The organism is Bacteroides sp. MSK.20.82, assembly GCF_019052485.1.
Taxonomy (GTDB): domain Bacteria; phylum Bacteroidota; class Bacteroidia; order Bacteroidales; family Bacteroidaceae; genus Bacteroides; species Bacteroides thetaiotaomicron.
On record NZ_JAHQUN010000011.1, the window covers coordinates 57672 to 173014 of the forward strand.

Annotated in this window: 97 protein-coding genes, 2 tRNA genes and 1 pseudogene (2 of these 100 cut by a window edge); 47 read left to right on the forward strand and 53 right to left on the reverse strand. The window is 44.0% G+C overall.

The genetic code is table 11. From position 1 onward, the window contains the following. Window positions 1-1138: the 5' portion of an MATE family efflux transporter gene (locus tag KTR07_RS12260; protein WP_008763445.1), read on the reverse strand. 218 nt of this gene lie to the left of the window's left edge; only the first 1138 of its 1356 coding nucleotides appear in the window; its start codon is at window positions 1136-1138; the stop codon falls past the left edge of the window. Between the two features lie 91 nt (window positions 1139-1229). Between KTR07_RS12260 and KTR07_RS12265 the strand changes: the two genes are divergently transcribed. The 3 genes from KTR07_RS12265 to rsgA all read left to right on the forward strand — a co-directional run bounded on the left by KTR07_RS12265 (window position 1230) and on the right by rsgA (window position 4824). Beyond that, window positions 1230-2621: a GDSL-type esterase/lipase family protein gene (locus KTR07_RS12265; RefSeq protein ID WP_117981556.1), complete on the forward strand. Its 1392-nt coding sequence runs from the start codon at window positions 1230-1232 to the stop codon at window positions 2619-2621. Window positions 2622-2702: 81 nt separating this feature from the next. After that, the gene (locus KTR07_RS12270; RefSeq protein WP_048694320.1) at window positions 2703-3473 is read left to right on the forward strand and encodes a hypothetical protein; all 771 of its coding nucleotides are present in this window, start codon (window positions 2703-2705) and stop codon (window positions 3471-3473) included. Between the two features lie 283 nt (window positions 3474-3756). Next, a complete protein-coding gene (rsgA, locus tag KTR07_RS12275; RefSeq protein ID WP_011107648.1) occupies window positions 3757-4824 on the forward strand; it encodes a ribosome small subunit-dependent GTPase A in 1068 nt (355 codons plus the stop codon). A 112-nt stretch (window positions 4825-4936) separates the two neighbouring features. Here rsgA and KTR07_RS12280 read toward each other — a convergent pair whose 3' ends face one another. The 3 genes from KTR07_RS12280 to KTR07_RS12290 form a co-directional block, all read right to left on the reverse strand. Beyond that, window positions 4937-5407, reverse strand: coding sequence for a GyrI-like domain-containing protein (locus tag KTR07_RS12280; protein ID WP_011107647.1), 471 nt, complete (start codon window positions 5405-5407; stop codon window positions 4937-4939). A gap of 20 nt (window positions 5408-5427) precedes the next feature. Further along, window positions 5428-6561, reverse strand: a complete 1134-nt coding sequence (locus KTR07_RS12285) for a GyrI-like domain-containing protein (RefSeq protein WP_008765901.1) — start codon at window positions 6559-6561, stop codon at window positions 5428-5430. A gap of 332 nt (window positions 6562-6893) precedes the next feature. Then, window positions 6894-6966, reverse strand: a tRNA-Lys gene (locus KTR07_RS12290). 122 nt (window positions 6967-7088) lie between these two features. Here KTR07_RS12290 and ettA point away from each other — a divergent pair. Together ettA and KTR07_RS12300 are read left to right on the forward strand one after the other, a co-directional pair. Beyond that, on the forward strand, window positions 7089-8777 hold the full coding sequence (ettA, locus tag KTR07_RS12295) for an energy-dependent translational throttle protein EttA (protein ID WP_008763451.1): 1689 nt from the start codon (window positions 7089-7091) through the stop codon (window positions 8775-8777). Window positions 8778-8993: 216 nt separating this feature from the next. After that, entirely contained in the window at window positions 8994-12266 is a 3273-nt protein-coding gene (locus tag KTR07_RS12300; RefSeq protein WP_008765900.1) for a TonB-dependent receptor domain-containing protein, read from the forward strand. Window positions 12267-12380: 114 nt separating this feature from the next. On the opposite strand, the gene KTR07_RS12305 is transcribed toward KTR07_RS12300, so the two are convergent. The 12 genes from KTR07_RS12305 to KTR07_RS12360 form a co-directional block, all read right to left on the reverse strand. Beyond that, on the reverse strand, window positions 12381-13499 hold the full coding sequence (locus tag KTR07_RS12305; protein ID WP_217315417.1) for an endonuclease/exonuclease/phosphatase family protein: 1119 nt from the start codon (window positions 13497-13499) through the stop codon (window positions 12381-12383). A gap of 1 nt (window position 13500) precedes the next feature. Beyond that, window positions 13501-16185, reverse strand: coding sequence for an ATP-binding protein (locus KTR07_RS12310; protein ID WP_217315419.1), 2685 nt, complete (start codon window positions 16183-16185; stop codon window positions 13501-13503). 67 nt (window positions 16186-16252) lie between these two features. After that, on the reverse strand, window positions 16253-17458 hold the full coding sequence (locus KTR07_RS12315; RefSeq protein WP_217315420.1) for a glycosyltransferase family 2 protein: 1206 nt from the start codon (window positions 17456-17458) through the stop codon (window positions 16253-16255). A gap of 37 nt (window positions 17459-17495) precedes the next feature. Then, window positions 17496-18998 (reverse strand): hypothetical protein, encoded by a 1503-nt coding sequence (locus KTR07_RS12320; RefSeq protein WP_217315421.1) that lies wholly within the window; start codon window positions 18996-18998, stop codon window positions 17496-17498. Between the two features lie 24 nt (window positions 18999-19022). Next, window positions 19023-19874, reverse strand: coding sequence for a glycosyltransferase family A protein (locus KTR07_RS12325; RefSeq protein WP_130061572.1), 852 nt, complete (start codon window positions 19872-19874; stop codon window positions 19023-19025). Window positions 19875-19885: 11 nt separating this feature from the next. After that, entirely contained in the window at window positions 19886-21040 is a 1155-nt protein-coding gene (locus KTR07_RS12330; protein ID WP_217315422.1) for a glycosyltransferase family 4 protein, read from the reverse strand. Window positions 21041-21043: 3 nt separating this feature from the next. Continuing rightward, window positions 21044-21955 (reverse strand): SP_1767 family glycosyltransferase, encoded by a 912-nt coding sequence (locus KTR07_RS12335; protein WP_008763460.1) that lies wholly within the window; start codon window positions 21953-21955, stop codon window positions 21044-21046. Window positions 21956-21967: 12 nt separating this feature from the next. Then, a complete protein-coding gene (locus KTR07_RS12340) occupies window positions 21968-23098 on the reverse strand; it encodes a glycosyltransferase family 4 protein (RefSeq protein WP_008765892.1) in 1131 nt (376 codons plus the stop codon). Beyond that, window positions 23095-24570, reverse strand: a complete 1476-nt coding sequence (locus KTR07_RS12345; protein ID WP_217315423.1) for a lipopolysaccharide biosynthesis protein — start codon at window positions 24568-24570, stop codon at window positions 23095-23097. Before KTR07_RS12345 ends, KTR07_RS12340 begins: the two co-directional genes overlap by 4 nt. Before the next feature lie 23 nt (window positions 24571-24593). Then, window positions 24594-25538 (reverse strand): glycosyltransferase, encoded by a 945-nt coding sequence (locus tag KTR07_RS12350; RefSeq protein ID WP_022471085.1) that lies wholly within the window; start codon window positions 25536-25538, stop codon window positions 24594-24596. A 47-nt stretch (window positions 25539-25585) separates the two neighbouring features. Beyond that, window positions 25586-26704: a glycosyltransferase family 1 protein gene (locus KTR07_RS12355; RefSeq protein ID WP_217315424.1), complete on the reverse strand. Its 1119-nt coding sequence runs from the start codon at window positions 26702-26704 to the stop codon at window positions 25586-25588. A gap of 136 nt (window positions 26705-26840) precedes the next feature. Further along, window positions 26841-27146, reverse strand: coding sequence for a helix-turn-helix domain-containing protein (locus KTR07_RS12360; RefSeq protein WP_016267747.1), 306 nt, complete (start codon window positions 27144-27146; stop codon window positions 26841-26843). Between the two features lie 150 nt (window positions 27147-27296). On the opposite strand from KTR07_RS12360, the gene KTR07_RS12365 reads away from it, so the two are divergent. The 3 genes from KTR07_RS12365 to KTR07_RS12375 all read left to right on the forward strand — a co-directional run bounded on the left by KTR07_RS12365 (window position 27297) and on the right by KTR07_RS12375 (window position 31211). After that, window positions 27297-28286: a DUF4373 domain-containing protein gene (locus KTR07_RS12365; RefSeq protein WP_022471087.1), complete on the forward strand. Its 990-nt coding sequence runs from the start codon at window positions 27297-27299 to the stop codon at window positions 28284-28286. 401 nt (window positions 28287-28687) lie between these two features. Beyond that, window positions 28688-30487 carry a bifunctional DNA primase/helicase gene (locus KTR07_RS12370; protein ID WP_217315425.1) on the forward strand — a complete coding sequence of 600 codons (1800 nt, stop codon included), beginning with the start codon at window positions 28688-28690 and terminating at the stop codon, window positions 30485-30487. Between the two features lie 280 nt (window positions 30488-30767). Continuing rightward, window positions 30768-31211 carry a VOC family protein gene (locus tag KTR07_RS12375; protein WP_008763467.1) on the forward strand — a complete coding sequence of 148 codons (444 nt, stop codon included), beginning with the start codon at window positions 30768-30770 and terminating at the stop codon, window positions 31209-31211. A 290-nt stretch (window positions 31212-31501) separates the two neighbouring features. On the opposite strand, the gene KTR07_RS12380 is transcribed toward KTR07_RS12375, so the two are convergent. Beyond that, window positions 31502-31759 carry a DUF4248 domain-containing protein gene (locus tag KTR07_RS12380; RefSeq protein ID WP_008765886.1) on the reverse strand — a complete coding sequence of 86 codons (258 nt, stop codon included), beginning with the start codon at window positions 31757-31759 and terminating at the stop codon, window positions 31502-31504. Between the two features lie 404 nt (window positions 31760-32163). Between KTR07_RS12380 and KTR07_RS12385 the strand changes: the two genes are divergently transcribed. Beyond that, window positions 32164-32706, forward strand: coding sequence for an HU family DNA-binding protein (locus KTR07_RS12385; RefSeq protein ID WP_008763469.1), 543 nt, complete (start codon window positions 32164-32166; stop codon window positions 32704-32706). 157 nt (window positions 32707-32863) lie between these two features. After that, window positions 32864-33307, forward strand: coding sequence for an N-acetylmuramoyl-L-alanine amidase (locus tag KTR07_RS12390; protein WP_008765882.1), 444 nt, complete (start codon window positions 32864-32866; stop codon window positions 33305-33307). A 155-nt stretch (window positions 33308-33462) separates the two neighbouring features. Here the strand turns inward: KTR07_RS12390 and KTR07_RS12395 are convergent, their stop codons facing one another. From KTR07_RS12395 to KTR07_RS12420, 6 genes are all read right to left on the reverse strand, one after another. Then, window positions 33463-34650 (reverse strand): glycosyltransferase family 2 protein, encoded by a 1188-nt coding sequence (locus KTR07_RS12395; protein ID WP_072067275.1) that lies wholly within the window; start codon window positions 34648-34650, stop codon window positions 33463-33465. Between the two features lie 19 nt (window positions 34651-34669). Beyond that, the gene (locus KTR07_RS12400) at window positions 34670-35569 is read right to left on the reverse strand and encodes a glycosyltransferase family 2 protein (RefSeq protein ID WP_113748519.1); all 900 of its coding nucleotides are present in this window, start codon (window positions 35567-35569) and stop codon (window positions 34670-34672) included. 3 nt (window positions 35570-35572) lie between these two features. Continuing rightward, complete coding sequence (locus KTR07_RS12405; protein WP_172556668.1) at window positions 35573-37060, reverse strand: O-antigen ligase; 1488 nt, start codon at window positions 37058-37060, stop codon at window positions 35573-35575. Beyond that, a complete protein-coding gene (locus KTR07_RS12410; protein WP_117981562.1) occupies window positions 37044-39272 on the reverse strand; it encodes a hypothetical protein in 2229 nt (742 codons plus the stop codon). Before KTR07_RS12410 ends, KTR07_RS12405 begins: the two co-directional genes overlap by 17 nt. Before the next feature lie 10 nt (window positions 39273-39282). Next, window positions 39283-40032: a TolC family protein gene (locus KTR07_RS12415; RefSeq protein ID WP_008765877.1), complete on the reverse strand. Its 750-nt coding sequence runs from the start codon at window positions 40030-40032 to the stop codon at window positions 39283-39285. Window positions 40033-40157: 125 nt separating this feature from the next. Then, complete coding sequence (locus KTR07_RS12420) at window positions 40158-41387, reverse strand: BamA/TamA family outer membrane protein (RefSeq protein WP_011107637.1); 1230 nt, start codon at window positions 41385-41387, stop codon at window positions 40158-40160. Window positions 41388-41588: 201 nt separating this feature from the next. On the opposite strand from KTR07_RS12420, the gene KTR07_RS12425 reads away from it, so the two are divergent. The 14 genes and pseudogenes from KTR07_RS12425 (at window position 41589) to KTR07_RS12490 (ending at window position 57254) form a co-directional block, all read left to right on the forward strand. After that, on the forward strand, window positions 41589-42989 hold the full coding sequence (locus KTR07_RS12425) for a C1 family peptidase (protein ID WP_008765875.1): 1401 nt from the start codon (window positions 41589-41591) through the stop codon (window positions 42987-42989). A gap of 67 nt (window positions 42990-43056) precedes the next feature. Next, a pseudogene (locus KTR07_RS12430) lies at window positions 43057-44527 on the forward strand (Na(+)-translocating NADH-quinone reductase subunit A). A gap of 48 nt (window positions 44528-44575) precedes the next feature. Further along, window positions 44576-45748 carry an NADH:ubiquinone reductase (Na(+)-transporting) subunit B gene (locus KTR07_RS12435; RefSeq protein WP_008763477.1) on the forward strand — a complete coding sequence of 391 codons (1173 nt, stop codon included), beginning with the start codon at window positions 44576-44578 and terminating at the stop codon, window positions 45746-45748. 12 nt (window positions 45749-45760) lie between these two features. Beyond that, window positions 45761-46435, forward strand: coding sequence for a Na(+)-translocating NADH-quinone reductase subunit C (locus KTR07_RS12440; RefSeq protein WP_008765873.1), 675 nt, complete (start codon window positions 45761-45763; stop codon window positions 46433-46435). 20 nt (window positions 46436-46455) lie between these two features. After that, window positions 46456-47097, forward strand: coding sequence for an NADH:ubiquinone reductase (Na(+)-transporting) subunit D (locus KTR07_RS12445; protein ID WP_008763479.1), 642 nt, complete (start codon window positions 46456-46458; stop codon window positions 47095-47097). 83 nt (window positions 47098-47180) lie between these two features. Further along, window positions 47181-47807, forward strand: coding sequence for an NADH:ubiquinone reductase (Na(+)-transporting) subunit E (gene nqrE, locus KTR07_RS12450; RefSeq protein ID WP_008763480.1), 627 nt, complete (start codon window positions 47181-47183; stop codon window positions 47805-47807). 18 nt (window positions 47808-47825) lie between these two features. Continuing rightward, window positions 47826-49100, forward strand: a complete 1275-nt coding sequence (gene nqrF, locus KTR07_RS12455) for an NADH:ubiquinone reductase (Na(+)-transporting) subunit F (RefSeq protein WP_008763481.1) — start codon at window positions 47826-47828, stop codon at window positions 49098-49100. 155 nt (window positions 49101-49255) lie between these two features. Further along, a complete protein-coding gene (locus tag KTR07_RS12460; protein WP_113748915.1) occupies window positions 49256-50590 on the forward strand; it encodes a DEAD/DEAH box helicase in 1335 nt (444 codons plus the stop codon). A 573-nt stretch (window positions 50591-51163) separates the two neighbouring features. Beyond that, window positions 51164-52231 (forward strand): 3-phosphoserine/phosphohydroxythreonine transaminase, encoded by a 1068-nt coding sequence (serC, locus tag KTR07_RS12465; protein WP_008763483.1) that lies wholly within the window; start codon window positions 51164-51166, stop codon window positions 52229-52231. Window positions 52232-52345: 114 nt separating this feature from the next. After that, window positions 52346-53266, forward strand: a complete 921-nt coding sequence (locus KTR07_RS12470) for an NAD(P)-dependent oxidoreductase (RefSeq protein WP_008765870.1) — start codon at window positions 52346-52348, stop codon at window positions 53264-53266. Window positions 53267-53423: 157 nt separating this feature from the next. Further along, window positions 53424-54671: a DUF1015 domain-containing protein gene (locus tag KTR07_RS12475; protein ID WP_008763485.1), complete on the forward strand. Its 1248-nt coding sequence runs from the start codon at window positions 53424-53426 to the stop codon at window positions 54669-54671. A gap of 255 nt (window positions 54672-54926) precedes the next feature. Beyond that, complete coding sequence (locus tag KTR07_RS12480) at window positions 54927-55535, forward strand: YigZ family protein (protein ID WP_008765869.1); 609 nt, start codon at window positions 54927-54929, stop codon at window positions 55533-55535. Between the two features lie 21 nt (window positions 55536-55556). Then, window positions 55557-56642, forward strand: a complete 1086-nt coding sequence (locus tag KTR07_RS12485; RefSeq protein WP_008763487.1) for an HpaII family restriction endonuclease — start codon at window positions 55557-55559, stop codon at window positions 56640-56642. A 42-nt stretch (window positions 56643-56684) separates the two neighbouring features. Then, complete coding sequence (locus KTR07_RS12490) at window positions 56685-57254, forward strand: nitroreductase (RefSeq protein WP_008763488.1); 570 nt, start codon at window positions 56685-56687, stop codon at window positions 57252-57254. A 202-nt stretch (window positions 57255-57456) separates the two neighbouring features. Here the strand turns inward: KTR07_RS12490 and gcvP are convergent, their stop codons facing one another. From gcvP to KTR07_RS12510, 4 genes are all read right to left on the reverse strand, one after another. Then, window positions 57457-60306, reverse strand: a complete 2850-nt coding sequence (gene gcvP / locus KTR07_RS12495) for an aminomethyl-transferring glycine dehydrogenase (protein WP_113748516.1) — start codon at window positions 60304-60306, stop codon at window positions 57457-57459. Between the two features lie 122 nt (window positions 60307-60428). Beyond that, on the reverse strand, window positions 60429-61067 hold the full coding sequence (locus KTR07_RS12500) for an MBL fold metallo-hydrolase (protein WP_008763490.1): 639 nt from the start codon (window positions 61065-61067) through the stop codon (window positions 60429-60431). A 21-nt stretch (window positions 61068-61088) separates the two neighbouring features. Continuing rightward, window positions 61089-61709: a 16S rRNA (guanine(527)-N(7))-methyltransferase RsmG gene (rsmG, locus tag KTR07_RS12505; RefSeq protein ID WP_022471109.1), complete on the reverse strand. Its 621-nt coding sequence runs from the start codon at window positions 61707-61709 to the stop codon at window positions 61089-61091. Window positions 61710-61822: 113 nt separating this feature from the next. After that, window positions 61823-62674, reverse strand: a complete 852-nt coding sequence (locus tag KTR07_RS12510; RefSeq protein ID WP_016267722.1) for a DUF3298 and DUF4163 domain-containing protein — start codon at window positions 62672-62674, stop codon at window positions 61823-61825. A 224-nt stretch (window positions 62675-62898) separates the two neighbouring features. Here KTR07_RS12510 and KTR07_RS12515 point away from each other — a divergent pair, with 224 nt between their 5' ends. Next, window positions 62899-63132 (forward strand): YecH family metal-binding protein, encoded by a 234-nt coding sequence (locus KTR07_RS12515; protein ID WP_008763492.1) that lies wholly within the window; start codon window positions 62899-62901, stop codon window positions 63130-63132. A gap of 194 nt (window positions 63133-63326) precedes the next feature. Next, window positions 63327-63833 (forward strand): hypothetical protein, encoded by a 507-nt coding sequence (locus KTR07_RS12520; RefSeq protein ID WP_016267721.1) that lies wholly within the window; start codon window positions 63327-63329, stop codon window positions 63831-63833. 9 nt (window positions 63834-63842) lie between these two features. Here the strand turns inward: KTR07_RS12520 and KTR07_RS12525 are convergent, their stop codons facing one another. Both KTR07_RS12525 and KTR07_RS12530 read right to left on the reverse strand, forming a co-directional pair. Beyond that, a complete protein-coding gene (locus KTR07_RS12525; RefSeq protein ID WP_008763494.1) occupies window positions 63843-64766 on the reverse strand; it encodes a cation diffusion facilitator family transporter in 924 nt (307 codons plus the stop codon). 4 nt (window positions 64767-64770) lie between these two features. Then, window positions 64771-64950 (reverse strand): hypothetical protein, encoded by a 180-nt coding sequence (locus KTR07_RS12530; RefSeq protein ID WP_008765862.1) that lies wholly within the window; start codon window positions 64948-64950, stop codon window positions 64771-64773. A 125-nt stretch (window positions 64951-65075) separates the two neighbouring features. Here KTR07_RS12530 and KTR07_RS12535 point away from each other — a divergent pair, with 125 nt between their 5' ends. The 4 genes from KTR07_RS12535 to KTR07_RS12550 all read left to right on the forward strand — a co-directional run bounded on the left by KTR07_RS12535 (window position 65076) and on the right by KTR07_RS12550 (window position 70492). Next, window positions 65076-65474, forward strand: coding sequence for a hypothetical protein (locus tag KTR07_RS12535; RefSeq protein ID WP_011107631.1), 399 nt, complete (start codon window positions 65076-65078; stop codon window positions 65472-65474). Between the two features lie 135 nt (window positions 65475-65609). Next, window positions 65610-67829 carry a TonB-dependent receptor gene (locus tag KTR07_RS12540; protein ID WP_217315426.1) on the forward strand — a complete coding sequence of 740 codons (2220 nt, stop codon included), beginning with the start codon at window positions 65610-65612 and terminating at the stop codon, window positions 67827-67829. A 23-nt stretch (window positions 67830-67852) separates the two neighbouring features. Continuing rightward, window positions 67853-68212 (forward strand): heavy-metal-associated domain-containing protein, encoded by a 360-nt coding sequence (locus tag KTR07_RS12545; protein WP_008765860.1) that lies wholly within the window; start codon window positions 67853-67855, stop codon window positions 68210-68212. A 63-nt stretch (window positions 68213-68275) separates the two neighbouring features. Further along, window positions 68276-70492: a heavy metal translocating P-type ATPase gene (locus KTR07_RS12550; RefSeq protein WP_055217633.1), complete on the forward strand. Its 2217-nt coding sequence runs from the start codon at window positions 68276-68278 to the stop codon at window positions 70490-70492. A gap of 297 nt (window positions 70493-70789) precedes the next feature. Here the strand turns inward: KTR07_RS12550 and KTR07_RS12555 are convergent, their stop codons facing one another. Beyond that, entirely contained in the window at window positions 70790-71626 is an 837-nt protein-coding gene (locus tag KTR07_RS12555; protein ID WP_008765858.1) for a helix-turn-helix domain-containing protein, read from the reverse strand. Window positions 71627-71715: 89 nt separating this feature from the next. Between KTR07_RS12555 and lipB the strand changes: the two genes are divergently transcribed. Beyond that, window positions 71716-72399: a lipoyl(octanoyl) transferase LipB gene (gene lipB / locus KTR07_RS12560; protein WP_090614417.1), complete on the forward strand. Its 684-nt coding sequence runs from the start codon at window positions 71716-71718 to the stop codon at window positions 72397-72399. A gap of 58 nt (window positions 72400-72457) precedes the next feature. Here lipB and KTR07_RS12565 read toward each other — a convergent pair whose 3' ends face one another. The 7 genes from KTR07_RS12565 to KTR07_RS12595 form a co-directional block, all read right to left on the reverse strand. Next, the gene (locus KTR07_RS12565) at window positions 72458-73390 is read right to left on the reverse strand and encodes a PorV/PorQ family protein (RefSeq protein WP_117979943.1); all 933 of its coding nucleotides are present in this window, start codon (window positions 73388-73390) and stop codon (window positions 72458-72460) included. A gap of 11 nt (window positions 73391-73401) precedes the next feature. Beyond that, on the reverse strand, window positions 73402-74949 hold the full coding sequence (locus KTR07_RS12570) for an N-acetylmuramoyl-L-alanine amidase-like domain-containing protein (RefSeq protein ID WP_117979928.1): 1548 nt from the start codon (window positions 74947-74949) through the stop codon (window positions 73402-73404). Window position 74950: 1 nt separating this feature from the next. Further along, the gene (locus KTR07_RS12575; protein WP_008763503.1) at window positions 74951-76939 is read right to left on the reverse strand and encodes an OPT family oligopeptide transporter; all 1989 of its coding nucleotides are present in this window, start codon (window positions 76937-76939) and stop codon (window positions 74951-74953) included. Between the two features lie 95 nt (window positions 76940-77034). Further along, a complete protein-coding gene (locus KTR07_RS12580; RefSeq protein ID WP_008763504.1) occupies window positions 77035-77430 on the reverse strand; it encodes a DUF1573 domain-containing protein in 396 nt (131 codons plus the stop codon). Window positions 77431-78125: 695 nt separating this feature from the next. Then, entirely contained in the window at window positions 78126-78725 is a 600-nt protein-coding gene (locus tag KTR07_RS12585; RefSeq protein WP_008763505.1) for a DUF4923 family protein, read from the reverse strand. A 6-nt stretch (window positions 78726-78731) separates the two neighbouring features. Beyond that, window positions 78732-79340, reverse strand: a complete 609-nt coding sequence (gene yihA / locus KTR07_RS12590) for a ribosome biogenesis GTP-binding protein YihA/YsxC (RefSeq protein WP_070750995.1) — start codon at window positions 79338-79340, stop codon at window positions 78732-78734. Between the two features lie 123 nt (window positions 79341-79463). After that, complete coding sequence (locus tag KTR07_RS12595; protein ID WP_061473804.1) at window positions 79464-80918, reverse strand: sodium:solute symporter; 1455 nt, start codon at window positions 80916-80918, stop codon at window positions 79464-79466. 88 nt (window positions 80919-81006) lie between these two features. Here KTR07_RS12595 and recR point away from each other — a divergent pair, with 88 nt between their 5' ends. Genes recR through KTR07_RS12610 form a run of 3 tightly spaced genes read left to right on the forward strand, consistent with a single transcriptional unit; the run spans window position 81007 to window position 82656 of the window. Then, on the forward strand, window positions 81007-81624 hold the full coding sequence (gene recR / locus KTR07_RS12600; protein ID WP_008763508.1) for a recombination mediator RecR: 618 nt from the start codon (window positions 81007-81009) through the stop codon (window positions 81622-81624). Between the two features lie 36 nt (window positions 81625-81660). Continuing rightward, window positions 81661-82110 carry a hypothetical protein gene (locus KTR07_RS12605; RefSeq protein WP_008763509.1) on the forward strand — a complete coding sequence of 150 codons (450 nt, stop codon included), beginning with the start codon at window positions 81661-81663 and terminating at the stop codon, window positions 82108-82110. Between the two features lie 6 nt (window positions 82111-82116). Continuing rightward, window positions 82117-82656, forward strand: coding sequence for a GNAT family N-acetyltransferase (locus KTR07_RS12610; RefSeq protein ID WP_008763510.1), 540 nt, complete (start codon window positions 82117-82119; stop codon window positions 82654-82656). Here KTR07_RS12610 and KTR07_RS12615 read toward each other — a convergent pair. Next, window positions 82653-83243 carry a YqgE/AlgH family protein gene (locus KTR07_RS12615; RefSeq protein WP_008763511.1) on the reverse strand — a complete coding sequence of 197 codons (591 nt, stop codon included), beginning with the start codon at window positions 83241-83243 and terminating at the stop codon, window positions 82653-82655. The two genes, KTR07_RS12610 and KTR07_RS12615, sit on opposite strands and share 4 nt — an antisense overlap. Before the next feature lie 149 nt (window positions 83244-83392). Beyond that, the gene (locus KTR07_RS12620) at window positions 83393-84709 is read right to left on the reverse strand and encodes a pyridoxal phosphate-dependent aminotransferase (protein WP_008763512.1); all 1317 of its coding nucleotides are present in this window, start codon (window positions 84707-84709) and stop codon (window positions 83393-83395) included. 157 nt (window positions 84710-84866) lie between these two features. On the opposite strand from KTR07_RS12620, the gene KTR07_RS12625 reads away from it, so the two are divergent. After that, a tRNA-Asp gene (locus KTR07_RS12625) sits at window positions 84867-84940 on the forward strand. 137 nt (window positions 84941-85077) lie between these two features. Here KTR07_RS12625 and KTR07_RS12630 read toward each other — a convergent pair. The 6 genes from KTR07_RS12630 to KTR07_RS12655 form a co-directional block, all read right to left on the reverse strand. Further along, window positions 85078-85857 carry a LytTR family DNA-binding domain-containing protein gene (locus KTR07_RS12630; RefSeq protein WP_008763513.1) on the reverse strand — a complete coding sequence of 260 codons (780 nt, stop codon included), beginning with the start codon at window positions 85855-85857 and terminating at the stop codon, window positions 85078-85080. Further along, on the reverse strand, window positions 85850-86887 hold the full coding sequence (locus KTR07_RS12635) for a sensor histidine kinase (protein WP_011107610.1): 1038 nt from the start codon (window positions 86885-86887) through the stop codon (window positions 85850-85852). The genes KTR07_RS12630 and KTR07_RS12635 overlap by 8 nt, the downstream gene beginning before the upstream one ends. Window positions 86888-86998: 111 nt before the next feature. Next, complete coding sequence (locus KTR07_RS12640) at window positions 86999-87634, reverse strand: outer membrane beta-barrel protein (RefSeq protein ID WP_008763514.1); 636 nt, start codon at window positions 87632-87634, stop codon at window positions 86999-87001. Window positions 87635-87645: 11 nt separating this feature from the next. Next, complete coding sequence (locus KTR07_RS12645) at window positions 87646-88290, reverse strand: DUF4136 domain-containing protein (RefSeq protein WP_011107609.1); 645 nt, start codon at window positions 88288-88290, stop codon at window positions 87646-87648. Between the two features lie 102 nt (window positions 88291-88392). Beyond that, on the reverse strand, window positions 88393-88947 hold the full coding sequence (locus KTR07_RS12650; protein WP_011107608.1) for a DUF4251 domain-containing protein: 555 nt from the start codon (window positions 88945-88947) through the stop codon (window positions 88393-88395). A gap of 59 nt (window positions 88948-89006) precedes the next feature. Then, a complete protein-coding gene (locus tag KTR07_RS12655; protein WP_008763517.1) occupies window positions 89007-89156 on the reverse strand; it encodes a hypothetical protein in 150 nt (49 codons plus the stop codon). Between the two features lie 472 nt (window positions 89157-89628). Between KTR07_RS12655 and KTR07_RS12660 the strand changes: the two genes are divergently transcribed. From KTR07_RS12660 to KTR07_RS12700, 9 genes are all read left to right on the forward strand, one after another. Continuing rightward, entirely contained in the window at window positions 89629-90036 is a 408-nt protein-coding gene (locus tag KTR07_RS12660; RefSeq protein WP_008763518.1) for a hypothetical protein, read from the forward strand. 3 nt (window positions 90037-90039) lie between these two features. After that, on the forward strand, window positions 90040-91344 hold the full coding sequence (locus KTR07_RS12665) for a DUF3440 domain-containing protein (RefSeq protein ID WP_008763519.1): 1305 nt from the start codon (window positions 90040-90042) through the stop codon (window positions 91342-91344). After that, a complete protein-coding gene (locus KTR07_RS12670) occupies window positions 91341-91883 on the forward strand; it encodes a ParB/RepB/Spo0J family partition protein (RefSeq protein WP_008763520.1) in 543 nt (180 codons plus the stop codon). Before KTR07_RS12665 ends, KTR07_RS12670 begins: the two co-directional genes overlap by 4 nt. A gap of 359 nt (window positions 91884-92242) precedes the next feature. After that, a complete protein-coding gene (locus KTR07_RS12675) occupies window positions 92243-92587 on the forward strand; it encodes a hypothetical protein (RefSeq protein WP_011107607.1) in 345 nt (114 codons plus the stop codon). 13 nt (window positions 92588-92600) lie between these two features. Continuing rightward, window positions 92601-94427 (forward strand): hypothetical protein, encoded by a 1827-nt coding sequence (locus KTR07_RS12680; RefSeq protein WP_011107606.1) that lies wholly within the window; start codon window positions 92601-92603, stop codon window positions 94425-94427. Between the two features lie 14 nt (window positions 94428-94441). Next, window positions 94442-95011, forward strand: a complete 570-nt coding sequence (locus tag KTR07_RS12685; protein ID WP_061473802.1) for a DUF3575 domain-containing protein — start codon at window positions 94442-94444, stop codon at window positions 95009-95011. Between the two features lie 11 nt (window positions 95012-95022). Beyond that, the gene (locus KTR07_RS12690) at window positions 95023-96543 is read left to right on the forward strand and encodes a DUF3868 domain-containing protein (protein ID WP_217315428.1); all 1521 of its coding nucleotides are present in this window, start codon (window positions 95023-95025) and stop codon (window positions 96541-96543) included. A 36-nt stretch (window positions 96544-96579) separates the two neighbouring features. Continuing rightward, window positions 96580-98280 carry an Mfa1 family fimbria major subunit gene (locus KTR07_RS12695; protein ID WP_055228833.1) on the forward strand — a complete coding sequence of 567 codons (1701 nt, stop codon included), beginning with the start codon at window positions 96580-96582 and terminating at the stop codon, window positions 98278-98280. A gap of 219 nt (window positions 98281-98499) precedes the next feature. Further along, window positions 98500-99453, forward strand: a complete 954-nt coding sequence (locus KTR07_RS12700; RefSeq protein WP_048694208.1) for a FimB/Mfa2 family fimbrial subunit — start codon at window positions 98500-98502, stop codon at window positions 99451-99453. A 105-nt stretch (window positions 99454-99558) separates the two neighbouring features. On the opposite strand, the gene KTR07_RS12705 is transcribed toward KTR07_RS12700, so the two are convergent. Both KTR07_RS12705 and KTR07_RS12710 read right to left on the reverse strand, forming a co-directional pair. Beyond that, window positions 99559-100518, reverse strand: a complete 960-nt coding sequence (locus KTR07_RS12705; protein ID WP_008763527.1) for a helix-turn-helix domain-containing protein — start codon at window positions 100516-100518, stop codon at window positions 99559-99561. 241 nt (window positions 100519-100759) lie between these two features. Further along, window positions 100760-101719, reverse strand: coding sequence for a hypothetical protein (locus tag KTR07_RS12710; RefSeq protein ID WP_008763528.1), 960 nt, complete (start codon window positions 101717-101719; stop codon window positions 100760-100762). A 204-nt stretch (window positions 101720-101923) separates the two neighbouring features. On the opposite strand from KTR07_RS12710, the gene KTR07_RS12715 reads away from it, so the two are divergent. Both KTR07_RS12715 and KTR07_RS12720 read left to right on the forward strand, forming a co-directional pair. Next, a complete protein-coding gene (locus KTR07_RS12715) occupies window positions 101924-102853 on the forward strand; it encodes a UDP-glucuronic acid decarboxylase family protein (protein ID WP_008763529.1) in 930 nt (309 codons plus the stop codon). A 23-nt stretch (window positions 102854-102876) separates the two neighbouring features. Beyond that, window positions 102877-104010 (forward strand): hybrid sensor histidine kinase/response regulator, encoded by a 1134-nt coding sequence (locus KTR07_RS12720; RefSeq protein ID WP_008763530.1) that lies wholly within the window; start codon window positions 102877-102879, stop codon window positions 104008-104010. A gap of 124 nt (window positions 104011-104134) precedes the next feature. On the opposite strand, the gene KTR07_RS12725 is transcribed toward KTR07_RS12720, so the two are convergent. The 5 genes from KTR07_RS12725 to KTR07_RS12745 are packed head-to-tail and all read right to left on the reverse strand — an operon-like array spanning window position 104135 to window position 112268. Beyond that, on the reverse strand, window positions 104135-106999 hold the full coding sequence (locus KTR07_RS12725; RefSeq protein ID WP_022471911.1) for a PD-(D/E)XK nuclease family protein: 2865 nt from the start codon (window positions 106997-106999) through the stop codon (window positions 104135-104137). A 35-nt stretch (window positions 107000-107034) separates the two neighbouring features. After that, window positions 107035-107844 carry an energy transducer TonB gene (locus KTR07_RS12730; RefSeq protein WP_117981565.1) on the reverse strand — a complete coding sequence of 270 codons (810 nt, stop codon included), beginning with the start codon at window positions 107842-107844 and terminating at the stop codon, window positions 107035-107037. Next, window positions 107841-108467, reverse strand: a complete 627-nt coding sequence (locus KTR07_RS12735; protein WP_008765841.1) for a radical SAM protein — start codon at window positions 108465-108467, stop codon at window positions 107841-107843. The genes KTR07_RS12730 and KTR07_RS12735 overlap by 4 nt, the downstream gene beginning before the upstream one ends. Beyond that, window positions 108467-111640 (reverse strand): exodeoxyribonuclease V subunit beta, encoded by a 3174-nt coding sequence (locus KTR07_RS12740; protein ID WP_008765840.1) that lies wholly within the window; start codon window positions 111638-111640, stop codon window positions 108467-108469. Before KTR07_RS12740 ends, KTR07_RS12735 begins: the two co-directional genes overlap by 1 nt. Window positions 111641-111659: 19 nt before the next feature. Further along, window positions 111660-112268 carry an RNA polymerase sigma-70 factor gene (locus KTR07_RS12745; RefSeq protein ID WP_008765839.1) on the reverse strand — a complete coding sequence of 203 codons (609 nt, stop codon included), beginning with the start codon at window positions 112266-112268 and terminating at the stop codon, window positions 111660-111662. A 163-nt stretch (window positions 112269-112431) separates the two neighbouring features. Between KTR07_RS12745 and KTR07_RS12750 the strand changes: the two genes are divergently transcribed. Beyond that, window positions 112432-113424: a FecR family protein gene (locus tag KTR07_RS12750; protein ID WP_008765837.1), complete on the forward strand. Its 993-nt coding sequence runs from the start codon at window positions 112432-112434 to the stop codon at window positions 113422-113424. A 59-nt stretch (window positions 113425-113483) separates the two neighbouring features. On the opposite strand, the gene KTR07_RS12755 is transcribed toward KTR07_RS12750, so the two are convergent. After that, window positions 113484-115343: the 3' portion of a family 20 glycosylhydrolase gene (locus KTR07_RS12755; protein WP_008765836.1), read on the reverse strand. 462 nt of this gene lie beyond the right edge of the window; only the last 1860 of its 2322 coding nucleotides appear in the window; the start codon falls outside the window, past its right edge; it ends in the stop codon at window positions 113484-113486.

Here is a 115343-nt window from a genome sequence, read left to right on the forward strand (position 1 = left end):
AGAACACTCCCTGCATCGTGATTTCGAGCATCATAAACAGCTGCGAATATCCGTCGATACGCAGAAATACACCTCCGGCTTCGTAAGCTGCCTGTTCGGGGACAAAGATCGAAAAGACCTCATTGCCGTAAAAGACAAACAGCAGCGTGCAGAAAGTTCCGAAGATTCCCGTCATCCATAGGGTGGTGTGCCAGGCTTTCAGTACCCGTTCTATTCGTCCGGCGGCGAAGTTCTGGGCAATAAAGGCGCTAAGTGCGGTGGAGAAACCTTGGGAGGTATTCCAGGTGATGGCTTCTATCTGACCGCCGGTGGTGAAAGTCATCAGTCCGATGTGTCCGCCCTGTTCGGATGCGGTACGGCAGAGGAACATATTGACGAAGGCGAACAGGGTGTTTAGGGTAGCTACGGGCAGACCTAGTTTCAGAATACGCCGTGTGTACTTTTTCTTCAGTCGGGAGAAGAAGGGGAAACCACCGAGCAGGGCGTCTTTGCGGAAACGCAGCTGGTAGATGAAGATGGCGAAAACCGTTGCCTGCGAGAGCCATGTAGCGTAGGCGGCACCGTTTGTTCCCAGCCCGAAGCCGAAGATAAACAGAGGGTCGAGAATGATATTCATAATCAGTCCCGTCCCACTGATATAGAATGGAATTTTGCTTCGTCCCGCTGCATTATAGATACCTGTGAAGGCAGCGGACAGGAATATGAACGGCAATGCGGTGGAAATAATCCGCAGGTATTCGATGGCATTGGCTGTGATGTGCTCTTCTAGTTCATAGATGCGGATAATGGGGCTTGCGAACATGAACAGCAGTCCGCCCCAGCAGATCGAAATGATCAGAGCAATCGTGATATTGTGTGAAGCGAACTGGCGGGCATCTTCCTGATTCTGCGCACCGATGGATTGGCCTACGCTGACTTCGGACCCTACCTTATTTAATAAGGAGATAGAACCGGACATCCACGTCAGGATTCCTACCGAACCGATGGCGGCTACAGCCTCACTGCCCAATCGTCCTACCCATGCCATGTCTGTAAGGCTGTATGCCATCTGTATAAACGACGTTGCCATGATAGGCATCGCCAGATTGAAAAGTTGGCGGTTGATAGGGCCGTGTGTCAGATTCTTAATTCCTTGCATATCATTTTTTCTATTTAAAAGGAGGCGCAAAGATACATAAATTTACTATCTTCGCACATCAAATATTCATTAATCAAAGTATACAGATACTATGAAACAGAAATTCTCTTCTCTTTTTGTATTGCTGGTCCTGCTATTGACAGGTCTGCAAGTCTCGGCACAAAGTACGCCAAAACCATTTGATATTGAACAGCCTTCTCTTCGTGTTTTCCTGCCGGCACCGGAACTGGCGACAGGTCGTGCTGTGGTAGCCTGTCCGGGTGGGGGATACTCCGGCTTGGCGGTCAATCACGAAGGGTATGACTGGGCGCCGTATTTCAACAAACAAGGAATTGCATTGATTGTTCTCAAATACCGGATGCCGAAAGGCGACCGCACCCTCCCGATCTCCGACGCCGAAGCAGCCATGAAAATGGTACGTGACAGCGCTGACGTATGGAATCTGAATCCGAATGATATTGGTATCATGGGGTCTTCTGCCGGAGGCCATCTGGCTTCGACCATCGCTACACATGCGCCTGAAGCACTTCGTCCCAACTTCCAGATTCTTTTCTATCCGGTGATCACGATGGACAAATCTTTCACTCACATGGGCTCTCATGACAATCTGTTGGGCAAGGACGCTTCTGCCGATCTGGAAAAAGAATTCTCCAACGAGAAGCAAGTGACCAAAGAGACTCCCCGTGCTTTCATTGTTTATAGCGATGATGACAAGGTAGTTCCTCCTGCCAACGGAGTCAACTATTATCTGGCTTTAAATAAGAAAGGTGTTCCTTCCGTTCTCCATATTTATCCTACAGGCGGACACGGTTGGGGAATCCGTGAAGATTTCCTTTACAAGAGTGAAATGCAGAACGAACTGACTTCTTGGTTGCGTAGTTTCAAGGCTCCTCGCAAAGATGCCGTCCGTGTGGCTTGCATCGGCAACAGTATTACGTTCGGAGCAGGAATAAGAAATCGCAGCCGCGACAGCTATCCTTCCGTACTAGCCCGTATGCTGGGCGACAACTACTGGGTGAAAAACTTCGGAGTGAGCGCCCGTACCATGCTGAACAAAGGAGATCATCCTTATATGAACGAACCTGCTTATAAGAATGCATTGGCTTTCAATCCTAACATCGTCGTTATCAAACTTGGTACAAATGACAGCAAATCATTTAACTGGAAATACAAAGCAGACTTTATGAAAGATGCGCAGACCATGATCGACGCTTTCAAAGTTCTTCCTTCGCAGCCGAAGATTTATCTCTGCTATCCTTCCAAAGCTTATCTGACAGGTGACGGCATCAACGATGATATTATCTCTAAAGAAATCATTCCGATGATCAAGAAGCTCGCCAAGAAAAACAACCTGTCTGTTATAGACCTTCATACTGCTATGGACGGAATGCCCGAACTCTTTCCGGACCGTATTCATCCGAACGAAAAGGGGGCGCAGGTAATGGCAAAAGCTGTCTATCAATCTATCTCTGCTTTAAAATAAAAAATATGTTACCGATCATTGAGCTTTTAACCGGATAGTTGTATTAATAATATAGCCCCTGATAAAAGAAAGGAGAATATTATGATTAGAACAGTTGCTGTCTTTGTTTTTGTGTCTTTTGCTTGTGTTGCTACTGCCTTTTCTCAAACTATAGAAAAGGAGAATAAAATAGATGTGCAAAAGAAAAATAGCTCCACGGAAGTGAGCGGACGTCAGTTGCCCGAAGCAAAAAACATAGAACCGAAGTTACCGGATATAGAGGTTAAAAAGCTCGCAACAGGTGATAAGTCCATGCAGACATACGGTCTGACACCTTCAAGTCCTGCATCGGGCTTATCTCCCTATTTTTACGATTTTCCGGCATTGCTGGAAAGTAATCCGACATTGACGGATTTTTATAATTTTCGTCAGCATTCTATGAATGGACAGCTTTCCTTTATTGGGAGTGCAGAACAAAAGACTTATCTGGGATTGGGGCAATATGTCGCGGTAAATGCCGGAATGCGCTGGATTCCTTCTCAAAGATTTTTCGTTGAAGCGGGAGGGACCTTGAGTCGGCAATTCTATTTGGCTTTGCCTATAGCGAGGCAAGATATAGCGGGAATATATACGAGAATGCATTATTCTTTAGCCAGAAATGTCCGGTTAAATGTCTGGGGACAATATTTTATGGGGGGAAATACACCTCCTCCGGCTTATAATCCGTTATTTCCACATACAGGGGTAGGAGCCTCTATCTCGGTCGATGTGAAAAAGAATACGGAAGTAAGTGTCGGTGCGGAATACCAGTACGACAAAAAATCAAGAGAATGGAAAATGGAAACGTCAGGCCGCGTATCCATTGGCTTTTGACACATATTTCATCATTCATTTGGCTCTGTTATTTATTTCTCATATCTTTGACGCATTAAAATTATAATGTTTCATTAAAACTAGTGGATGTTTAACTCATCATTTATTACATCGGATTTGGTCTGATAAGAATCTGTTCACTTTAACAGATTCGAACTTCCATACTTTCGGATAATCTTTCCGGAAGTGATTTTCCTATATTATATAACTTTAGTTTTTATACCCGCATACAATAGCGAAAGCATTGTTGTGCTTTTACGTGTATGCTATATACATTAAAATAATGAGTAACGAAAATAATAATCTGTCATTATATGGTTGGAGTGATAATCTATTCCGGCAAAAACAAATCTCACAATATAAAGATATGTCTCATGGACGAATCATCGTGACACATAAAACCTGTTATGAAGTAGTTGCAGAGGATGGTGTATATTTGTGCGAGTTAACAGGAAATATGATTTATGGCAGAGTGCCTGATGAATATCCTTGTACGGGCGATTGGGTGATTTTTCAGCCATTCGATGCAAACAAAGGGATTATAGTTGATATATTGCCCCGTGAACGGGCGTTGTATCGAAAGAAGAACGGAAGGGTAGCCGACCGGCAGGCCATTGCTTCTTACGTCGATAAGGCATTTATTGTGCAAAGCCTTGATGATAATTTCAATGTTCGCAGGGCGGAACGTTTCATTGCCCAGGTAATGGAAGAAAAAATCAAACCGGTATTAGTGCTCAATAAAGCCGATTTAGGTTGTGACAGACAGAAAATAGATGAAGCGATCAAACACATTGCCCGTCAGTTTCCTGTATTTATCACAAGTATTCGTCAACCTCAAACGATTCTTCGGTTGCGGGAATCCATAACAAAAGGCGAAACAGTTGTGTTTGTCGGCTCTTCGGGTGTCGGCAAGAGTTCTTTGGTGAATGCCCTTTGCGGGAAATCGGTATTGAATACTTCTGATATAAGCCTGTCTACAGGGAAGGGGCGGCATACTTCGACTCGTCGGGAAATGGTATTGATGGATGGCTCAGGTGTTTTAATCGACACTCCGGGTGTTCGGGAATTTGGTTTGGCGATTGACAATCCCGATTCGCTCACCGAAATGTTTGAAATATCCGACTATGCGGAATCATGCCGTTTCAGCGATTGTAAACATATCGACGAGCCGGGTTGTGCTGTTTTAGAGGCGGTACATAATGGTACGTTAGATCATAAGGTATATGAGAGTTATCTGAAACTCAGACGAGAAGCATGGCACTTCTCCGCTTCCGAACATGAAAAACGTAAAAAGGAGAAATCCTTTACGAAACTCGTAGAAGAAGTGAAGAAACGCAAGGCTAATTTCTAAAGAACTATTGAAGCAGGGAATGCCGGTACTTTATCAGACAAGGTGATACTGTATGACGGCTTCTCTGCTTCTTATTGTTTGGTAAGAGTTTACGGCAACTATTCTCTTGCTTTTAGAGTAAAGGCATTTCAACTCTTGTGACATGTTCCTCTTCGGGTACATCCGGATTGCTGTAATAATACTCTATTGATGTTCCCGAGGCCTTGTAGCCATTTGTTTTTATCCATTCGGTCATCTCATTGTACAGCTGTGCCAGTTCATTGTAATTTCCTCTGTGCAGACATACGACTATTCTTCTGGCGGGGAGGATGACAGATTGTATTTTTTCGTCACCTTGTAAAGGTTTCGAAGATTTCAGTCCGATAATCATTTTTATACGATCTTCGGTCAGGCTTTCGAAGTCGGGGTACTCTACGAAGGGGATATCCGTGGTTACTTCTCCCTGTTTCTTGAATAAAGAGTCTATTCTTACAAAATTCTCTCCGATAGCCTGTGACATACCTTTCATGTAGGTTTGTACTTCAATAGCCAAAGCGGGCTGTTCCGGCTGCTGTAAAAGCATGATTTCTGATATCTTTGCCATAGATTCTGTTTTAATGGTGATTATTTCCGTATGACCGGTATATATATTTCTGTTAGTAATTCCGACGTTTCCGTGGTGGACGGATGATTCATATACATCTCAAAGCTGAATGTGCTTTGGGGATGGTATTTACTTTTCGGAAACCATTCCTCATAAATGCTCCTGTACACTTTGTGTAAAGAAGAATAGCTCCCCGTATGTCTGAACACGGCATATCGCCCTCCGGGAATTTGCATGATTCCCGGTACCGGTCTCGCTTTAGTATCATCGCGAAGGGTGATGCCTAGATAGAACCGGCACTTCTCCGTAGGCGTAATCGACGGATCGTCCATGCTAAGGCTGATAAACTTGTCATATCGTGGGTCTGCTTCATACTGTTCGGCATGATGCAGTAGTTTATTCCAAAGTAATCTGTATTTTAGTTTGTTTTTATACGCTTCACCCACTTCGATGCAGAATATCTTTATCGGGCTGATCACTTTTATCTCCGGTTTTATGTTTGTTGCCGGATTTTCACCGTTCGGTCTGTGCTTCTCTCTGTATTGAGAAGTTGATATACCAAAATGTTTCTTAAAAGCTTTGGCGATACTGTATTTAGTCTGATAACTCGTTTGCTCTATGATTTGCTTTAGCGTATAGTCCGTAGAGATCAGCAGATGTGCAACGTGTTCCATGCGCAAACGCTGTATGTAACTGCCGATATTCTCTCCGGTAGCGGTGCGGAACACTCTTCTGAAATGAAATTTGGACAGTCCGCTCATCGAACTCAGCGTGTCGGTATTCAGTACCTCCGTCAGATGACCGTTGATGTACACTATTATGTTCTGAATCATCTTATGATGAAGGCTGCTTGTCTCTTGCTTTTGCCGCCATCTGTTCAGTGTGGGAAGGCGTTTGTCCAGTATCTCCCTCAGCTCTTTCGGAGAATAGTCCGTGTCTGCGTATTCATTATATTTATCTGTATATTTTATCCAGATGTCGATCATTTCCCACATGGATATATCAACAATGTATTTCCCATCCTTCAGGCAGTAATAACAAAACTCATCACTCCTCGAACCGTCAGAGTTGGTGCCTAAATATTCCTCCACGTCGAAGCGGAGCGGCATTCCGCAGCTTTGGCAATATCTTTTATTTATTTCTGATTCAACCATTTGACTAATCTTGCATTCTTTGCAAAAATAAGCTATTTTTTCAGTAAACAGTTGTCCGGAATAGCCATCTTTTTATTAACAAATGTTCATTTCCGCTATTTCTTAAAGTTGTATCTTTGCCGCGCTTTTATAATATATAAGGTAAAGATGGAAACAATAACTGGAAAAAGAAGTTTATCATTCTATGAGCCGATTGTTTGGTGTAGGTCTGTTTGTCATCGATTCGATATTGGATATGTTTTGGGCTTTATGTAGAGTCTTATATCTATGTTCTGTGTATATTAATAAAAAAACCTCTGATAATCAATGATTATCAGAGGTTTTTTACTCCGTGATCCAGCTGGGGCTCGAACCCAGGACCCCAACATTAAAAGTGTTGTGCTCTACCTGCTGAGCTACTGAATCAATCCTTTATGCTTTCTTTCGAATTGCGGGTGCAAAGGTAGAACATTTTTTTAGAACTCCAAAGCATTTCAAACATTTTTCTTATCTTTGTGCCATTATCAACAATATACAATCATTAATATATGGCTGACGATAAAAAAATCATCTTCTCAATGGTGGGAGTGAGCAAAGCTTTCCAACCAAATAAAAATGTACTGAAAGACATTTACCTGTCGTTCTTCTATGGAGCGAAGATTGGTATTATCGGTCTGAACGGTTCCGGTAAATCTACCTTATTGAAGATTATCGCGGGGCTGGAGAAATCCTATCAGGGAGAAGTGGTCTTCTCTCCGGGATATTCTGTGGGCTATTTGGCACAAGAACCTTATCTGGACGACACAAAGACAGTAAAAGAAGTAGTAATGGAAGGTGTGCAACCGATCGTTGACGCACTGGCAGAATACGAAGAAATCAATCAGAAATTCGGTTTGCCCGAGTATTATGAAGATCAGGACAAGATGGATATACTTTTCGCCCGTCAGGGAGAATTGCAAGATATCATCGACGCAACTGATGCATGGAATCTGGACAGTAAACTGGAACGTGCGATGGATGCGCTCCGTTGTCCGCCCGAAGATCAGCCGGTGGTGAATCTCTCCGGAGGTGAACGCCGTCGTGTCGCTCTTTGCCGTTTGTTGTTGCAGAAACCGGACATCCTGTTGCTCGATGAGCCTACCAACCACTTGGATGCTGAATCTATCGACTGGCTGGAACAACATTTGCAGCAATACGAAGGTACAGTTATCGCCGTAACTCACGACCGTTACTTCCTTGATCACGTTGCCGGATGGATTCTCGAACTCGACCGTGGCGAAGGTATCCCTTGGAAGGGAAACTACTCATCCTGGCTGGAACAGAAGACCAAACGGATGGAAATGGAAGAAAAGACCGCCAGCAAGCGTCGTAAAACACTGGAACGTGAGTTGGAATGGGTGCGCATGGCTCCGAAAGCTCGTCAGGCGAAAGGAAAAGCCCGTCTTAATTCATACGACAAGTTGCTGAATGAAGACTTGAAGGAGAAAGAAGAGAAGCTGGAAATCTTTATCCCGAATGGTCCCCGTCTGGGTAATAAGGTAATCGAGGCAAAACACGTAGCGAAGGCATACGGCGACAAACTGCTGTTCGATGATCTGAACTTTATGCTTCCTCCTAACGGTATTGTCGGTGTCATCGGTCCTAACGGTGCAGGAAAAACAACTCTTTTCCGTCTGATTATGGGATTGGAAACGGTAGATAAAGGTGAGTTTGAAGTAGGAGAGACCGTAAAGGTATCCTATGTAGACCAGCAGCATAAAGACATTGACCCGAACAAGAGCGTCTATCAGGTAATCTCCGGTGGTAATGATTTGATCCGTATGGGTGGACGTGATATCAATGCACGTGCGTACCTGTCCCGTTTCAACTTTGCCGGTGCCGATCAGGAAAAACTTTGTGGTGTTCTTTCCGGTGGTGAAAGAAACCGTCTGCATCTGGCGATCGCTCTGAAAGAAGAAGGTAACGTTCTGCTGCTCGATGAGCCGACCAATGACATTGACGTGAACACCCTTCGTGCTTTGGAGGAAGGTTTGGAAGACTTTGCAGGGTGTGCGGTAGTCATCTCTCACGATCGTTGGTTCCTTGATCGTATCTGTACGCATATCCTCGCTTTTGAAGGAGACTCTAATGTATTCTACTTTGAAGGTTCCTATTCAGAATATGAGGAAAACAAATTGAAGCGTCTGGGCAATGAAGAACCGAAGCGTGTTCGTTATAGAAACCTAATGACTGACTAGTATTTGCTGACAGATTACAAGTTAAATCTCGCTTAATATACGAAAGTGAAAGGCTCTGCAAACATTGCAGGGCCTTTATTGTTTTCGAAAGCAATAAAATGTTTATCTCTCTTAAAAGAATGTAGCATAATTGTCATCTAAGTCTAAATAATATTAATTATCTTTGTGCACAGTTTCAATGAAACAAACAATTAGTATTAACTAATAAATTACATTATGTTGAAGAGAATGCGGTCTTTTTTAGTGGTCGTAATGTTACTGATTACTGCTACGATGAGTGCGCAAGTTACCACAGCAAGTATGAGTGGTAAAGTAACAGCACAAGATGAACCTATTATTGGAGCAACGATCGTTGCTATTCACGAGCCCTCCGGTACCCGCTATGGTACAGTGACCAATGTCAGTGGGCAATTCAATCTGCAAGGTATGCGTACAGGCGGTCCTTACAAAGTTGAAATCACCTATGTCGGCTATCAGTCAGCCATTTACAAGGGCATCCAGTTGTCATTAGGAGAAAACTACGTATTGAATGTTTCTTTGAAAGAAAGTTCAGAGTTGTTGGATGAAGTAGTAGTAACAGCACCAAAAACTATCGAAAAAATAGGTACTGTTACTAATGTAAGTGAACGTCAGATGAACACTTTACCTACTATTAACAGAAGTATAACAGATTTCACAAAGCTCTCTCCTTATGCAGGTGGAAGCAGTTCTTTTGCGGGGCGTGATGGACGTTATAACAATATAACGATTGATGGTGCTTCGTTTAATAATAGTTTCGGATTAAGTTCTAATAATTTACCTGGAGGAGATTCTCAACCCATATCTTTAGATGCAATCGATGAGATTACTGTAAATGTCTCTCCTTACGATGTTAAATATTCCAACTTCACAGGTGCTTCTATTAATGCTGTAACAAAAAGTGGAACAAACTCATTTTCGGGTACTGCATATACCTATCATAAACCAAGAGGATTTGCAGGGAGCTCTATTGACGGTGAGGATATTCTTAAAGCAAAAGAATACAACTCTCATTCATATGGTGTAACTTTTGGAGGTCCAATCATTAAGAATAAGCTTTTCTTCTTCTTGAATGCTGAAATTGAAAATAAGGAAACTCCGGGGGTAACTTGGCTTCCTAATCAAGATCAAAATGGAACAGGGGATAGCGGAAAACGTATCTCACGTACTTGGGTGGGTGATATGCGTACTATCAGTGACTTTGTTAAAACTAAATATGATTATGACCCCGGACAGTATGAGAACTTCAATAATTTCCAAAGTGATAATTGGAAGTTAATGGCTCGTATTGATTGGAATATACATCAGAATCATAAGTTGACAGTGCGTTTTAATTCTGTTTCCTCAGAAGATGACAGAGAAGTAAGCGCTAAGTCCACTATTATAACTAGTACTAATTCTAATCGTTATGGTTTGGATGCCTTTTCTTTTGGTAATTCAAACTATAAGATGAAAAACGTAGTAACATCGATAACAGGCGAGTTAAATAGTCGTTTCTCGAATAATGTTCAGAATAAACTGTTAGCCACATATACTCATATTAGTGATACACGCGAGCAGAAAGGCTCTGATTTTCCTTTTGTCGATATATATAAGGACGGAAAGCAATATATAACTTTAGGTACAGAAGTGTTTACTCCTAATAATCAGGTTATCAATAATGTATTTAGTCTTGTTGATAATGTGAGTATATCATTAGGAAAACATGAATTGCTTGCTGGCGTTTCTTTTGAACGCCAATATTTTAAAAATTCTTATTTGAGAGGCCCTTACGGATATTATCGTTATGATTCAATGGATGATTTTATGCAGGGAAAAGTACCTACCATTTATGGTATTACATATGGGTATAATGGTAATGATGCTCCAGGTTCTGAGTTGACATTCGGAATGGCTGGTGTGTATGCCCAAGACGTATGGTCTCTTACTCCTAATTTTCGTTTGACTTATGGCTTACGTCTGGATATGCCAATATATATGAATTCATTGGATTCTAACAAGTCAATAGAGGAATTAGCTTTTGTAAATAATACTCATGTCGATATTTCTAAGTGGCCGAAGACGCAAGTCTTGTTTTCGCCAAGAGTCGGTTTTAATTGGGATGTAAAAGGTGATCGCTCCGTAATTGTATCAGGAGGTACAGGAATCTTTACTGGATTGTTACCTTTTGTATGGTTCACTAATCAACCAAGTAATTCGGGCTTATACCAAAATATGGTAGAGTATAATACACAAAAAAATCCGGGCTCTTTACCTGCTGACTTTGGTTTTAATCCTAATTATAGAGAAACTCTGCAGAAATATCCCAGTTTATTTCCTTCTACACCTTCAGAGCAAGCACCTGATGTTATAGCATATGTAGATCCTAAGTTTAAGATGCCGCAAGTTTGGCGTAGTAATTTGAATGTGGATATTCAACTGCCGTATGATTTTATGTTATCTGTTGGAGCAATGTATACAAGAGATATTTATAATGTTGCGCAGATCAATATGAATGAGGCTGAGCCTACGGGTGTGTATAATGAACAACCGGATCGTATTTATTGGGCTTCAAAAAAATACGAGTATAATGATTATACTAATGGTAAGAATGTAGTAGTAAAACTTTCTAATGGAGAAGATAAAGGATATCAATATTCTTTTAATGCTATTTTGACAAAGAAATACGATTTTGGTTTTACAGGGTCTATCGGCTATACTTATACAATGGCTAAAGATCTGACTGCAAATCCTGGGTCAGCACCTAATTCAGCATGGCAAAATAATGTGGCAGTAAATTCATTGAATGATCCTGGAGTATCTTATTCTTTATTTTCTACGCCCCATCGTATTATTGCTAATGCTTCTTATGAAATTAATTATGCTAAATGCTTAAAGACAACGTTCTCGTTATTTTATTCAGGATATCATACAGGACGTTATTCCTATACATATTATAATGATATGAATGGTGATGGCAATTATTCGGATTTAATATACGTGCCTAACTCTCAGGATGAAATGACCTTTGTTGATATTACAGATAAAAGTGGTGCTATTACTTATTCTGCTGTAGATCAAGCTAAAGATTTTTGGGATTTTGTGAACAATGATTCTTATCTTAAAGATCGTAAGGGAAAATATGTGGAACGTAATGGATCTTTAACACCTTGGATTAATCGCTTTGATTTTAAAATTGCTCAGGATTTTTATGCAACTTTAGGTGGGCGTAAATATGGAATACAGGTTAGCCTTGATATGCTGAATGTAGGAAATATGATTAATTCAAAATGGGGAGCATATCAATCTTGTGGTCTCAAGAGTTATGACAATGTACAGTTATTAAAAACTGCTAGCAAAGTTGGTGAACCCTTGACTTACCAGATAAATGCTAATTCACGTGAAGCTTTTAAAGAAAGATCATCATGGCAATATACCAATACCATTGGTAGTGCATGGTCTATGCAATTAGGAGTAAAAGTTACTTTCTAATACAAGTTTTAAAGTTAAAAAGAAGGATTTTATTTTAATGGGAAGCCAGTTAATTCATAATGAGTTAACTGGCTTTTTTGTAGCCTTTCTATATAGTGATATACAGCGTAAGGTTTATAACCTCATTCTCATCACCACCGGATTATGATCACTATACTCCAAATCCGGAGAGAAGTAATCTACCCCTTGAAACTCAGACGAATGGAGGATATAGTCGATTCTCAGCAGATGCTTGAAATATCGGAAAGTGTACATATACCCATGTCCGCAGGTCTGAAAACCATCATTCAGTTTTTCTCCTTTTACCGTTTGATATACATATGAAGAAGGGAGAGAGTTGAAGTCACCACATACCAGGGTGGGATAGGGAGAAGCGGAAATCAATTGATTGATATGTTCAGCTTGTGCGGCACGTTTCTTGAAGTTCTCGTGCAGACCATCGGCAAGGGTGAGAGCGGCACGTTCCGCACGGTCGGTATCATCCGCACGAAGTTCTTTTTCCAGTTTGCGCTTGTTGCGGCTGACTTCCGTAGTCTGCAGATGATTGTTGAACAGACGGATTGTTTGGTCGTTAATGTCGATATCACACCACAGGCTGCAGTTGTTGGAATTTGGGTAGGTGACGAGCTGCTTCTCCTTGATGGGATAACGGCTGAACACAGACAGTTGCAAAAGACTCTCCCCGGCAGGAGAAGAAGGTACATAGTAATACGGCCATTCGGAAAGAACGGTGCGAAGACTGTCAATACCAAATTCATGATTGATCCCAAACTCTTGAAAACAGAAGATATCTACACCGAGCTCCTTCATGTAAGCAGCGATTTGCTTGCATGAGAAACCTGTGTGCTCGTGATTAAAGCTGTTAACGTTATAGGTGGCAATAGTCAGTGCTGATTCGGTGTCCCTTTCGTTTTTCTTCAGAAACGAAGATTCAGTATTCGGTTGGGAAGCCGAATCAAAAAGCGGGAACTGGAGGACACGGGTCAGATACCCCCAATTTCCCAGTATGGCGATTAAAGGAATGAAAACCCAGCATCGCCAGCGAACCGTCCAATAGATGGCAGAGGCGACATTAGCCAGCAAAAGTATCGGCAGAACCAATCCGATAAAGGGCATCAGCTTAAAGCCGTCCGGCGAAGCATCTCCGGCGAAGGCTCCGGCTAATGTGGAACCTGCCAGAATACTCGTCAGCAGGATAGACAGGTAGTAAAGTAATCTATATAAGGCTTTCATTTTATGGTAACCATTTATTAATCATATCCTTGAGCTTCGCTTGCGAGATCGGTTTGGCGATGAAGTCGCTGCATCCGGCATCCGTTGCAGCGATCTGATCCTGTTGATAAGCATAAGCACTTTGTGCGATAATGGGCACAGTAGGAGAGAGCTCACGAATGATCTTCGTAGCCTCCAGACCGTCGAGATTAGGCATTTTGATATCCATCAGAATAAGGTCCGGCTTCGCTTCATCGTATGAGGTAACGGCCTCCATACCGTCCCGTGCACGTATAAGCCTGTACTTTCTTCCAAGAATAGCTTTCAGCAAATCGAAGTTACTGTCCTCATCTTCCGCTATCAGAATAGTCCGCTGGCTTGGAGAGGCATTGGCGGAAATACTATCGGAACTATTATCGTCCGTATTTCCGGAAGTCTTTTCAGAATCCTCCTTGACAGACGTTTCTACTGACGTCTCCGTAGAAGCCATGTCAATCTTCATAGAACCCGTGCCGGTCGATTGTTCCGACTCGTAAGGCAGGGTGAACGTGAAAGTCGTCCCTTGACCTACCACCGAAGAAACGGAGATTTCACCTCCCAATCGTTCGACAATTGTTTTACAGATAGACAGTCCGAGTCCCGTCCCCTGCGCATAGTTGTTCAACTTGGCGAAACGTTCGAACACACGTCCTATCTTCTCCGGTTCGATGCCCGTACCGGTATCAGTCACGTGGAAAACGATCTGATTACCTACCAGTTTATAGCCGTAACTAATGCTGCCTGCTTTCGTGAATTTGAATGCGTTACCTATCAGATTCGAGAACACCTGGAACACCCGGTTCTTGTCAGTCTCTATCACCAGTCCGTTTTCGGATGGCTCGTAGATCAGTTGTACCCCTTGCGGCGTGCGAAATACGTGAGCGTCATGTACTTCTTTACACAGACTGTTGATATTTATCGGTGCGCTGGTGAACTCGATAATGCCCGATTCGATCTTCGAAAGATCAAGAATCTCGTTGATCAGTTGCAGCAGACGTTCGTTGTTGGCTTCGACGATCTCATAAAATGTTTTACGTTCTTCCTTATTTTCACTTTCGGCTATCAGATGCGAGAAGCCGACGATGGCATTCAGAGGTGTGCGTATTTCATGACTCATGTTGGCGAGGAAAGCAGACTTCAGTTTGTCCGACATTTCGGCTTTCTCTTTGGATGTCTGAAGTTCCCGTTTGATCTTCTCCAGTTCCGTGATGTCCCATTCGATGCTGACGATGATGGGGGAGGAAAGTTCGTCTCCGTCCACCCGTATTTTCCGTTTGTCGAGGATGATCTCGTTTCCGTTTTTGTCTTTCCCTTCGGTTGTCCAGTGCAGTCCCCGTCCGGTGGTGGCAACTAGTGTATCTTCCTCCCTTTTCTTTTCTGCCACTTCGGGGGGATAGTAGTCGAAGTCATTCTTGCCGATAGATTCGCCGATGCACAGATTCCGGTTGTACGATTCCCGGTTGCGGTAGATATATCGGAAATCGTTGTTGATCTCCTTGACGACAATTCCGGCGGGGAGGTTGTCGATGGTAGTATCCATGATCAGGTTGAGTCGTTTGATTTGCGCTTCGTAGTGCAGTCGCTCGGATATGTCGTGGGAGAATGACCAGTAACTTTCTTCACCGGAGTCATTGGTGACGTTGTACATGATTCCCTCGTAAGCCAATATATTCTTGCTGACCTTCGAAGGATGATGGGCGACGAAACTTCTGCTTCCTCCGTGCAGGATATCCTTGCAGCGTTCATGCCAGTCTTCCTGCGTGTTCATATCGCCGGCGATTTCATAGATTTTCAGCTTGCCGATCTCCTCACTTTCCGGGATGCCGTGGTTGTGGAGGAACTGGCGGTTGGCGAAGATCAGCGTACCGTCCTCTTTGGCGGCGAAGATGCTCTCCTTTGCGTTGTTGATAGCGTGCGTCAGCGTGTTGATGTCGTTTCTGCGACGCTGTATGTCAGTGATGTTCTGGATGTAACCTTCGATGTTGCAGCTGCCGTTCGGTAGTTCGTCTCGCAGATAAGCCTGAAGGCGCATATAGTAAATCTCTCCGGCGACACGGACCCGATAGCTGATACTATCTTCGTTGAGTCCTTCCTCATTTTTCCGGCACCAGTTGGTGAAGCTCAGGCGGTCTTCTTCGACGATAAATTCCTGATATTTCTCCAGAGAGATACTTCTGGAAGATTCCTCGCACAATACTCCGGTGTAGCCCATGTAATAGAAGACATTGTCGCGGGTGTTGTACATCCACTGTCCGATCTGAGCCACTTTCTGTATCTCCCTCAGATTTCGGTTCACCTGTTCCAGCTGGCGTTTCACGTTGCTTCGCTGGGTGATGTCCCGATATTGGCAGAGCACCATGTCATCGTAAGGATACATGATACACTTGAAATAATAGGTATTATCCTCCAGTTCCAGCTTGTAGTTCTTGCTGATGCTTCGCTGTTCCCGAAGCACGGTCTGGAAGGTGCTGTAAACCTTCTCACGGGTGTGTTCGGGCATCCGTTCGAATATATTTTTTCCTAAGAGCCTCTCTTCTTGTAAAAACCATAAATTGCTATGAATATCAATATCAATGCAAATGCCATTTCTATCGACTAATAGCATGGTGTCGGCGGTCAACTTCAGTATTCTCTGCGCATTATCTGCCTCATGTAATGTTCTGTTCATGCTTGTCCGATTAGATTTATAAGATTCTGTTTCATGCAAAGATAGCAAAATATTTGATTCTCTGTTCTTATTTTTCGGCACGTTTTGCTTTTTCCCAGGCGCCGCTTCCTTTTTTTCTTTTCAGATAGCCGATTCCTTTGAGCACATTCACGTTCATGAATAAGAAATAATAGGGAATAAACAGTACTTTATTCTTTATTTGTCTGGTAGAGAGGTAATATCCCCAGTATCCCATTCCGTAGAAAAGAATCTGTAACCCCAGCAGGGTGCCATAAAACAGGGGAGATTCGCCCAATAGCAAAACGACTATATTCAGTGGTAACAGCGCAAACAGCAGGAATGGAGTGACAGACCAGCGCAATACCCGGTGCGACGTGTACTGAAAACTCAGGATTCCGTAACGGAAAGGATTCAGCAACGGGAGCAGACGCCAGATCGACTGTAATCCTCCGGCAGCGATACGCACTTTTCGTTTTTCCTCTTCACCCATATCTGCCGATCCGCTTTCGATGGCGTAGGCATTGGTGCAGTAGGCGATGGTGTATCCTTTCATGGCGATGCGGAGAGAGAGGATGAAGTCGTCGAGCAGCGTATCCGGTTCCATCGGTTCGAAGAGTTCGCGGCGGACGGCAAACAGTTCTCCGGCAGCGCCTACAGCTGAGTAGAGACGGGAGTCGAGCGCTTTCAGTGTCGATTCGTATTTCCAGTAGATGCCTTCGCCTCCGGCGGCTGCTCCGTCCTTCGTCTGTACGGCTATACGTTTTTCTCCTGCCACGCAGCCCACTTTCGGGTTTTGAAAAGCCAGTACGATTTCACGGATTGCCTCGCTGTTGACCATTGTGTTGGCGTCCGTAAAGACGACAAGCGGGGTCCGGACGAGTGTCATTCCTCGTGTCATGGCGGCTGTCTTTCCCTGCCATTTCGGCTGGAAGTAGACGGTTGCTTTTCCGTTCCAGCGGGTTTGGAGACGGTCGTTTGTGCCGTCATCGCTTCCGTCCGTCACCCAGACGATGCGGAGTTTGTCCGCAGGGTAGTCCAGGGCGAGGCTGTTCTCCATCTTTTCGTCCACCACGTCTTCTTCGTTGAAGGCGGTGATGAAGAGGGTTACTTCCGGCAAGTCACTGTCCGGTGGCAGCACCCGTTTCACGGGTTTCACGAAAAGCTCTTTCAGCTTGACGAGGGCGTAGAGGACGATGCCGTAGCCCAGATAGGTGTAGAACACCATGAACAGGGCGGACCAGAAGATGATTTCGAGGATGAGAGTTTCGTTCATAGCTGTATTCTCGTTTAATAGATGTTTGTTGATTTACTTATTGAAGTCGTTTTTTCAGTGCCTCTTTTTTAGCCGATTCTTTCAGCATGTTTACAAAGTAGAGGGCGTCTGCTTTGTTGGAAGCATCGGAAGGATTGGCCTCGTATCGTTTTACGAAGTTCTCGGCGTGTTCAAACAGGTATTTCCGACAGTCGATATTGAGCATGATACCGTCTTTGTAGTCAGCATAAGATAGTCCGGTCAATGCATCATTTCCTTCGATGGAAACAATGTCATACATGCTAATTCCCGATAAATTGATAGTGGTAGAAGGATAGTAGAAGAACTTTTCTCCCGGTAAATTTATTGTTAATTTGAAAGAACTTGCGTCTATTTGTGCTATACTAATATGGCTGTTTAAACGATAATAGTTATATTCATAATATTCTTCCTGGCTTGGAAACCATAACGAATCATCCCCATCTTTACCATAATTACTATTTAACCATAATAAAAAGTCGATCCAATTGTTGTCCGTACCATGAACACCTATGCAGATTGCTTTACGTTCTTCTTTGGGTAATTTTAGCAGGTCAGTAATCTGTTGTTTAAAATATGCTGGTGAATCGTTAAACTCCCGTTCTATCAGAGATTTTTGTAAAGTTTCAGACACTTGATACGGATATAGGGTAATTGCTCCTGCTTGTGCGGTCATCGTTTGAATTTCCGGACATTGAAGAGCAGCAGTTACGTATGTCTTATTTCCATTGGGTTCAGCAAGAAATTTGCATCCCCTTCCTGTGAGTTTCTCTACAATAATGTTTTGGGCAATATCAAAATGTTCCAATATTTGTATTGGATCATTAGCATCTTTTGTCATTACATCATGGAGGGCAATGCCTGTTCCATAGTTCAACATCTCTCGTATGTTATCCCATATAAGTCCGGATTTCATATAAAAACGATAATAGTTTGCAGTAAACCCCGGCAGTACGTTTGTTTCAGCATCCATCCATTTTTCTTCAGGGGCAAGAGTGGTAGTAATAGCAAACCGAACTTCATTTCCTGCTCCGTCTGTACATCCCAAAGATTGGTTGGCGGAAATAATAGTAGGGGGAAGATCCCCTTTTTGCAAATGTTTGATGTCAAAATATAATTGATGTTTCATATTCTGATCAGTGGGAGTTGGAGTAGGATAAGGTATTGAACTTGAGATCGGTTTACCGTTTATTGCAGCCCATGTACGGCAAAAAGCAGCCTGCATGCAGTCGTCTTGTGTTAGCATCAACATCCATGTCTTATTGTATTTTAAATGAGGGATTTCGACATTAATATCTTTGGTCTGTATTTCTTTTTTTGTGTGAATAATGATTTCTGCTGTAACGTTTGTTGTTTCTTTGTCGAAAGGATACGTATAGATGGGAGTAGAATCTGTATCTTTTTCGTTATTGTCTTGGCCTGTATTTCTATTCTCATCATATAGATTCATTTTTCTTATACAGGAAGTATAGGTGAAAAGACAAGCTGTTACTAAGATGATATTTGCTATATATTTTGCCATATCCATAATGATTTTGATGAGACTTTATTTGATGAGATTAGAGTCTTTATCTTTGTATGCCGTTTTTTTGATAAAGAGTCCAGTGATTTCTTTCAGTGCTTTGATTACCCGTATCCATATATTATCAATCAGTGATCCTTCAGAATTTAGGGTTCCATTACTTGTAAGCACTCGTGCTTTGCGACTTGTAATAAATACGATTTTTCCATACGGTTTCATAGCTAATGCTAACGAACCGTCTTCTCCGCGGATAATATCTGTACGAAATCCAAACCGACGTCCTATTTCCGTATTAAAACTGAAAGCCATACCTCGCACACAGAGTTCAGGACGCTGGATGGCTTGTAAGCGGAGGTATATATCGCGCAGGCCTTCGTAGCACCATAGTCCGAATCGGGAATGTCTTTCGTCAACCATAAAACTCCATAAACTGAATGTACATGCAACCTTCGGATTCATTAGATATTTTACATGCGTTTCAATGTAATGCGGCGGATATAAAGTATCTGCATCAATACAAATATGATATTTTCCTTTTGCATGGTCCAATCCGCATTGGCGGGCGTATCCCGGACCTTTCTTCGTTTCGTTATAATAGGTAACTCCCAATGATTTTAATACTTCTTCCGTTTTATCCGTTGAATTGTTGTTAACGGCTATTATTTCAATGGGGAAATGGCAATGATTCTCGGAGAGTGACCAGATACAACTTACCAGATGGCGTTCCTCATTGTATGCAATGAGTACAACCGATACCAGTGGAGAATCGTTTTGACGTTCTTTGAGTTGTCTTTTGACTTTGCGGATACTATCGTCAGAAATCTCATCAAAAGATTTCCCGTATACTTCCAGATAAGTTTTATACCACTTTACCATATATTGTTCTGTTATTTAGAAGAATAAGTTAATGATTCGAATAAGTTTTTCCATTGTGGCATCACATTTTCCGGCAGAAAGCGTTTTACGTTTTCCCTGGCTTTGTGTCCCATCTTGATGCGTACATTTTCATTCTCAATCAGATAGCAGATTTTGTCTGCAAGTTCCTTGATATTTTCTTTCTCCACTAGTAGACCGTCTTCATGGTCTTTTATAATATCCGAAGGACCATGCGGACAGTCAAATGAGACACAGGGTATACCACATGACATTGCTTCTGCCAAAACGAGTCCAAAACCTTCGTATCGGCTTGATAAGACAAATATCGAACTCATACAGTATTTTTCGGCTATATTCGATACAGTGTGATGAAGCAGACAATTATTATTTAGTTGTAGTTCATCTATTAGTTTGGTGAACTTCTCTTTCAGGTCGCCTTCTCCATAAATATGTAGTTTCCAGTCCGGATGTCTTTGGGCGACAATGCTCCAGGCGGGGATTAGCATATCAAATCCTTTTTGGGGCGCATATCGCCCTACAGCAATAGCATTATGTGACAGAATATCTGTTTGTTTTCCTTCTACAGGAGTAGAAATAGGATTAGGGATGATGCTGATATTAGTCAGTTCCGGCCAGTCTTTAGCTCCTTCACTTGTAAGTATAATCACTCTGGACAGTTTAGACTGGTTTTTGACAAATCTGTTTGCCCATCTTTTCTTTATCATGTTGACAATCGGGCTTTTACGTTTCAGTGCTTCTGCGCCATAGGCGTAGCGGCTGACGTGAAACTCTCCGATTTTCAGGCTACCGTCTTTCAATTTAGTGATAAAGTTCAGTTCCCGGCGCATGGTTGAGATAGTAATGTCCGGTTTCAGTTCGTTCAATAGATTCGATAGTCGTTGTTTAAACCGATAGTAGCGGAACGGATACTTCAGCACTTTACTTACTATGGATTGAGAGTAGGGCAGGTCGAAAGATACTCCTAAGTCGATATGCTTTACTTTGGGGGATAATGGAAAGTGTGGTGCTTTACCCATTTGTTCGGATGTAATGATGGTGATGTCGTATCCTTCAAAATGTTCTGCAAAATAATTGGCTTTGAATGTAACTATCCGTTCTATTCCGCCAGGTGCCTGTAGTGAGGGCAGGTAATAGGCTATCTTCATGATTTAATAGATTTTAGCAATGATTTGTTTCCGATAAAATTCTCCGGCGTCGGACACTTGTTTTCCGTTGGCGGCTTCGTTTACATATTTTCGTTCCAGCTTTACTTTCCGTTTGGCTCCCATTCGCCACCATTCATATTCTACGTCCACGTGCCCTGCGTCAATTGCCTGATAACCGGACTTGAATAAATCGTAAGCCAGTACAGTAGCCGTAGGTCCTAAAGCAATCAGGAAGAGAGCGGTTTTCTCGAGTTTTTGCGCTTCATTCAGTATTTCTTCGTAGCGGTCAAATGCGTCACGGGGCGGACAAAGAATACGTCTGATGCTTTTTACATTGTCAAAGAGGTCGTTGCCTACCCCCAAACGGCTTTTTTCGCCTTCAATGAATACGACATCCCTGTCTTTCCAGATAGCTTTCATCTGGTGAAACCACCGTGGGCAGTCTTCTTTGGAAGCGAAGTCCATGTAGGGACGGGTGATGAATGTATTGTAGTATAGCCTGTCGGGCAACAGCAAGCGGTCCCACCAACTGCCATACAGAAAGAAGTGAGTTCTCCAGAATCGGCGTGCTTTGCGGTTATAGCGATAAATGTTTTCGAAAGTATCGGAGATACAAACCAAATGTCCTTCTTCATGGCTTGTCAATACTTCCTTGAGACGCTGAGCCAAGAGTACATTTCCTTTTTGGAATCCTATTTCCTTGTCCGGGTTGGTAAGCAGCATCTCACCATCGCCGAAACGGCTCACGGAACATTGGTCTTCTACGATTATCCGAATGGTCTCATCAATGGAAGCTACCTGCGGAGTTATTTTCTGATGGCATCTGAGAGCCATGTACCAGAAATTGTACCATTCTACAGTAATGCCATAACGCAATTTATAGCGGATAGCATTGATCAGTGGCTGTATATTCATAGTGATATAGTTTTATTCAAAGGTTTCATTAATAACAATTTGCATCTGGGCTTTCCATGAAAGTGATTGCTCTATAGACATCCGTATTTGGAGCGGCGTTGTTTTCAATGATTGATAAAAGCGAATTACTTTTTCGATGTCAAGGGGCGAATCGTCCGGTGCTGCCTTAAGTATGTATGGTTGATGCTCAAAGTCATCATCCGTTTCTGAATAAACAAAAGGAATGCCTCTTGCTGCATATTCACGGTTTTTTAAGGTCTTAATTTTGTCAATACCGCTACGATGGCGAGCCAGACTGCCTATTCCCATGTCCGACTGCTCGAACACGGCATCCAGTTCTTTGCCGTATAAGGCACTATGAAAGATGATATATTTCTCTAACTGATGTTTGGCTACATCTTTTTTATAGCTGTCCACCAGTTCGGGAACCCCGAAGCCTACGATATTGAGATATACTTTATAATCATGAGTGTCGGTATGTGTACGATAGTAATTTGCCATGCCGGCTATAACTCTGTCGAAACCATGCCATGGGTGCATTGTCGCTACGGCAATCAGTTGTAGAGAATGTGCGGTATCATTCTTTGGACCTCTTAAAGGGATTTCGCTGAAATCAATTCCATTTGAGATGCGGATGGTGGGGCGATTCCAAATAATGTCATAGTCCGAAAAAGTGACGATCTTGTCAACATAGCGTGCCAGATGCTGTCGGAAACATTTGTCTATAAATAGGATTCGTTGGTATACGAATGGGAGTCCCTTATATTCTTGGTCGTATGGATATGTCGGGATTTCCATCACTATACGTGCTCCGGTCTTTTTTAGTAGTTTCATCAGCCGTATGCTGAAAGGGCTGGCATTATGGACATAGCGTACATAGATAAAGTCTATGTTTTCTTTCTGTACATAATGTACGATACTGTCAAATTCGATTCTTTTTAGGATTTTTCCTTTGATCCCGAAACCATAGTCGGCGATTATCGATTCATCTACCATACGGCGTTTATGGTTGTCAGTATCGTCTAGCCAACACGTATGCATTTCTAGTCCGCATTCTTTGAGGGCTTTTACTTGATAACGTATCTTTTTACTGATTCCGTTGAATGCTTCGAAACCATGGAATATGAGGAATAATCCTTTCATTGTTTGTTCTTTTGTACCAACTTTCTATTTCTTGCAAGAGTCTTCACTTTGCCTGTGATATCATAGGTGTGTGTTACTTGCATATATGTCACAAAGATAATAAAACTTACGAAACTTTTTGCAATAAGTGTTACGAAAATATTCATATTTTCCATCATATAATATATAGGCGTGAGAAATGCCGTTATTAGTAGGCTGACAAGGAGTGGAGAAAGAAGTTGTCTGATAAATATCCATGCGTTTCTTTGAAAAGTTACTCGGTACATCATCCAATAACATTGTACGAAATTGATAGTAAAAGTTATCACGATACATGTTGCTACAGCTGTCAATGTACCAAAATAAAAGATTCCGACCAACATACCCGCTACATTAAGTGCAGAGGAAAATAATCCGCAGATGAATAAGCTTCGTGTGTCTCCTGCTGCCTGAAAAATAGAACCTGAAGAGGAGAGTATGATCTGAATACCCACCGAAAGTGCCAGTATCCGGAACACCGGAACCGAAGGCAGCCATTGATCGCCAAAAATAATCAGTGTCACTTCTTCTGCCGTAAAGAAAAGCAGTACGCTGAGTGGCAGACCGATGAATGACAGAAAACGGACAATGCGTTCGTAGGATGTTGCCAGCTTTTCCTTGTCATTCTGGAAATCGCTGAAGATGGGGTGCATTACCGGTGTGATGACTTGCGTAATATTCTGCAGAGGGAGCATCATCAAGCGGTAGGACTTTTCATAGTATCCTAGTGCTGACAAGCTCATATATTTACCAATCAGCAGTTTATCCAGATTGCGGCTGAAATAGTTAATCACGTTAAACAAGAATTGATAGGCCGAATAAGAGAATATCTTTCGGAGTACTTTCAGTCCTAATGTGAAACGCAGCCGTTGCGGATAGCGTTGATAGGAAATAACGAATATCAGTATGCTGGAAAGTATAGGATTGATGATCAGCGCATATAAACCGGCTCCGCAAAGCGCGGCAGTTATTGCTCCAGCGCCTCCGGCTATCTGGATGATAAAGCTTCGGATAGCAATGAACTTGAACTCTTTGTTGCGGTAGAACAAGGCTCCCGGCACGATGTTGGCAGAGGCAAAGAACAGGTTGACGGACAGGAGCTGGCACAACGTCCGTAAGATCCCACTTTCGTAGTAATCGGCGATCAGCCAGGAAGCGGCAAAAAAGAGTATGCTGATTCCGATGCCTGTCCATACGGTGAATGAGAAGATGTCCGATAGTTCTTCTTTAGTCAATGATTTATGTTGTACGATAGCAGGCGATATTCCCATATCCGTAAAGAGATTGAAAAATGCAATAATGACCGTAGCGATTGCCACTACTCCGAAGTCATCCGGAGAGAGCAACCGCGCAAGAATCCCTGCCACGACGAGTGATATAATGATTCCACTGTATTTGGCTAGTGCCGTGTAGAATACTCCGGAAAATAACTGATGTTTAATATTGTTTGCCATTGCCTGAATGATTCTTTTCTGATCTACTTGTGAATGATGGATTTGAATAACAAGACTCCGATGCTTCTTATGGATATGAGTTTTTTGTATCTAAACAGACACCGCCACGCCAGCCGAAGCCGGTACGGGTAAGGGAGCACATGAGCTTGCCAAATGACAGCATTCAGCATTTGCGACAGATATAAATTAATAGTATTCTTGATTTCGTATTCAGAGGTTTGTTGCTTGAATTTGACTATCTCGCGAGTGACAGTGAGATATCCTTTTAAATTTTGCAGTGAAAAATCGCATGTCATAATTGAATTTTCACGGAGGCGGCGGTGAAAGAAAGAATGATGGATACGTCCCGTTCTTTTGGCGTGCAGATAAAGAGTGACTGTAAACAGCTGATCTTCATGTATTATGCCCGGATAAAACAGTATTTGATGCTCTTTCAGGAAGCCGCAACGAATGAAATTCAAGCAGGGAGATGGAGTGAATTCATTGTTGTCCAATTGTATTTTGAATGCTTCAATGCCCGTATAGACTTTATCTTCCAGTTTACCAGTATGTTTATAGCTCAATGCGGGTGCATTCTCGACGTTGCCGTCAATGAAAGTTTCTGCATCGAAGAAAACGAAATCAAGCTGTTCTTCCTCACATTTACGGTAGCACAGATCGATAGTTTCTTTTTCCAGCAGATCATCACTGTCCATAAAATAAATATATTTTCCGTAAGCTCGCGCGATGCCTGCATTACGTGCGACCGAACCTCCCTGGTTGGTTTGCGAATACACCTGTATCCGACTGTCTGCCGCAGCCAGTTCTTCTACAACTTGCAGACTGTTATCCGTGGAGCCGTCATTGATGATGATGATTTCCAATTCCCGCAGTGTCTGATTCATAATGCTTTCTACTGCCTCCCGAACATATTTTTCGGTGTTATAGACAGGTATGACAACACTGACTTTTATTTTTTTATTTTCCATAAATTCTGTGTATGGCTACTCTATTGTTGTTTGTTTTTGAGGATCGTTTAAAGAGAGAGATTGGCTAGGTTTCTGTAAAGCTCCGCATATTCTTTTCCTATTTTTCCGCTGTTCATGTTTTCGATGGCATATGCATAGTTGTCTTCCCCCTTCCTTCGGGCGGACAGTTGGCGGGCTGCCTCCAGTGCTCGTATGATATCAAATTGGTTGTCGGGGTGGAAGACGGGGTTGCCCGTATCTTGGAGGATTTCTCCTATATTCCCGATATTGGGACCTATGACCACTTTGTGAAAAAGGAAGGCGAGAGGTATACTGGCAGAGTTCAGAATATCTTTTCGTTGGATGAATATTACATCGGAAGCGGCCATGTAGTAAGGCAGGTCGCAGTTGTCTATAGGTTCGTCGCTGGTTCCGGCGTGCATTCTGCGCAGGCGGTTGAGCAAGGGTATAAGCAGGTAATATCCTGCCCGGGATGTCCAGCGCTTGAAGAAGTTGCTGCCATACCTGTTGAATCTCGAAAACGGGTACAGCCGTGGAGCAAGCAGGAACTTCTTTGCTTCATCCCATTTTCGGAACGCTCCGGTCACCATCCGCCTCTCTTCACGATTCCGGAACTTTCCGAACGACGTGACGATAAACGCCTCCTGCGGCAGATTAAGATGCTGGCGCGCACGTTCCACGCTGATGTCCTCCTTGTATGTGTACTGATAAATAGGATGAGGAATGATGACATTCCGGCTGTCTGCGTGTTTGGCTGCAAATTCGTCGAGACTGTAACGTCCCATGTGCACCACCACATCGCTTTGTTCTTCGATAATGTCATAAGCACGGCCGATCACCTCGTCCGCATCATGCGGACGGACATTGTGGCGCGTATACACGAACCGGGCCCCACGAGACCGAAAAAAAGCGATACGCTCCTTCAGGCGGCAAATCCTGTCCGGACCGTCACAATTCCCTTCCATCACCTCTTCGGACCATTGGAAGTGGATGATGTCGTAAGGTGTATCCGAGTTCCAGAACTCATTCGTGGAACATCGTACGTCAATCCCCGTCGTCCTGATAGCATCGCATAAAATGGGGACAAAAAGATTGTCCGTATCTCCATTCTCTCTGAAAACGATTAATGCTTTTATCGGTGGATTGCCTATTTCATTGTCGTTCATGCTTGATTCTTTGTTTTTGGTGGGCTTTTGCCACATACAAAGGTAATAAAAGATATGATACTTTTCATCTTTTTTGCTTTTTTTCGGTGTTGTGCCTTTATTCTTTGTGTGTCCGTTTTATCTCTCTGTTACTCTATTAGTTGTCAAGCGTGTTCATATCTATGAGAAACAGGCTCCTGTCGAAGGGGATATGCCGCTTATGGAGGTACTTCTGATAGTGGTAGCATATCGTTATGAAACTTTGTACGCTGCATTTGGTCACTTCGTTTTCGTACCGGCTCAGGGTGGAAATACTGAGATTGGTCACATCTGCCGCCTCTTCAAGGTTCAGATTACATAGGTGGCGCAAATGGATGATTCGTTCTATTTGTGCATGACAGTTCGCTTCAATACGCAGCCGGTCGTAAATTTCTTCCTTGGTCGCTCTTTCGTATCCTTTCATAATTTTTTCTTTTTACTAATTATGCCGCAAAGTTCATAGAAAAATGTCAAACATCGTTTGCAGTTCTGCAAGTAGTTTTTCAAAAAAGTATTCGGACCTTTGCAGAACGAATTCGGGACATCCTGAATCACAGTCAATTAATTGTAAGATATGAAGAAAGATCAGTATTTTAATTTAGAGGTAAATTTTTTGAGTAATGACAATATTGTCAGAATGATGATGGAACTTGACGCTGCGCAATCGCTCGGAATCTATATGATGCTTCTTACGCATTTGCGTAAAGCGGACAATTATGAAGCATCTTGTTGTCCGCTTTGTATGGGGGCTTTCGCGCGGATGTATGACTTGGATGCCGATGTGTTGCAAAGGGTTCTCCGTGAGTTCGACCTTTTTGTGCTTGATGAAGAACGGCAAATGTTCCGTTCGCCTTATCTGGACAGGGTGATGGCAAAGCTCGAAGAAAGGCGGATGATTAATGTGGCAAACGGCAAAAAAGGAGGTCGTCCGAAACGCATGGGAAGCACACCGGAAACACCGATGGATAAAGGCGAAAAACCGAATCAAAACCAGAAGAGTAGAGAAGAGGAGAGAAGAGTTACTACTGTTGTCAAAGACAACAACAGTAGTAACGAAGAAAAGACAGAGAAAGAGCACTCTGCCGCCGCCGCTTCTCACGGACTTCAGATTGTTCCTCCACCGGAGGATAGGGGACAGTTGCCCCTACAGCCGGTTCTTCCGTGGGAGATGCTGGTGGATCAGATGGCCGAATCGGAAAGTTACATGGAGTCGATGGCTATGCACTCCTGTATGGGCAAACTTTTCGTGGAACGGCAGGAGGAGGTGATCGCTGCTTTTAAAGAGCATATCCGACGCTTTGGCAGGGAAGATGGCTTGCTGTTTTTGAGGGATGTGAAACTGTATTTCGGCAATTACCTCTCTCCGGGCGGACGTCCGGCTCAGGAGCTGAAGAAAAGGCTGCTCGGCAGTTGCCGGCAAGCAGCTGAGGAAGAACTGTATCGCTTTGAACAACTCATTGGCGGGCAACGGACGTATCTTGGGCATCCGATTCCGAAGGATGCGCCTCCAAGACCGGACAGGTCTGCCGTGTGGGATGAAGTGCATTGGAAGTGGGGAAATTAGCTCCGGATTTCTCCGACATCCGGCTACGTGAGCGTTGCCTTTCAGCTCGGTGCTCGTTCATGCTTGGCTCGGTGCTCATTCATGCTCAGCTCGCTGCTTATCAGTGTTCAGCTCGCTGCCCATCGGTGTTTAGCTCGGTACCCATTGATGCTTAGCTTTCCGCCTGCATTGGGAACTGATAGAAAAATTATTAACTGAAGTTTCGCAAGTTCTTTATAATATTGACAAACAATAGTATCTCAATTGGGGTTGACTAAAAAGTCGGTTCTACCTTTATTCTCCTCCTTCCTGAAGGAGGGGAATTAAGATAGTTTTGATAACGCAAAGGTAACCTGCGAAACTTGAATTATTAATACAACTTAAAATCTCCTTTTCGAAAGGGAGGAATAGAAACAAGAAATATGAGAAATTTTGCTAATTATCATGTCGATGTCCGCAGACATACCAGCGGTGTCGTTAAAACCATTTGCGAGCAATGCCTCCCGACGAGGCACAACAAGCGTGACCGTTCGCTGCGGGTCAATATCGACACAGGACATTGCCATTGCTACCATTGCGGAGCCGACTTCTACGTCCCCGACGATGCCGAAGAGCGTGCGAAAGCCGAGCGACAGGCTGCCCGTAAACGTCGTGCGGCATCTGCCGTTCCCCAGCATTTCCACCGTCCGGTGTTCGACGCTTCGAAGACGACGCTTTCCGAAGCTACGGAGCGTTGGCTGGTAGAGACGCGTTGCATTCCGCAGTCCGTCATCGCCGGTCTGCGCATCACGGAGCAGGAAGAGTTCATGTCGCAATCCGGCACGAAAGAGCGGTGCGTCTGTTTCAACTATTTTGAGGACGGGAAACTCGTCAACACCAAATTCCGTAGCGGTGCCAAAAATTTCAAAATGGTGCAGGGAGCCGAACTGATTCCCTACAATATCGATTCCGTGCTGGGACAGGACACCTGTATCATCCACGAAGGCGAACTGGATGCCGCGTCCTCCCTTGCCGCCGGATTCAAAAGCGTGATCTCCGTACCTGCCGGAGCAAATGCGAACCTTTCGTGGCTCGACCGCTTCATGGAGTCACACTTCGAGAATCTGAAAGACATCATCATAGCCGTTGACACTGACTCTGCCGGGCTCAAACTGCGTGACGAACTGGTCAACCGTTTGGGTGCCGAACGTTGCCGTGTGGCCATCTACGGACCGGGCTGCAAGGATGCCAATGAACATCTTGTCAAATATGGGATCGACAGCCTTCGTATCGCCATCGAGCAGGCGGAAGAAATCCCTCTTGAAGGCATCTTCACCGCCGCCGATCTGCACGAAGATCTGCGGGCATTGTTCGACAACGGCTTCGGTCCCGGTGCGGAGACGGGCTGGGAGGAGATGGATAAGATTTGTACGTACGAACGTAGGCGGCTGGTCATCGTTACGGGCATACCGGGGGCCGGAAAATCGGAATGGCTGGACGAACTGGTGTTGCGCCTCTGTATGCGCCATCAGTGGAAGATAGCGTTTTTCAGTCCGGAGAATAATCCTATCGTCTACCATCTCCGCAAGTTGATCGAGAAACTGACCGGACGCCGTTTTCAAAACGGTTGCGGCATGACGGAAGGACTTCTGCTCCGTTCGGAAGAGTTTCTTGCCGAAAACGTCTGTCACATCGCCCTCAAAGGCAGCGCCACTCCGGAACGGGTGCTTGCCAAAGCCCGTGAACTTGTCCTGCGTCGGGGATGCCGCATCTTCGTCTTCGACCCGGTCAACCGTTTCGAGCATACCCCCGCGCCGGGGCAATCGGAAACGCAGTATCTTTCCAATTTTCTGAATCTGTTTACGGAGTTTGCCACGCAATATAACTGTCTGGTGATTCTTGTGGCGCACCCCCGAAAGATGAACCGCAATCCGGTGACAAACCATACTCCGCGTCCGGATATGTACGACGTAAACGGGTCTGCCGATTTCTTCAACAAGGCGGATTACGGCTTGGTAGTGGAGCGTGACAAGGAGGTCGGAGTGACACGTGTCTATGTCGAAAAAGTGAAGTTCAAACACCTCGGAGCAGGTGGTGTGGCTACTTTTGTCTACGATCCCGTCAGCGGACGTTACCTCCCCTGCGAAGAGTCCCAAGACCCGTCCGTCCCACCGGAACAACGGGTCAGAAACACTGTCAATGATAGCTCGTGCTGGTTGCCGGAGAAGGAGCTGTTTGAATAGGTAATAGGTAATAAGTATTAAGTATTAGGTAATAAGTATTAGGTAATAAGTAATAGGTAATAGGTAATAATCGTAGTTGGTGAGGGTGGTGGGTAACAGGTCACGGGGGATGAGTAACGATGTGGATCACTGGTTGAATGGTGATTCATTTTGATACCGGTTTACTTTATTTTCGCACAGTTTTGAGGTAAATACGGATTCATGAAACGTCATCCGATAGAATGATTATATTTGCATTTCGATTCTAAGAAACAAATAATAAACCATTAATCTGTAAACAATGAGATTTAGTAACGTAAGATTATTAGTAAAGGACTTCGCCGGATGCTTCAAATTCTACACCGAACAACTCGGATTAGAGCCGGCCTGGGGAGATGAGAATAGCGGATACGCCAGTTTTAAAGTAGCCGACGGAATAGAAGGTCTCGCCCTTTTTGTATCCGACTGGATGGCGCCTTCGGCAGGTAATGCAGATAAGCAGCAGCCTGTTGGGATGCGTGAAAAATTAATGATCTCATTCAGTGTGGATAACGTGGACGAAACCTTTGTCGCACTGAAAGCAAAAGGCGTGACATTTATCAGTGAGCCTACGGATATGCCCGATTGGGGGATGCGTACCCTGTACCTGCGCGATCCCGAAGAAAATCTTATAGAACTCTTTACCCCTTTGGCACCGGAGAAATTTAGCCAGGAACTTATCGAAGAAGATCAGAAATTTCATTAAGAGACACGGCTGAAAAGCAACGTGTTCATCCGAGTGAACCGGAAAATGATATTGAATGGAGTTGTCCGAAAAGAGAACGTCTGCTATCGTTTTGCTCTGTCATCCTATGTCTGCCGAAGAATCAGCTCTTTATATTAGTCAAAGAAGAGATTCTTCTCCGTGTGCTGAATGATAGGTTGATAGTATTTATCTACTTTTCGGACAGCTTTATACGTTAATCGGGTATCTTGTCCGGAACTATTCTTATTTTGTTTTAACTGCTGATTGGCACCAATACTTAATACTTATCTTCAAGGTTCTTGCAGCACCTCTACGATCAGTCGTACTTGTGCGGGTGTGTAGTGTCTGCTTCGGGGATTCATGCCGGTGGATAGCAGGCGTTCTTTTAGTCCGGGTGCGGCTTCGATCCATTCGTTGAAGCGGTCTACTGCGCTTTGTTGCTGGACGTTGGGGATATATAGCATGGCGAGTTCTCCTTTTCCGTAGCTGCGGTATTGGAAGGATTTTTCTTCTTCCTGTTTTTGCAGGGTATCTGTATTTGCTTTCATTTTTGATTTAATTGTAGGGTTTGTAATGGGTATAAAGTTACTGTTTTTTACTGGATTTAGCAAATTTGTTGCTCATGAAAGTGTCGCTTTTATGCTTGTATTATTTAGTTGTTATTCACGTTGTCTGCTTGTCTTTTTGGGGGGTGTTTATTCGGGGTTGGTTGGGAGCTTTTTCAGCTTTTATCTGCTTTATGGTTACTTTGTATTCGCTTTTAGTATGCTTTCAATCTGTTTCTAATTCACTTTATTCTGCTTTATGCTGTCTTAATCCGTCTTTATCCGTTTTATCCCGTCATAGTCCGGTGCAGTCCGTTGTAATCCGGGAAATCGCCGATGCACTGCCGTATCTTTGTTTCACCAACAGAAAGGGAGAATGTCCTTCTTTTCTTTAATACAAATTCAGTATGGCAACAGTGTCTGTGGTGCGCTATCAGCGCAAAAAAAAGATTGGTGATGACAAATCGCCGATGGTGTATGTGCTCAAACCCAAGCCGGGGGAATCGAAACTTTATTCTATCGAGTCGCTGGCGCGTGAGATCGAGTCGATCGGTTCGCTTTCGGTGGAGGATGTGGAGCACGTGATGCAATCCTTTGTCCGTTCGATGAAGAAGGTGCTCGTAGCGGGGAATAAGGTAAAAGTTGATGGCTTGGGGATTTTCTATACCACGCTTACTTGTCCCGGTGTGGAACTGGAAAAGGACTGTACGGTGAGGAATATCACTCGTGTCAACCTTCGTTTCAAGGTCGATAATGCTCTGCGGCTTGCCAACGACAGTACGGCAACCACACGTGGCGGGGACAATAACATGGTCTTCGAACTTGTCTCCAAGAATGCGCCGGCTTCGGGAGGCAACGGTGATGGCGGAGGCTCCGGTAGTGGCGGTGGCAGCGGTTCCGGTTCCGGTGGCGATGGAGGGGAGGAGGAAGCTCCCGATCCTACCGTTTAGTCCGGTAAGTACATCAGCATCATTAATGTGTGATACCTGTAAATGAATAACCTGTAAAAATGAAAAGTTATGATTGACAAGATTTTGGAGATTGCATTGGAAATCCTGTTTTTCTTCCGTAGGAAGAGAAAAGGAAAACGAACGAAAGGGCAGGTCGATGAGGAAGATTGACCTGATTGTGATCCACTGTTCCGCCTCTAGGGCGGACAGGGATTTCACGGAAACAGACCTTGAAGTGTGCCACCGCCGGCGGGGATTTAACGGGATTGGTTACCACTTTTATATCCGGAAAAATGGAGACATCAAGACTACCCGCCCCATTGAACGGATAGGAGCTCATGCGAAAGGCTTTAATCAGACAAGTATCGGTATTTGCTATGAGGGCGGACTTGACTGTCACGGGCGGCCTGCCGATACCCGTACCGAATGGCAGATACACTCGATGCATGTGCTTGTGCTTACGTTGTTGCGTGATTATCCCGGTTGCCGGGTGTGTGGACATCGTGACCTGAGCCCTGATCTGAACGGGAACGGGGAGATTGAGCCGGAGGAATGGGTGAAGGCTTGTCCGTGCTTTGATGCGGAGGAGGAGTGGGCTTGACGAAACTTGCTAATGAATATGGTTCAGGCACGGTTTTCATAGGGAAATTTTAGGCACGGATGATACGGACGCCAACACGGATTTGAGAGGCTGCGCAGCCAAATCCGTGTTAATTCGTGTCATCTGTGCCTTTTCTTTTCTTTCACGGTGAGGCTTTATTCTTCTCCGTGCTCGGTATGAATAAACTTTTTGTTCGCTCCTTTCAGTCGGAACATATTGGCTATCATTGCCAGTGCCAGTGTCGGAATCTGCAGGATTGCTTTTCCTAATTTCCGGTTCAGCAACTTTCCCGGCACAGGTATGATCATGGCGGCAACTTGAGCGGCTGACAGTATCCACCATTTGATGGCTGTATACCATTCATATCCTCCGCTTTGCAGACTCATTAGTAAGCCGATTGCGGTAAAGAGTAAAGTGAAACCGAAAACTCCCGCCAGTTGTATCAGACGGGGAGGCAGCATCCATTGAAGAATCTTGTCGCAGTAGTCGATATTTCCCTGAATCAGTGCTTTCGGGAAATCGGGCAAGGAAGCCCGCAATGCACCGTATTGTGCTGCAATCCATCGTTTACGCTGATTTTTGATACCTTCTTTTTTCTGTGTTTTTTCATCGTATACAGGCAGTTGTTCCAGATATTCGATATGAATGCGTTGTTTTAGCAACAGGGCTTCCAGCTCCTTGTCTTCGCCCGATGTTTGCAGATGTCCTACATTTCGGCGGAACCAATGAACGTCGAATGCCATTCCGGAACCGGCTAATCCGGCTGACAATCCTATCGCGTTGTGCCCGCTACGGAAGAATCCGTTGTTTATTTCTTCGCTGATCGCATCCAGAACAGCGATGTCTGTATTCATGTTTTTTCCTGTGCGGTGGGCTTGTACGGCATGCAGGCCGGACTCAAAAGCACGGTTGATTTCTGCGAGGAAATTGGGAGTCGTTACATTGTCGGCATCCATGATCACTACTACGTCATAAGATTCGTTGGCAGTGACGTTCATTGCCAGCGTAAGGGCTTTGGCTTTGGAACTATTGGTATAGTCGGCTACTTGCAAACAGATGGGGAGTGTTTGTAGGGCAGCATTCGTGTCCGGCTGCATCTGATCGGAGATGACAAGAACGTCGTACATTTCTTTGGGGTATTCCTGTTCGAGGAAATTACGGATAGTGGAGACGATCACCCTGTCTTCCTTGTATGCAGGGAAGAGTACAAGAAAACGACGCAGGATACGTGCTTCGGAAAGTTTTCGCGGACGATAGAATTTGGAGGCAATGGCGTAGAACAGCAGATAACCGACACAAAGTGCCAGAAGAATAAAGAGAATCCAGTCAATAAAGGTGTACATGGTCTTTCATTTTTAAGGGTTATCGGATAGGAGAGGTGACAGAAAAGCTTCTGACAACGCCTTTCCATACTGCGGCAAATAAATCGAAACGACCTTTCACGGCAAACTGAAGGCTGTTTTTTCCGGCAGCTATGGTAGATTGATAAAGAATGGAGAGCAGCCGTTGAGCACCTTTCCGGTTGCGGCGGGTGTAGAGCAAACGGTTGCGCGTCATGTAGAAGGTACGTAGCTTGCTGAACTGTCCGGTGCTCTGGCTTTCTTTGTGGAAGACGGTGCAACGAGGCTCATACCATAGTTCGTAACCGGCATTTGTCATCTGTGTACACCAGTCCATTTCTTCATAATACAGGAAGAATATTTCCGGCATTTCTCCTACTTTCTCAATGACTTCACGTTTTACCATGAGTGCCGCCCCATGCAGGTAGGGGGTCGTGTGCGGGGTGTCGAACGTGCCGTCGTCCGGACAGCCGAAACCTGTCATTTCGTTGCGTATAGTGATTGCCGACAGGGGGGTGAATCCGGCAAACTGTATGTTTTGCGGAGGAAAGGCAAAGCGTATCTTCGGAGAGACGGCTCCGATGTTTTTCTGACTTTCCAGTCGCTCTGTCAGGTAGTGGAATCCGTCTGATTCAACATAAGTGTCATTGTTTATCAGAAAGATATAGGCTCCTTTGGCTACTCTGATCCCCAGATTATTTCCGCCAGAGAAGCCTAGGTTAGACTCGCTCCGCAGGGTGACTATATCGGAATATAGCTCCTTGATTTTAGTCGCTTCGTCTTCGCGCGAAGCATTGTCTACGACGATGATTTCATAGCTCACGGAATGTACATGTGTTTGCAGCGATTCTATTAATTCGCAAGTGTCTTTAAAGCCGTTGTAGCAAACTGTGATAAAGGAGACTTGAGGTTCGTTCATCATAATCTATTGTTCGTTTTTCAGTTCTGTTTCTTTACTTTGCTGCATCCGCTTGTCAATGTACGGTCCTGCGAAGCAGAGGGCAAAGGCTGTGTATATGGGGATGGAGTTGGGATATTGCATCACGTCGTTGGCATAGGCTGCCAGATAGAATCCGGCAGCGGTACAGAGCCAGGCAGTAAGTAAGCCTCGCAGGCGTTTGTTCATGATCTTGAACATCAGTATCCATCCGCACCATGCAAAAAGGACTCCGTGAACAGCCAGGTAGAGAACTAGACCGATGATTCCGGTTTCTACCCATACTGAGACTAACCAGGAATCCGGTGGATAGGGCATACGTTCTTTGGGATAGAAACGGTCGCCTTTGGATAACCCTATCCCATATCCAAAAGGCTTGTGAATCATCAATTCTCTCATTTTCTTTCGATTGTCTACACGTAATTGATAGGAAGCGTCTTGGCTAGGACGAAATGCAGAACGCATCTTGCGGATATATTGATTGTCATCTCCTATATTGGTACATACAAAAAACAAGAATAACAAGGCAAGAACTGAAATACCTGTAATACATGCTTTGCGATTGCGTGAAAGAATAATGAAACTCCCTAAAGCACCGATAGGCAGAGCTATCGCAGCCCGTGTTCCAGAAATTCCCATTCCGTAAATGGCGGCAATAATGACAATTATAAAATAGATTTTCAGCCATACACCTTTTATATAAAAAAGTGAAATTCCAAAAAGTGAAACACCCATAGCCATGTGTACGCCGAAGTTCGCTGCATCACTGAAGAATGAGAAATAACGAATACCGGACCAAATAATATGAGTTCTTGCTCCTCCCAAAACGTATAAAAAATACTGCTCACGTTCATTAAAACCACAGTTTTTTTGCCAATATCCTTTGGCTGCTGCCAAGAGGATGAAAAGAGACCATATAATTAGAAGCCACTGAATCCCCTTGATGTTACGGATTGCTAACGGTACGATGACAGCACATACAATAGGATATATGAGATAATGGGTGATGGAGATATTCCATGCTGCCTGAACATTGTTCGGATTAGCTATCTCTAATATGCAATAAACTCCCCATATCAGAAAAAGCATAAGCATACCATTACGACTTTCCGACCAGTCAATTTTTTCATGCATTCCGTACGCAAAGAGCAAAACAACGGCAAACAATGTACACATTAATGTTGCTACTCCCAATGGTATGTCTGTCACTGCATAAGCTGCTGCCAGCAGGAATTGGAGAATGAAAAGTGTATAGAAACTTTGCTTTGAATATTTGATAATTAATAAGAAAATAACTGTCATTAAAGGCAATGAACTAATCGTCAGAAAGAAAGGAAGGGAAGTACGAAAGAACATTTTGTATAATATATACAATCCTCCTGCCAATAGTAAATGTACCCATCCTTTATTGGCAAAATAGTTACCGGCTACTGTTAAGTATTGACTGTATTTTCCTTTATCATTCGTCATCTTCATCTCCTGATGTTGCCGGCTGCTTCTTTCTTTTTGTGAACGTAAATATACTTTCTGTCAATGCTAATTGTGACAGTCGGTATACTATTTTCCTCCAAAGTGTATATGGTGGAAGCATACCAGTGTAGTCTTCAACCACATTGCGGGATGCGTGTGTCAAGTAAACATAAAGTGGAGTTTTACCTACTTGTTGACTTAGCTTTTCTGACAAAAGCTTATCGGTCTCTTTCCAACCACGGTCAGCACGGGCTACGAGTATATTTAGATTAGCTTCTTGTAGTAATTCCAGCGATATGCTAGCTTCCCGCAGATTGGGATATTCAACGATGAGAATATCTTCTTCCTCTGATGTGTATAGATCGGTAATGCTTTTGGCCAGGTTGTATTCTCGTGAATCAATTCTGAAGTCTGACTTCCATGTTATTACTTTTGTTTTAAGTCCGATACTGTTCCAGTATTTTTTTAGGGCTTCGATCACATAACTTTTGCCTTCCCCGCCTTCTGTGCTAATAAAATTGATAATGTAGGGCAATCCTTCTTTCTTTTGCTGACAGAAACGAAGGATACTATTGCTTAACTGTTTTGTAGCTATACTTTTTGATTCTTCAACATAATTGTGATACTCTAAAATAGAGTCTTTTGGAAAGGCGCCTAACATCGGAAGTCCAATCAAACGACGTGTACGAATAGAATCGCGTAGAGTACGGTCTAATAATTCAAGAATTAAGAAGAACCCCAAAATAAATATGAAGGTACCGGCACACGCTGCCATCACCATTTTTTTCAAAGGAGTGGGCATGGCACTGATCGGATATGCCGGAGCATTTAATACTTTTAATGCAGCGGAGGTCATTTCCAAATTTTTTCTACGCATGAGGGCATCATTGTAGCTTTTCAATACAGACAAGTAATTTTGCTCTATAAAAGTTATGTTACGCTCTTGACGTTTGATAGTGGAACCTACTGGTGCAAACTGTCTGTATTTCTCGTTGAGGTCTATACGGCTTTGCTGTATAATTTGTAAGTCTGATTTGGCTTTTTCGTATTGCATGGTTACTTCAAGCCACTGTTCTATGATGTTCTCTTTAGCTATTCCTTCTTTGGTATATTTGTTCTCTACATATTTGTTTGAAAGCTCGGAAAGCTCCTTGCGCGTTTGATTTAAGCGATTCTTATATTCCTGTAATGAGGCTTCTTGATTCTGATGATCACTTGAAATCGTTTCCATTTCTGAGATTTTTCCTGTAAGCGAAGCGGCTTCATTTAGTTTATCCAAGAACTGAAGATTGTTGATTACATGTTTGGCATTGCTGCCCATTTGCTTTTCCAGTTCGTTTAACATTGCTTTGGCGCTATTGTATGCAATCAGTACGTTTTGTTCACGTAACTCAAACTCTTTGTTGATGGCAGCGATTTCTTTGGTCTCATCGTAATAATTAATAACACGTTTTTCTACGTTATATTGCGTTAGTGAGTCTTCTTTAAGCCGAAGTTCCTTTCCGATGCGTTGAAGTTCGCTTTTAAAATATTCGATAACTTTATCTGTTTCACCATAACGGATTGCACTGTATTCGTTTACAAATTCTTTGGTCAGAATGTCAATGGTATTATAGGCGATACCCGGATCACTTGCCGTATAACTTATTTCAATCAGATCGCTGGCACCTTTACGCGCTACTCTGATTGCTCTGAGATCATTATAAGAGTAATAGGGCAAATTATAATAGAATACTCCATAGAGATAGTTTGCTTGAGTCGGTCTCAAGTAATTGAAAAAGTTGGTTACCGTTTTATCTTCGCTGTTTTTATCTATTAATGACAGTATTTCTTTCCCGTTCGGACTATTCTTTAGGTGTTCATATATTCTGTTATAATTGCTGGCTTTGATGAATTCATTGTCTTCTTTTGGATTACCTTTGATCAGACTTCGGGCATATAATCGCATAGATACCCGTTTGAGTGTACTTTCAGCCTTGATAATGTTCATTAGGTTATCCATAGCGTTCTGAGTTGTCGCCCAATCCACTTTGTTATTTCCACCTTCTAGATTGTAGCCGGAAGCAGCACCAGTGTAGAGGGTTGCCTCTACGTTATATGTTTTGCCTATCATGCGTTTTCCAAAATAGTAAACAGCAAATGTTATAATGGCTGTTCCAATTAGTAACCACCAACGGATACGATATAGGAATCTGCTGATATAAAGGATGTATTCCATAAATGTATGTTTATTTGTTTCTTAAAATGGGAGTGTGGGTGACTAACTCAAGTATCATTAAACTCTTGCTTAACTCGAATTTGCTGTTTTCGAATTTCTCTTGTGCGTCAGATTGGCGAGATTTTTCAGATGATAAAGTTCCCGAATCAATAGCTCCATTCGAGAAATCCTTTTCAGCTATACTATATTGTACATTAGCAAGCATGAGGGCTTCGGCATTAAGTTTAAGAATGTTTAATTGGGAGGTCGCAGTTGCGTATAGAAGGATAATTTCCTTTTTCATTTCCTCAAACTTAACTTCTCTTTCAAGTTGGGCGGTACGTACATTCAGTTTTTGGCGTTTTACCCGCGCTGTCAAGTCAAAGAGACCGTCCAAAGGAATGTTGACTCCTGCACCTACTGTATATCCGTTCTGTGCCTGTGTTGCATAGGTCAGGTAAGGTGCAATTGCTACATCTGTATAAGTAGACTCGTTACCGAACATACCATACTGGTAGCTGCCCCGTAAACTGAAAAAGCCTAAGAAGGCACGCTTCTCTTTTGCCAGAAGCTTCCGTTCAATTTGTTCTTTTACTGTAGCTAATTCATAGGTCGGAGCGCTTTTTGCGTTCTCGAAAAGAAGATCCAGCGGTGGAAGTGTAATGCTGGAATAATCACTTGGTTGTAGTTTTGAGTAATCGCTTACCTCTTGCGCAGTTACGCTTCCGATGGAGGCAAACAAAAATAGTAATCCTCCGAAGAGGTATCTGATTTGTTTCATAAATTAACCCTATTATCTGCTTTTGCTGTGTTATAGCAACGCAAATATAAGGATTAATTTTATTTAATGATGTTCTTATGGAAGCATTTTATCATCTTTCTTGTTAATTATGAGCAAATACTTGTTTAGAATGCCTCCGTCATGTTGAAATAGAATAAATTCTGCTTGTTCACCATGTCTCTGCCGAAGTCAAGACGGACGTTCATACGGGGCTGAACTTCAATGCGTAAACCGAGTCCCAGATTAGGAAGTACACCTTCGATTTTGCCCGGAGTAGGGCCCATGAAGCCGCATCCTCCCCATGCTACGTAGCCTACATGATTCAGCATCTTCTTCACCCAATTGCTTTTGTCCGTATTTATCATCTGACGGTATTCTGCCATCATCACGTGGGATGACTTGTCGCGAAACTGTCCCATATAATAACCACGAAGGTCGAAAGGAGTGCCGCTGAGTGCGTATTTAGTCAATGGAACATTGCCGAATACATTCTTTGTCTGCACTGTCCAAGCCAATACTTTACGTTTGCCTAGGGTCTTGTATTGGCGGTAGTCTATTTCCAAACGGTAGAAATTATTATCGCTTCCGAAGGCTTTGTTGTACATCATCCCACGAAAGTCCAGATACGTTCCCCGATAAGCATTGGCGGGAACGTCACGGGTGTCGTACGTCAGCAGGAAACCGAGTCCGGAACTGAGGTTAGAGTAGCCGTGATCCGTACCGCCGGCGGCAATATACGATGGTTGCTCTATCATTCCTGCGGCAGGTTTAGTGATCTTGTCATAATTGAAGTCGATCTGCGGACCGGCAAAGAAGTTGCTTTTCCCCAGACGGAATAAAAACCACGGATTCACCTGCACACCGCTATAACGGTATTCGCTGGTGTCTTCGCCACGCGGATAGTCCTTGTTGGTGCTGTATCCGATGCCGTAGAAATTTTCCAGTGTATTCTTATATGCAAAGACTCCGAAGATGCGGAATCGGTCGCCTTTGAAGAAAAGCTGCGGTTTGGTGAACAGGTTCAGTCCTCCTTCGAACATCAGGGCGATGGCCATCGGCACCACCGAACGTTGTTGGGTAGTATCACTCGGATTCATCCGAAACGTCATCAATGCACTACCGCCGATCAGTAATCCGAAGTCAGGAGTATAGCTGGGGCCACCTAATATATTATAATGTAGATTACGTTTGGCTACACGCTGGCGTCGCAATTCTTTTTTGGAAAGGGTGGGGGTGGGATCTGCCGGGGCTACCCCGACTTCGTCAACAGAAGTTGTAGTCGTTTGCAGTTCATCGCTTTTTACTGCCGTGTCAGCCGTTTGAGCTAACGAAATATTGATGAATAGAAACATCATCAATATACCTATTGTATATCTTTTCATATTCTTTCTTGAAATCCGCTGCAAAGGAAACTATTTTATTTCGATTAGTTTTCATTCTCATAGATAATAAATCTAAAAAAGAATCGTATTTTTGCCAATTAATAATATGTAAAACGAAATTGCCAACGGATTACTATTAGCATACAGGCAAAGTTAATTTATAAACGATCTATAATGAATAAACGAATTTTATCAGTTTTTGTTTGCTGTGCCCTTTACTATTCTGCACAGGCACAGGACGCGAAAGGCGGCATCAGCACTGACATGATGCAGCAAATCAAACAGAGTTATCAGGGCACTTCTACCGACAAGGCTATCCGGAACGCCATCAGCAACAACGACATCCGTAAGCTTGCCCTGAACCAGGACAACATGAAGGGGATGGATACACATTTTTCTGTCAAAGTGAACTCCAAGGGGATCACCGACCAGAAATCGTCCGGACGCTGCTGGCTCTTCACCGGCCTGAACGTAATGCGTGCCAAAGCCATCGATAAATACCATCTGGGTTCTTTCGAATTCTCGCAAACCTATCCTTTCTTTTTCGACCAACTGGAAAAGGCCAACCTTTTCCTTCAAGGCGTCATCGACACCAGCGACAAGCCTATGAACGATAAAATGGTGGAATGGCTGTTCCGCAATCCGTTGAGCGACGGCGGTACATTCACCGGAGTAGCGGACATCGTAAGCAAATACGGCCTCGTCCCCAAAGACGTGATGCCCGAAACGAACAGCAGCGAAAACACCGCCCGCATGGCGAATCTGATCGCTCTGAAACTTCGCGAACAGGGGTTACAACTCCGTGACATGGCTTCGAAAAAAGCTAAACCTGCCGCTATAGAGAACGCTAAAGTGGAAATGTTGAGCACCATTTACCGTATGCTTGTCCTGAACTTGGGCGTACCTCCTACAGAATTTACCTGGACGCAATATAATGTCAAAGGCGAGCCTGTAGAAACCGCCACCTACACCCCGCTTTCTTTTCTGAAGAAATACGGTGACGAAAAGCTGATTGACAACTACGTCATGCTCATGAACGACCCCAGTCGCGAATACTACAAATGTTATGAAATAGACTACGACCGCCACCGCTACGACGGCAAGAACTGGACATACGTCAACCTCCCGATCGAGGACATCAAGGAGATGGCCATCGCCTCTCTGAAAGACAGCACCATGATGTATTACTCCTGCGACGTCGGCAAGTTCCTGAACTCTGACCGTGGTCTGCTCGACGTCAAAAACTATGATTACGACTCATTGATGGGCACCACCTTCAGCATGGACAAGAAGCAGCGTATCCAAAGCTTTGCCAGCAGCTCCAGTCACGCCATGACCCTCATGGCAGTCGATCTGGACAAAAACGGAAAACCGACCAAATGGATGGTTGAAAATAGTTGGGGTGCCGGAGCCGGTTATCAAGGTCACCTCATCATGACAGATGAATGGTTCAACGAATATACCTTCCGTCTCGTTGTGGAAACGAAATACGTGACCCCGAAAGCACTCGAAGTCTTGAAACAAAAACCGATCCGCCTGCCGGCATGGGATCCAATGTTTGCCGGCGAAGAATAACCAACCGACAAACACGCTGCATAGACTTGTACGCTGCAAGGTCTTCCGGCCTACTTTATTAAAGAACGTGTGCGAACACAAAAGGAATTACGGATATTTTTCCGTAATTCCTTTCTTTTTTCCTCCCGAATCACATTATTATTTATTACTTTTGCGGCAAATTTTATGAAACCATTATTTTATATAGCATGGCAAATGTAATAAAGTTACGTAAAGGCCTTGACATAAACCTGAAAGGTAAAGCTGCTGAGACGTACACAACAGTGAAAGAGCCGGGATTTTACGCACTCGTACCCGATGATTTTCCTGGAGTGACACCGAAAGTGGTTGTGAAAGAGCAGGAATATGTGATGGCCGGTGGACCCTTGTTTATCGACAAGTATCATCCTGAAGTGAAATTTGTTTCGCCCGTGAGTGGCGTAGTGACGAGCGTTGAACGTGGTGCTCGCCGTAAGGTATTGAACATCGTAGTGGAAGCTGCCGCAGAGCAGGACTACGAAGAATTTGGTAAGAAGAACGTATCCTCGATGGATGCAGATGCTGTGAAGTCCGCGCTTCTTGAAGCAGGTCTGTTTGCGTTTATCAAGCAACGTCCGTATGACATCATTGCAGACCCGACGGTAACACCGAAGGGCATCTTCGTTTCCGCATTCGATACCAATCCGCTGGCTCCCGACTTCGAATTTGCTCTGAAAGGCGAAGAAGCAAACTTCCAGACTGGTCTTGATGCCCTCGCCAAAATGGCAAAAACTTACCTGAGCATCAGCGTGAAACAGAAAGCCGCTGCACTGACACAGGCTAAGAACGTTACAATCACCGCTTTCGACGGACCGAACCCTGCCGGTAACGTAGGTGTTCAGATCAACCACCTCGACCCCGTTTCAAAGGGCGAAACTGTGTGGACAATTGATCCGCAAGCCGTTATCTTCATCGGTCGTCTCTTCAATACAGGCCGTGTGAATTTCACCCGCACAGTAGCCGTGACAGGTTCCGAAGTGTTGAAACCTGCTTACTGCAAACTTCAGGTAGGTGCATTGCTGACTAACGTATTTGCCGGAAACGTAACAACTGACAAAGATTTGCGCTACATCAGTGGTAACGTGCTGAGTGGCAAACAAGTTTCTCCTAACGGATTCCTGGGTGCTTTCCACAGCCAACTGACTGTAATCCCCGAAGGTGATGACGTTCACGAAATGTTCGGATGGATCATGCCGCGCTTCAACCAGTTCAGTGCCAACCACTCATATTTCAGCTGGTTGATGGGCAAAAAGGAATATACGCTGGATGCACGTATCAAAGGCGGCGAACGCCACATGATCATGTCCGGCGAATATGATAAGGTATTCCCCATGGATATCATGCCCGAATATCTGATTAAAGCGATCATCGCCGGTGATATCGACCGCATGGAAGCGCTGGGTATCTACGAAGTGGCTCCCGAAGACTTCGCACTCTGCGAATTCGTCTGCTCTTCGAAGATGGAACTCCAACGCATCGTCCGTGTCGGACTCGACATGCTCCGTGCTGAAATGGCATAATCCGCATGGCAAATTGTAAATTGTAAATCGTAAAATAGTAATATATTAATGAAAGCGTTAAGAAATTATCTCGATAAGATAAAGCCGAACTTTGAAGAGGGCGGTAAATTCCACGCATTCCAGTCGGTGTTCGACGGCTTCGAAACATTCCTGTTCGTGCCCAGCAAGACTGCGAAAACGGGAACGCACATACACGACGCGATCGACAGCAAGCGTATTATGTCGATTGTGGTTATTTCGTTAGTACCGGCGCTGCTGTTCGGTATGTACAACGTAGGTTACCAGCATTTCACCCACACAGGTGCTACTGGCAGCTTCATCGAAATGTTTATCTACGGATTCCTGGCTGTATTGCCTAAAATTATCGTATCATACGTTGTCGGTCTGGGTATTGAGTTCGTCGTAGCTCAATGGAAGAAGGAGGAAATTCAGGAAGGATTCCTTGTTTCCGGTATTCTGATCCCGATGATCGTTCCGGTAGACTGTCCGCTTTGGATTCTTGCCGTAGCAACTGCATTCTCTGTTATCTTTGCAAAAGAAGTATTCGGTGGTACGGGTATGAATGTGTTCAACGTAGCGTTGATCACCCGTGCATTCCTGTTCTTCGCTTATCCGACCAAGATGTCCGGTGACGCCGTTTGGGTATCCGGCGATACCATTTTTGGTATGGGACAGGCTGTAGACGGTCTGACTGTGGCTACCCCGCTGGGACAAGCTGCTACATCGGGCACGGTTCCTGCATTCAACATGGATATGATAACAGGTCTTATTCCCGGTTCTATCGGTGAAACAAGTGTGATCGCCATTCTGATCGGTGCCGTTATCCTGCTGTGGACAGGCGTTGCAAGCTGGAAGACGATGCTTTCCGTATTCGTTGGTGGTGCATTCATGGCCTGGGTATTCAATGCTATCGGCATGGAAAACAACACAATGGCTCAGATGCCTTGGTACGAACACCTTGTATTGGGTGGTTTCTGCTTCGGTGCCGTATTCATGGCTACCGACCCTGTGACATCCGCACGTACGGAAAGAGGTAAATACATCTTCGGATTCCTGATCGGTGTGATGGCTATCGTTATCCGCGTACTGAATCCGGGTTATCCCGAAGGTATGATGCTCGCCATCCTGCTGATGAACATCTTCGCTCCGCTGATCGACTACTGTGTAGTACAGAGTAATATCAGCCGTCGCGAGAAACGCGCTGTTAAGTCTAACCAATAATACCGAATGAAAATGAATACAAATAGTAATAGTTATACTATCATTTATGCTTCGGTAATGGTTGTTATCGTTGCATTCCTGCTGGCATTCGTTAGTTCTTCACTGAAAGCTACACAAGACAAGAATGTGCAGTTGGACACTAAAAAGCAGATTCTTGCTGCATTGAACATTAAAAATGTAGAAGATGCTGATGCCGAATATCAGAAATATGTAAAAGGTGATATGCTGATGAACGTAGACGGCACGCTGACTGAAAACACAGGTGAGTTTGCCACTAACTACGAGAAAGAAGTGAAAGAACACCAACGTCTGCACGTATTTGTATGTGATGTAGATGGTCAGACTAAATATGTGGTTCCTGTATACGGTGCCGGTCTTTGGGGCGGTATCTGGGGATACGTTGCTCTGAACGAGGACAAAGACACAGTTTACGGTGTATACTTCTCACACGCAAGTGAAACTCCGGGTCTGGGTGCTGAAATCGCTACTGACTGGTTCCAACACGAATTCGCAGGCAAGAAGACACTGGAAAACGGTGCCGTTGCTCTGGGTGTTGTTAAGAATGGCAAGGTAGAAAAAGCTGATTACCAAGTGGACGGTATCTCTGGTGGTACGATCACTTCGGTAGGTGTGGATGCTATGCTGAAGGCTTGTCTGAATAATTACATAAGTTTTTTAACTAAATAATAAGGAGGAGGATAAAGAATATGGGACAACTGTTTTCAAAGAAGAATAAAGAAGTATTCTCTGCTCCGTTGGGAATCGATAATCCGGTAACCGTACAGGTGCTTGGTATCTGTTCTGCACTTGCTGTTACTGCCAAGCTGGAACCCGCCATTGTGATGGGACTTTCAGTTACTGTGATTACAGCGTTTGCCAATGTCGTTATTTCACTGTTGCGTAAGACGATTCCAAATCGTATCCGTATCATCGTTCAGTTGGTAGTGGTTGCTGCTTTGGTTACCATCGTTAGTGAAATTCTGAAAGCGTTTGCATACGATGTAAGTGTACAGCTCTCTGTTTATGTAGGTTTGATCATTACCAACTGTATCCTGATGGGACGTCTGGAAGCATTTGCCATGCAGAACGGTCCTTGGGAATCATTCCTTGACGGAGTTGGTAACGGTTTGGGTTATGCCAAGATTCTGGTAATCGTAGCTTTCTTCCGCGAACTGCTCGGTTCGGGAACTTTGCTTGGTTTCAATATCCTGAATTATGAGCCTATCCAGAATATCGGTTATGTAAACAACGGTCTGATGTTGATGCCGCCGATGGCATTGATTATCGTAGCTTGCATCATCTGGTATCAGCGTGCACGTCACAAAGAACTGCAAGAAGAAAGTAATTAATATAAATGAAGGGTGAAGAAGGATGAATGAAGGTAACACTCATAAACTCGAAATTCTTCATTCTTAATTTTTAATTAAAATATATGGAACATTTATTAAGTTTATTCGTCCGCTCCATCTTTGTGGACAACATGATATTCGCGTTCTTCTTGGGTATGTGCTCATATCTGGCTGTATCGAAGAATGTGAAGACTGCCGTAGGACTGGGTATAGCCGTAACATTCGTGTTGCTGGTTACGCTTCCGGTGAACTATTTATTGCAAACCAAGGTGCTGGCTGCCAACGCTATCATTGAAGGTGTTGACCTCAGCTTCCTGAGTTTTATTCTTTTCATTGCCGTTATTGCCGGTATCGTGCAATTGGTGGAGATGGTGGTAGAACGTTTCAGCCCGTCGCTGTATGCTTCACTGGGTATCTTTCTGCCGTTGATCGCCGTTAACTGTGCTATCATGGGTGCTTCTTTGTTTATGCAACAACGCATCAATCTGGGTGCAAGCGATCCGAAATACATCGGTGATGTATGGGATGCGCTGTCTTACGCACTCGGTTCGGGTATCGGCTGGCTGCTGGCTATCGTCGGTCTGGCTGCTATCCGTGAGAAAATGGCTTACTCTGATGTACCTGCTCCGCTAAAAGGTCTGGGTATCACATTTATCACTGTAGGTCTGATGGCAATCGCATTTATGTGTTTCTCTGGTTTGAACATCTAAAAAGAAAGGAATAAGACAATGGATATGAATTTAATATTATCAAGCATTGGGGTATTCCTTGTGGTTATTCTGTTGCTTGTTGTTATCTTGCTGGTTGCCAAGAAATTTCTGGTACCGTCAGGTAACGTGAAACTAACGATCAATGGCGAAACAGGACTGGAAGTAGAGTCCGGTTCCACATTGCTTAATACGCTGGCCGTAAACGGTGTATTCCTGTCATCCGCTTGTGGTGGCAAGGGTTCTTGCGGACAGTGCAAATGTCAGGTACTCGAAGGTGGTGGCGAAATCCTGCCTTCTGAAGTTCCTCACTTCAGCCGTAAACAGCAACAAGACCACTGGCGTCTGGGCTGTCAGGTGAAAGTGAAGAGTGACATGGCTATCAAGATTGACGAGTCTGTACTCGGCGTGAAAGAGTGGGAGTGCGAAGTGATCTCCAACAAGAATGTGGCTACATTTATCAAAGAGTTTATCGTGGCATTGCCTAAAGGCGAACACATGGACTTTATCCCGGGTTCTTACGCACAGATCAAGATACCTAAATTCTCAATGGATTATGATAAGGACATTGATAAGAGCCTGATCGGTGAAGAATATCTGCCTGCATGGGAGAAATTCGGTTTGCTGGGCTTGAAATGTAAGAATGAAGAGGAAACAATCCGTGCTTACTCTATGGCCAACTATCCTGCAGAAGGTGACCGTATCATGCTGACTGTACGTATCGCTACCCCTCCGTTCAAGCCGAAAGAACAAGGTCCCGGATTTATGGATGTAATGCCGGGTATCGCTTCTTCTTATATCTTTACGCTGAAACCGGGTGACAAGGTAATAATGAGTGGGCCTTATGGAGACTTCCATCCGATTTTCGACTCTAACAAGGAAATGATGTGGATCGGTGGTGGTGCCGGTATGGCTCCGTTGCGTGCACAGATCATGCACTTGACGAAAACATTGCATACGACCGACCGCAAGATGTCATACTTCTATGGTGCCCGTGCGCTGAACGAAGTATTCTATCTGGAAGACTTCCTGCAAATTGAAAAGGATTTCCCGAACTTCACATTCCATCTGGCACTCGACCGTCCGGATCCTGCTGCTGATGCTGCCGGTGTGAAATATACTCCGGGCTTCGTACACAACGTAATTTATGAAACTTACTTGAAGAACCACGAAGCACCTGAAGATATTGAATACTATATGTGTGGTCCTGGTCCGATGTCGAAAGCTGTAGAGAAGATGCTCGACGATCTGGGCGTTCCGGCTCAGAACCTGATGTTCGATAACTTTGGAGGATAATCTTCGGAAGTTGATTTCCGGTCGGAGAGGACCGGAAGAGTAACATAAAGAAACTGGCGGGAAATCTGTAAAAGACAATGGTGCTTTTCAGATTTCCCGCTTTCTTTATGCACTATCTTACCGAATCTTTTCGTCCTTTTTGTATCTTTGTCCCCATGTTAGAGAAAAATGAAATAATACAGTCCGCTCTTCAGAATTTGAAGATTGAATCTTTGAACCCGATGCAGGAAGCTGCGCTCGAACAGGGCACGGGCAGGAAAGATGTTATCCTGTTGTCACCGACAGGATCGGGCAAGACATTGGCTTATCTTTTGCCTCTGTTGCTTACCCTAAAACCGAATGATGACAGCGTGCAGGTGCTGATTCTGGTGCCTTCCCGTGAGTTGGCTTTACAGATAGATACCGTATTCCGGAGCATGGGAACTTCCTGGAAAACGTGTTGCTGCTACGGCGGGCATCCCATTGCCGAAGAAAAGAAAAGCATTGCAGGAAATCATCCTGCCATCATTATCGGTACTCCGGGACGTATCACCGACCATCTGTCCAAAGGGAACTTTGATCCCGAAACAATCGAGACTTTGATTATCGATGAGTTTGATAAATCGCTGGAGTTCGGCTTTCATGATGAGATGGCAGAGATCATTACCCAGCTTCCGGGATTAAAGAAACGTATGCTGCTGTCGGCTACTGATGCCGAAGAAATTCCTCAGTTTACGGGACTGAACCGGACAGTCAAACTGGATTTTCTTCCGGAGGCAACCGAAGAACAGGAAAACCGGTTGAAGCTGATGAAGGTGCTTTCTCCTTCCAAAGATAAGATTGCTACGCTTTACAACTTGCTTTGTACATTGGGAAGCAGTTCCAGCATTGTTTTCTGCAATCATCGGGATGCGGTGGATCGTGTGCATAAGCTGCTCGAAGATAAGAAACTATCAGCCGAACGTTTTCATGGTGGTATGGAACAGCCGGATCGGGAACGGGCATTGTATAAGTTCCGTAACGGAAGCTGTCATGTACTGATCTCTACCGACCTTGCTGCCCGTGGACTTGATATTCCGGAGATAGAGCACATCATTCACTATCATCTGCCTGTGAACGAAGAAGCGTTTACACATCGTAACGGACGTACGGCACGTTGGGATGCAACAGGTACTTCTTATCTGATTCTTCACACAGAAGAGAAACTACCTGAATATATTCCCGAAGATATAGAAACGATGGAACTGCCGGAAAATCCTTCGCGTCCTCCCAAATCAGTCTGGACTACTATATATATAGGTAAAGGAAAGAAGGAGAAACTGAGCCGGATGGACATTGCCGGATTCCTTTATAAGAAAGGTAATCTGACGCGTGAAGATGTAGGTGCGATTGATGTGAAAGAGCATTATGCTTTTGTTGCCGTTCGTCGGGCAAAAGTGAAGCAACTCCTGAATCTTATTCAAGGGGAAAAAATCAAAGGAATGAAGACTATCATTGAGGAAGCTAAATAAAGGGAGCCGAAAAACAACAGGTGTTCTCAAAGCTGAAAGGGGAATTTCAAGAACCGAATAGGTGATTGGGATGCTGCAATGACGAAATGATCGGCTTTGTCATTACAAATAATATCACTTTTCTGAAGTGGGAGATATCTTCCCCGGATGACAGAGTAAAATGATAGTAGAAAAATATTTCTGTGACAGTCTCCATTTCTTTTCTTTTAGGAAGGTATTGGAGACTCCTTTCTTTCTGACTTATTTTTATAATTTTAGTCTCGTCGCTTGTTAGGGTGAGAAATCCTCGTTTTTCTCTGTCTTTCTTAATAAATATTCATTTTATAACCGTTTTCCTTTCACTCTATAACCGATTATTTCCCACAGGTTATATTTTCACCTTTTATCCCTTGCTTGATATGTATGGATAACAATATGGTGTATATATCTTGTATAAACCAATAAAAAGAAAGAGAAATCTGCTTTAGAACAGTATTTTTATAAGGAAAGATTTGTGCACCGGAAATAAATTCGTAAATTCGCAAGGTCAAAAGACATAAACTAACGAAATGTTAAACCAAAAACAAACTTCAAATGAAAAAGCATAATTTCAATGCAGGACCTTCCATTCTTCCGCGTGAGGTGATAGAGGATACAGCGAAGGCTATTTTAGATTTCAACGGCTCTGGTCTCTCCCTGATGGAAATCAGTCACCGTGCCAAAGACTTCCAACCTGTGGTTGACGAAGCAGAGGCATTATTCAAGGAATTACTCAATATCCCCGAAGGTTATTCGGTACTGTTCCTTGGTGGTGGTGCTAGTATGGAGTTCTGCATGGTACCTTTCAACTTCCTTGAAAAAAAGGCTGCTTATCTGAATACAGGTGTGTGGGCAAAGAAAGCGATGAAAGAAGCTAAGGGGTTTGGTGAAGTCGTAGAAGTTGCTTCTTCCGCTGAAGCTACATATACTTACATCCCGAAAGATTACACAATTCCTGCTGACGCAGATTATTTCCACATAACTACCAATAACACGATTTACGGTACAGAATTAAAAGAAGATCTCAACTCTCCGGTTCCGATGGTTGCCGATATGTCTTCTGATATTTTCTCTCGTCCGATCGACGTTTCCAAATATATCTGTATCTATGGTGGTGCGCAGAAAAATCTGGCTCCTGCCGGTGTTACATTCGTTATCGTGAAGAATGATGCGGTAGGTAAAGTTTCTCGTTACATCCCGTCAATGCTAAACTATCAGACTCATATCGATAACGGTTCTATGTTCAACACTCCTCCGGTAGTGCCTATCTATGCTGCACTGTTGAACCTGCGTTGGATTAAGGCACAGGGTGGTGTGAAAGAAATGGAACGTCGTGCTATCGAAAAGGCTGATATGCTGTACGCTGAAATCGACCGTAACAAACTGTTCGTAGGTACTGCTGCCAAAGAAGACCGTTCACGCATGAACATCTGTTTCGTGATGGCTCCCGAATACAAGGATCTGGAAGCTGACTTCATGAAGTTCGCTACAGAAAAAGGTATGGTAGGTATCAAAGGACATCGTTCAGTGGGTGGTTTCCGTGCATCTTGCTACAATGCTCTGCCGAAAGAAAGTGTACAAGCTTTGATCGACTGCATGCAGGAATTTGAAAAACTTCATTAATAATATAAATAGAGTCACCACAGATTGCACGGATTTACACTGAAATCTTATTGAATATAGTGTGTAGGCCGGTGAAGTCTGTGGTGAATCTTTTTTAAAAGATACAGATAAATTATGAAAGTACTTGTAGCTACTGAAAAACCGTTTGCCAAAGTTGCTGTAGACGGTATCCGTAAAGAAATCGAAGCAGCCGGATATGAGCTTGCTTTGCTGGAGAAATATACCGATAAAGCACAGTTGCTGGATGCAGTGAAAGATGCTAATGCTATCATTATCCGTAGTGATATTATTGATGCAGAGGTGCTGGATGCTGCTAAAGAACTGAAGATTGTAGTTCGTGCTGGTGCCGGATACGATAATGTAGACCTGGCTGCCGCTACCGCTCACAATGTTTGCGTGATGAATACTCCGGGACAGAACTCCAATGCTGTTGCCGAACTGGCTTTGGGCATGATGGTATACGCCGTTCGTAACTTCTATAACGGTACTTCCGGTACAGAATTGATGGGCAAGAAACTGGGTATCCATGCATACGGAAACGTTGGTCGTAACGTTGCCCGTGTAGCTAAAGGCTTCGGAATGGAAGTGTACGCTTACGACGCTTTCTGCCCGAAAGAAGTGATCGAAAAAGATGGCGTGAAGGCACTTGACTCTGCAGAAGAACTGTACAAGACTTGTCAGGTAGTGTCTCTTCATATCCCGGCAACTGCTGAAACGAAGAACTCTATCAACTACGCTCTGCTGAAAGATATGCCGAAAGGCGCTATGCTGGTGAACACTGCCCGTAAGGAAGTGATCAACGAAGCCGAGCTGATCAAATTGATGGAAGACCGTGCTGACTTCAAGTATATGACAGATATCATGCCTGCTGCTAATGCGGAATTTGCTGAGAAGTTCGCAGGACGTTATTTCTCTACTCCGAAGAAGATGGGTGCACAGACTGCCGAAGCGAATATCAATGCCGGTATTGCTGCTGCTCAACAGATTGTCGGTTTCCTGAAAGACGGCTGTGAGAAGTTCAGAGTAAACAAATAATGAGATGAATCGTAAGACTGCTTATCGTTGCTCAGTCACTTATTTGATGATAGGTGCTGGTCATTAAGCAGTATATTTAGAAATATGTTATCAGATTTCGCCCTCGGCTTTTGCGAGGGCGTATCTGTTCTACTAATCTTAAAACATACCATGACTTATGGCTATTATCAAACCTTTTAAAGGCGTTCGCCCTCCACAAGACCTGGTTGAACAGGTTGCTTCCCGTCCTTACGATGTATTAAACTCAGAAGAAGCGCGTACAGAAGCAGCTGGAAATGAAAAATCCCTTTATCATATCATTAAGCCCGAGATTGACTTTCCTGTTGGTACGGATGAACACGATGAACGTGTTTATGAGAAAGCTGCCGAAAACTTCCGGCTGTTTCAGGATAAAGGCTGGTTAGTGCAGGATGCAAAGGAAAACTATTACATCTATGCCCAGACCATGAACGGGAAAACTCAGTATGGACTGGTAGTAGGCGCTTATGTTCCTGACTATATGAACGGTATCATCAAGAAGCATGAGCTTACCCGTCGTGATAAGGAAGAAGACCGTATGAAGCACGTTCGTGTGAACAATGCGAATATCGAACCTGTATTCTTTGCCTATCCCGATAATGCGAAATTGGATACAATCATTCGGAAATACACTGCCGAAAAGCCTGTTTACGACTTTATCGCTCCGGGTGATGGCTTCGGACATACTTTCTGGATTGTTGACCAGGACGAAGATATCGCTGCAATTACTGCGGAATTTGCTAAAATGCCGGCATTATATATTGCCGACGGGCATCATCGTTCCGCTGCTGCTGCTCTTGTAGGTGCCGAGAAAGCAAAGCAAAACGCGAACCATCGTGGCGATGAAGAGTATAACTATTTCATGGCTGTATGTTTCCCTGCCAATCAATTGACTATCATCGACTATAACCGTGTAGTAAAAGACCTCAACGGGCTGACTCCCGAACAATTTCTTGCTGCATTGGATAAGAATTTTGTTGTAGAAGAAAAGGGTACAGATATCTATAAACCGTCCGGTTTGCACAATTTCTCCCTCTATCTTGGCGACAAGTGGTATAGTCTGACGGCAAAGGCAGGTACATACAATGACAATGATCCTATCGGCGTGCTTGACGTTACTATTTCTTCCAATCTGATTTTAGATGAGATTTTAGGAATTAAAGACCTCCGTTCGGATAAGCGTATTGACTTTGTAGGCGGTATCCGCGGTTTGGGAGAATTGAAGAAGCGTGTTGACAGTGGAGAAATGAAAGTAGCTCTGGCTCTTTATCCCGTATCCATGAAGCAATTGATGGATATTGCCGATACTGGCAACATTATGCCTCCCAAAACGACTTGGTTTGAACCGAAACTTCGTTCAGGACTGGTTATCCATAAGTTGGATTAAGACATATTCTATATAGAAAATAGAGCGGTCAATCTCTCACAATCAACAGGACATTTGTGAGAGATTGACCGCTTGTTTTTGTATAAATGACCGCCCGATTCCGTTAAAACGACCACCCGACTACCTCCAATTGACTGCTTGATTGCACCCCATCGACCGTTTGATTGCATGAAATGAAGCGCTCGTTTCAATGAGAAGCTCTAATATTTTCGAACAGCAGATGGAATTTCGTCAAGAAAGCCGTATCTTTGCGGCATGACTGCTGAAGATACTTATAAAACTATCGTCGAACCTTCCGAAGGTATTTATACAGAAAAGCGAAGCAAGTTTATTGCCATCGCCTTGCCTGTGCGTACCCTTGATGAGATAAAAGCGCATCTTGAAACGTATCAGAAGAAGTATTATGATGCACGGCACGTGTGCTATGCTTATATGTTAGGTGCAGCGCGAAAGGATTTTCGAGCCAATGATAACGGTGAACCTTCGGGAACGGCGGGAAAGCCCATTCTCGGGCAAATTAACTCTAATGAACTGACTGATATTCTGATTATTGTAGTCCGTTATTTCGGTGGAATCAAGTTAGGAACGAGCGGACTGATTGTAGCTTATAAAGCAGCTGCTGCCGAAGCAATATCTGCCGCTACCATTATAGAAAAAACGGTAGATGAAGAAGTGACCGTAATGTTTGAATATCCTTTTATGAACGATATCATGCGTATTGTAAAGGAGGAAGAACCGGAAATTCTCAGCCAATCGTACGATATGGATTGCAGCATGACGTTGTGTATTCGTCGTTCCATGATGCCCAAACTGCGTGCACGATTGGAGAAAGTGGAGACCGCAAGGATTCTTGATGAAGAGTAAAATAAAGAAAAACAAGAATATATGGCATTTGAAGCAACAAAAAGAGAATGGTGTGAACTGTATACTTTCTTCCGTCTGCTGACAGAAGGAAAAGTAACGTTGGGAACGGCTAAAGCGAAGAAAGGAGAGATCAACTGGCCTATCGCAATGATTCAACGGGAGGAACATGACGGAACGCGCTGCTACTATATAGAAAAAGAGATGGTCCGCATCAAAGGAGAAAACAGTGAGAAATCCGTTCCTCGGGAAGATTTCGGGATTGTGGCAGATTTGATTTTGCAGGCTGTCAAGTCCTCTTCGGAGGATGAAGTCGCTTCTCCGGATGGGGTGGAAGAGTTTTTGGATGAAGTCGCAATTTTCGATCTGGAAGCGAAGACGGAAGATCGTACCGATTTTTATATTGCCTTCTGGCATCCGGAGGCACCGTTGAGCGGGTTCAGCGTTCGTTCGCGATTGGGTGCTATGAATCCGCTGTTGGACGGAGGCCGTGCGGCTAACTTGAAACTGGAACAGAGCGGAGTCAAATTTGCAACACCTACGGTGAATAAGATTAATGCGTTGCCGGAAGCCCCTAATGAAGTAGCAGAACGAATGTTGCTGATTGAGCGCTTGGGTGGTGTACTCAAATACTCGGACGTGGCAGATCGGGTATTCCGTAGCAATCTTTTAATGATTGACTTACACTTTCCTCGTGTGCTGACAGAAATGGTGCGCATCATGCACTTGGACGACATCACCCGTATCAGTGAACTGACGGAAGTAATCAAACAGATGAACCCGTTGAAAATAAAAGATGAATTGGTAAACAAACATGGTTTCTATGAGTTTAAAGTGAAGCAATTCCTGATGGCATTAGCCTTGGGTATGCGTCCGGCAAAGATATATACTGGACAGGATTCGGCTGTTGAAGGTATCCTGTTGATGGATGGGAGTGGGGAAGTTCTTTGCTATCACAAGTCAGAGAAACCGGTTATGGAGGACTTCCTGTTCCTGAATACCCGTTTGGAGAAAGGTTCTCTGGATAAGGACAAATACGGCTTTTTGGAAAGAGAGAACGGTACGTATTACTTCAAACTGAATGCAAAGATCGGATTGGTAAAACGATAAATGCAAGTGGTGAACGAGTTGTAAGTATAGTAAATATAGTATATGAAAACGAATGAAGTTTTAGAAAATATCAAAGCACGTCGTAGTGTACGGGCTTATACTGACCGGCAAGTTTCGGAAGAAGACTTACAGGCTATTCTGGAAGCTGCCACTTTTGCACCCAGTGGGATGCATTTGGAGACATGGCATTTTACCGCTATTCAGAATGCAGATAAACTGGCAGAATTGAATGAACGGATTAAAGGCGCTTTTGCTAAAAGCGATGAACCGAAATTACAGGAACGTGGTCATAGCAAGGCGTATTGCTGTTATTATCATGCCCCGACTTTGGTGATCGTGTCCAACGAACCCACTCAATGGTGGGCCGGCATGGATTGTGCCTGCGCGATTGAGAATATGTTTTTGGCTGCCCATTCTCTGGGAATCGGATCTTGCTGGATCAATCAGTTGGGTACGACTTGCGATGATCCCGAAGTTCGTGAATTTATAAGCTCTTTGGGTGTACCGGAGAATCATAAAGTATATGGCTGTGTAGCTTTAGGATATGCTGATCCTAAAATCTCACTAAGGGAGAAAATGCTAAAAGCCGGAACAGTGACTGTTGTCAGATAGAACCAGACTATGTTTTCGACAAACATGGAATGGAATGAAGAGCAGCATGATAACCGTAAGGTTTCGGAGTCGCTTCTTATGTTCATTTAGCTCGGTGCTTATTGGAATACGCTCGGTGCTTAACAAAGGTAAGCCCGGAGCTCACATCTGCTGAGCTCCGGGCTTATTTTTTCATGTACGGATTTCCTTTGAAAGCTTCTTCTTATTCGAACGTTCCGTAGCGGGTCGGCAATAATTTCCGGTCTCCCAACGTATTGTCTACGCGAGCCACATTCACCCAGAACTTATTCTCACGCACGCTTTCTATCGGATACGCTGCTTTCTCACGTGTGTAGGAATGTTCCCAGTTATCATTCACAATTTCATATTCCGGATGCGGGGCGTTGACTAATACATTATCATTCTTATCCGCTTCTTCGTTTTTCACTTCCTGGATTTCTTTCCATATATTCAGCATGACGTCTATAAAGTTGTTCAACTCCGCCAGGCTTTCGCTTTCAGTAGGTTCAATCATCAATGTGCCGTGAACAGGGAAGGAGAGAGTCGGTGCATGATAGCCGTAGTCCATCAGACGCTTCGCGATGTCATTTTCTGAGATACCCGTTTCTTCATGTACCTTGCGGCATTCCAGAATCATTTCATGTCCGACGAAACCGGTAGCTCCCCGATAAACAATACCGTAAGTATCTTTTAGACAGGCAGCCAGATAGTTGGCATTGAGAATGGCTATTTTAGTAGCCTGAGTCAAGCCTTCGGTACCCATCATCCGGATGTAGCCGTATGTGATAGGCAAGATACCCGCACTGCCGAACGGAGCTGCGGAAACCTGATTTTGCGTACTGCCGAAGATCGAATGTCCCGGCAAGAATGGAACCAGATGCTCAGCTACACAGATAGGGCCTACACCCGGACCGCCGCCGCCATGTGGTGAAGCAAACGTCTTGTGCAAATTCAAGTGACAAACGTCTGCACCTATAAATCCCGGATTGGTCAATCCTACCTGTGCATTCATGTTGGCACCATCCATATATACTTGTGCGCCACAAGAGTGGATGATTTCACAGATTTCCTTTATTTCCGTCTCGAAGATACCATGCGTTGACGGATAGGTGATCATCAGTGCAGCCAGTGCTTCCTTGTTCTCTTCGGCTTTGGCACGCAGGTCGCCCATATCTACGTTTCCTTGCTCGTCGCAAGCGCAGGTGACGGTTTCAAATCCGGCTTGTATGGCAGATGCAGGATTCGTACCGTGTGCCGAAGCCGGAATCAATATTTTGTTGCGATGTCCTTGACCAATACTTTCAAGATACGCACGGATAACTCGCAGACCGGCATATTCTCCCGCAGCACCCGAGTTCGGCTGCAGGCTGACACCTGCAAATCCGGTAATAACCTTCAAGTCCTCGCTCAAATTGCTGATCAATTCACGATATCCTTCCGCCTGATCTTCCGGCACCAACGGATGCATGCTCATAAACTCCGGACGGCTTAAAGGAAGCATTTCAGCGGCTGCGTTGAGCTTCATCGTACACGATCCGAGGGAAATCATGGACTGGGCCAATGAAATATCCTTCCGATCCAGACGTTTGATGTAGCGCATCATTTCCGTTTCCGTATGATAGTTGGAGAACACCTCGTGCGTGAGGAAAGGCGTGGTGCGTTTCAGTGCTTTGTCAATATTGCTCTTTTCCGGCACGTCCTCTACCTTCTGATAATCTTTCCCGGCGGCAATGGCGAAGATGGAAAGCAACACGTTCGTAGCTGTTACGTCTGTCGTTTCATCGATGCTGAAACCTACGTCTCCGTTCTCGTAATAGCGCAGGTTCACTTCCTTGCTTAGTGCGATCGTGCGAATCTGCTGCGCCGAAACGTGTTCCGGCAACTCGAAACGTAGCGTATCGAAATATTGTGCATTGACTTGCGTATATCCGAATTTCTTCAATTGCTTGTCGAGGAAGACAGTGATGCTATGAATACGCGAAGCAATCGTTCTGATTCCTTCCTGTCCGTGATATACAGCGTAGAAACCTGCCATCGTAGCGAGTAATGCCTGAGCCGTGCAAATATTGGAAGTGGCTTTTTCGCGTTTGATATGCTGTTCGCGTGTCTGCAAAGCCATTCGGTAGCAGAGTTTGCCGTATTTGTCTTTGGACCATCCGATGATGCGTCCCGGCATGTTCCGCTTGTACTCGTCACGTGTAGCGAAGTAGGCTGCCGAAGGGCCACCGTAAAACATTGGTGTACCCAGACGTTGTGTTGTACCGAATACGATATCCGCTCCCCATTCTCCCGGAGGAGTCAGCAGGGCAAGACTCAGAATGTCAGCGGCAACGGCAACTTTGCAGTCTGCTTCATGTGCCTTTTTTGTGAAGTCGGCATAGTCTTCCACATTACCGCTGGAGTTAGGATATTGCAGGATGCAGGCGAAGATTTCCGGTGAGGGTTCAAACTCTTTATATTTGCCTGTGCGCAATTCGATGCCTTGTGGAATGGCACGTGTGGTCATTACTGCCAAGGTCTGCGGGAAGATGTTTTCGTCCACAAAGACTATGTTGGCACCTGCTTTCTGTTGGGCACGCGAACGCAGAGCATACATCATGGTTACGGCTTCGGCGGCGGCAGTCGCTTCATCCAGCAGTGAGCAGTTGGCGAGCGGCATAGCGGTGAGGTCACAGACGGCAGTCTGGAAATTCATCAACGCTTCCAGTCTTCCTTGCGACACTTCTGTCTGATAAGGCGTGTAAGAAGTATACCATACGGGATTTTCGAATACATTCCGTTGGATAACGGCAGGAGTAATCGTATTATACCACCCCAATCCGATGTATGTCGTATACAGTTTGTTTTTACTTGCCAGGTCGGCAATGTGTTTTCCAAATTCGTATTCCGTCAACGGCTTGGCCAGTGCCAGCGGTTCCTTCAGTCGGATGTTGGCAGGGATGGTTTTGTTGATCAGTTCATCCAGTGAGTCTACGCCTATTTTGCGGAGCATCACAGCTGTGTCTTCTTCATTGATGCCGATGTGACGGCTAGCTAACAAATCTGTTTTCATAATTTATGGGGGATGTTTTTAAGTAATAGATAATAAGTAATAAGTAATATCCATGCGGATAAATATACTGGCAGCTACGATTATTACCTGTTACTTATTACCTATTACTTGTATTCTTTTTTTTATCTGAAAAATGGATTCTCTGCCTTCTCCATTCCGATGGTCGTTGGCGCACCGTGTCCGGGGTATACGACTGTCTCGTTGGGAAGTACGAATAAACGGCTGCAAATATGATCGATCAGTTCGTCGAAGTTGCCACCCGACAGATCGGCACGACCGATGCTGCCTTGAAACAATACGTCGCCGGAGAACATGCAGTTTTCTTCCTTGCAATAATACACCAGGCTACCGGGCGAATGTCCGGGGACATGGATTGCTTCCAGTTTGGTGTGTCCGAAAGTGATGATATCTCCGTCATGCAGATATTTCCCCAACGGAACCGGTTCTTCCTGCAATTGGAAGCCGAACATACGGCTCTGTTTCGGAGCTTCATCGATCCAGAACTCATCCGCCTTATTGGCTTCTGCCGACAGACCGAACTCTTTCAGCATAAACGGATTGCCGAAGATGTGATCCAGATGTAAGTGAGTATTCAGCAGATGTTTCACTGTTAACTCATTGGTGAGGATGAACTTCTTTAGTGCTTGTTTTTCCTCTTCGTAGAAGCAGCCCGGATCGATGACAACCGCCTCTTTTGTGTCATCCCATAAAACGTAGCAATTTACGGGAAACATATTAAACTCAAATCTCTTTATTTTCATGGTTTTGATAACTCCTGATTCCTATATTTGTGAATATACTACCTTCTTTGTTTCAAAGAACTCTTCCTCGAAGTTTTCGCTCAGGCTGTGGATGACTGTTTTATGCTTGAACGGCATCGTTTCATGCTCCAGTTCGCCTCCTTTGAGACAGATCAGTCCGTTGGGCAAAGCATTCTGCTGTTTGGGGGAAATGTTCTTTTTGATGATCTTGATCAGATCCGCCAAAGGCATTACGGCACGGCTCACGACGAAATCGAACTGTTGTTTTTCCTCTTCGGCACGGGCATGACGGAAAGTGACGTTTTTCAGTCCGATGGCATTGGCCACTTCTGTCGCCACACGTACTTTCTTGCCGATGCTGTCTACCAGATGAAACTTGGTTTCGGGGAACAGGATGGCGAGCGGAATGCCGGGAAATCCTCCTCCTGTACCCAAATCCATGACCTTGGTTCCGGGACGGAATTGAATCACTTTGGCGATGCCTAATGAATGGAGCACATGATGCTCGTACAGATTTTCGATGTCTTTGCGGGAGATAACGTTGATTTTCGCATTCCAGTCGATGTAGAGGTCGTATAGAGCGGCGAATTGTTTACGCTGCTCTTCCGTCAGATCCGGAAAATATTTCAGTATGATTTCCACTTTAAGTATTTTGAATGGTGAATTTCGATTTATAAGTGAAATGAATATCCTTCTGCATCACACGGGGCAATAACAACAGGATATTCATTGGTGTTCAATCTTTTAATAGCTGTTTAATCTTTCAGGTCTCCAAGAATTGGGTTGCTGCCCAGCAGATGTTCCATCATAGAGTATGGAATGGTAACTTTGACAGGTCCCATCGAGTACGGTGTGATGTCGTATATATTATAGTAGAAGGTGATACCTTCTTTACTCAGATAGAAGTTCTCTGTCGGGGCGATGTCTCCGGTCGAAGCATATCCCATGTCTTCCAGCGCTTCGTGAGTAGTTACTTTGTTGTCAGCCATCAGCTGGTTCCAGATCAGATCCGTCAGGGCTTCCTGGAAGTCGCCTACAAAAATATCATCGAGGCGGAGCGGACGCATCAGAGTGAGATCCATGTTCAGGAAAGTCGACATATACATACCGTGTGCGCCTCCGGTATATTCGTTGTAGTCAACGCGATATACTAGCAGGTCTTTCTCATAAAGTTGCACGTGGCTTTCGATGCTCTTGTAATAGGAGTACCATGCGCCTACCACTGCATCGCTTTCTTTATTCTTTTCGTCTTCGGCGTACATCGGCTCTTGGTCGTGGCGATACTCGTCAATGTAATTCTTGGCGTATTGCTTCACTACCGCTTCTGGCTTTTCGCCGATATATTTGTCTCCGAAGCAGACGGAGATGAAGTAAGCGTTCAGACTGTCTTTCAGCATCTCGTCCGACGACTTGACGGGATAGGCGAAGTTGATGATAATATTGCACGCGGGTTTGGCGGTGTCATTAAAGAGGTGTGCCGTCTCGTTAACCTGTATACTATCGAATTGTAATGCTCCCGTGTTTTTGTTCATCTTGTCATGACAAGAAAACAAAAAGCCGCTTACCGAAAGTATAACCGCAAGCAGACTGACATATTGTTTTTTCATACTCGTTTTTTCTATAAATTCAACATTGATCATATCTATCACTATCGACAAATATAAATGAAATTACCGAATACTGCGAATAAAAAAGGAAAAATATTCAGCTACTTTCTCCGGCAATGTATATAGGGGATGCCATTGTTAATGATTCTTTTTTTCTTGCTTCTGTATCATATGTTACAGTTTTAATCTGTACGCCGTACTTATCTTTGCAGAAAAAATAGATTATGGAACAGTTACATGCACACGAAGTCCTTCACATGATGGAGGGAAATAGTTATACTGAGGCATCTCTGAGGGCTGCAATTGTAGAGAAGTTTGGCGAACATCAGCGTTTTTATACTTGTTCGGCAGATAATATGGAAGTGGATGAACTGATCGGATTTCTTAAACGAAAAGGGAAGTTCATGCCTGCCGGTGAGGAATTTACGGTCGATATCAGTAAGGTATGCAGTCATTGATTCTCTGTGGCGGACGGTATGATAGATAAGCCAATAGGATAGTTGAGAGAAGAAATGTTAGTAGTCATAGGTTATACCTGTCGTTTTTCATAGATAGGGAAATTCCTATTTGCAAGTAGGAAGAAGTCTTTGCGAAGGGAATTTTCTCATACTACATTTGGGGTATTCAAAAAAACTACTAAACTACACCTATTATGAAAAAGAGTCAGATCCTTATGTCTTTGCTGCTGGTGATATTGCTCAGCAGTTGTTATGCAAGCAGAATTACTTATGAGAATTTGAGTATTATCCAACGTGGGATGTCTTCTAAAGAAGTAATAGCCATTATGGGTAAACCGAGCTATCGAAGTTTTGACGAAGAGAGTGAGATGCTGGAATTTCGTACTTCCGAGTCAAGTATTGCAGGAGTCGTTAATATCTGGTTCGTTGATGACCGGGTGACTAAGATGAAAAGTTATCATACCAATGGCTGTATGGACCGGAACAGAGCCATAGAGGATAAGGAAGAGGAGGAATCTGCAAAGAAGGAAAAGAAAGAAAAAGAAGAAACAAGCGCCCGCATACGTGTGACGATGGACGGAAAGCATATCATACAGACTGGTTCCATCATAGTCACTCCGGATGGAAAGCACGAGACGGTGGTCAGTGATTGTGGTGGAGTAATCATAACAGCTTCGGGGGAGCATATACTTGCTCCTTAATGCCTTCCGTCAATTCACCATACCCTTGTCAATACCAAATTTCTCGTCTGTCTGACATTCGCCGGCAGGTTCCACGTGTACTAAGATATCATAGACATTGTCTATAGAGCTTTTTATGCTTTTCTCCACAGCGTCGGCTATCTGATGGGCCTGTGTGATGGTTATCTGCGGATTTACCTCGATATCGAGGGTAATCATATAAAGATTCCCGATCATTCTTGATCTTACCCGGTGTGGGTTGCTCGCACCGGGAACTGTTTCTACTGCTTCGAATATCTTATTGTACACATTGACATCTTTGACGCCATCCATCAATTCCACATTCGAATCGATGAAAATGCCAATCGAAGATTTTATGATAAAGAGGCTGATGATTAGTCCTGTGATGGAGTCGAGTATAGGCAGTTTGAATATGAACGTGAATATCAGTCCCAGCAGCACACCGGAGGAAATGATAACATCATTGCGCATATTGATGGCATTGGCCGTCAGCATGGAGCTATCTATCTTTTTCCCTTGTTTGTACTGATATAAAGCCAATAGAAGTTTGCCGATAATCGAAAAGATCGTGACGTATATGGCAATGGCTGACGGAATTTCTTTTGCTTCTTCGGAAAAGATACTTCCGATAGATGATATCAACATTTGCACCCCTGCATAGAATATCACAAGCGAAAGAATTTTAGTCGCAATCCCTTCGGCTTTCTCATAGCCGAATACGTACTTCTTGGAAGGCGGCTGGCTGATAATGCGTGCTGTGAAAATCATGACAATGGAGATGATCACATCCGTTGCCGAATCAATACCGTCGCCTAGCACGGCAAGACTGCCGGCCCATAAACCTACGATGATTTTTGATGTGGAAAGTATGGCATTACCAATAGTACTAATCCAGGAAGTTCTGATTAATATCTGCTCTCTTTTAGCTTTCATGTGATTAAGCCTTTGACATTCCGGTTAGTATATAGCTGCCTTTCAAGTTATTTTCTTTCATATAATTGACTACTTCTATCCGGCAAGCTGACATTAAAGCGTATCCTGTTAAGTTCCCGTTTATAGCTTTAATGAACGAATACTCTGTATCGTTGTGGATGAAAGATATACGATGATATTCCATGACATGATGTATTTAAAAGAACTAATATGTGGTCAAATATACGGATAATATCAGTAGTACGAATAAAAATGGAGAATTATTTAATTTGATATTGTTGCCGGAATACCTTATCTTTGTCTCCCGAAATGAAGAGACTAGCCTACATAACAGCAGTGATCCTTTCTCTCCTGATTATCTATTCAGGGGCGGGAGTATCTATTGTTCATTATTGCTGTTCCCGTTGTGAGACTGTGCAGGGCTGTTGTGCCGATGGCTGTCCCAAATGTAAGAAGTCTCATACTTGCGATTCAAAGAAAGATTGTAGAGAAAAGGGCTGTACGGCAACTATCTATAAGCCCGATTTGATGAAGCATATTTCCGAACTGACAGTTTCCGTTCCGGTGATAACACTTTTCTGTGAACAGTATTGTCAGCTATTTGCTTTCACTTCTATAGACCGGACGGTGGACTTTTCCAGTCTTCCTTCTCCGCCATCTCCCTGTCCGAGGCAGAAGCTGGCGTTACATTCCGTTTTTCTGATTTAGCTGTTATTTCATCTTTTTTGTCCGATTGTACTTTGTTTTCAGCCTTTGCAGGGTATGAAAACAAGGAGAATGAATGCAACTCAGTTGCAAGAGAAATGAATTAATTTTGTATCGCAAAACTAAGTCCAAGAAAGAATGAAATATATAATAATGGGACTGTTCTCATTACTTGCAGTTACGACACAAGCGCAGGTGCGGGGAATAGTCAAAGATAATACCGGAGAGCCTGTTCCGGGTGCTAATGTATTCTGGGTGAATACGGGTCAGGGTGTAACTACCAAGGAAGATGGCAGCTTTTCTATCTCCAAACCTTCGAAGAGTCACATGCTGGTAATCAGTTTTATCGGCTTTCAGAATGACACGGTTCATGTCAGCAAGAAGAATCAGGAACTGGATATTACCCTTCGGGAAGGTGTAGAACTGAACGAAGTGAATGTAGTCAGCCGCAGAATGGGAACGATGAAGTTGCGCAGCAGCGTGATGAACGAAGAGATGATAAGCAGTGCCGAATTGAGCAGGGCTGCCTGCTGTAATCTGGGAGAAAGTTTCGTGACCAACCCTTCGGTGGACGTGAGCTATTCGGATGCGGCAACGGGAGCCAAGCAGATCAAACTGCTCGGATTGTCCGGAACTTATGTACAGATGCTCACGGAGAATATCCCGAACTATCGCGGTGCGGCATCTCCTTATGGTCTGGGATATGTCCCCGGTCCGTGGATGCAAAGCATACAGGTTTCCAAAGGAATCTCATCAGTGAAGAATGGTTACGAAGCCATCACGGGACAGATTAATGTAGAGTTCAAAAAGCCGCAGTTGCCGGAGGCCGATTGGGTATCTGCCAATCTTTTCGCAAGCAGTACCAACCGGTATGAGGCGAATGCGGACGCCACCTTAAAGTTGTCAAAACGTTGGAGTACCTCTTTACTGGCGCATTATGAAAACGAAACCAAAGCGCACGACGGCAATGATGACGGCTTCGTGGATATCCCCCAAGTAGAGCAGTATAACGTGTGGAACCGATGGGCCTATATGGGAGATCATTATGTCTTTCAGGCAGGCTTCAAGGCTCTTTCCGAAAGTCGCACTAGCGGGCAGGCACATTATACGGATATGCAGACGGGTGATCTTTATAAAGTAGGAATCGATACCGAACGTTACGAATTTTTCACCAAGAATGCTTATATATTTAATAAGGAGAAGAATACGAATCTGGCACTGATTCTTTCTGCCAGTTGGCACAATCAGGATGCCATGTACGGACGAAAACTATACAATGTAGACCAGACAAATGTGTATGCCTCTTTGATGTTTGAAACAGAGTTTAATAAGCAGAACAGTTTCTCGGCGGGGCTGAGTTTCAACTATGACGCTTATGACCAGCATTATCGGTTGGAGAATCAAACGGAATTGCCGCTCATCAAGGCTTTTGCCAAAGAAGCGGTTCCCGGAGCCTATGCGCAATACACGCTGAATCTGAATGATCAGTGGATGCTGATGGCAGGTCTGCGTGGTGACTATAGCAATGAGCACGGTTTCTTTGTGACTCCCCGTGCACATCTTAAATACAATCCGAATGAGTACGTACACTTCCGCCTCTCTGCCGGAAAAGGTTACCGTACGAATCATGTACTGGCAGAAAATAACTACCTGCTTTCCAGTAGCCGAAAGGTCGAAATAGCGAAAGGACTGGACATGGAAGAAGCATGGAACTATGGTGCCAGTGTATCCACCTACGTACCTGTATTTGGCAAAACGCTGAATATCAATGCCGAATATTATTACACAGACTTCCTGAAGCAAGTCGTGGTGGATATGGACAGTAATCCTCACGAAGTAGCCTTTTACAATTTGGACGGGCGTTCCTATTCGCATGTATTCCAAGTAGAGGCAAGCTATCCTTTTTTTAAAGGATTTACCTTGACGGGAGCTTACCGTCTGACGGATGCTCAGACCACCTACAAAGGTCAGCGGATGGAGAAACCGTTGACCAGCAAATACAAAGGACTGCTGACCGCTTCGTACCAGACTCCACTCGGAATATGGCAGTTTGATGCTACGCTCCAGCTCAATGGCGGAGGAAGAATGCCTTCCCCTTACGAGTTGGCAGACGGTCAGCTATCTTGGGAGCGCCGCTATGGCAGCTTCGAGCAACTGAGTGCCCAGATTACCCGCTATTTCCGCCGCTGGTCTGTCTACATAGGAGGGGAGAACCTGACAAACTTCAAACAGAAGAATCCGATCATTGACGCAGCAAACCCGTGGGGAGGAAACTTCGACTCAACGATGATATGGGGACCTGTGCACGGGGCAAAAGCCTATATCGGAATACGTTTCAATCTGGCAAGAAATGAATAATAACCATTAAACGAATAAGAAAAATGAGAACAAAAAGATGGATGGCCACTTGCGTGGTGGCTCTTTTGAGCGTAGCAGCCGTGTTGGCAAAGGATATCCGTGTAGTCATATTCAAAGTCTCTCAGATGCACTGCGAGAACTGCGAGAAGAAAGTGAAAAATAACATGCGCTTCGAGAAAGGCGTGAAGGAACTTTCCACCGAACTGAAGAACAAAACCGTGTCCATCACCTACGATGCCGAAAAGACAGATGTGAAGAAGTTGCAGGCAGGATTCAAAAAGTTCAATTATGAGGCCGAGTTTGTGAAGGAAACCAAGCAGGACGGCAAGAAAGATGGCAAACAAGAATCTAAGAAAGAGGATAAGAAGGCCGATAAGAAGTAATCGAACAAATACCCGTATTTGCTTGTTTTATAAATACTAATTAATTAAAGAGTAAAGGATTATATGGGTAATATAGCAAAGAATGCGTTTCCCGTGCTTAATATGCATTGTGCGGGATGCGCTAACAATGTAGAAAAGACAGTGAAAAAGTTGCCGGGAGTCGTTGATGCTTCCGTCAACTTTGCTTCAAATACATTGACGATTTCTTATGAGGACGACAAGCTCACCCCCGGAGAAATCCGTGCAGCGGTACTTGCTGCCGGTTATGATCTGATAGTAGAAGAAGCGAATAAAGAAGAACGTCGGGAAGAAGAACAGCATAAGCGCTACCTTCGTCTGAAACGGAAAGTGATCGGTGCGTGGATATTTGTAGTGCCGTTGCTTATCTTTTCAATGTTATTAATGCATATGCCATACTCTAACGAGATACAAATGTTGCTTGCTATTCCGGTAATGGTGCTCTTCGGAGGAAGTTTCTTCACGGGGGCATGGAAACAGGCGAAGATCGGTCGTAGCAATATGGATACGCTGGTTGCGTTGAGTACCTCGATAGCCTTCCTTTTCAGTTTGTTCAACACCTTCTTTCCGCAGTTCTGGACAGATCGCGGACTGGAACCGCACGTCTATTACGAAGCTTCCGCAGTGATCATTGCCTTCGTTCTGACCGGAAAGATGATGGAGGAACGCGCCAAAGGAAATACCTCGGATGCCATTCGCAAACTGATGGGAATGCAGCCCAAAGTGGCACGTGTATTGCGTGGTGGGGTAGAGGAAGAGATACAAATAGACCTGTTGCAGGTAGGCGATATGGTGGTAGTCCGTCCCGGCGAACAGATTCCCGTGGATGGCCAGCTTTCGGAGGGCGATTCGTATGTGGATGAAAGTATGATTAGCGGTGAGCCGATTCCGGTAGAGAAGAAAAAGGGCGATAAGGTCCTTGCCGGAACAATCAATCAGCGCGGTTCCTTCATCATTCGTGCTTCTCAGGTGGGAAGCGATACTGTGCTGGCACGCATCATTCACATGGTGCAGGAAGCACAAGGCAGCAAAGCTCCTGTGCAGCGCATCGTCGACCGTATTACAGGCATCTTCGTTCCTGTCGTGTTGGGAATTGCCATTCTGACGTTTGTGCTGTGGGTGGCTATCGGTGGCAGTGAGTATATTTCTTATGGTATTCTTTCTGCCGTATCCGTTCTGGTCATAGCCTGTCCCTGTGCTTTGGGACTTGCTACACCTACTGCGCTGATGGTAGGAATCGGTAAAGCTGCCGGACAGCATATTCTGATAAAAGACGCCGTCGCTCTGGAGCAGATGCGTAAAGTAGATGTGGTGGTACTGGATAAAACCGGTACTTTGACCGAAGGACATCCTACCGCTACCGGATGGTTGTGGGCACAGCCGCAGGAAGAACACTTCAAAGATGTACTTCTGGCTGCCGAACTGAAATCGGAACACCCGTTGGCAGGCGCGATTGTCGCCGTACTTCAAGACGAGGAAAAGATAACTCCCGCTCCTTTGAGCAGTTTTGAGAGCATCACAGGCAAAGGTATAAAGGTGTCTTATCAAGGCAAGACTTACTGGGTGGGCAGCCATAAACTTCTGAAAGATTTCAGCGCTACAGTGAGCGATGTCATGGCGGATATGCTGGTACACTACGAATCAGACGGAAACGGAATCATATACTTCGGACGTGAGAATGAACTTTTGGCTATCATTGCCGTTTCCGACCCGATCAAGGCTACTTCTGCCGAAGCAGTGAAAGAACTGAAACGTCAGGGCATCGATATCTGTATGCTTACCGGTGACGGTCAGCGGACGGCTCTGGCAGTCTCTTCCCGTCTGGGTATCGAGCGGTTTGTGGCAGATGCCTTGCCGGACGACAAAGCCGAATTTGTGCGTGAACTGCAAATGCAGGGAAAGAAAGTGGCAATGGTGGGCGATGGTATCAATGACTCGCAGGCACTTGCATTGGCTGACGTCAGCATTGCTATGGGAAAGGGTACGGATATTGCTATGGATGTCGCTATGGTAACGCTGATGACATCCGACTTGCTGTTACTTCCCAAAGCCTTCGAACTATCCAGGCAGACTGTACGACTGATTCATCAGAACCTTTTCTGGGCATTCATCTACAATCTGATCGGTATTCCTATCGCTGCCGGAGTATTGTTCCCTATAAACGGATTGTTGCTGAATCCGATGCTGGCAAGTGCCGCCATGGCATTCTCCAGTGTGAGTGTAGTGCTCAATTCGTTGAGTTTGGGAAGAAGGAAGATTTAAGAAGAGAGCCTGCTTAATGTTCTTTTATGGATTTATGGGGCTGGCTAAAAAGTCGGTAGTATCTTCATTCTCCTCCTTCGGGAAGGAGGAGTACCCGTAGGGGGAGGTGGTAGGTGAATACGCAATTCTTTCATTCACAATAAATTAGAGATAACCTTGTTTTACCTACCACCCCGCCCTACGGTCACCCCTCCTTCGAGAAAGAGGGGAATCCATGCGGATAGTTGGCTCAAATCTGTATATCTGGAATCAAAAACGGTATTTCCGACTGATCCATTGATTTTAGAAGTAACGGACTCAACTATTTCTAAATTCCAGCGGCGACATCCCTACATGCCGTCTGAAGAACTTGCAGAAGAAAGAGGGATTCGGGAAATTCAGCGAATAAGCTATCTCCTGAATAGTCATATCCGTCCCCTTTAGCTGCGCTTTGGCGTCGATAATGACAATATAAGCAATAGTATCCAATACACTTTTCCCCGTCACTTGTTTTACGGTGGTGCTCAGATGTTGCAGAGAGATTCCCAGTTGATCGGCATAGAACTGTGCACAACGCTGATCTTTGTAGTGTTCAGTGATCAGTTGAATCAACTTCCGGCAAATCTCCTTCTTACGGTTCGAATGATTGTTTCCCGAATAATTCCGGTACATCAGTTGGATACTTGTCAGAATAGTCTGGAGTGACAAGTCCGCCAATTTGGAGTCCATCTTGAAAGACTCGTCACAACTGGCATGAGACAACAAGGCAAAATATTCCTTCAGATAGTCGGCGATATTCTCGGAAAGAGGGATGATCGGCTGTTCTATCAGCTTGGGATAAGCGTTCCCGATGGTGGTCAGCAAGTTGATATGTCCGATACATTTCGCGGAGAATCCGGCAAAACAAAGACTTACCTTTTCCGCTTTCTCACGGAACTGTATGATTGTTCCGGGAAGTAATGTAATCAGATCATTCGGGTGAACCTCGTATTCCAACAGATTGATGGAGACTTTCATGGTTCCTTCCGTACAGATGGCGAAAATACACGCCTGCAGCCGGCACGATTGTTTGTAGATGTTCAGAATATCTTCGGTTACTTTAGTCCATGCCAACACCTCCAGAGGCAAATCTACTTGTGGAACTTCCATTTTCATAAGAGTGTTTGTTATCTTTGGTTTAGAGTGCTTGTTATATTCGGTCCGCAAATGTACGATTTTTCTTTTTATTTCTTACTTTTGTCTTCATGAAAACTGTATTAGTAGACTGGAATTTGATTCCATACGCCGAGGCATGGCAGCGGCAGACAGAATGGTTTGATACCCTTGTCTGCGCAAAAGCGCAGGGAGAACCGTATGAAAACCGTATTATTATGTGCGAACATCCGCACGTCTATACTTTGGGACGTAGCGGAAAAGAAAAGAATATGCTGTTGAATGACGATCAGCTGAAAGCCATTCAGGCTACCCTTTTCCATATAGATCGGGGAGGGGATATCACGTATCATGGTCCCGGACAGCTAGTCTGTTATCCGATCTTGAATCTGGAAGAGTTTCATCTGGGGCTGAAGGAATATGTGCACCTGCTCGAAGAGGCTGTGATACGTGTCTGTGCCTCCTATGGCATTGAAGCGGGACGGCTTGAAAAAGCAACAGGTGTCTGGCTGGAGGGGAGTACGCCCCGTGCCCGTAAGATTTGTGCGATCGGAGTGAGGAGCAGTCATTACGTCACCATGCACGGACTGGCTCTGAATGTGAATACGGATTTACGCTATTTCAGCTATATTCATCCTTGTGGCTTTATAGATAAAGGCGTCACTTCTCTTCGTCAGGAGCTGAAGCACGAAGTGCCTATGGACGAAGTAAAGCAACGCCTCGAAGGCGAGCTTAACAGGCTGCTGAACGAAAAAAATCAGCAGATTGCTCAATGAAAGAACCCAGCAGACTCTGCTCAATGATAAAACTTAGCGGACTGCCCGAAGGAAAAACCTAGAAAACGATTCCAATGCCGAGCTGCCATGTCTTATGCATGAAACAGTCTTTATCAGCCAGTGCATAAGAGAAATCTGCGCGAATCGGCCAGAAGTTGATTCCGCAGCCCAGTGTACCGTAGTTGCCTGTTCCTTTGTCGTTATCCCCGAAGTGGTATCCTCCGCGGATAATTCCATATTTCAGGAAATTATATTCCGCTCCGATGCCGGCTTGAAGATGGCGGTACTCGGACGGGAGCAGGTAGTTGAAGTCAAGAGCCACCTGCAAGCGGTTGTCCATACTGAACGGCAGGTCGATGGCACCACCCAGTCCCAGTCGGGCAGGCAGTTTCTGTCCGTCCAGCTTGCTACCCAGGTTGGCGGCTTGAAATCCGATTGTCCATGAAGCCATTTCGTCCAGAATACCCATGCTGCGATGGTAGCTGGCACCGAGGTCCACGGAGACTGATCCTTTGCTGTCCGCATCCTTATAGGCTTTTGCCTGCAGATATCTGAGTGTTAATGAAAGGGACAGGTTCTTGGCTACATTTCTGAAGTATGCGGCTTCCACGTTCCATGCGCGGGCATGATCTTCTGCACCGTCCTGCCAATGAAAATCAGCATCCTTGTAGTGACGGAATCCTACGCTAAATCCGTGCTTCCCTTCCCGTCCGATGCGGTAGAAAAGGGATGCGCTATGCATTCCAAAGTCTTTATTTATGTCAGCGTATGAGTAGCTGGCACCCATTACATCCTGCGAGAAAGCGATGGTGGAAGCGTTATGAAAGATAGCCGTGCTTCCATTGTCAGTGATAGCCAGTCCTGTGCAGGCCATACCTGCCGATTGGGCATCCGGAGTAATCTCCAGAAAAGAGGCGCTTGCCACTCCCTGTGCTCCCAGAAAAGTAGGCAACAGACACGACGCGAGAAGTAAATGTTTTACTCGTTTCATAATCATTTGTTTTAAGGGTGAGACATCCGGACGACACGTATGCCGCTCCATGATTTATTATTGCGAAGCATTTGGCTGAGAGGCTCTTCGCTGACAACAACCTTGCCAAGCGTAGAAGAGGCGTGAAGCAAATGCAATTTTCCGTTTATATATTCGGCTATCCCTACATGAGCTACATCCAGTCCCGGAAGATTCGTGGTGATGGCGATGATATCACCGTCCATGATCCACGGAAGTCCTGCGTCGGGGAGTTTTCCTTTAGGTAGCCAGTGTACCTTTTTCCCGGACAATGCCTTTTCATGCTCGGCCATCCGTTTCACGTTCTCCGGCGAATCCGCCAGTTGCCTGTACTTTTGGGGATGGGTGGACATATAAGAGAGAGACAGTTTGGTGGTCTGCGTACTGTTTTGTGCAGTAACGTCTTCCAGAAATCCTTGGCGGACACCGTTCTCAATCCAGTCGGAGGTATAGTGCAACCGCGAAGTGTATCCGTCGATCACACCGTCCCGATAACGTATCTTTTGCAGATTATCGGCAAAAGAAGACCCCATCGCCTGAGCCAGCGTATATTCGACGAAAGTAAGGCAATCTACCGTTTGGGGCAGGATGACTAACTTTTCTTCCGTTCCCTGATCCAGTGTGTTGGCTACATACTTTGTTCCAAGGTACGTCTTTCCGATTCTCAACATCGGTGCTGTCTCCTTCGGAAATACGACACCCTCACGCAACCACTTTTCGAGTTCCTGTGTCCATTGTTGCTTATACTTGAAGTTGTCCCGGAATCCCCAGCCATGTCCGCCGGTAGGGTAGACATGAAGCGATGCGGGAACATTGTTTTTCTGTAAAGCGAGATAATAGTTCACTCCGTTGGAAGGAGGCACGGCACCGTCATCAGAAGACAGGACGATAAAGGCTTGCGGAGTATCGGATGTCACTTGCAGTTCGTTGGAGAAGAGTACCTCTTGTTCTGCGGTCGGATTTCCGCCCAGAAGCTCTTTTCTCGAACCGCCATGAGTACTTTGCGTCATGGTGACCACCGGATAAAGCAGAATCTGAAAGTCGGGACGCGATGCCGCACTGTAATGGGTGGCAAGGGTAGAGGCGAGATGTCCTCCGGCGGATGCTCCCATGATTCCTATTTTGCGGGGATGGATATTCCATTCTCCAGCATGCTCGCGTACGATGCGAATCGCTCTTTCCGCATCCGACAAAGGGACTTCGCAATGACCGTTCGGCATCCGGTACTTTAATACAACGTAAGTGATGCCCTGTCCGCAGAACCAGGATGCCATATCGTGCCCTTCATGATCCATGGCGAGGCGGCTGTAGCCACCTCCGGGACACATGATGACAGCCATTCCGTTCGGCTGCGGTGCACGGTAAACGGTTATGGTGGGGTCGGTGACATTGCTGATTCTGTGGGGTGACACTTCCTTTTCCCCGCCGGTCAGTCCGTTGGAGTTGGGAGCACCGTCGGGCCACAAAGGTAGCTCGACGGGCTGTTGTGCAAATGTCATTGCAGTCATAAGTGATACTATAACAGATAACAGTTTCCTCATCTTATTTTACTTTCATGGAAGCCTTGATAAAGTAGAGGATCAATAAAGCGTAAGCTCCTAATGCTAACACTTCCGACCAGGTATTGTTCAGCCAGGCTTCGTTGACCAGATTGATACCGCCGAAACGCATTGCCGCGCTCACTACTCCCATCAATGCGCCTCCGGCAATGAAACCGGATGCCAGCAACGTACCTTTTTCACCTCTTTCCGTATTGAGTGCCGTATCCTTGCTGCGGCTTGTTACATACCAGTTGACGGCACCGCCTACTACCAGCGGCACATTCAGCTCCAACGGAATAAACATACCCAGCGCAAAGGCCAGTGCGGGAATCTTGAAGAATGTCAGCACGATAGCAAGGATTGCACCGATGCCATACAGCAGCCAGGGGGCACCTACGCCGCTCATCAGCGGTTCGATAACGGCAGCCATCGCATTGGCCTGTGGTGCAGCCAGTGCGCCGCTGGTGAAGCCGTATGTCTTGTTCAGTATAATCATTACACCGCCTACTGTAGCAGCAGAAACGATGGTTCCCAAGAATTTCCATGTTTCCTGTTTGGCAGGCGTACTACCCAGCCAGTAACCGATCTTCAAGTCGGTGATGAAACCGCCCGCCATAGACAGTGCCGTACATACTACGCCACCCATCACAAGTGCGGCCACCATGCCCGAAGGACCTTTCAGTCCGACAGCTACCATCACTACGGAAGCCAGAATCAGTGTCATCAATGTCATTCCCGATACCGGATTGGTGCCTACAATGGCAATCGCATTGGCAGCTACCGTTGTGAACAGGAAGGAAATGCCTGCTACCAGCGCAATCGCTACCAGCGTATGGACGATATTTCCCTGCATGATATCGAAGTAGAAGAACAGCACGATCAGAATCAGCGTAAGGATAGAGCCGATAGCGATGATTTTCATCGAAAGATCACGCTGTGTACGCACGATATTCTTTTCTACATTGCCTTTACCGCCCATTTCTTTGGCAGCCAGTCCGACGGCACTCTTGATGATTCCCCATGAACGGATGATACCGATGACACCCGCCATGGCAATACCGCCGATACCGATGCTCTTGGCGTAATACTTGAAGATTTCTTCGGGACTCATCATGCCTACCGTAGACGTGATTTCGGGATTCCATGCGTTCAGCACGCTGTCTCCCCAGATGGCGGACATTCCCGGAATGATGATCCACCATACTGCCAGTGATCCGGCACAGATGATGGAAGCATATTTCAGTCCGACGATATAGCCCAGACCGAGTACGGCAGCTCCCGTATTTACTTTGAATACCAGTTTCGCTTTCTCAGCCAGCATTTCTCCGGCTCCGCATACGCGGGTGGTGAAGTTCTCGTTCCACCAGCCGAAAGTGGCCACGATGAAGTCATACAATCCACCGATCATTCCCGCCATCAACAGCGGTTTGGCCTGGCTGCCGCTCTTTTCTCCGGACACCAGCACCTGTGTGGTAGCGGTTGCTTCGGGGAAAGGATATTTGCCGTGCATATCGCTGACGAAATATTTGCGGAAAGGAATCAGAAACAGGATACCCAGTACGCCACCCAGCAGCGAGCTGATAAATACCTGCATAAAGCTGACTGTCATCTCAGGATATTTGACTTGAAGGATATAAAGGGCGGGGAGGGTAAAGATGGCTCCGGCAACGATTACACCGGAACACGCTCCGATAGACTGGATAATTACATTTTCTCCTAACGCATTTTTTCTTTTGGCTGCACCGGAGACTCCTACGGCAATGATGGCTATCGGAATAGCGGCTTCGAATACTTGTCCCACTTTCAGCCCCAGATAGGCGGCGGCTGCCGAGAAAAGGATGGCCATGGCGATACCCCATGTTACTGACCAGAAGTTTACTTCCGGATAATTTTTGGAAGGACTCATCAGGGGATTGTACACTTCTCCTGCTTTTAACTCTCTGAACGCGTTCTCGGGTAGTCCGGTGAATTTGTCTTCTTCTTGTTTCATATTATATTTTTAGTAGTTTATGCTTAATGGACTTCAAAGTAAACAAAAAAAAAGGAGAATCGAAAGATTCTCCTTTACGTTATGTCTATTTTTTCTTACTTCTCGTCTTTCGGGGTCATATCGCCTTCGATATAGAGGCGTACCATTTCGGTTTTTGCGTTGGTACGCAGGGTAATCGACTTTTTGAAGTGTCCCGGATATTTACCTGTTCCGTTGTAAGTTACTTTGATTGTACCTTTCTTTCCCGGCTGGATCGGTTCTTTGGTATATTCGGGCACTGTGCATCCGCAAGACGCTACCGCCTGATGAATTACTAAAGGAGCATCACCGATATTAGTGAAAGTGAATACGCAGCTTACTACCGGACTGTTTTCTGAGAATTTTCCAAAGTCGTGTGTTGTTTTGTCAAACTTGATATCAGCGTTAGTCTGGGCAAAAGCGAAACTTACTCCTACCACTAACAAGGTCATTAAAAAAAGTATCTTTTTCATTTTTCCTTCTTTTTATTGATTACAAACGCCAAAGGTAACGCTTTTCCCTGAAATTATCCCGTCGGCAGAGTTAATTTTATCGAAAAAGGGAATAAAATAACTTCTGTTTATCATCGTCCTTGGGCTTGGCAATCCTGACCACCGAGGTGGGGAACACTGAGCGCCGAGCTGAATGAGAGTAAGCAGCGAGGCGAAAAACGCTGAGCACCGAGACGAGCAGAAGTGAGCACCGAGGTGAATACTGCCGATCTCTGTTCGCTAAATTAATTCATTTCAACACGCTAATGAATACTCATATTTTTTGTTTATCGCATAAAAAATTACTATATTTGGAACAAACCCATAAAATCCAGCTATTATGAAAACAAAACTTGATTTCTATCATATGACTCCCTTTTATGAGTTGAATTACTTTATAGCATTTATTGTTAAGTTGTACAAACGCATTCAACAACGTAGAGAACAGAGAGAACATCGAATCAAAGATGAACTGGTCTGATTCATTTCTACACCGAAAGTGAATCGGCGGCGGCAAAATTCTTTCTTCTCTTTCTTAGTAATTCTATTTCTTTAGAATAGAATTATATACTCTACTCTTCTCTACTGGTTAAGGTTCGGTTTCCCTTTCGGTTAGGATTCGGTTTTCGAGCCCTGCCAGAAGGCGTTTCAGAGCTTTTGGTTTTGCAAATAAAACACTATTTCTTCAACCCGAATCCCAGCATCATCCCGTCGTAGTTTTCAGCCAGTGAGCTGACAGTTTTCAGTGCTGTGCTGTTTGTCTTGCTGCCGAGGAATGTCATTAATTTAAGCAGCTTGTCGGAGTTGAACAATAAATCCATAGAGTTGGAAGTGCAGTTCACTTTCGCGTGCAGGTTCAGTAGTTTCAAGTACTTTAAGTCTACCTGCTTGGTGGAAGCATTGTACGAATAAGTGCCGTTCAGTTTCTTTTTTCCGACGGTGCTGGTGAAAGTACTGTCGGCGTTGAACGTGAAGCTCATTTGTCCTTCTTTGATGCCCACTTTACTCAATTGCTCGTTCAATTTGTTTTCTGCCATCGTGGCGGCTGCGGCTCCTCCTGCTTTCATCAGCAGATTGTCCGATTCAAATTCTACTGCCGAACCGCTGTAAGTCCATGTGCCTGTCATGTCTATCGTTTCGGGTGTTCCGGTGATGGCATTTACTACTTTGGAGATGTTGTCTTTGTTGAGCAGATCCTTTAATGATTGTGCCTGACTGTTGCTTGCAAAGAGTGAGAATAATGCAACCCATGCAATAAATAAAATGTTCTTTTTCATTTTCGTTTACTTATTTTTATAGACTTCTTTACTGATGTTTTCGATGTAGTCGAGGATTTCCGTGCGTCCTGTACGGTTTTCCGAAGAAGATACGAAATACGGGGGAAGTTCTTCCCATTCCTTGCTCAGTTCACGCAGGTAGTTGTTGATATTCATTTTCAGACGTCCGCCTTTCAGTTTGTCTGCTTTGGTGAAGATGATGGAGAAAGGGATGCCGTTTTCGCCCAGCCATTCCATAAATTCCAGGTCTATTTTCTGCGGTTCCAGACGGCTGTCTATCAATACAAACAGGTTGGTCATCTGTTCCCGTTCGAGGATGTAGTCTTCGATGATGGTACGTATCTGGTCTTTTCCTTTTTGTCCGCGTCTGGCGTAGCCGTATCCGGGAAGATCGACCAGGTACCAGCTTTGGTTGATCAGGAAGTGGTTGATAAGCATTGTCTTTCCCGGTGTGGCGGAGGTCATCGCCAGTCCTTTGCGGGCAGTCAGCATATTGATAAGGCTCGACTTTCCTACATTCGACCGCCCGATGAAGGCGTATTCGGGAAATACTCCTGTCGGACATTTCTTCACGTCCGTGTTGCTAATCACAAATTCTGCACTCGTTATTTCCATTTTATTGTCATTTATTTCTTTGTTTTTCTGCTTCTAATAAACTCTCTTATCGTTTATAATAAACTATGGTCACGTTTATAATAAACTCCACTACTTTTTATTATAAACTCCGGACGCCAGTTTTCAAGGCGTTTTCGCCGTTTTCTCTTTTCCGGACAGCAGCATGAGCCCCGCAAAGGTAAGGCTTCCGTTCAACATTAGCAATTCATAGCCAAATTTATATCCGGTTTCTTTGTTTATCCACCAGTCCAGAGCGTAGCAGAGCACCGGAGAGGCGATGGCGATGAGCGGGACCAGCCGGTCTTTTGTCTGGCGCCGGGTGAACAGTCCGAAGGCGAACATGCCCAGCAAAGGCCCGTATGTGTAGGAGGCGATGATGTAGATCGCGTCAATCACGCTTTTGTTGTTCAGCATCTCCACCAGGCAGATAAAGAAAGCCAGCAGGATGGAGAGGGACAGGTGTACTTTCTTTCTTTTGCGACGGGCTGTTTCTTCCGTGTCTTTGTCCGTCTTCAGCAGGTCTATACATACGCTGGTGGTCATGGCGGTCAGCGCGGAGTCTGAGTTGCTGAAAGCTGCGGCGATGATGCCGATGGTGAAAAGAACCAGTACCGACTGTCCCAGATATCCTTGTGTGGCAAACATGGGAAGGATATCGTCATTCATGGCCGGTAGTTCCAGTTGCATTTGTCCCGCTAATGCGATCAGCAGAATGCCCAGGCACAGGAACAGGAAATTCAGCGGGATGAATGAGAATCCGTAGCAGTACATATTCTTTTGGGCTTCGTGCAGATTGCGGCAGGAGAGGTTCTTCTGCATCATGTCCTGATCGAGTCCGGTCATGACGATGACGATAAAGATGCCGCTGAAGAACTGTTTGAAGAAGTTCTGGCGGGACATCCAGTCGTCGAATACGAAGATGCGGCTGTGTTCGCTGTGGCGGATGGTCTGTACGATGCCGTCAAAGCCTATATCCAGCTTCTGTATGGTGAAGTAGATGATGAATAGCAGGGCTGCGATCAGACAGAATGTTTGTAGCGTGTCCGTCCATACGATTGTCTTGATGCCGCTTTTGTGGGTATATATCCACACGAGGGCCACGGAGCCGACGGCAATCACCCAGAAAGGGATGTGCATATCCTGAAATACGTGCGTATGCAGGATCAGACAGACGAGATACAGTTTGGCTGCCGTTCCCAGCATACGGGAGAGCAGGAAGAAGAAAGAGCCGGTGCGGTAGGCATTCACGCCGATGCGTGTACCGAGGTATCCGTAGATACTTGTCAGATTCAGCCTGTAGTAAAGAGGCAGCAATATGTGTGCTACGATCATATAGCCGAAGAAGAATCCGAATACGGTCTGCATATACGTCATGTCCATTCCGCGAACCATGCCCGGTACGGATACGAAAGTCACGCCGGAAATTGTAGCGCCAATCATGCCGAAGGAGACTATATACCAGGGTGATTTGTTTTCTCCTTTAAAGAACGCTGCATTTGATCCGCCTTTATGTCCGGTAATGTGGGCTATTAACAACAAGCCCGCAAAATAGCATATAATAATGACTAATATCATCATATCGGCTGCAAAGGTAATACTTTCTTTGTATTAAAAACAATAATCCGTATCTTTGCGCCCGAAACAGATAGAATTTCATTCGTAATCTATGAACCAACAATATCCTTCCGTACTGCTCGAAAAGGCAGTAGGCGAATTTTCCAAACTTCCGGGCATCGGGCGCAAGACGGCAATGCGGCTTGTATTACATCTGCTCCGGCAGGACACGGCTACTGTGGAGGCATTCGGCAACTCCATCATTACGCTGAAACGTGAAGTAAAGTACTGTAAAGTATGTCATAATATATCTGATACCGAGACTTGTCAGATTTGTGCCAATCCGCAGCGTGACGCCTCTACTGTCTGTGTGGTAGAGAATATCCGCGATGTGATGGCGGTAGAAGCCACCCAGCAGTATCGGGGACTTTACCACGTACTGGGCGGAGTGATCTCGCCAATGGACGGGGTAGGACCGAGCGACCTGCAAATAGAAAGTCTCGTACAGCGGGTATCCGAAGGAGGAATCAAGGAAGTCATCCTCGCTTTGAGCACCACGATGGAAGGAGATACCACCAACTTCTACATCTACCGTAAACTGGAGAAGATGGGGGTCAAACTCAGCGTAATAGCACGGGGCATCTCCGTTGGTGATGAACTGGAGTATGCCGATGAGATCACTCTGGGACGCAGTATTGTCAACCGGACTCTTTTTACCGGAACCGTATAATCTAACTTTATTATTTGAACGAATATCGTAACTAACATGGAAGAACAGATAAAACGCGCAGTGAGAAATTTGAATATCAGTTATGTTTTCTTTTGGGTGCTTCCCGCCTTTTTGCTTGGGGCAGGGGAGTTCGACCTTCTTCCTGTGGGAGCTTTGGTCGATAACCCACAGGCCACCTATTATATGGAGACGGCAGGTATCTTGCTGACCGCCTTGTGTGTGCCGCTTGCTTTGAAACTGTTCAGTCTGGTACTGAAAAAGAAGATAGACCTCCTGACGATTCCTCTTGCGTTGAAGCGTTATGTGCAGTGGAGCATGGTACGCCTCGGATTGCTCGAAGTGGCTATCGTCCTCAACGTATTATGCTATTATCTGACTCTTAGCAACACCGGAAATCTCTGTATGCTGATCGGGCTGACCGCTTCCCTTTTTTGTCTGCCCAGTGAGAAAAGACTTCGTAACGAACTCCATATTAATAAAGAATAAGCCGGTATGAAACAGTCTTTTTTAAGTAATGACCGCATCTATCTTCGTGCGGTAGAGCCGGAAGATATGGATGTGATGTATGAGATGGAGAATGACCCTTCCATGTGGGATATCAGTAATTTTACCGTTCCTTATTCCCGCTACGTGCTCCGGCAATATATAGAGGGTTCCCAGTGTGATGTGTTTGCCGACAAGCAGTTGCGCCTGATGATAATGAGTAAGTCCGATCATCGGATATTGGGGACGATTGATATCACGGATTTTGTTCCTCTCCACTCTCGTGGTGAGGTCGGCATAGCTGTTCATAAAGACTATCGCCGGCAAGGTTACGCATCGGACGCTTTGCAGTTGCTGTGCGAGTATGCTTTCGATTTCTTGTCGCTGACTCAACTTTATGCCCATGTGGCTACGGACAATGAAGTCTGTATGAAACTGTTTACTTCCTGCGGTTTCGTCCAATGCGGACTGTTGAAGGATTGGTTACAGGTCGGTGGATGTTACAAAGATGCTGCTATCTTCCAGTATCTGAATCCGAAGAGACATTAATTGAAAGTCGGCACTTGCGGAAAGCGTGACCAGGTTTCATACTTGCTGCCTAGTTTCTCCAAGGCTTGTTTCCACATATCCTTGGTGTCTCCGTTCATCAGATAGGCATTCTCTTCTTTGGAGACGAGCCATGTGTTCTCTTTGAGTTCGGTGCTCAGTTGTTCGCTTTCCCAGCCGGAGTATCCCAGGAAGAAGCGGATGTAGCGGTCTACTTTGTTTCCTTGCAGTATGTATTTCTTTATCTCATCAAAGTCACCGTTCAGATACAGTCCTTTGCTGATAGGTATGGCACCCGGAATGTCTGCCAGTGTATGAAGGTAGAACAGGGTATCTGTAGCGATAGGTCCGCCTTTGTATAAAGGTATATTTTCGATATACTTGAATTCTTTGATAATGTCGTTGACAAATATCGGCAGTTGTTTGTTGATAATCAGCCCCATGCTGCCTTCTTCGGTATGGTCGATCAACAGAACTACAGATCTGCCGAATGTGGCATCACGAAGGAAAGGTTCGGAGATGAGAATCTTTCCTCGTGATGGCAATACATTATTCGATTGAATTTTAAATATGTCAGAGTCTATATTCATGCCATCAGATTGATATTCGTGCCACTAATATAAGAAAAGAAATGGAATAATAGCCATACTTTCCCATTTTTTTTGTTTTAAGAGCAGCTTTTATGAATATCCGCATCTGACATGAACATCAGTTCCGGCATAAATACGCTATTTGGCTGTCAGGCAATCGGGTGATGTTCGGCAAACAGCTTCATTCTTTCGTCGAGCTGTGCGTACTGGTGGTCTTTAATAAAAGAGGTACACGCGCGTAATCCTTCCTGGTGGCTTCCGGTGGTGACCAGTGAAATGGCGCTCACTCCATAGTACATCAGTTCTTTGGCAAGTTCGCCGCTTGTCATTCCCGGATAGCCGATGGTGAAGTAAAATCCGTCGGCAATCGGATCGCCCAAGTCATTGTCATATACCAGATAGAATCCGTGACGGAGGAAAATCTCTTTTAACTTCTGCGCTCTGTCACCATATACCTTCACTTCGCTGAGGAAGTTGTATTGACCTTCATTGGCAGCTTTCAGCATGGCAGCCATCGCATACTGTGCGGAGTGGCTTGTGCCGGAAGACAGTGCATAGAGTACGCGGTGGATGAAGACCGTGCCGAATGTTCCCCCGCCATAACGCTTCGTCAGTCCGGGATAGCTGCGGTGATACAACTTATCGGAAATGCAGCTCACGCCGATACGTTGTCCGGCATAGCTGAAGGCTTTGGAACCGGAAATCAGCAACACATAATTATCTGTGTAGTGAGCTACCGAAGGCTGGAACGGAGCTTGATAAGGAGTGCTCAGATCCTGACGGAAATCCATTGCAAAGTATGCCAGGTCTTCCAGTACGATTACGTCATATTGGGTGGCAAGTTCGCCGATGATGCGCAACTCTTCGTCTTTCAGGCAAATCCAGCTCGGGTTATTGGGGTTTGAGTAGATAATAGCCGATATATTTCCTTTTCTCAGATAGCTTTCCAGCTTTTCTTTCAGCTTGTCACCGCGGTAGTCGTAGACATCAAATGTCTCATACTTTTGTCCCATCACTACCAACTGCTGTTTCTGTACGGGAAATCCCGGATCGATAAACAGGATCGTGTCTTTCTTTTCATCGCACTGGCTGCAAGTAAGGAACGAAGCGAATGTTCCCTGCATAGAGCCGGTAACGGGTACGCATCCCTCCGGGCTTAAATCTACATTGATGAATGCTTTGATAAAGTCGGACGCTTCTTTTTTGAGTTCCGGCAATCCGTTGATATCGGGATACAGGCTGGCAATTCCGTTTTGCAGCGCTTCGATTTCCGCTTTTACTCCTACGGCAGAGGCCGGAAGTCCCGGAACACCCATTTCCATCTTGATAAATTCAACGCCTGATACTGCTTCCGCCTTTGAAGCTATCGCTTTCACTTCACGGATAGTAGCCTTCGAAAAGTCGACAATTTGAAACTCATTAATCGTTTCGTCAATCACATTTCGTTCGATTGGTGTATTTTTCATTCTATTTTCTATTTATAGTAATGCTTGCAAATGTACGTGATAATTCTTAATAAACACACTTTTTCAGAAAAAAGATACTCTTGCTATTGTAGGTTTCAAAAAAATGTCTACCTTTGCATCCGCAATTGAGAGAGATGCGAATTAAAAAGGAAATTTTGGTGCGTTAGTTCAGTTGGTTAGAATACATGCCTGTCACGCATGGGGTCACGGGTTCGAGTCCCGTACGCACCGCTTCTTTTGATTTTTATAATTAGGAAAAGCTCTGGTTCTTAACGGGATCGGAGCTTTTCTTATTAATCTTACTGAGTGAAAAAGCAATTGATTGGGAATATGAATATTGAGACATGCAGAATTAACTCTGCTGAAATTTAATAATTTAGCCAAAGTTTTAAAGGAGCTATTTTGTCACGGCTGACAATTATCTTATCTTTAAAAGGCGGCTTTACATGTAAGATTGCTTTTCCCAGAAAATATGACTCAACCTTTACGATGGCATTGATGCTAACTACTGTTTGCCGATTGCTTCGGAAAAAAACATCCGGATCGAGTTGTTCCATAAGCTTGTCCAAAGAAAGGTCAATGATAAATTCTCTATTTTGCTTGGTTACGGCAAAGGTTACTTTATTTTCTGAATAAAAATAAGCAATGTCTTCCACTTGTAAGGTAAAAAGTTTGTCATCGCCTGAGATTAGGAAACGGGTACGGTATTTCTTTCCCGGTTGGGTGATGTTTTGTAAAATTTCCATTAAGTCAATTGGCTTTTGCCCCTGATTCAGGTATTTGGTAGTCAGATGTTCGAACTTTACAATTGCTTCTTCCAGTCGGATGTTATCAATCGGCTTAAGTAAATAATCGATACTGTTGACTGTAAATGCCCGAATGGCATATTCATCATACGCAGTGGTGAAAATGATAGTACTTTCTGGTTGTGCCTGTTCGATGAATGTGAATGAAATGCCGTCTGTCAATTGTATGTCGAGAAAAACAAGATCCGGATGGGGATTTTCCGCAAACCATTCTACACTCTTCTTTACACTACCGGGTAATACTGTAATTTGCCATTCGGGGCGTAACTCATTTAATGTATTGTTTAACCGACGGGCGGCCGGAATTTCGTCTTCAATAATGACTGCTGTAATTTTATTCATTCAGTACTGGGATTTTAACGGTAAAATAATTCGTATTGTTTTCTATGGTAATATCCTGATTGCATATCAGGAGGTAACGGGCTGAAAGATTCTTTAATCCCATGCCGGTGCTGACCACATTGGGCTTTATCCTGATTTTGTTGGTTACCAATATTCTTCCATTCTCAGAATCATAATCGATCAAAATATTCATTGGCATATCCATATTAATTATATTATGCTTAATGACATTTTCTACCAATAGCTGCAGGGTTAATGAGGGGAGTTTCAAATCATAATTATCAGCTTCTATTCTATTCTCTATCCGGATGCAGTCTCCTAAACGGACTTTATGAAGAAAAATATAAGAGTCGATGAAAGAGAGTTCGGATTCTATAGTAACCAGACGCTGTTGCTGGCTTTGTAATATATATCGGTATACATCAGACAAACGTTGGGTAAATAGAATTGCGTTTTTGGGAGCATACTCTATTTCGGATATAAGTGTATTGAGACTGTTGAAGAGAAAATGAGGATTCAGCTGATTTTGCAAAGCTGCATACTGTGCCTTAATGGAATTCTCTTCGACTTGTTCCGTTCTTTCGTGCAGAAGAACTAGCTGCCTGTAAAAATTGATAGTCAAAGTAAGGTTGGTTATTACCATTTCTACCAGCCAGACTAAGGCTATCATTCTCAGCCCGGACCCTTTCAGAGTAAATGGTGCAGGAACCTCAAATATGGCTTTGACTATTGACAAGACCAGATAATTCATTAAAAACAGAATAATTGCCGTCAGAATGCAATCGATAATCAATCGCTCTTTTCGTTTGACCAGAAACTGAAAGCTTCGCTTTTGCCAGTTGTGGATCATTAATACTCCGAAACCGACTAGATTAAAGGCGGCAAGTATCAGGATAAATGACTTGAAAGAAATCAGTACTTCCAGATGTTGCGGGGTGAAGTCGGAATAAAGCAAGAGAAACAGATATGAGAAAAATGCCAATCCTGAGAATAGCAAACCAATAAACAGATAATTGAACTTTTGCCGCATATTGAACGTAGACTTTATATATTACAAATTTAACAAAAAAACAAGAGGTCGCCAAAAGTAACTATAACATTTTGTACTTCCTCTTGTCTTTTTGAGAGAATCTAGATCATGTCAGAAACAAACACCTAAGCGGAATCCAATATTATTATTTCCATCCTGACAACCGGTCAGCAACTCGCTTTTGTTGGTGGCATAACTATAATATGCAGCCAGATGGAAACCAAATCGGCTTTGGGAAAACGGATAAATGTTCACTCCAATTTCTGGAGAGACATAGAACCCCCAGGGTTTATCTGTCAGACTTATAGTATTCAGATATGTTGTATTTTGGGCATACATGGTTCCTATCTTGGTGCCAACATAAGGTTTCAGGCATCCATTGCTGATAAATCGGTATGAAGCGGCAAGCCCGAATGGTAGCTGGAAAGCCGACTCTTGTCGGTCAGTAGTCAACGAAGCAGTACCTTCAGTTATGGTTTGACGCGGAACATATTTATGATTTGTATGGAAATCAAGGAAAGCCCCCAGACTCCAGTGTGGAGTAAGGAAATAACCTCCTTCCAGATTCATACCCCAACCACTGATTTTATCGGCAAAATTCGTATTGAGAGGAGCATTCATCTGCCAGTCTACATTAAAATGCAATCTATCGCTGATATCCTGTGCATAACTACTGAAATAAAACAGGCCCGATATCATGAATGCCAGAATATACTTTTTCTTCGGAATAAATTTTATTGTTTTCATAATTTTGCTTTTTAGGATTTCTTGATATAAGGAGATTGGTCAAACGCTTGATTGACCGCATCCAACGTTAGTTGCATGTTATATTTGGAATTCTCAAATAATAGTCCGGTTGCGTATGAATGCCAGATTACCGGTAACTTTACTTTCTGACTTGTATCCTCGGGATGGTCTGTCAAATTTACCATTTCCATTATCAATGTTCCTGTATTATAACTATAAGTTACAGGATACGGATAATACCAGTCGTTCCAATATGGTCCCCAATAACCGGGTCCCCACCAGCCGTTATACCATCCGCCTCCATACCATCCGCCGGTTCCTATTATTTGGGTTGTTTGGCGCGTGAAAGAGAGCTGTAACCCAATGTTAGCATTCTTAATCACTTTAACCCTTGTATAACCACGGGTATCCATCTCATCAGCAACCTGCTTAATAATTTCTTGTGCATTCTCATCCTTCCAAAACTCCGCCTTCATTCCCTGTCCTATCAGTAGAATACTATCGGGCAAACAATAAGTTTTGAAATCATTGAAATTAGTTTTGCTGTCATAATTGGTGTAAACTGTGAAATTATTGTCAAGCTTACTTAAATCCGGATCTTTTTCACACGAAGTGGCAAGTACTGCCATTAATCCTATAAACAGATACTTTTTCATATTCTTTCTTTTAAGTGTTAAACCATAGTTGTTTTTAATTTAATGCCTATAGTCAGCTAAAATATTTTAACTTGTTTATTTACTAAACACACATTTTCTACCTTAGAGTGAATTGCCTTTGAATACATTGGCCTTAGCCATTGGGAGTAAACTTCCTGTTAATGAAAAGTTGTTTGAATTGAAGTTCGGACTTATGTCTACCGATGCGTTATTACTTCCTTTATTCAAGCGGATGTTCACCTGTGCTGATATTCCGACTCCCATTACGTTCATCGAAACGGATATATTACCTTTTTTGTCGGTAGTCTGCTTATATCTGGATATATTCCCGTTGACAGTAATGCCGCCTAGACCGTTGGGACCGCTGATCGGAATATTGAAGGCTACCTGAACCACAGCTTTATTACCTTTTACCGCTACAAAATTTGTGTTGGGAGAAACGAAAGCTGTGGTACCATATTTAAACATAACATGATCTGCTTCCAAAATGAAGTTTTTCATTTCTATAGCTTGTTTAGCTTCATCGAAAAACATTTGGTCGAGTAATTCTTGTTCAGCTTTTTTTTGTTTGCGGGATTCTTCTTTGACAGTTTGTGCCTGAATGTTTCCCATGCTAATGAATAATAGCAACATTGATAAGATTGATAACTTTTTCATAATTGTACTTTTTGAGTTATACTTTTTCTTTTCTTTGGTTCAAAGATAGTGCGCCGATTTTATTTTCTTCCGGTTTTTTTTACTGAATCGTAAACGGCAATTTCCCAACTGTAGATATGGTGTGCTGAGTCGTGAAAAGTCTGTTTCTGGATACCATTCAGCAGATAATTGATGCTATTCAGGTTTGCCGTTTCGTTAGTTGGATACATACGTACTGCTATATCGTTGAGATCTGTATTGAGGTCGGTACAAGTGATGTAACGAAATTTTCTTGATAGAATCGTGAAGAGAATTACCGATCTGTTACGGCTATACCCAATTGAAAAAAATAGTCTTTGTTTCCGTTTCCGGAAGCAAAAAGGGATTGTTTTTTATAAGTATAATGGAAATAGGTATAATAAAAAGTTTCATGTGGAAAATAATGAAGAGACTTTACTGGAAAGGGAAAGAAGGATTGAGAAAATATTGCAGGGACAAGGAAGAAACCATATTGCTTTGTATAAAGTAATCGGCTGTCGGAACATAAAAATACGATTGGATTAATGCACTCATCAGATGGTGGGAGAATTGGAAATAATTATGAAACAAGAGGGGGAATTGCTAAAAAATAAATTTTTTACGCATGCTTTGTGCTGAAACGAGGAAATTTTACCTATTTTTGTCTGTCTATTTTTGAATGCTATGATACAGGTAATACAATTAAAAGGAAAAGACAAACATTTATATCAGCTTTTGGCGCCTCTAGTAATGGATCCGGATGTAATACGTGCAAATAATAACTATCCGTTCAAGACAAGCGAAGATTTTGTTTGGTACATTGCGATTGATAACAGAGATGTGATAGGCTTTATTCCGGTTGAACAGAAAAGCGGGAAAAAGGCTGTCATTAATAATTATTATGTAGCTGCGGTGGACGAGAAACGAAAAGAGATCTTGTCGCTTCTGCTATCTTCTGTAGTCACGGCATTTATACCTGCGGGTTGGACGCTTAACTCTGTCACGCTGATACAAGATCAGGAAACTTTTGAGAAATTCGAGTTTGCATCTATGGACAAGAAGTGGACACGCTATGTAAAAATGAACAGATGAATTATGGGAAAAAAAACAATCACAGGAACAAAAAATGTATATGAATTAGCACAAGAGCGACTGAAAGTAATATTTAACGAGTTTGATAATATTTATGTATCTTTCTCGGGAGGAAAGGATAGTGGGGTTCTGCTGAATATGTGTATCGACTACATCAGGCGGAATAATCTGAAAATACGTTTGGGAGTGTTTCACATGGACTATGAGATTCAATACAAGATGACCATCGACTATGTGGACAGGATACTGGAGGCGAACAAGGACATCCTGGATGTATACCGTGTGTGCGTGCCTTTCCGGGTATCTACGTGTACATCTATGTACCAGTCCTTCTGGCGGCCCTGGGAGGATAACAAGAAAGATATCTGGGTACGCTCCATGCCTAAGAAGGCCATGAAGAAGGAGGATTTTCCTTTTTACAATACGACCATGTGGGATTATGAATTTCAGATGCGTTTTGCGCAGTGGCTCCATCAGAAAAAGGATGCGGTACGCACCTGCTGTCTGATCGGTATCCGTACGCAGGAAAGTTTTAACCGCTGGCGATGTATCTATATGAGCCGCAAATTCCAGATGTATCATAAGTATAGATGGACTTCAAAGGTCGGAAATGACATCTATAATGCCTATCCCATCTTCGACTGGAAGACGACGGATGTGTGGACGGCAAACGGAAAATTCCAGTGGGACTATAATGTACTGTATGACCTGTATTATCGTGCCGGAGTCAATCTGGAACGTCAACGGGTAGCAAGCCCGTTCATCAATGAAGCGCAGGAGAGTCTGGCGCTCTACCGGGTGCTTGACCCTAACACCTGGGGGAAGATGATAGGACGGGTGAATGGCGTGAACTTCACCGGTATGTATGGAGGCACGCACGCTATGGGATGGCAGATGGTGAAACTTCCGGAAGGGTACACCTGGAGGGAGTTTATGTACTTCCTGCTCTCTACCTTGCCGGAACGGGCCCGAAAGGGGTATCTGCGTAAACTGTCTGTCAGTGTACATTTTTGGCGAACCAAAGGAGGCTGTCTGAGTGATTCCACCATTCAGAAACTGATTGATGCCAAAGTGCCGATTATCGTGATGGACAATAGCAACTATAAGACATACAAGAAGCCGGTGCGCATGGAATATCAGGATGATATCGATATTCCGGAATTTAGGGAAATACCGACTTACAAGCGTATGTGTATCTGTATCCTCAAGAATGACCATGCCTGCAAATACATGGGATTCTCGCCGACCAAAGAGGAGATGAGTAAGAGAAGTCAAGTTATGGAACAATATAGAATCATAGTATCATGAGTGTAGATAAAAGTCCGGTCTACGAGGTGAAAGCAGTGCCCGTAGAAAAAGTATTAGCGAACGATTATAACCCGAATGTCGTAGCTCCTCCCGAAATGAAGTTACTGGAGCTTTCGATCTGGGAAGACGGTTTTACAATGCCTTGTGTATGTTATTACAATAAAGAGGAAGATAATTATATCCTCGTAGATGGTTATCACCGATATACGGTATTGAAGACATCGAAACGGATTTATAAGCGTGAGAACGGATTGCTTCCGATTGTGGTGATCGATAAGGATTTGTCCAATCGTATGAGCTCTACCATCCGGCACAACCGTGCCCGTGGGATGCATAATATTGAGCTGATGTGTAACATTGTAGCAGAATTGGACAGAGCCGGCATGTCCGACCAGTGGATTATGAAAAATATCGGAATGGATCGGGATGAACTGCTGCGTTTGAAGCAGATTTCGGGACTGGCGGATTTGTTTGCCAACCGGGAGTTCAGTATCCCGGATGAGGTGGCACCTACGGAGACAGAACGTAAAACACTCTGATTTTTCACCTGTATCATAGTATATAACATAGCCCTCGGATGAGATTATCCGGGGGCTTGTTTTATTATGGAATTTATTTATATTAATTCACACTAAAAGTTTCGAATGCTGAAACTTTTGTCTTTTTTTTATTCTAATAGTGCAAAATGCCTGTTTTACTACTCCTTATTTTTAGATTTCGCAATATTCCATTCGGACGACCTCTTTATTAGCCATATAAGATAACTTTCATTGTCTGTATGAGAAATGAATGAAATTCGCAGAGTCATGCAATATCCCGACATTTGCATTATGAGATTTTGACTGATTACAGATTAAGGCTTGACTGAGTACCAATGTCAGGTAAATACGAATGTTTAATGAGATTAGAGGGATTTAAAGTGAATATTGGGTTGTTCAACCTTTTATTATTAGTAGCTATATTATCTTGTATGGATGATACTTTCACTAATAATACTACTGCCAAAGGGACATTTATTTCGATCAGAGGAATAGGTGTTCAGAGCAGTACACATCTAGTCAATCCGGAAACGTATGATTTTGTATTTTTTGCCAATGAACCGTATAATATTCCCGTAATAAACCAATTGAATTATATTACTGCTTATGATAATCTGAATGATATTGTGTATTCAGAACGCTATTCCTTGTCCGAACAATTAATTCCGATGATACAGGAGGTTAATTATCAATACGTTGCGTGAAAAGATGAAGAAAATGATGAAATATATAATGAAGATATTTGGTCTGGTGATCATCTTACTGATATCCGCCTGTGAGCATGAAACATTGTTGACGGGAGAGCCGGATGATCCGGGAGATATTTCGGAAGACAAGGTGCGGCTTGAGATTTTTGCACGGGCGAATTCATACCGCCTGCCTTCGACCAGGGCACTAGGGGATGAAAATACGGTCGAAATGACTCCCTGGGTACTCGTGTTCAGAGGGAGTGGCACAGGGGCTATTTTTGTAGAAGCTGTGCAGGCCTTCGAGTTTGCAGGAAAGCGATATGTCCTTTTAACTAAGCGGACTGATGGAAGTAAGTACCAGTTGCTGATATTAGCTAATCCGATGGCTCAGTTTTATTACGGAAATGCTTCTACGGGATATGTTTTCAATGAGTCACAACTTACTGAGAAGTTGATTGAGGGAACAACTACCCTGGCTACTGCATGTACGAACTTGCTGACGGAGCCGGCAAGTACTTCTCCTGCCCGCATCCCGTTCAGCGGTGTGGGTGAGACGATACCGATGAGTTATTTGCTGGAAGTAGATAAGGTGGATAATACAACGAAGATAGAAAAGAGTGACGGGAGTTCGTTGATGCTTCTTCGGGCGGTTGCCAAAATCGTGGTTGTTAATGAAGCATCGAACTTTGAACTGGAAGGAGTGTCTGCTGTGGCAAACGTTCCGCGACAGGGGCAGTTGCATAACCTTATCCCTGCTTCTATTATGGGCAATGCTGGTAATTTGACGAATTATCAATACGATGCTTCATGCTCGTTGCCTTTGGTGTCAGCAGAAACGATAACCAATAAACAAAGTACCGAAAACAGTCCTATTTATATCTATGAAACCAATACCCAGACTTATAGTACATATCTGATCATTCAGGGAATTTATGAAACCAAAAGCTATTATTACAAAATGGCGATAGTAGATAAGGATCTGAACTATATGAATATATATCGGAATCATGCGTATACTTTTACAATAAAGAAAGTGCATGGACGGGGGTATGATACCGTAGCGGATGCAAAGCTTTCTAAACCGTCGAATACGGATCTGGATTTTGAAATTACAGTGGACGACAGTAATTCTTATGAGATTATAGCTAACAATGATTATTATCTGGGTGTGAGTAATTCTGTCTTTATAGCTTATTCTCCGGATGATGCGAGTACTTATGAGGCTTTTAAAGTGATAACGGATTGTGAAAAGGCTTTTCCGGATGCGCGTACAATAACCGACAATATGGCCGAAGCTGATAATTCGTTTGCGCTAAGCAGTCCCGCTGACGGAAAATTGCCTATAGTAGCAAGCACTTCTCCACGTGTCACTCCGGTCAGTGTATTGATACAAAGCTGGCTGATGTATAGTGAAGTGGGGCAGAGTTTTGAGGGAAGAGATAAAGTGAATGCATATATAACATTAAAACTTGGAAATTTGGAAAAACAGGTTCATATCAGACGAAGAGCGGCTATTGATGCCGGCGGTACCATACTTAAATACATGCCTGCCAATAGTTATCCGTTTCCGACGACTGGTGAGGTGGATTATCATTGCCTTACCGGGGAGGTGGAAGATGGTACTGACAATCCTAAGGAATGGATAAAATTACTGCCATCTTCGATGGTGGACAGAAATGATACGGATAAAATCATAGTGGAAGACGGGCATATCTATATTAAAATAATGCCTAATACGGCTTCAACAACGAGAAACGGTATCGTGTATCTGACAACAATTATGCCCGGTAGTTTATATACAGGTGAAAGTACGGTGAAGCGTATCAAAATTGATATCACTCAAAAGGGTAATTAATAAACGTAAGATAAATGAAGAAAGTTAGTATACTCATAGTATTGGTGCTCGGATGTTTTATCGAGAGTAAAGCTCAGAAAGTTGCGCTTAAAAGCAACCTTCTATATGACGCTACGACTACCATGAATCTCGGACTGGAATTCGGACTGGCACGTAAGTGGACGCTGGACGTTCCGGTGAGCTATAATCCCTGGAAGCCGGACAACGGAAGACGTCTGCGCCATTGGGGAATACAGCCGGAAGTCCGCTACTGGTTTTGTGAGAAGTTCAGACGTACGTTCATCGGAGTGCATGGACATTATGCGGACTTCAATGTCGGTGGGTTCCCGGACTGGTCGTTTATTAGTGAGAATATGCAGAATAGCCGCTATCAGGGATATCTGTATGGCGGGGGTGTTTCCGTCGGTCATTCATGGATTCTGAAGAAACGCTGGAGCATCGAAGCATCGGTAGGAGTGGGGTATGCACATATTGTATATGACAAATATCCGTGCAGGGCGTGTGGTACCAAACTGAAAGACAGCAGTAAAAACTATTTCGGTCCCACCAAAGCGAGTGTGTCACTTATTTACGTAATTAAATAAAGTAGAATAGAATGATGAACAGAAGTATACAATTCATCGTGTGTGTATTGGCTATCTTATGTCAGAATATAAATTCGGCAGTTGCCCAGACACGCTCTTATGACGGGGTTATCTCTGTAGTACCGGTACAGTTGGAACAGCGCGGTAAATCGGTTTATATAAATATTGACTTCGTTCTGGAGGATGTAAAGGTCAAATCGGCACACGGAGTGGATTTTATTCCGCAACTGGTTGCTCCTGCACATACTTACAATCTTCCGAAAGTATCCATCAAGGGACATAATGAATACCTGGCGTATGAACGCTGGCTTTCATTGATGAGTGCGAAGGAGAAGGATAGCTACGAAAAACCTTATGTGGTGGAAAAGGGTAGCAAGAAAAGAAATGATACGATTCGATACAGATATATATTGCCTTACGAATTGTGGATGGACGATGCCCGGGTGGACGTACAGCGCGACGAATGCGGCTGCGGCGAAATTCAGCTGATGGATGTGGAACCACTTGGGGATATTGAACTGGAACGTATATTAGTACCTTACGTGGTAACACCTTTCTTTGCCTATTTGCAGCCTAAAGCGGAAGAAGTGAAGAGCCGTGATATACAGGCGGAATGTTTCCTCGACTTCGAGGTGAACAAGATTAATATTCGTCCGGAATATATGAATAACCCGAAGGAGCTGGCTAAGATCCGTGCGATGATTGATGAATTGAAGTCTGATCCTAGTATCAAGGTAAACAAATTGGATATTGTAGGCTATGCTTCACCTGAAGGATCATTGGCAAATAACAAACGTCTGTCCGAAGGACGTGCGATGGCGCTACGTGATTATCTGGCATCCAGATACGATTTCTCGAGAAATCAGTATTATATCATCTTTGGTGGTGAAAACTGGGATGGACTGGTGAAGGCGCTGGATACGATTGATTTTGAATATAAAGATGAAGCGCTGAATATTATCAATGATATCCCTGTTGAAAAAGGTAGGGAAGCTAAGTTGATGCAGCTTCGTGGCGGAGTACCTTATCGATATATGTTGAAATATATATTCCCAAGTCTTCGTGTGGCTATTTGTAAGGTGAATTATGAGATTAAGAACTTTAATCTGGACGAAGCGAAAGAGATCATAAAGACACGTCCTCAGAATCTGAGCCTGAATGAAATGTTTATGGTTGCCAACAGCTATCCGAAGGGTTCTCAGGAATTCATCGATGTGTTCGAGACTGCGGTCCGGATGTATCCGAAGGATGAGATCGCCAGTATTAATGCTGCCGCTGCTGCTCTTTCGCGTAATGACTTGGTATCTGCGGAACGCTATCTGAATATGGTAAATGTCAATAAGCAGCTGCCTGAGTATAGCAATGCTATGGGTGTATTAATGTTATTAAAAGGAGAGTATGAACATGCGGAAGAATATTTGAAAGCCGCAGCCAAATCGGGTCTGCAAGCTGCCGGACAGAATTTGGAGGAACTGGCTAAGAAAAAAAAGAATGCAGCTGAAATAGAAAAAATAGAAAATAGGGATAAATAAACTAGTTACAAACGCTTTTATTAATTTGTAAAAACAATGAAGAAAAAGAATTTTTTTATGTTAGCGCTTGCTGCTGTGGCTTTTGCTGCTTGTAGTAACGAAGATTTAGTGCCGACTGGGAATCCAGGTGATGATAATCAATTGGTGACAGACCCGACAGGAGACGCATGGGTGGCATTAGCTGTAAAGACTCCGGTACAAACTCGTGGATTGCATAACCCGAATCAGGAAGCTGCAACAGAGGACGAATCAAAAATCACTACAGTGCGTGCCATATTCTTTACGGCAAATGCGAATGAGGATGCTGCAACTGTAACTGCTGACTTGACATTGGATAATGACGAAGCTGGTCTTGATGCCAATGGTATTCCTAGTGGGGCTGCAGGTAAGGCTTTTAAAGTCCCTGCAACTTCGAAACGAATATTGATTATTGCGAATCCATCTCCTAAATTTGAAGCAAAGACTGCTAGTGAGACAGATCAAAAATGGCCTGTTGGAACGACTTATGCAACAGTAAATGCAGCTCTTGACGATACTTCGGCTTCTATGACAACTGCTGGTAAATTTATGATGTCTAACGCCAAAGGTTCGTTAGAACCTTCAGATGAAGATGAAGCTTCAGGAACATTTGGTGCTCCTGTCGATTTGGCTCTTTATGCAACTGAGACAGCAGCTACTAATAATCCAATATCTATCAGAATTGACCGTGTTGTATCAAAAGTTCGTGTATATGTTACTGCTGATTCTGATGCAAAGGCAACTATTTCGGATGCGGGATGGGTGTTGAATGCTACTAACAAGACATTCTTCCCTGTATCTAAGAGAACGTTGACTTGGAATGAGACTCCTGCTAATAAACCTTTAGGTGCTCGTGGTACATGTATTACTCCGTTTGACCAGTATAAGATCGGTTCATACAGAGTTGACCCTAACTATAGTACTCAAGCTTTGGCTGACTATAATGCTTATACCAGTACTTCAGCTCCTTCAACTTGGAATGATCCTACAACTACGGTGAATAAAGTTGCTGAATATTGTCTTGAAAATACGCAGACTGCAACTCATAATGTACATGCTTATACTACACATGTACTATTGAAGGCTAAATTCATTCCGTCTGAATATGGCAGACCTGCGCCAAATAATAATAATCCATCTACAGCTCAGGAAGCAGATCCAAAGCTTGTCGGTGACTGGATGTTAATCAATGGTGGCTTCTATACTTTTGCTACATTAATGGAGTGGATTGAGGCAGAATTGAAAGCTAAATATGCTGATAAAGAGCCTACTACCTTCCCGACTGCTCGTACTACTGCGTATAATAGATATTTAGCTGCTGTTGGTGTAGGTGAAATTAGCCTTCCTGCTACAGCTGATGCTGCAGCTATTACCAGTCTTGTTGACGATTTTAAAGCAACAAAAGCTAATGTAGGAAATGTTGCAGCTAAAGACAGAGCTATAACTGTAACAGGTCTTACTTATTATGTAGGTGCTGTAAGTTACTACAAAATTATGATCAAACATGATGATACCAGTGCTGTAACAAATGAATTAGGTGAATTTGGAGTTGTTCGTAACTCTGTTTACGATATCAATGTTAAGAAGTTTAACAATCCAGGATATCCGGCTATTCCGGATCCGGACGAAGGAACGCCGGATGAGAGTGACGAAGGCTGGTTGTCTATTGAAATTATACCTAATCCTTGGACTTGGTATACTCAAGAGGAAATTATGTAATTCGGAATTAGTAATAGAAATAGATTTTTCAAATAAAAGTTGTGGGAGAAACTCTCCCACAACTTTACTCCCAATATTTTCAAAGTTGCCGAAAACTTTTTAAAATTTCGGGATATTACTTTTGATGGAATCAATAAAGTATTCTATCCTCTGAATTAGGAAATAACGAGAAAAGAGATTATTTCTTTTCCTCTATATATAATTGAAAAAAAGGAAAATATGAATCTAAAAAGCCTTATATGTTACGTTGCCTTAGGTATTCTGTTGATGAGTTCCGGGATAGTAGCTTCATGCGACAGCTTTAATGAAGACCTGCCGGAATGCCGCTTGTCAGTGAAGTTCAAGTATGACTATAACATGGAGTTTGCGGATGCGTTTCATGCTCAGGTAGATAAAGTAGAACTTTATGTATTTGATAAGAATGGGAAATATCTGTTTAAACAAGCTGAAGAGGGAAGTGCATTGTCTACCGGCAATTATCTGATGGAAGTTGAACTTCCTGTCGGACAATATCAGTTTATGGCATGGGCCGGTGCACGTGATTCATATGATATCACTTCATTGACACCTGGTGTCTCTACTCTTACGGATTTAAAATTGAAACTAAAACGTGAAGCCTCTCTCATCATCAATAAAAGGATGGAAACGCTCTGGTATGGTGAAGTCATCAATGTCAACTTCGATGGGACCGTCCACCAGACTGAGACGATAAATCTGATCAGAGATACAAAAATCGTACGATTTGGCTTCCAGTCTTATACAGGCAGCTGGACACTGGATATGAATGACTATGACTATGAGATTATAGAATCTAATGGACATCTGGGACATGATAATTCATTACTGGATGATGATGTGTTGAGTTTCCGACCTTACTATATGGAACAGAAGGATCCTGCGACTGCCTATGTAGACATGAATACAATGAGACTGATGGAAGACCGGAAAACTCGTTTGGTGCTTACTGAAAAAGCATCCGGAAAGAGAGTGTTCGATATAAATCTGATTGATTATCTTGCTATGACCAATGCGGAGGGTAAAAATCTGAGCACACAAGAATATCTGGATCGACGGAGCAACTATCATATAATCTTTTTCTTGTCTGAATCATGGCTTGCTGTACAGATTGTTGTCAATGGATGGGTGCATCGCATTCAGGAAGAGAATCAATAGAATGATCTAAGAATAGTGGGGAACTATTATTAGTGGGACAGGATAAATAGTAATATCCTGAAGGGAGAACAGCCCGGGTCGATAATGATCCGGGCTGTTTGTACTTTAGAGAGTATCAATCACTGTACGTTGCTTTTGCAGGAACTCGATACGCTGGGCTTCTCCACTTTCTGAAATTAGTGTGGAATGTCGTTTCAATGATTGAATCCAGTTCCGCTGTATCTGACAGATTTGCGGACTTTGCGAATCCATCGAATTGATGGAATACACCCGGAGCAAACTGACTTGGTAGTCTTGTTTCTCTATGTAGGTGTAAGTCGCTTCGAAATCAATGTTTGAGAGATAGAAAGAGACTTTTCGCCCCTCACTGAATTCTCCCTTAACAGATAGTGTCTCCATGACTGAAAGCAATTGGTAGAGTTCATCTTTCAGGTGTGCCACGTCGTCTTCCGTAATCAGATTCAGACTTGCGAAATACTTGATCTCTTTGACAAAGGAAAGAAAGATGTTGCTATCCCAGATAAAATAGGTCTTCCGACATTGCTTTACACTTTCACTCAGCTTATTATGCGCTTTCACGATTCTGTCTTCTACCTGCATCTCTGCCAGTGAGTTCGGTGTTTTCATTTGCCCGTTCTGATAAATCCATCGGCAAAGGCGGAACTTAGACATGTATTCGTAAGATGAATAAAGAGTGAAGGGAAGAAGATTGGAAGCTGTATATACTTCCGTCGTATCGTCTCCTTTCACATAATCGAATATCTGCTGATAACGGCTGATAATCTCATAATAACTTTCTAAAGTGTTGGGCGAATGCAGCAGGTTCATATCAAAAGTAACTCTATTGGAAAGGTGGTTACCTATAATCTGATCAATAGAAATCCCCAGTTTTTTAGACAGAAGGGCTACTTCGTCGATAGTAAAAGCTACTTCACCCCGTAGTCTGCGATAGACGGCTTCTTTACCCATATACAAAATGTCTGCCAGAGAATTGGCAAGATTTTGTCCTTTGGGGATCCGTTCTTTCATTGCAGTAATCAACTCGTTTACAATACCATTTTTCATTGTTTGTTCTCTTTTATATACGTTAATACTTTATGTGATACATTCTATGCAAAATTACGGCATGTAAACGAGAGTTTTGTGTGGGAAAACAGTTCTGAAGAGTAAGAGCTTTTTCTCATTTGATAGAATAGAGATAGAAAAAGAACGTATAATGGAAAAAAGTAGGCAATAAGCTTGTCTACTTTCATGATTTGGAATTATAAAATTCAGTTAGTTTCGATTATCGAAATTAGGAAGAACTCTATAGAGCATCAATGATTTCGCGCTGTTGATTAAAGAATTGGATGCGTTGCATCTCACCACTTTCTGAGATGAGTGTAGAGAATTTCTTTAATGACTGAATCCATTCTTTCAGACTTTGAAACATCTGAACGTCCTGTGTAGTGAGTGAATTAATGGAATAAACACGTATCAGACTAAGTTGTAGTGTACTTGTCTCGAGATAACTGTAAGTCGCCTCGAAGTTGATTTGTGACACATAAATATGCACATCATTACCAAAGTCTGTCTTTCCTTTTATAGCAAGCCTTTCCAACTCATCTGTAAGTATCAGCAATTCTTCTTTCAGATTTTGCTTCATTTCGTCTGAAATGAGATGTATGTCGGAAAAATACTGTATATCATTGATAAGATGAAGAAAAACCATGCTGTCCCAAATGTAATCGGTAGAATGAATATGATGCGAAAGTTTCGCAAAATCTTGCTGGACATTGATTATCTTTTGAGGAATCTCCAGTTCTTCGAAATGTTTGCACTTAATATGTTCATTCTGATACATCCACTTGAAGAAACGGAACTTGGCCAGAAGTTCGTGCTTCAGATATAGTGTCTGCGGAATTACATTGGAGGCTGTACCTAATGAGGCATTCGGATCTTCCCGCAGCGTATGGAATAACTTGACGTGCTTGTTGAGGAAATCATAGTAAGTTTCGAAGGGGTTGCCATGATCTACTACATTGATATCGAACATTGCATTGTTGCTGAAGCTAACTCCGGCAATTCTGTCCAGGGATATCCCCAGTTCTTTTGAAATAATGGCTGCTTCCTGAAATGTAAAGGGGACTTCGCCACGCAGCCTCCGGTAGATAGCTTCCTTGCCCATATAAAGGGTATCCATTAATATATTTGCCAATTGTCCTTTTGCAGGGAACTTTTCTTTGGCCGCTTCTATCAGGTTTGTATTAAGTTCATTCATTATCATAATCCTATTGAATTAGTGGTTTGTTTCTATTAATAACACTTGACACAGGAAAGTTGTTTCGGAAACTGAAACTATTTTATTTTTGCTTTTCTTAAAAAATATCCACCTTTAAAATTGTATATTATGAGCAAATCGTTTACATTTGCCTCTATAAACAAGACGGGGAAGTTCTCTTCTCTGAAAAACAATAGTTAAAATTAGAAGATGAAAAGAATATTGGTAAGTGGCGGGGCTGGATTTATAGGCTCGCATCTTTGTACTCGACTTGTAAATGAAGGACACGACGTTATATGTTTGGATAACTTCTTTACAGGTTCTAAGGACAATATAAAGCATTTGATGGGAAACCATCATTTTGAAGTTGTAAGACACGACGTTACTTATCCTTATTCTGCCGAAGTGGATGAAATTTACAATCTGGCTTGTCCGGCGTCACCCATTCATTACCAACATGATCCGATTCAAACTGCCAAAACATCTGTGATGGGGGCTATCAATATGCTCGGACTGGCGATGAGACTGGATGCCAAAATACTGCAAGCCTCCACTAGCGAAGTGTATGGTGATCCAATTATTCATCCTCAGCCGGAAAGCTATTGGGGAAATGTGAATCCGGTAGGTTATCGCTCATGTTATGATGAAGGAAAGAGATGTGCTGAAACCTTGTTTATGGATTACTACCGCCAGAATCAGACTCGCATCAAGATCATTCGTATCTTTAATACTTATGGTCCGAGAATGCTTCCTAATGATGGTCGTGTGGTCTCAAACTTTATCATACAGGCGCTGAATAATGAAGATATCACGATATATGGTGATGGGAAACAGACACGCAGTTTTCAGTATATCGATGACCTGATAGAAGGAATGGTGCGGATGATGGATACGGAGGATGACTTTACGGGTCCGATAAATATTGGAAATCCGAATGAGTTTCCGGTTCTTGAATTGGCGGAAAGAGTGATCCGGATGACTGGCTCTACTTCGAAGATAGTTTTTAAACCTCTGCCGACCGATGATCCGAAACAGCGTCAGCCGGATATAAAACTGGCAAAAGAGAAACTGGGATGGCAGCCTACCGTCGAGCTGGAAGATGGGCTGAAGCGTATGATTGAGTATTTTAAAAATGTCTGATGTAACATAAAAAATAGAATGATATGAATGTGGAAATTAATCCTTCCGAATATAAGGTCCTTATTGTGGACGACGTAATTTCAAATGTCCTTCTGCTGAAGGTGCTTCTGACCAATGAGAAGTTCAATATTGTAACAGCAGGCAATGGAACTCAGGCTTTGGAGCAGGTGAAGAAAGAAAAACCTGATCTTGTGTTGCTGGATGTGATGATGCCGGATATCAGCGGTTTCGAAGTAGCCCAGCAAATGAAGGCCGATGAAGAAATGAGCGAAATTCCAGTGATCTTTCTTACTGCTTTGAATAGTACGGCGGATATCGTGAAAGGATTTCAGGTGGGCGGTAACGATTTTATTTCCAAACCGTTTAATAAAGAGGAACTGATTATTCGTGTAACGCATCAGATCTCGTTGGTGGCAGCCAAACGAATTATCATAGCACAAACAGAAGAGTTGCGCAAGACTATCATAGGACGTGATAAACTCTACTCTGTGATTGCACACGACCTGCGTTCGCCTATGGGCTCTATTAAGATGGTGCTCAATATGCTGATTCTGAACTTACCGAGTGAAACTATCGGCTCTGAAATGTATGAACTGCTGACAATGGCCAATCAGACAACAGAGGATGTATTTTCCTTACTCGACAACTTATTGAAGTGGACGAAGAGTCAGATTGGTAAGCTGAAAGTTGTTTACCAGAATATCGATATGGTAGAAGTAGTGGAAGGAGTGAGCGAGATCTTTACAATGGTAGCCGGGCTGAAGAATATCCACATTGCTGTGGAAATACCTGAAGATCGTATGGAAGTACGTGCGGATATTGATATGATTAAGACAGTTATCCGTAACTTGATAAGTAATGCAATCAAGTTCAGTAACGAGGGATCGGAAGTCTTGGTATCACTGAGAGAAGAAGATAGCATGGCGATAGTTAGCGTGAAGGATAGCGGGTGTGGTATTGATGAAGAAAATCAGAAGAAATTGTTGCATACCGATACGCATTTCAGTACTTTCGGTACAAATAATGAAGAAGGTTCAGGACTCGGACTGCTGCTCTGTAAGGACTTTGTTACTAAGAACGGAGGTGAGCTCTGGTTCACTTCGAAGAAAGGAGAAGGTTCTACGTTCAGTTTCTCGATTCCGTTGTTGGAAAGCTAATATAAGTTCGATATAAGATAAAAACCTGTCCTGTTTTCTAAGCACATTACTTTAGAGAAGTAGTGACAGCTCAGAATAACAGGACAGGTTTTGTTTGATAGTTATAAATTATTCTTTCAGCATTTTATCGTTTACAAATGGCTTTAAAATCACAATAAGCACATTTCTTTGTATCTTCTGTCTGTGTGAAAGGCTCATTCTCATCGAATATTTCTTTTAATAGTCTTTGCAGACGTTCTCGGAATTCATCTTCAAAAAAGGCAAAGTTGTTGACCGGAATCTTCGGTTGGCGTGGCTCTCCCATTTCAATGACGGGCGAATAGCTTTCAGAGGCTGCCCGATGGATGTAGAGAAGGGAAGGAGCTACTTTCAGAGACTGCTGCCGGCTCATAATGGCAGCATACAGGAAAGTCTGGAAGATATAGTTGGGACGCGTTTCCGACGGAGTAAACAGTTGCTCGATGTTGGCAGGCGTCTTGGGGCTTCCTCCGGTTTTATAGTCTACAATACGCAGGGTGGTGTCTTTGGCATCCATACGATCGATGGTTCCTCCCAATCGGAGGGTGATCGGACCTTGACCGGTCTGAATCGTTATCTTTTCGGCAACAGGTTTTTCCATGGCGACCATTTCGAAGGGGGCGTATTGCAGGTCATTCCTCAGCAGTTGTTTCAGATAGGAGACGATTACTTTGGAGTTGATGAGTTGTACGCCATTATATTCGGGCTTTTCGTCTGCCGGAACCTTGAAAAGCTCTTGCTTGAAAGCGAGGTCAACATAGTTTTGTAGTTTGACTTCGTTGCGCAGCAAGCGTTCCAACTCTTCTTTTTGTATTATTTTCCTGTTAGCGGTCAGGTCTGTATAAGCTAATTGGGCGGAGAGGTGGAAGATGGTTCCGAACAATGCGGAGTCGATTTCCGCACTGACTTCGTCCGGTGCTTTTAGTCTGGCTACATAACGGTAATAGAATTTCAGCCGGCAATCGAGATAGGCGTTGAGGGCTGAAGGAGAAAGTATATACGATTGGGGATTCGAACAGTCATAAGAGCAGCGAAGTCGTTCGAATACTTCCGGAGTTTTCTCTATGCTGATATCTGTTGTACCTTGAGGAGATTGTCCGGCTTCAAGATATTCGCGGGTAATCTTGTGAGGCCCTTCTACAAGCAATTGTAACATGAAACGGGATTCTTCTCCACGGTTCAGCCCATTGGAAGAAGTGTTGTAAAGCAAGGTGATGTTTTCCGCCCGTTGTATCAGTCGGTAGAAATAATAGGCATAGACCGCATTTTTGTGTTCGATGGTGGTCATACCGAAAGCTTTCCGGAGGTTATAGGGAATAAAGGAAGAATCACCTCCTGATTTAGGCAATTGTCCTTCGTTGAGAGAGAGAAGGATGATATTGCGAAAGTCAAGGTTACGGGTTTCCAGTACTCCCATGACTTGCATACCAATGGCAGGTTCACCATGGAAAGGAATGTTGGAGGCGGTCAGCACTTTGCTGACCAGGCGTCTTAGTGTGTCGGTGCGTACATTCAGCTCTCCGGTTTCTATCAGGCTATAGAGACGGTTGATGGTGGTATAGCTCTTGAAGAGGGATTCCCGGTAAAGTTGGTTGAAGATATCGTTGTACTCGCTTTCTTCCCGATAGAGAAGGGAGATGTCTTTGATTAATTCGGTCAGGTAGTCGCATAGCTCCTTGATGCCGCTTCGGGGAGTGAAAAGTTTGATTAGGAAATCATCCATTTTCAGTTCTGAAGGGAGCGGGTAGAAGCGGTTAGTCTTGGTCAGTTCCCGTTCCAGAGGTTCAGCGTTGATGGATAGCTGACGGGTATATGGGTGCTTCAGTATAGCGGATACGGTTTCGTAGGTGAAACGTCCGGTAGCGGTACGGTAGCCGTTCGTTTGTAATTCCATAGCGGCATTAATAAAGCTGTATACCGGAGTTTGTGCAAGCGGGAAACCCATCGTGATGTTGACGTTCTTCACTTCTTGCGGGATGGAGTGGAGTACGGGAAGCAGCAGGGCTTCGTTGCAGAGGACTACGGCGTTCTCTTTTTCTTCGTTGGCAGTGGAAAGAGTACTTTGTACCCATTCCGGAAGAAAGCGGGCTTGCGCGTTCTCGGTAGAAGCGGAGATATAGCGTATGTTCTTCGGCTTCCGTAGAGTGTCGAAACAACTTTCGGGCAATTCATTCGGGAATCGTTTCAGATTACGGTTGATGAATTCTCCGGCTTCGTGTTTGGCTATTTGCTTGGTATAAAAGAGATCGTAATCCCAGTAGAACATGGCTTTATCCGCATCTTGTAATAGCTGGAAGAATTTGGTCTCTACTTTATTGAGCACGTTGAAGCCGACAAAGATGTATTTGTCATATTTCAGTCGGGTGGTATCGAGTTGCTCGATTACATTGCGATAGAGCATTCCTTCGTAGGCTATTCCGAGTTCCGCTAAGTTTTCACGGTAGCGGTGGTAGATGGTACCCAGTTTGTCCCAAAGGGAGATAAACTTCTCTTTGAGTACGGTACGGCGCTCGATAGAGAAGTTTTGGAAGAACTGTTGGATTGCTTCTTCCTGCTCTTTATCAAGGAATTCGTAATCGTCCATCAGATTCTTCAGGTCCTGCAAGTTACTGAAGAGTTTGTCCGCATCTACCAGGTTTTTATCTACATCGTCGAAATCGCTGATGAGCAGCTCGCCCCAAAAATAGAAGTCGTCCAGTGTTTCCTGACTTTCTGTTTCTTCACGGAATACTTTATATAGTTCGCAGACCAACCGGATAGGGTCACCCGCTTTCTGTACAGATAACTTCCGGAACAGGTCGCTGATACTCATTGCGGCAGGAGACCAGATCGGTTGGTCGGATTCTCCTGCCAGATATTCGTTGAAGAATAAGTTGGCACGCTTGTTAGGGAAGACGAGTACTGTACGGGACAGATCGTTTCCTATCTTGGTATATAAATCATGAGCGACTAGTTGGAGAAATGATTGCATATCAGTTATAAGTTTTTTCTATCTTAGATATTTGTTTATTGTTGCCTGAACATTACAGGGATTGTGAAGCGGACGGCAACTTTCGTTCCGTCATCCAGTTCTCCCGGTTTCCATTTAGGCATAAGACCGACAATACGTAATGCTTCTTTATCTAAATATGGATCTACACTACGTACCACTTTAGGTTGAATAATATTCCCTTCTTTGTCAACGATAAATCGAACGATGACGCGACCTTGTCCCATGTCTCCTTGGGCTATTTCGGGATATTCTATGTTTGCACTAATGAATTTCATTAGTTCTTGTGCTCCTCCCGGAAATTCGGGCATGACAGCAGCTACTTCTAATACGTCGGTAAGCGAGTCTTTTTCAGTAAGCGAGTCTTTTACTGTTATTATTTCGCCTGATATAGGGGTAATCTCAATTAATCCCATGTCTTGGGGTAGTTCAGGTAATTCTTGTTTGTTTACTGTATCTTTCTCTACCATAGGTATAGTATCCTCTACAGGAGTCGGGCATACTTCTCCAAACATTACACTTGCATTGGTAGAGTCACTGATAGTTTCCTGACTAGTCCCTTTATTAGGAGAACTACTACATGAAGTCATTGGTGCCATTGCTACCAGTCCGGCAGATATACCTAATATAGTTATGGCTTTTCCAGCCATCCGTTTACGTTCCAGCTGTTGTTCCAGATAATGTACTTCGGCTTCGCACTTGGGACAAGTGCCTAGACAGTCACCTTGATATTGACACTCGGAAGTAATAAACTCAATATCATTAGCTTCTGCTATTTGTCTGCGGATATCCTTCAATATCCTGCAGGTTTGTTTTCCTCGTTTCATGGCTGACAATTATTAGGTGTTTTATAAGTAAACCGATCGAATTGGGTGATTCCCATTTCTTTCAGTAAACGGATGCTATAATCGACGTCGTTCTCTGTATTGTATGCGGGAATGACGGGGGTACGAACAATGATTTGTTCGTTTTTTCCGTGATCAATCAAATATTGAAGATTATGCAGGACTTTTTCATTGTCTTTTCCGGTGTACTTTTGGTATATGGCATTATTAATGTCTTTGATATCGATGATATAAGAATCAACAACAGGTACTAGTTTCTCTATATTCTCTTGTGCTACATTGAGTGACGTTTCTACGGAAAGCTGCCATTCCTGTCCACAGAGTTGACGGAATTCATCAATGAAATCGCTCTGTAAACAAGGTTCTCCGCCTCCGAATGTAATGCCTCCGTGAGTAGCGAGAAAATATAACTCATCCTGTTTGACTTCCTCATAAAGCTGCCCGCAGTCATAGTGCTTCCATATATCTTCTGAGTGTAGAGATTGCGGATTGAGGCAATATTTGCAGCGCAGCGGGCAACCATGGAAGGCCACTAGAGTAGTGACTCCCTCTCCATCAGTACTGAGCCGATGGCGGCTAATTCCTATGAGCGGTGCGGCTTTCATTATTTCACTTTTACAATTAGCTCTTCATCTACGTACCACAGGTAGCCGGTGATATTTTTATATCCCATCTTAGTAAGCAGTTGCATATATCCTTTTACCTGTTTGTTATATTGGAGGTTCTCTTTACCGAATTTGAAGTCAACTACAACTACTTGACCGTCTTTCATCATTACACGGTCGGGACGTCGGGTTTGCAACACCCCTTTTTCTTTGTAAATGATGGCACATTCGTTGAACAGGGTCCATTCCCCCGAATACCAGTCTTGAATCTCCGGGGAGGAGAATGCTTTTCGGGCTACTTCCCGTATTTCTTCGGCCTTTTCGCTGCTGGCGATGACCCCTTCGAAAATGAGGCGCTCAATAGCCGGATCAATATCTTCTGCTGTTTCTATGGCAGAAAATAGCGTGTGCAGCATACGTCCGCGATGAATGAAACGGTCATCCGATTCTTCTTCCTCGATCCCCTGAATGAAATCGGCGGAGCGGTTGGATTGACGGAATTCAATCTCATGACGCATGGACTCCATGTGGACAGGCAACTTATCCGGCTTCTGAGTCAGTTTATTGGTCGAAGTTTTTGCTTTTTCTTCTTCCGAAGGACAGAGTTCTCCTTGTTCATAGCAATCTTCCTCCCAGTCGAGGCCTTCTTTGAGGGCAACTACAGGCAGTGTATTGGCCAACAGTTCGGACATAGTTCCTTTTTGTCCTTTCTTGCTCCAGATGATCAGATTCTTTCCGGCACGGGTGAAGGCTACATAAAGCAGGTTGAGATTGTCCACCCACAGTTGAAGACGTTCCAGCAGATAATCGTTCCCATAGATGGATTCGGCCATTTGTGTCGAGTAATTGATGGGAAGGATATCCATGGCATTGAACGGAGCTTCCTGAGGGGCACACCATACCAGTTGGTTATTCGTTTCATTCTCCAGTTTCCAGTCGCAGAAGGGAAGGAGTACTGTATGAAATTCCAATCCTTTGGATTTGTGGATGGAGAAGATTCGGATACCTTCCACTTCACCGCTGGGAATGGTTTTGCTGCACAGCGTCTCATCCCAGTAGCGGATAAAACCGTCGAGCTCCGAGGAGTTACTTTGCAAATAATCCGTTACGGCATCGAAGAAGGCAAACAGATAGGCATCCTGTTCTTCAATGTGACTCATTTCGAAGATGCTGAATAGTTCTTCCAGCAATTCGTAGAGAGGCATAAGACGGAGTTCTTTCTGCTTTTCAAGAAATGCGGGCGGCAGATAGTTTTCTATCGGAAGGAGCAGAAGGGTGTTCCAGTCCAGATTCTTTTGCAGAACTTCGTTCTGATAGGCTATTGCCAGTTGGGCCCGTGCAATTTTATTGCTCTCGTCGGATAGAAATCGCAGTGCGTCTATCATCATGCAGATGGCAAGAGAGGCATCGAGGCGGAAGGCTTCGTCTGATACAATTTTATAATGTAACTCTTTGTCGAAGTAGTCCGCGATGCGGGGAATACTTTTGTTCTTGCGTACAAGGATAGCTATGTCATTCAGCCGTACACCGGAAGAAAGCAGATGCTCTACTTCTTCACCGAGACTTATCAGCGTCTGGTCTGTATAGTCATGCGCTTCGTCCGGTTCCAGAAAAGTGGCTTTGACATATCCTTTCTGTACACTTCGCGGAGATTCCTGTACCACATCGGCATAGGCTTTCTGAAGATCATCGCAATCTTTGCCCAACTGTTTTTTGTATACTTCGTTCAGGTAATTTACGGCAGCAGTGAATATTTGGTTGTTGAACCGGATGATATTGGTCTCACTTCTCCGGTTGGTGGCTAAGGTCTTTACCTTGATGGGGAAATGCTCGATGCGGTCGTTCAGACCGTTAAGGATTCCCCAGTCACCGTTTCGCCAGCGGTAGATGGACTGTTTGACGTCTCCTACTATCAGGCTGTCTGCTCCTTGTGAAAGCCCTTCGAGCAGGAGCAGTTTGAAATTTCCCCATTGCATCCGGCTGGTGTCTTGAAACTCGTCGATCATGACATTGCGGATGTTGGTTCCTATCTTTTCGAACACGAAAGAGGAATCTCCGTCCTTAACCAGTTGATGGAGCAGGGCATTGGTATCTGATAAAAGGAACCGGTTGTTGTCATGGTTCAGCTGTCGCACTTCTTCGTCGATATTGGCGAGAAGCTGTACCTTGTTGAGATGCTGCAGGGAAAGCCGGCAACTATTTAGCAGGAGATTGTTTTTAGAACGCAGCTTCTCCGCATCCTCCAGTATCTGCATCAGGCTGGATTTCGCAAGATCAATAATATCGGCAAACCGTGGAGATGTTTTAGTAGCCCAGTGTTTGGCATCTTCCAGGCATTTCTCTACAGTGGCATTGCGGATGTCATTACTTAGAATGCCATTGTTCAGCTTACGGAAATAGCTGCCGATTCCCCGTGAACCGTTTTTTAGTTCATCTGCGGTAAGGGCGTGTCCTTCCAGTTCTCCTTCAAACTGGTCATAGAATCCTTTCATTTGCTCCAGGATTTCTGTTTCCAAAGCTTTCAGCTGCTTGCGGTATTCTTTGATGGTATCCGGATTGCGGAGGCGCTGGCGGAGACCTTCACCTTTTTCTATATATCCTTCGTCGAAGATGTTGCGCCCGAAATTTTTGACTTCATCCGATACATTCCAGCGTTTGTCATCAGCTATTCGTTCGTTGATGTAGTCTAACAGCCATGCGAGGACAGGAGAGGTGGGACCCAGTTTCTCAATCATGCTGTCCACCGCATCACTGAGTACTTCCGCATTGTTCAGTTCGATATTCAGATTCGGACTGAGTTCCAGCTCACGAGCCAGATTGCGCATGACGGACTGGAAAAAAGAATCGATGGTTTCTACACGGAAACGACTGTAGTCGTGCAGCATATATCCGAGGGCGATTCCTGCGGCTTCCCGTATTTCCTGTTCTGTCCTCTTTGTTTCTTCTTTGATGCGGTTCAGGTAGGCCTCGGAATCTTTGTCACCGATCTGAATGCCGTATAGCTGACTGAGAATACGTTCCTTCATTTCTGCTGTTGCCTTATTGGTAAAGGTAACAGCGAGAATCTGTCGGTAGGCACGTGGATTCAGTACCAGCAACTTTATGTATTCCACTGCAAGGGTAAAGGTTTTGCCTGAACCTGCCGAGGCTTTATAGACTAGGAGTTCACTCATGCTTTTGATATGAATTGTTTCATGATTGTTTGAATATGTCAAGCCCGAAATAAAGAATAAATAAAGGCAAATAGTCTTTTAGGGCAATGCGTAATAGCTTTAAAGCCTGTCCGATACGATAGTTAACGGTTTGGGGAGAGACGTTCAGCTTTTCTGCAATTTCTTTATGGGTCATCCGGTGATTACGATTCATTTCGTATGCTTCCCGATAATCTTTGGGAAGCTGTTTCAGAGCATTCTCATAAAGGCGGAACAACTCATTTTCCAGATAAAAGTCAGGATTGTCGAATTCTTTCTCGAATTTTTCTGTAATCTCCTGATGTACTTTTCGTCTGATCTCGAAATGGGAAATACGGTTCAGAGCTTTGTTTTTGACAATAGTAAAGAGAAGCGTTTTCAATGTAAGCTCTTCCATAAGGTTACAGCGGTTTTCCCATAACCACATCATCGTGTCCTGTACAATCTCCTCAATCTCCTCCTGCTCGCTGACATATTGCGAACAAAAGGCGCACAATCTACGGAAATAATGCCTGTAGACAGCGTCGAATACATATTCTTCGCCTGCTTTCAAGGCATTGATGATAGATTTATTATTGTTAATATCTAGGTATATAGGAGGTTGTTGCATTCTTCATTATTTTTTATGCAGAGCAAAAATAATGAAAGCAATGAAAAAAACGAAATAAAACGGGAGAAAATATTTTTTTCTTTTTTAGTTTAGTATATTTGCGCTGCCAACTGTATTAATAACAGAGGTATTATATTTTTTTATAGTAAAAGGATGATTGAACATGGATGAATCTATCTTGATGAACTACCTGAGGGGAGGATGCAATGACGAAGAATGTCAGCAGGTAGAACTATGGTGTGAAGAAGCACCGGAAAACCGACAAATACTAGAGCAGCTATATTATACCCTTTTTGTAGGCGACCGTATGGCAGTGATGGATGCTGTAGACACAGAAGCGTCACTGACGAAGTTTAAGTCGCTCGTACGTGAAAAGGAGAAAAAAGCCAAGCGAAGAAGTATATCGGTTCGATGGGGACGTTATGCGTCCGCGGCAGCCGCTTTTCTGGCAGGTCTTGTTTTCGCAGGCGGAATTGCGTGGGGATTGCTTTCCAATAAACTTTCTGATTATACAGTGATGACTACCGGTGGACAGAGAGCGCAAACAGTGCTTCCGGACGGTAGTAAGGTTTGGCTGAATGCATCTACGAAGCTTATTTACCGTAACTCTTTCTGGAGTACGGATCGTCAGATTGATTTGTCGGGTGAGGCTTACTTTGAAGTGGCTCGTGACAAGCATGCTCCATTCATTGTAAATACGAAGCATATTAAGACTTGTGTATTGGGTACAAAGTTTAATGTACGGGCACGTGAAGAAGAGGACAGGGTAGTGACCACTCTGTTACAAGGTTCTGTACGAATGGAATCTCCGCGAACCGTCAATAATGGCTATCTGCTGAAACCGGGACAAACGTTGAACATTAATACAACGACCTATCAGGCTGAATTAATAGAATATGCCGAGCCGACCGAAGTTCTTCTGTGGATTAACGGAAAATTGAAATTTAAGCAACATTCATTGCTGGAGATTACAAATATTATGGAGAAACTGTATGACTTGAAGTTTGTGTATGATGACGAAAGTCTGAAGACCGAACGGTTCACCGGTGAATTCTCTACTGATAATCTTCCGGACGAAATATTGAATGTATTGATGCATACAAATCACTTCAGCTATAAGAAGGAAGGACGGATTATTCGATTGTCTAAAAAATAAAGAGGATAAAGAGAATGTTAAAAAAAGGTATGTCGCTGGGCGACATACCTTTTTAAGTTTTATTCCAGCCCTATTTCATCTACGAATATAAATGCCGGTCTTCCTTTACCCCAATGCCATGCCGGTATGTTATATTCCGGACGGGCTGCTATTTTTACATAACGTGCCTGCACTGTATCGAAAGAAAGTTCATGGGTATAGATGCCATTCTTATCTTCCTTACTGACGGCGGGGTAAACTTCGGATTTTACTTCTTTATACTCTTTCCCATCGTTTGATACGGCTACGGAAAGTTCGCGTAAATCAAGAATTTCTTCTCCTATTTCTACGTAGGTGCGTACCCATGCTTTGCTTATCGGAGTCTCCTGTTGCAGGTCAATCACTGCTTCAAGGTCGTTCTGATAGAAGGCAATCCATCGTCCGGTACGGTAATTTCTGCTTCCTGCCAGTCCGTCAATGAGTGTATTCTTTCCTTCGAATTTATACTTTTCATTGATGGGCTGCTGCATGGTGATCGGCTTCATGGTGGCTTTGTTGAATTTGATATCCTCTTTCAACACAGCACTACTGCCATTGGGACGGATAGTGATTGCTTTCAGTGTGCAGCTTTGACCGATTTTCAGCGTGTCCGTGTATATATTGGAACTGGCTGTAGGTTCACTGCCATCGAGTGTATAGTAGACCGGAGTATTATCAATAGTAGATAAGACAACATTCAATACGTTGGCTTCGGTATCAGGGATATATTGGGACTTTACCTGGAAGATATGTTTGGCATAGTTATATTGATTGATGTCATAGACAGCGATCAGTCCGGGCAATCGTTTCAGGAAATCCGCATATTCTTTTTTCTTCGGCATAGTCCACTGTATTTCTGATAATGCGGCCATACGGGGTAGTTCCATATATTCTACCTGACTATAAGTAGGGATATATTCCGTCCATAAATTGGCTTGTACGCCCACGATATGCTTAGCTTCTTCAGGAGTGAGTATCTGAGGAACCGGTTCGTAGCTATATACCTTTTCTAAAGGTACATACCCTCCGATAGCAGGCGGTTCATTGTCTGTATCCATGGTCTGATAGTAATCGAAGTACAGGAATGAACTGGGTGTCATGATTGCGTCGTGTTTATGCTTCACTGCTTCAATTCCTCCTTCTATGCCCCTCCATGACATGACAGTGGCATTGGGTGCCAGTCCTCCTTCCAGTATTTCTTCCCAGCCAATGATCTGACGTCCTTTGCCGTTAAGAAACTGTTCCGCATAATTTATGATATAACTCTGAAGTCTTTGTTCGGCTGTGTGACCTTTATCGGCTTTTAGCCCCAGTTCCTTGATACGTGCCTGACATTTCGGGCATTTCTTCCAACGTACCTTCGGGCATTCATCACCACCGACATGAATATATTCGGATGGGAAAATATCTACAATTTCATTCAGGACATCTTCTATAAATGTCAGTGTCTTGTCATTTCCTGCACAGAGCACATCTTCTGATACTCCCCACATTTTCCATACTTCATAGAGGCCGCCCGTGCAACCCAATTCGGGGTAAGCAGCAAGCGCAGCCTGCATATGTCCCGGAAGGTCAATTTCCGGTATTACTGTGATATGGCGTTCCTTTGCATATTTTACAATCTCCCTAGCTTCATCCTGTGTATAAAAACCACTATAGGGAATGCCGTCATATTCTCCGGAATTATGTCCGATGACTGTCTCCGAGCGTTTGGAACCGATAGTGGTCAACTCCGGACGTTTTTTGATTTCAATTCTCCATCCCTGATCATCGGTCAGATGCCAATGAAGACGGTTGATATTGTGTAAAGCCATCATATCAATAAAGTGTTTGACAGAGTCGGCCGGGAAGAAATGGCGTGAAACATCTAAATGTACTCCGCGATAGGAGAAACGTGGATA

Coding starts and splice junctions, on each gene's coding strand:
- KTR07_RS12660 (WP_008763518.1), top strand. CDS start 89,629: ATGATACAGGTAATACAATTAAAAGGAAAAGACAAACATTTATATCAG.
- KTR07_RS12400 (WP_113748519.1), bottom strand. CDS start 35,569: ATGATGAACGAACCTCAAGTCTCCTTTATCACAGTTTGCTACAACGGC.
- lipB (WP_090614417.1), top strand. CDS start 71,716: ATGAAAACTGTATTAGTAGACTGGAATTTGATTCCATACGCCGAGGCA.
- KTR07_RS12380 (WP_008765886.1), bottom strand. CDS start 31,759: ATGAAAGCAAATACAGATACCCTGCAAAAACAGGAAGAAGAAAAATCC.
- KTR07_RS12350 (WP_022471085.1), bottom strand. CDS start 25,538: ATGGAAAATAAAAAAATAAAAGTCAGTGTTGTCATACCTGTCTATAAC.
- serC (WP_008763483.1), top strand. CDS start 51,164: ATGAAAAAGCATAATTTCAATGCAGGACCTTCCATTCTTCCGCGTGAG.
- KTR07_RS12310 (WP_217315419.1), bottom strand. CDS start 16,185: ATGAACAGAACATTACATGAGGCAGATAATGCGCAGAGAATACTGAAG.
- rsgA (WP_011107648.1), top strand. CDS start 3,757: ATGAGTAACGAAAATAATAATCTGTCATTATATGGTTGGAGTGATAAT.
- KTR07_RS12385 (WP_008763469.1), top strand. CDS start 32,164: ATGGCAACAGTGTCTGTGGTGCGCTATCAGCGCAAAAAAAAGATTGGT.
- KTR07_RS12595 (WP_061473804.1), bottom strand. CDS start 80,918: ATGATGATATTAGTCATTATTATATGCTATTTTGCGGGCTTGTTGTTA.
- KTR07_RS12710 (WP_008763528.1), bottom strand. CDS start 101,719: ATGATAATGAATGAACTTAATACAAACCTGATAGAAGCGGCCAAAGAA.
- KTR07_RS12515 (WP_008763492.1), top strand. CDS start 62,899: ATGGAACAGTTACATGCACACGAAGTCCTTCACATGATGGAGGGAAAT.
- KTR07_RS12670 (WP_008763520.1), top strand. CDS start 91,341: ATGAGTGTAGATAAAAGTCCGGTCTACGAGGTGAAAGCAGTGCCCGTA.
- KTR07_RS12500 (WP_008763490.1), bottom strand. CDS start 61,067: ATGAAAATAAAGAGATTTGAGTTTAATATGTTTCCCGTAAATTGCTAC.
- KTR07_RS12370 (WP_217315425.1), top strand. CDS start 28,688: ATGAGAAATTTTGCTAATTATCATGTCGATGTCCGCAGACATACCAGC.
- KTR07_RS12720 (WP_008763530.1), top strand. CDS start 102,877: ATGAATGTGGAAATTAATCCTTCCGAATATAAGGTCCTTATTGTGGAC.
- nqrE (WP_008763480.1), top strand. CDS start 47,181: ATGGAACATTTATTAAGTTTATTCGTCCGCTCCATCTTTGTGGACAAC.
- KTR07_RS12340 (WP_008765892.1), bottom strand. CDS start 23,098: ATGAAAGGATTATTCCTCATATTCCATGGTTTCGAAGCATTCAACGGA.
- KTR07_RS12725 (WP_022471911.1), bottom strand. CDS start 106,999: ATGCAATCATTTCTCCAACTAGTCGCTCATGATTTATATACCAAGATA.
- KTR07_RS12680 (WP_011107606.1), top strand. CDS start 92,601: ATGATGAAATATATAATGAAGATATTTGGTCTGGTGATCATCTTACTG.
- yihA (WP_070750995.1), bottom strand. CDS start 79,340: ATGGAAATAACGAGTGCAGAATTTGTGATTAGCAACACGGACGTGAAG.
- KTR07_RS12480 (WP_008765869.1), top strand. CDS start 54,927: ATGACTGCTGAAGATACTTATAAAACTATCGTCGAACCTTCCGAAGGT.
- KTR07_RS12565 (WP_117979943.1), bottom strand. CDS start 73,390: ATGAAACGAGTAAAACATTTACTTCTCGCGTCGTGTCTGTTGCCTACT.
- KTR07_RS12540 (WP_217315426.1), top strand. CDS start 65,610: ATGAAATATATAATAATGGGACTGTTCTCATTACTTGCAGTTACGACA.
- KTR07_RS12605 (WP_008763509.1), top strand. CDS start 81,661: ATGGAAGAACAGATAAAACGCGCAGTGAGAAATTTGAATATCAGTTAT.
- KTR07_RS12285 (WP_008765901.1), bottom strand. CDS start 6,561: ATGGTTGAATCAGAAATAAATAAAAGATATTGCCAAAGCTGCGGAATG.
- KTR07_RS12375 (WP_008763467.1), top strand. CDS start 30,768: ATGAGATTTAGTAACGTAAGATTATTAGTAAAGGACTTCGCCGGATGC.
- KTR07_RS12270 (WP_048694320.1), top strand. CDS start 2,703: ATGATTAGAACAGTTGCTGTCTTTGTTTTTGTGTCTTTTGCTTGTGTT.
- KTR07_RS12530 (WP_008765862.1), bottom strand. CDS start 64,950: ATGGAATATCATCGTATATCTTTCATCCACAACGATACAGAGTATTCG.
- KTR07_RS12265 (WP_117981556.1), top strand. CDS start 1,230: ATGAAACAGAAATTCTCTTCTCTTTTTGTATTGCTGGTCCTGCTATTG.
- KTR07_RS12525 (WP_008763494.1), bottom strand. CDS start 64,766: ATGAAAGCTAAAAGAGAGCAGATATTAATCAGAACTTCCTGGATTAGT.
- KTR07_RS12650 (WP_011107608.1), bottom strand. CDS start 88,947: ATGAAAAAGTTATCAATCTTATCAATGTTGCTATTATTCATTAGCATG.
- KTR07_RS12570 (WP_117979928.1), bottom strand. CDS start 74,949: ATGAGGAAACTGTTATCTGTTATAGTATCACTTATGACTGCAATGACA.
- KTR07_RS12635 (WP_011107610.1), bottom strand. CDS start 86,887: ATGCGGCAAAAGTTCAATTATCTGTTTATTGGTTTGCTATTCTCAGGA.
- KTR07_RS12700 (WP_048694208.1), top strand. CDS start 98,500: ATGAATCTAAAAAGCCTTATATGTTACGTTGCCTTAGGTATTCTGTTG.
- KTR07_RS12445 (WP_008763479.1), top strand. CDS start 46,456: ATGGGACAACTGTTTTCAAAGAAGAATAAAGAAGTATTCTCTGCTCCG.
- KTR07_RS12610 (WP_008763510.1), top strand. CDS start 82,117: ATGAAACAGTCTTTTTTAAGTAATGACCGCATCTATCTTCGTGCGGTA.
- KTR07_RS12435 (WP_008763477.1), top strand. CDS start 44,576: ATGAAAGCGTTAAGAAATTATCTCGATAAGATAAAGCCGAACTTTGAA.
- KTR07_RS12320 (WP_217315421.1), bottom strand. CDS start 18,998: ATGGCAAAATATATAGCAAATATCATCTTAGTAACAGCTTGTCTTTTC.
- KTR07_RS12575 (WP_008763503.1), bottom strand. CDS start 76,939: ATGAAACAAGAAGAAGACAAATTCACCGGACTACCCGAGAACGCGTTC.
- KTR07_RS12470 (WP_008765870.1), top strand. CDS start 52,346: ATGAAAGTACTTGTAGCTACTGAAAAACCGTTTGCCAAAGTTGCTGTA.
- KTR07_RS12750 (WP_008765837.1), top strand. CDS start 112,432: ATGGATGAATCTATCTTGATGAACTACCTGAGGGGAGGATGCAATGAC.
- nqrF (WP_008763481.1), top strand. CDS start 47,826: ATGGATATGAATTTAATATTATCAAGCATTGGGGTATTCCTTGTGGTT.
- KTR07_RS12740 (WP_008765840.1), bottom strand. CDS start 111,640: ATGAGTGAACTCCTAGTCTATAAAGCCTCGGCAGGTTCAGGCAAAACC.
- KTR07_RS12345 (WP_217315423.1), bottom strand. CDS start 24,570: ATGGCAAACAATATTAAACATCAGTTATTTTCCGGAGTATTCTACACG.
- KTR07_RS12665 (WP_008763519.1), top strand. CDS start 90,040: ATGGGAAAAAAAACAATCACAGGAACAAAAAATGTATATGAATTAGCA.
- KTR07_RS12655 (WP_008763517.1), bottom strand. CDS start 89,156: ATGTATCCAACTAACGAAACGGCAAACCTGAATAGCATCAATTATCTG.
- KTR07_RS12300 (WP_008765900.1), top strand. CDS start 8,994: ATGTTGAAGAGAATGCGGTCTTTTTTAGTGGTCGTAATGTTACTGATT.
- KTR07_RS12420 (WP_011107637.1), bottom strand. CDS start 41,387: ATGATGTTTCTATTCATCAATATTTCGTTAGCTCAAACGGCTGACACG.
- KTR07_RS12630 (WP_008763513.1), bottom strand. CDS start 85,857: ATGAATAAAATTACAGCAGTCATTATTGAAGACGAAATTCCGGCCGCC.
- KTR07_RS12305 (WP_217315417.1), bottom strand. CDS start 13,499: ATGAAAGCCTTATATAGATTACTTTACTACCTGTCTATCCTGCTGACG.
- KTR07_RS12280 (WP_011107647.1), bottom strand. CDS start 5,407: ATGGCAAAGATATCAGAAATCATGCTTTTACAGCAGCCGGAACAGCCC.
- KTR07_RS12685 (WP_061473802.1), top strand. CDS start 94,442: ATGAAGAAAGTTAGTATACTCATAGTATTGGTGCTCGGATGTTTTATC.
- KTR07_RS12425 (WP_008765875.1), top strand. CDS start 41,589: ATGAATAAACGAATTTTATCAGTTTTTGTTTGCTGTGCCCTTTACTAT.
- KTR07_RS12705 (WP_008763527.1), bottom strand. CDS start 100,518: ATGAAAAATGGTATTGTAAACGAGTTGATTACTGCAATGAAAGAACGG.
- KTR07_RS12730 (WP_117981565.1), bottom strand. CDS start 107,844: ATGAAACGAGGAAAACAAACCTGCAGGATATTGAAGGATATCCGCAGA.
- KTR07_RS12735 (WP_008765841.1), bottom strand. CDS start 108,467: ATGAAAGCCGCACCGCTCATAGGAATTAGCCGCCATCGGCTCAGTACT.
- recR (WP_008763508.1), top strand. CDS start 81,007: ATGAACCAACAATATCCTTCCGTACTGCTCGAAAAGGCAGTAGGCGAA.
- KTR07_RS12475 (WP_008763485.1), top strand. CDS start 53,424: ATGGCTATTATCAAACCTTTTAAAGGCGTTCGCCCTCCACAAGACCTG.
- KTR07_RS12315 (WP_217315420.1), bottom strand. CDS start 17,458: ATGAACGAAACTCTCATCCTCGAAATCATCTTCTGGTCCGCCCTGTTC.
- KTR07_RS12355 (WP_217315424.1), bottom strand. CDS start 26,704: ATGAACGACAATGAAATAGGCAATCCACCGATAAAAGCATTAATCGTT.
- KTR07_RS12510 (WP_016267722.1), bottom strand. CDS start 62,674: ATGAAAAAACAATATGTCAGTCTGCTTGCGGTTATACTTTCGGTAAGC.
- KTR07_RS12690 (WP_217315428.1), top strand. CDS start 95,023: ATGATGAACAGAAGTATACAATTCATCGTGTGTGTATTGGCTATCTTA.
- KTR07_RS12695 (WP_055228833.1), top strand. CDS start 96,580: ATGAAGAAAAAGAATTTTTTTATGTTAGCGCTTGCTGCTGTGGCTTTT.
- ettA (WP_008763451.1), top strand. CDS start 7,089: ATGGCTGACGATAAAAAAATCATCTTCTCAATGGTGGGAGTGAGCAAA.
- KTR07_RS12485 (WP_008763487.1), top strand. CDS start 55,557: ATGGCATTTGAAGCAACAAAAAGAGAATGGTGTGAACTGTATACTTTC.
- KTR07_RS12585 (WP_008763505.1), bottom strand. CDS start 78,725: ATGAAAAAGAACATTTTATTTATTGCATGGGTTGCATTATTCTCACTC.
- KTR07_RS12640 (WP_008763514.1), bottom strand. CDS start 87,634: ATGAAAACAATAAAATTTATTCCGAAGAAAAAGTATATTCTGGCATTC.
- KTR07_RS12520 (WP_016267721.1), top strand. CDS start 63,327: ATGAAAAAGAGTCAGATCCTTATGTCTTTGCTGCTGGTGATATTGCTC.
- KTR07_RS12460 (WP_113748915.1), top strand. CDS start 49,256: ATGTTAGAGAAAAATGAAATAATACAGTCCGCTCTTCAGAATTTGAAG.
- KTR07_RS12555 (WP_008765858.1), bottom strand. CDS start 71,626: ATGAAAATGGAAGTTCCACAAGTAGATTTGCCTCTGGAGGTGTTGGCA.
- KTR07_RS12615 (WP_008763511.1), bottom strand. CDS start 83,243: ATGAATATAGACTCTGACATATTTAAAATTCAATCGAATAATGTATTG.
- KTR07_RS12360 (WP_016267747.1), bottom strand. CDS start 27,146: ATGAAAGGATACGAAAGAGCGACCAAGGAAGAAATTTACGACCGGCTG.
- KTR07_RS12490 (WP_008763488.1), top strand. CDS start 56,685: ATGAAAACGAATGAAGTTTTAGAAAATATCAAAGCACGTCGTAGTGTA.
- gcvP (WP_113748516.1), bottom strand. CDS start 60,306: ATGAAAACAGATTTGTTAGCTAGCCGTCACATCGGCATCAATGAAGAA.
- KTR07_RS12330 (WP_217315422.1), bottom strand. CDS start 21,040: ATGAAGATAGCCTATTACCTGCCCTCACTACAGGCACCTGGCGGAATA.
- KTR07_RS12550 (WP_055217633.1), top strand. CDS start 68,276: ATGGGTAATATAGCAAAGAATGCGTTTCCCGTGCTTAATATGCATTGT.
- KTR07_RS12440 (WP_008765873.1), top strand. CDS start 45,761: ATGAATACAAATAGTAATAGTTATACTATCATTTATGCTTCGGTAATG.
- KTR07_RS12365 (WP_022471087.1), top strand. CDS start 27,297: ATGAAGAAAGATCAGTATTTTAATTTAGAGGTAAATTTTTTGAGTAAT.
- KTR07_RS12335 (WP_008763460.1), bottom strand. CDS start 21,955: ATGAATATACAGCCACTGATCAATGCTATCCGCTATAAATTGCGTTAT.
- KTR07_RS12405 (WP_172556668.1), bottom strand. CDS start 37,060: ATGAAGATGACGAATGATAAAGGAAAATACAGTCAATACTTAACAGTA.
- KTR07_RS12675 (WP_011107607.1), top strand. CDS start 92,243: ATGAGATTAGAGGGATTTAAAGTGAATATTGGGTTGTTCAACCTTTTA.
- KTR07_RS12410 (WP_117981562.1), bottom strand. CDS start 39,272: ATGGAATACATCCTTTATATCAGCAGATTCCTATATCGTATCCGTTGG.
- KTR07_RS12395 (WP_072067275.1), bottom strand. CDS start 34,650: ATGTACACCTTTATTGACTGGATTCTCTTTATTCTTCTGGCACTTTGT.
- KTR07_RS12545 (WP_008765860.1), top strand. CDS start 67,853: ATGAGAACAAAAAGATGGATGGCCACTTGCGTGGTGGCTCTTTTGAGC.
- KTR07_RS12535 (WP_011107631.1), top strand. CDS start 65,076: ATGAAGAGACTAGCCTACATAACAGCAGTGATCCTTTCTCTCCTGATT.
- KTR07_RS12390 (WP_008765882.1), top strand. CDS start 32,864: ATGAGGAAGATTGACCTGATTGTGATCCACTGTTCCGCCTCTAGGGCG.
- KTR07_RS12645 (WP_011107609.1), bottom strand. CDS start 88,290: ATGAAAAAGTATCTGTTTATAGGATTAATGGCAGTACTTGCCACTTCG.
- KTR07_RS12620 (WP_008763512.1), bottom strand. CDS start 84,709: ATGAAAAATACACCAATCGAACGAAATGTGATTGACGAAACGATTAAT.
- KTR07_RS12580 (WP_008763504.1), bottom strand. CDS start 77,430: ATGAAAAAGATACTTTTTTTAATGACCTTGTTAGTGGTAGGAGTAAGT.
- KTR07_RS12715 (WP_008763529.1), top strand. CDS start 101,924: ATGAAAAGAATATTGGTAAGTGGCGGGGCTGGATTTATAGGCTCGCAT.
- KTR07_RS12325 (WP_130061572.1), bottom strand. CDS start 19,874: ATGGTAAAGTGGTATAAAACTTATCTGGAAGTATACGGGAAATCTTTT.
- KTR07_RS12415 (WP_008765877.1), bottom strand. CDS start 40,032: ATGAAACAAATCAGATACCTCTTCGGAGGATTACTATTTTTGTTTGCC.
- KTR07_RS12745 (WP_008765839.1), bottom strand. CDS start 112,268: ATGCAACAACCTCCTATATACCTAGATATTAACAATAATAAATCTATC.